This window comes from Salmonella sp. 741265073_HBA (genome assembly GCF_046569105.1).
Taxonomy (GTDB): Bacteria; Pseudomonadota; Gammaproteobacteria; order Enterobacterales; family Enterobacteriaceae; genus Salmonella; species Salmonella enterica.
Genome location: NZ_JBKFRY010000013.1, coordinates 57,552 through 147,231 on the forward strand (window position 1 = coordinate 57,552; position 89,680 = coordinate 147,231).

The following is an 89,680-nucleotide window of genomic DNA, read 5'->3' on the forward strand; positions in this document are numbered from 1 at the left end:
GATGCACTATCCCTACATCGTGCGTCAGGCTGCCGGCAATGCCAATCACTGGCTTATGATATTTTTTCGCCACATTCGCGACGCCAATCGGCACTTTACCGCGAATACTTTGGCTATCAATCCGCCCTTCTCCCGTCACCACCAGCGTACAGTCGTGGATATGCTCCTCCAGGTTCAGTGCCGCCGTGACAATTTCGATCCCGCTGCGTAATTCCGCACCGAGAAAAGCCATTAACGCCGCCCCCATACCGCCTGCCGCGCCTGCGCCGGGCGCCGCCTTTACATCGACATTCAGCAATTTTTTTATGATGTCGGCATAGTGAGCAAGATTTCTGTCCAGCTCAACAATGTTCTCTTCGGTCGCGCCTTTCTGCGGCCCAAAAATTCGTGATGCGCCGTTGTCGCCGATCAGAGGATTAGAGACATCGCAAGCGACACGAATCGCGCAGAGTTTTAAACGGGGATCGAGATCTGAAATATCAATGTCGCTTAGACAATGAAGGCTTCCGCCACCGTAACCGATATCCGCGCCGTTTGCATCGCGCAGTTTTGCGCCTAACGCCTGCATCATCCCTGCGCCGCCGTCATTTGTCGCGCTGCCGCCAATGCCGATAATGATATTGCTTGCGCCGCTTTCCAGCGCCTGCAATATCAGCTCCCCCGTTCCCCGCGAGGTAGTAATCAAAGGGTTGCGTTTTTCTGGCGGAACCAGCGCCAGTCCGCTGGCCGCCGCCATTTCAATAAAGGCGGTGTGGCCGTCGCCGGACATTCCCCAGCAGGCTTTCACTTTTTCACCCAACGGCCCGGTCACCCATGCGGTGCGTTCAACGCCCTGCGTCGCGGCAATCATGGCTTCGACCGTTCCTTCACCGCCATCGGCAACCGGAACAGAGACATATTGCGCATCGGGGAAAATTTCCCGAAATCCTTTTTCTATCGCCTGCGCTACCTCGGCGGCAGAAAGGCTTTCTTTGTAGGAGTCGGGGGCAATTACGATTTTCATAGTGGTAGCCTGTTACTGCACAACGCCGGATGGCGTTTCACTTATCCAGCCTGAAATTCAGGCCCGGATCGCTACACGCCATCCGGGCACAACGTCGTTAGCGAGTGACTTCCACTTTCGCCAGTTTTTCGTAGTAGCACGCCAGCGCGCTATGGTCGTCATTACCGTGTCCATCCGCGCGTAACGCCTGCATCATTTCCATAACGGCGGCGGTCAGCGGGAGCTGCGCGCCAACGCCGTGGGAGGTATCCAGCGCATTCGCCAGATCTTTAATGTGCAGATCGATACGGAAACCTGGTTTAAAGTTTCGGTCCATGACCATCGGCGCTTTCGCATCCAGTACCGTGCTGCCAGCCAGACCGCCGCGAATCGCCTGATAGACCAGATCCGGGTTGACGCCCGCTTTAGTCGCCAGCGTCAGCGCTTCAGACATGGCGGCGATATTCAACGCCACGATCACTTGGTTAGCCAGTTTTGTGACGTTGCCTGCGCCGATATCGCCGGTATGCACCACGGAACCCGCCATCGCTTTCATCAGGTCGTAGTACTTGTCGAAAATGGCTTTATCGCCCCCCACCATCACCGACAGCGTGCCATCAATCGCCTTCGGCTCGCCGCCGCTGACCGGCGCATCCAACATCTCAACGCCCTTCGCCTTCAGCGCATCGCTGATTTCACGGCTTGCCAGCGGCGCGATAGAACTCATATCAATCAATACGGTTCCCGGCTTCGCGCCTTCGATGATACCGTTCTCGCCCAGCGCAACCTCTTTCACATGCGGAGAGTTAGGCAGCATCGTGATGATGACGTCACACTGTTCAGCGATCGCCTTCGCCGTAGAGGCCGTTTCCGCGCCTGCGGCAATGACGTCGGCAATCGCTTCAGGATTACGATCGGACACCACCAGCGAATACCCTGCTTTCAGTAAGTTTTTGCTCATGGGCTTACCCATGATGCCTAAGCCAATAAAGCCAACTTTCATCGTCATAGCGTTCTCTCTTTCCATACCAGGATTATTTTTTAAAGGTGTCGGCAAGCTTCTGCGTGCTGGCGCGGAATGCGCCTAAATCGCTGCCAACGGCGACAAAGGTCGCGCCCCATTCCAGATAACGGCGGGCATCCGCCTCTACCGGCGCCAGAATGCCGCACGGTTTACCGTGCGCTTTAGCGCGGGCGAAAATATGTTGAATCGTCTGCTGCACGTCAGGGTGAGAAGCATTGCCGAGATGACCCAGCGCGGCGGCCAAATCGCTTGGGCCGACAAAAATGCCATCAACGCCTTCCGTTGCGGCGATGGCATCAACATTGTCGACACCCAACTGGCTTTCGATTTGAACAATAATGGTGATGTTTTTGTTCGACTGCGCAAAGTAATCAGGCACCGTACCGAACATATTCGCGCGGTGAGAAACGGAGACGCCGCGAATGCCTTCCGGCGGGTAACGCGTCGAGGCGACGGCGCGAGCCGCTTCCTCTTGCGTTTCAACAAAGGGGATCAGGAAGTTATAAAACCCGATATCCAGCATCCGTTTGATAATGACCGGTTCATTGGTTGGCACACGTACCACAGGCGCGCTGGCGCTGCCTTTCAATGCCATTAGCTGCGGAATTAAGGTGGTCACATCGTTCGGCGCATGTTCGCCATCCAGCACCAGCCAGTCAAATCCCGCCAGACCGAGAACTTCGGTGGTGATTGGGCTTGCCAGTGCAGACCAGCAGCCAATCTGCACCTGTTGCGCCGCCAGCGCCGCTTTAAACTTATTAGGGAAAATAGCGTTATTCATCGCTTATACCTTCGCTTATTTCTTTAATTCTCTACATGTGATGCCGCCACCATAACTTATAGCAACGACAATAAAATGCTTATCTGAAATCAGAATGGATCTCCACATTCTATTTCTAATGTGGTACACATCCTGTAGCACAATATACCGTTCTGATATCTTTATCGTCTTTTATTATTATCATGGTATTTTCAAATAACTCGTCAGATACACTGAATTCGCCATTCAGTATAAACAGCCTATGGCGGATAATCATTGTGCAAACGCTCATTAAAAAGGGATTATTTAACGCTTATTTTTGAGCATACGCCCATGATACTGGGCGCTAATGCACACATTTACGCTTTACCCGGCCTACATAAAAAATTTCATAATTTGCGGTGATCTGGATCACATTCTTATATTTATACTCCTGTCATTCTTATTTCATTATGCATGAACTTTATTTCTTATATTGAGATTTAACGATTTAACCATAACCAAAATAGATAATCCTATTTCTATCATCCAGGCTGGAGAATGTTGAACAATGGCCAATATCGAAATTCGTCAGGAATCGCCATCGGCGTTTTATATAAAAGTACATGAAACCGATAATGTCGCAATTATTGTTAATGACCACGGTCTTAAAGCCGGAACACGTTTTCCGGATGGCCTGGAACTGACTGAACATATTCCGCAAGGCCATAAAGTCGCTCTGACGGATATCCCCGCTCACGGCGAAATCATCCGTTATGGCGAAGTCATCGGTTATGCGGTACGCGACATCCCGCGCGGAAGCTGGATCGACGAGTCGCTGGTTGAACTGCCAAAAGCGCCGCCGCTGAATACGCTACCGTTGGCGACCAAAGTACCGGAACCGCTGCCGCCGCTGGAAGGCTACACGTTTGAGGGCTATCGTAACGCCGATGGCAGCGTCGGCACCAAAAATCTGCTTGGCATTACCACCAGCGTGCACTGTGTGGCGGGCGTGGTCGATTATGTGGTGAAAGTGATTGAGCGCGATCTGCTGCCCAAATACCCGAATGTCGATGGCGTTGTAGGGCTAAACCATCTGTACGGCTGCGGCGTGGCAATCAACGCGCCGGCGGCGGTCGTGCCGATTCGCACGATTCATAATATCGCGCTCAACCCCAATTTTGGCGGCGAAGTGATGGTGATTGGCCTCGGTTGCGAAAAACTGCAGCCGGAACGGCTGCTGGAAGGCACCGAGGATGTTCCCGCCATCGCCGTTGAAAGCGCCAGTATTGTGCGTTTACAGGACGAGCAGCATGTCGGCTTTAAATCAATGGTCGACGATATTTTGCGGGTCGCCGAACGCCATCTGACGAAACTGAACCAGCGCCAGCGCGAAACCTGCCCGGCCTCCGAGCTGGTCGTCGGGATGCAGTGTGGCGGCAGCGATGCGTTTTCCGGCGTCACGGCAAACCCGGCGGTGGGTTATGCTTCCGATCTGTTGGTACGCTGCGGCGCGACCGTCATGTTCTCGGAGGTCACCGAAGTGCGCGATGCCATTCATCTTCTGACGCCGCGCGCCATCAACGAAGCCGTGGGTAAACGCCTGCTGGATGAAATGGCCTGGTACGATAACTACCTTGATATGGGGAAAACCGATCGCAGCGCTAACCCGTCCCCTGGCAACAAAAAAGGCGGCCTGGCGAACGTCGTGGAAAAAGCGTTGGGCTCTATCGCTAAATCGGGTAAGAGCGCCATTGTCGAAGTATTGTCGCCGGGCCAGCGCCCCACCAAACGCGGCCTGATTTACGCCGCGACGCCCGCCAGCGATTTCGTCTGCGGCACGCAGCAGGTCGCTTCCGGCATTACCGTACAGGTCTTTACCACCGGACGCGGCACGCCTTACGGGCTGATGGCGGTGCCGGTCATTAAAATGGCGACGCGTACCGAGCTGGCGAACCGTTGGTATGACTTAATGGATATCAATGCAGGCACCATCGCCACGGGTGAAGAGACAATCGAAGATGTGGGCTGGAAGCTGTTTCACTTTATTCTCGATGTCGCCAGCGGCCGGAAAAAGACTTTCTCGGACCAGTGGGGATTGCATAACCAGCTGGCGATATTTAACCCGGCGCCAGTGACCTGATCCAGGCGGCGCTATTCTCCGACCAGGGTATAGCCGCATAATCTGTAGACCGGGTAAGCGCCAGCGCCACCCGGTATTTTTTCGCCCTTAGTCTGTAGTCTGAAGTATGTCTGCCCGACATGCTTTTTTATGCCTGACTTTCGATAACTTCCATTTTATTTCGAAACTTTCATTTATCAGATCAAAATCACAAAAAAACATTCCGAAAGCCTATAAATTCTTTCAAAGAAAACAAACGAAAGATTTCGGAGGAAGGATGTTTATCATTTCAGGCAGAACAATGCTAAAGAAGGCGCAGCAGGAAGGTTATGCTGTGCCGGCGTTTAACATCCACAACCTGGAGACATTGCAAGTGGTGGTGGAAACCGCCGCAGAATTGCGCTCTCCGCTGATTGTCGCCGGTACGCCAGGCACCTTTAGCTACGCAGGCGTCGGTAATATCGTGGCTATCGCCGCAGAACTGGCGAAAAGCTGGAACCATCCTCTCGCGGTACATCTCGATCATCATGAAAAACTGGCCGACATCAAAATGAAAGTCGCCGCAGGGGTACGCTCGGTCATGATCGACGGGTCGCATTTCCCCTTTGCCGACAATATTGCGCTGGTGAAAAGCGTGGTTGATTACTGTCATCGCTACGATGTCAGCGTTGAAGCTGAACTTGGGCGTCTCGGCGGGCAGGAAGACGATCTTATCGTTGACGGCAAAGATGCGCTTTATACCCATCCGGAACAGGCCCGGGAATTTGTAGAAAAAACGGGTATCGACTCGTTAGCCATTGCTATCGGCACCGCTCACGGCCTCTACACCGCTGAACCAAAACTTGATTTTGAACGACTGACGGAAATTCGTCAGCGGGTTGATGTCCCCTTAGTCCTTCACGGCGCCTCTGGCCTGCCGACCCGCGATATTACCCGCGCTATTTCGCTGGGCATCTGCAAAGTTAACGTCGCGACCGAGCTTAAAATCGCCTTTTCCGGCGCGCTTAAAAACTATTTAACGCAACACGCAGAGGCCAGCGATCCCCGCCATTACATGATCCCGGCGAAAGCGGCCATGAAAGAGGTTGTACGTAAAGTGATTGCCGACTGCGGTTGTGAAGGGAAGCTCTAAAGCCCCCGGATTTAGCACGGCAAAGGGCGTTTTCATAGCTGGATCACGAAAGCCATTATTATCCTTTGCCTTCAAACCAAAAATATTATGAAGATAAACAAAAGATATCGGAGCCAGAAGTGAAAGAAATAATTTCTCGTCACAAAGCAGGGGAACAGATAGGGATCTGTTCCGTATGTTCAGCACACCCGCTGGTGATTGAATCCGCATTACGTTTTGATCTGAATAGCGGGAACAAAGTTCTGATCGAAGCGACCTCTAACCAGGTGAATCAGTTTGGCGGTTATACCGGCATGAAACCGGCTGACTTTCGTGATTTTGTCTATGGCATCGCCCAGGAAGTGGGATTTCCACGTGAGCGGTTGATTCTTGGTGGCGATCATTTAGGGCCTAACTGCTGGCAGAACGAACCGGCAGCGGCGGCAATGGAAAAGTCGGTTGAGTTAATAAAAGCGTATGTCGCCGCTGGTTTTAGCAAAATTCACCTGGACGCGTCGATGTCCTGCGCAGATGACCCGACACCGTTGGATCCGATGGTCGTTGCACGCCGTGCCGCCGTGCTTTGTAAAGCAGCAGAAGAGATCGCAAACGAAGAACAAAAATGCCATCTGACTTATGTCATCGGCACGGAAGTGCCCGTTCCTGGCGGTGAAGCCAGTACTATCGGCAGCGTTCATGTCACCCGCGAAGTCGATGCTGCCCGTACGCTGGAAACTCACCAAATCGCGTTTCGTGAATCAGGTCTGGAAGAAGCACTGTCACGCGTGATCGCCATTGTGGTGCAACCGGGCGTTGAATTTGATCATACCCAGATTATTCATTATCAGCCGCAGGCGGCACAGGCGCTCTCCGCATGGATAAAAGAAACGCCGATGGTCTATGAAGCGCATTCGACTGATTATCAGACGCGACAGGCCTACCGCGCCCTCGTTCGCGATCATTACGCCATTCTGAAGGTCGGCCCGGCGCTCACTTTCGCGCTGCGCGAAGCCATTTTCGCACTTGCGCAAATGGAAAACGAGCTGATCTCCCCGGAACAACGTAGTCGGGTACTGGAGGTCATTGATGAAGTTATGCTAAACGAACCGGGCTACTGGAAAAAATACTACCGTCCAACCTGGAGCCAGGCGATGGTCGACATCCACTTTAGTTTGTCTGACCGTATTCGCTATTACTGGCCGCACCCGCGTATTCGTCAAAGCGTAGAGAAGTTAATCGCCAATCTGAATAACGTCACATTGCCGCTGGGATTAATTAGCCAGTTTATGCCCGTACAGTTTGAACGCCTGTCTGAGGGCGTGCTCACCCCCACGCCGCATAACCTGATTATTGACAAAATTCAGGATGTTCTGCGCGCTTATCGCTTCGGTTGCACGCCGGATGTCGCCTGAATAATGGAGAATTTATGAGCCAACTATTTGTCCGAACCGGAATCACATTCGACTCGAGCCAACAGGCGCTGGCGCACATTGGCAAAGAGATGCTGGCGAAAGGCGTGGTACATGATAGTTATCCGCAGGCGCTGGTGGAACGTGAAGCGTCTTTTCCTACCGGCATTGCGCTGGAGCGTCACGCCGTCGCTATCCCTCATTGCGAGGCGGTTCATGCGAAATCACCCGCTATCTATCTGATTCGTCCAGATAAGCCGGTCATGTTTCAACAGGCGGATGATGACGAAGAGATTGCCGTTTCGTTAATCATCGCCTTAATCGTTGAAAACCCGGCGGCACAGCTAAAACTTCTGCGCCGCCTGTTTAGTGAGCTACAGAACCCGAGCACCCTCGATGCCCTGTTAAGCGCGCCGGATGCCGAACTGGCGATACGCTTTCAGGAAACCATCCTTGAGCCTGAGCAGTGCGTCCAGGTTTGATAATAAATTGATAATAATGAGGAATACCCTATGAAACGTAAAGTAATTGTGGCCTGTGGCGGTGCGGTTGCAACCTCAACGATGGCTGCGGAAGAAATTAAAGAGCTATGTGATGCCAACCATATTGAGCTCGACTTAGTGCAATGCCGGGTCACCGAAATCGAAACCTATATGGACGGCGCCGATCTTATCTGTACCACTGCCAGGGTCGATCGCGCCTTCGGCGATATTCCCGTCGTTCACGGTATGCCTTTTGTTTCCGGCGTGGGTATTGAAGCATTACAGCAAAAAATTCTGTCCATTCTCATGGGGTAACGTATGTTTAGCGAAATAATGCGTTATATCCTCGACTTAGGCCCAACGGTGATGTTGCCTCTGGTGATCATCGTGTTCTCTAAACTGCTGGGAATGAAGCTTGGGGATTGTTTTAAATCGGGTTTGCATATTGGTATCGGCTTCGTGGGTATTGGTCTGGTCATCGGCCTGATGCTGGATTCTATCGGCCCCGCGGCGAAAGCCATGGCGGAACATTTCCAAATCAATCTCCACGTTATTGACGTCGGCTGGCCAGGTTCATCGCCCATGACCTGGGCGTCACAAATCGCGCTGGTCGCGATCCCTGTCGCCATCGGGGTTAACGTCCTGATGCTGGTGACCCGCATGACCCGCGTGGTGAATGTCGATATCTGGAATATCTGGCACATGACCTTCACGGGCGCCATGCTGCATCTGGCGACCGGTTCATACTGGCTGGGGATTCTGGGCGTTGTGGTTCATGCCGCCTTTGTCTACAAACTGGGGGACTGGTTTGCCAAAGATACCCGCGACTATTTTGGCCTGGAGGGGATTGCAATCCCACACGGCTCATCCGCGTACCTGGGCCCCGTGGCGGTGCTCGTTGATACCATTATCGAAAAAATTCCGGGTCTCAATCGTATTCACTTTAGCGCAGACGATGTCCAGAAACGCTTCGGACCGTTTGGCGAGCCGGTGACTGTCGGCTTCGTGATGGGGCTGGTGATTGGTGTACTGGCAGGCTACGACGCCAAAGCCGTTCTGCAACTGGCGGTCAAAACCGCAGCGGTGATGCTGCTTATGCCACGCGTCATTAAACCTATTATGGATGGCCTAACGCCTATCGCCAAACATGCGCGTAAACGTCTACAGGCCAAATTTGGCGGGCAGGAGTTCCTGATAGGCCTTGATCCAGCGCTACTGCTCGGTCATACCTCTGTTGTCTCCGCGAGCCTGATATTCATTCCGCTGACCATCCTGATTGCCGTCTTAGTACCGGGGAACCAGGTGCTGCCGTTCGGCGACCTCGCCACCATCGGTTTCTTTATTGCGATGGCGGTCGCGGTACACCAGGGCAACCTGTTCCGCACGCTGATTTCAGGTGTCATTATTATGGGTATCACCCTGTGGATAGCCACCCAGACGATTGGCCTGCATACCCAACTGGCTGCCAATGCCGGAGCGCTAAAAGCTGGCGGACAAGTCGCCTCGCTGGATCAGGGCGGTTCCCCCATCACCTGGCTGCTGATTCAACTTTTTACCTGGCAGAATATCGTCGGCTTCGCCGTCATTGCCATTATCTATCTGGTCGGCGTACTGCTGACCTGGCGTCGCGCCCGACAGTTTGTCGCGGCTGAGAAAGCCACGGCGCTACAGCAAAGTCAAATCGCCTCTTAATTTTAGGGGAGCAATCGCTCCCCTCACCTTCCTGGAGAATGTTATGAAATCAGTGGTTATTCACGCTGAGGGAGATGTGCGCGTTGAAGAACGCCCCTTACCACAACTGCAAGTCGAGGACGATGTGTTGGTCAAGGTCGTTAGCTCAGGGCTTTGCGGGTCAGATATCCCGCGTATTTTCGCGCAGGGCGCCCATTATTATCCTATTACGTTAGGTCATGAATTCAGCGGCTACGTTGAATCCTACGGCACAGGCGTAACGGATATGCAGCCTGGCGATGCCGTCGCTTGTGTCCCGCTTCTTCCCTGCTTTCACTGTCCGCAATGCGAACGCGGTTACTTTTCTTTATGCAAACAGTATCAGTTTGTAGGATCGCGCAGTGAAGGCGGTAATGCGGAATATGTGGTGGTCAAACGGGCCAATCTTTTCCGCTTGCCGTCTGATATGCCGATTGAAGATGGCGCGTTTATCGAACCGATTACCGTGGGCTTACACGCCTTTCATCTGGCGCAGGGCTGCGAGGGGAAAAACGTAATTATCGTCGGTGCCGGGACAATTGGCCTGCTGGCCTTACAGTGCGCGCGGGAACTGGGCGCGCGAAGCGTAACGGCGATTGATATCAATCCGCAGAAACTGGAACTTGCGAAAGCGCTCGGCGCAACGCATACCTGTAATAGCCGGGAAATGACCGCCGACGACATCCAGACCGCGTTGTCCGACATTCAGTTTGATCAACTGGTTCTCGAAACGGCAGGAACTCCCCAGACCGTCTCGCTGGCTATCGATATCGCCGGGCCGCGCGCGCAACTGGCGCTGGTGGGGACGTTACATCACGATCTCACCCTGACAACGCGTACATTCGGGCTAATTTTGCGTAAAGAGCTCACGCTCCTCGGCAGTTGGATGAACTACTCCGCGCCATGGCCAGGAGAAGAATGGGAAACCGCAGCGCGCCTGTTGGCTGAAAAACGTCTTCAACTGACCCCTCTCATTGCCCATCGCGGCGATGCGGAAAGCTTTGCAGAAGCAGTCAAAGCGCTTAATGGCGCGCCCATGCAGGGCAAAATCTTACTTCAACTTTCCTGATGGTACGAGCCAGCAACCTGCGCTGGCTCACATTTCCTTTCGAAATTTAGCGTTCACCTTTCGCAATCCTTCGTTTAAACTAGTTACAGTTAATTATCAGGCAAATCAATATGAACTCATTTGAGCGAAGAAATAAAATTGTCGACCTGATTAATACGCAAGGCAGCGTGCTGGTGATGGACCTTTCAAATACCTTTGGTATTTCTGAAGTGACTATCCGTGCTGACCTGCGTCTGCTGGAAGAGAAAGGCCTTGTCACCCGTTTTCATGGCGGCGCGGCAAAACCGGGAAGTCATCTGGCGGAAGGCGACAATCAGGAAGTCATTCTGGAAGATCGGTATCAACTCGCCAGCGATCCGAAAAAGCGGATTGCCCAGGCGGCTGCGGCAATGGTTGAAGAAGGAATGACCATCATTCTGGATAGCGGGAGCACAACATTACTGATTGCGGAAGCGCTCGCGCGAAAAAGCAATATTACGGTGATCACTAACAGCTTGCCTGCCGCTTTTACGCTATCAGAAAATAAAGATCTCACGCTGGTGGTTTGCGGCGGTACGGTACGGCATAAAACCCACTCAATGCACGGCACGATTGCGGAACGATCGCTACACGGCATCAGCGCCGATGTCATGTTTGTCGGGGCGGATGGCATTGATGCGACAAACGGTATTACCACGTTTAACGAAGGTTATTCCATTAGCGGCGTCATGGCGGCGGCGGCACACAAAGTTATCGCGGTACTGGACGCGACCAAATTTAACCGTCGCGGCTTTAACCAGGTATTGCCGATGGACAAGATCGACTGTGTGATAACCGATGACACTATCAGCAAACAGGATAAAGCGGCATTAGCGAAAACAGGCGTGGAACTAATGATCGTCTAAAAAGGAGTCGGTTATGCGTTGCTGATCGCGAGAGTAAGCCCGAAGGAAAGGCCCGGCCCGCTATCACCGCCCAATGCCCCCATCAATTTACCCACATCAATCACCTGATTGAGTATTAACGCGATGGCGATAAAAGGCGGTTCCCGGGCGCTCGCTTTTACCCTTCCTGCTCCAGCGCATACTTATACAGCGCATTTTTCTTCACGCCGTGAATTTCTGCTGCCAGCGCCGCCGCTTTTTTCAGCGGCAGTTCTGCCTGTAGCAGCGCCAGCGTGCGCAGCGCGTCGGCGGGCAGGTCGTCTTCTTGCGCTTTATGCCCTTCAACAATCAGCACCATTTCGCCTTTGCGACGGTTTTCATCTTCTTTGACCCACGCCAGCAGCTCGCCGACCGGCGCGCCGTGAATGGTTTCCCAGGTTTTGGTCAGCTCACGCGCCAGCACCACGTAGCGGGATTCGCCCCACACGTCCACCATATCTTCCAGGCTATCCAGCAGACGATGGGTGGACTCATAAAAAATCAGCGTTCGCGGCTCCGCTTCAACCGCCTTCAGCGCATCACGGCGACCTTTGGATTTCGCCGGTAAAAAGCCTTCATAGCAGAAACGGTCGGATGGCAGGCCAGCGGCGCTCAGGGCGGCAATCGCCGCACACGGCCCCGGTAGCGGCACCACGCGAATCCCCGCTTCACGGCAGGTACGCACCAGGTGGTAGCCCGGATCGTTAATCAGCGGCGTACCGGCGTCGGAAACCAGCGCAATGTTCTGCCCTTCTTTTAGCTTCGCGACCAGCGTTTCCGCTTTTTGTTGTTCGTTATGGTCATGCAACGCGAACAGCCGGGCGTTAATCCCAAAATGTTGCAGTAATAAACCGGTATGACGAGTGTCTTCAGCGGCAATTAAATCAACGGCTTGTAAAACTTCCAGCGCGCGTTGAGTAATATCAGCCAAATTCCCGATAGGAGTAGGTACAATAAAGAGTTGGCCCTGAGAATTATCCGCCGATTCGTTTTGTTTCATTGTGTCGTCCGTATTGCCGATTTAATATTGAGCATTGCGTAAAAAATATCACTGGATACAGTATGGTACCCTCAACATTTTCTCGTTTGAACGCCGCGCGCGCGCTGCCTGTCGTCCTGGCTGCGCTACTTTTCGCCGGGTGCGGCACCCAGGCGCCAGATCAAAGCGCAGCCTATATGCAGGGTTCAGCGCAAGCTGACTCCGCCTTTTACCTGCATCAGATGCAGCAAAGCGCAGATGATAGCAAGACCAACTGGCAATTACTCGCCATTCATGCACTGCTGAAAGAAGGAAAAAGCCAGCAGGCCGTCGACCTGTTCAACCAACTCCCGCAAAATCTGAACGATGCCCAGCGTCGCGAACAGTCTTTATTAGCGGTAGAGATCAAACTGGCGCAAAAAGATGTCGCAGGCGCGCAGGCCTTGCTGGATAAACTAAAACCCGCCGACTTTGCGCCACATCAGCAAGCGCGTTACTGGCAGGCGCAGATCGTTGCCAGCCAGGGACGCCCGTCGCTTACCCTGTTGCGGGCGTTAATCGCCCAGGAACCGCTACTGGCGGCGAAAGAGAAACAAAAAAATATCGACGCCACCTGGCAGGCGCTCTCCGCCATGACGCCGGATCAGGCCAGGACGCTGGTTATCAACGCCGATGAAAATGTGCTTCAGGGCTGGCTGGATCTGCAACGCGTCTGGTTTGACAACCGCAACGATCCAGACATGCTGAAAGCCGGGATCGCCGACTGGCAAAAACGCTACCCGCAAAATCCGGGGGCGAAAATGCTGCCGACGCAGCTCGTCAATGTGCAACGTTTTAAACCAGCTTCCACCAGCAAAATCGCTCTGCTGCTGCCGCTGAACGGTCAGGCTGCCGTGTTTGGCCGTACCATCCAGCAAGGTTTCGAAGCCGCGAAAAACCTCGGCACCCAGGCGGTAGAGACGCAGCCTGCCGCCGCGCCTGACGCGCCGGTCGAACCTGGCGTGGAGGAGACGCAGCCACAAATGACCAACGGCGTCGCCAGTCCGTCGCAGGCCTCGGTGAGCGATCTGACTGATGACGCTCCATCCCAGTCCGCTACGCCAGTCAGCGCGCCACAAACTCCCCCTGCTACAGCAAGCGCGCCGGCGGATCCCTCCGCTGAATTAAAAATCTACGATACCTCTTCCCAGCCGTTGGATCAGGTGCTTGCTCAGGTTCAGCAAGACGGCGCCAGTATCGTGGTCGGGCCGCTGTTGAAAAACAATGTGGAAGCGCTGATGAAAAGCAACACGCCGCTCAACGTGCTGGCACTCAACCAGCCGGAAACGGTACGTAGCTTCCCTAATATCTGCTATTTCGCGCTCTCACCTGAAGATGAAGCCCGTGACGCGGCGCATCATATTTATGACCAGGGCAAGCAGTCGCCGCTGCTGTTGATCCCACGCAGCGCGCTTGGCGATCGCGTGGCGAACGCCTTCACCCAGGAGTGGCAAAAACTGGGCGGCGGCATCGTGTTACAGCAAAAATTCGGCTCCGTAGCCGAGCTGAAAATGGGCGTGAACGGCGGCGCGGGTATCGCGTTGACGGGCAGTCCGGTCGCCGCCAGCGTGCCTGCGCAGCCTGGCGTCACCATTGGCGGTCTGACCATCCCTGCGCCGCCGACCGACGTGCAAATCACCGGCGACGGACGCGTAGACGCGGTCTATATTCTGGCTACGCCGGAAGAGATTGGCTTTATCAAACCGATGATCGCCATGCGTAACGGCACCCAGAGCGGCGCGACGCTGTATGCCAGCTCCCGCAGCGCGCAAGGCACCTCCGGCCCCGACTTCCGTCTGGAAATGGAGGGTTTACAATACAGTGAAATTCCTATGCTGGCAGGCGGCAATATGCCGTTGATGCAGCAGGCGCTGAGCGCTGTACATAACGACTATTCTCTGGCGCGGATGTACGCCATGGGCGTGGATGCCTGGACGCTGGCGAACCACTTTTCGCAGATGCGTCAGGTGCAGGGGTTTGAGATCAATGGTAATACCGGCGCATTAACCGCCAGCCCGGATTGTGTGATTAACAGGAAGTTATCATGGCTCAAATACCAGCAAGGGGAGATTGTTCCCGCCAGCTAACGCGTAAACAGGCTGGCGACGCGTGGGAAGCTGCCGCGCGTCGCTGGCTGGAAAGCAAAGGACTGCGGTTTATCGCCGCCAACGTGCGCGAGCGCGGCGGCGAAATCGATCTGATCATGCGCGACGGAAAAACGACGGTTTTTGTTGAGGTCCGCTATCGGCGCTCCGGGCTTTATGGCGGCGCGGCGGCCAGTGTGACCCGCAGCAAGCAACACAAATTATTACATACTGCCCGCTTGTGGCTCGCCCGCCAGAATGGGAGTTTTGATACTGTGGATTGTCGGTTCGATGTGTTAGCCTTCACCGGAAATGAGATTGAGTGGTTTCGGGATGCGTTTAACGACCACTCATAATTGAAGATTTTAAGGATTAGCGTGCTCGAAAGAATCAAAGTTTGCTTTACAGAAAGCATTCAAACTCAAATTGCTGCGGCGGAAGCGCTTCCGGATGCCATTTCCCGCGCCGCCATGACGCTGGTTCATTCCCTGCTTAACGGCAACAAAATCCTCTGTTGTGGAAACGGGACGTCCGCGGCCAACGCACAGCATTTTGCTGCCAGCATGATTAACCGCTTTGAAACGGAGCGACCCAGTTTACCCGCCATTGCACTAAATACCGATAATGTGGTCTTAACTGCGATCGCTAACGATCGCCTGCACGATGAAGTTTATGCAAAACAAGTCCGGGCGCTGGGACATGCAGGCGATGTTTTATTGGCGATCTCTACGCGTGGTAATAGTCGCGATATCGTAAAAGCCGTTGAAGCAGCCGTCACACGTGACATGACCATTGTGGCGCTAACCGGGTATGACGGGGGCGAGCTGGCCGGACTATTAGGGCCGCAGGATGTCGAAATTCGTATCCCTTCACACCACAGCGCGCGCATTCAGGAAATGCATATGCTGACGGTAAACTGCCTGTGCGATTTGATCGATAACACGCTTTTTCCTCACCAGGATGATTAAGGAGTACACATGAAGGCATTTTCGCCGCTCGCAGTCCTTATTTCTGCGTTGCTATTGCAAGGTTGCGTCGCCGCCGCGGTAGTGGGTACGGCAGCCGTCGGCACCAAAGCCGCAACCGACCCGCGTAGCGTGGGCACCCAGGTGGATGACGGAACGCTGGAACTGCGTGTCAGCAGCGCACTGTCGAAAGATGAGCAAATCAAAAAAGAGACGCGCATCAATGTCACGGCTTATCAGGGCAAAGTTTTGTTAGTGGGCCAGTCGCCAAACAGCGAACTCTCCGCACGCGCTAAACAGATAGCGATGGGCGTTGAAGGCACCACCGAGGTCTATAACGAGATTCGCCAGGGTCAGCCTATCGGCCTGGGGACCGCCTCTAACGATACCTGGATCACCACGAAAGTTCGTTCACAGCTACTGACCAGCGATCAGGTAAAATCGTCAAATGTGAAAGTTACCACCGAAAATGGCGAAGTATTCCTGCTGGGCCTGGTGACTGAACGTGAAGGAAAAGCGGCAGCGGACATCGCCAGCCGGGTGAGCGGCGTGAAACGCGTGACCACCGCCTTTACGTATATTAAGTAACCGGTGTGCCGGGTGGCGATAAGAATGTGTAAACCGCGTCGCCATCCGGTAAATCATCCGGCTTCGCTACTCCGCTTTTTCCCGCAGTTGCGATGAGGTCAGAATCGTCACGCCTTCTTGTGCTGGCGCCAGCGCTTCCGCCAGCATGGCCCGCGCCACATCCCGCGCATCAATCGATTTCCAGTTTCCTGGCAACAGCCGGAATAGCGGAGCGAAAAGCGTTTCATTCACCCGCCGCGTTGTTCTGTCGCCGAGCAGCATAGAAGGCCGGGCAATCGTCAAACGAGGCCAATTTTGCGCGATTAACGCCTCTTCCATTTCTCCTTTCACCCGATTGTAGAAAAACGGAGAGTGCGCGTTTGCTCCCATTGCGCTGACCACCAACATGTGCTGCGCGCCCAGTCGACGCCCGGTCAGCGCGGTATCAACCACCAGCGTATAATCCGCATGAATAAACGCCGCTTTACTTCCCGCTTCACGCCGGGTCGTGCCCAGGCAGCAAAAAACAATATCCACCGGGTCGGTCACCTGAGCTAACGCATCGGTAAGCTGCGGATCGTGAGGGTTATAAACGCCGACAATATCCGTCAGCGGGCGACGCGTCGGCGCGGCGATAGCGCTCACCTGCGGCGTGTTGATTAACATTCTCAGCAGATGTCCGCCGACCAGTCCGGTCGCGCCGGTAATCAGTACCTGACTCATCCTCGCTCCTTTACAGATTTGTCCACCTTGCACTCTCGGCCCTATCGACCAGGCTTAATAGTCTATGAGGTAAGTATCCATCATTGTGGAAAATTTGCCTTACCCGACGCCACCACTGCGGAGGAAACGCATGAGTAAGAAAATTGCCGTTTTGATTACCGATGAATTTGAAGATTCAGAATTTACCTCTCCGGCAGCAGAATTCCGTCAGGCCGGCCATGAGGTCATCACCATCGAAAAAGAGGCGGGTAAAACGGTGAAAGGAAAAAAAGGCGAGGCCAGCGTCACCATTGATAAGGCTATTGATGACGTTCGCCCCGACGAGTTCGACGCCTTGCTATTGCCGGGAGGTCACTCGCCGGACTACCTGCGCGGCGACAGCCGTTTCGTGGATTTTACCCGCGATTTCGTTAACAGCGGTAAACCGGTTTTTGCCATATGCCACGGCCCGCAGTTGTTAATCAGCGCCGATGTCATTCGTGGCCGCAAACTCACGGCGGTGAAACCGATTATTATCGATGTGAAGAATGCGGGCGCGGAATTTTACGATCAGGAAGTCGTCGTCGATAAAGATCAGCTGGTGACCAGCCGCACGCCTGACGACCTGCCGGCATTTAACCGCGAGGCGCTACGCCTGCTGGGCGCGTGAGTCGCGTAACCAGTGCAGTTTTTTACCAAACCCCAGCGTGTTGTCGGTGAATTTAATTTCATCCAGCCGGATTTCCCATACCGGCGCTGGCAGCACCCTGGCGACCGGGAAGCGACGAAGGTAAGCTTTACGCGCGGCGTCGCTCTCCTGCCCCTCCAGACGGCGAATTTCCCCTTTAAACTGTACGCCGCGAATGCGCGCCACCGTTTTCGGCTGACCATTGACCGTTCCCGCAACTGGCGCGCACGCGCCAGACATTTGCGCATGGCGGGTTTTATCATCCGTTAACAGATACAGCGCGACGTTTTGCGCATCGAACGAATAAAACGCATTGGCGCACCACAGCTCTCCCTCATGGTGTACGCACCAGGTCACCACGTGTTGTTTCGCCAGCCAACGGCCAATAGCGGTAAGTGTGTCCATCTTTATTCTCGCTTATACTGGGAACCTGAAAATTATCATGCTGATGGCGACAATGACACCCTGGTATCTGTATCTGATTCGTACCGCAGACAATGCGCTTTACACCGGAATAACCACCGATGTGGCGCGTCGTTACAGGCAGCATCAAACGGGAAAAGGCGCAAAAGCATTACGGGGAAAAGGCGAGTTAACGCTGGCGTTTGCGGCGCAGGTCGGCGATCGCTCGCTGGCCCTGCGCATAGAGTATCGCATCAAACAGCTCACAAAGCGCCAGAAGGAGCGCCTTGTGACGGAACGCGAAGCGTTTGAGGCGCTGCTGTCCAGCCTGCAAACGCCGGTGCTTAAAAACGATTGAAGTGGTCGTGATACTCCACCAGCCCCGTCACGCCTTCCAGCGCATCCTCAGCCAAACGGTGTACCTGGAAAGCGCTTTCCGTACCGGGCCAACGGCAGTGAAGATCGTAATGCGCGGCCAGTTCAAAACCGAAGCGGCTATATAACGCCGGGTCGCCCAGCGTCACGACCGCCGCGTAGCCGAACTCGTTGAGCGAATCCAGCCCTTCATACACTAACTGGCGCGCCAGCCCTTGCCCGCGATACTTTTCATCGACCGCCAGCGGCGCCATGCCGACCCACTGTAAATCTTCGCCCTGCACATCAACCGGACTAAAGGCGACATAGCCCACCACCTGGCCTTCATCATCCGTGGCCACCAGTCCGAGCGTCAGAAAACCATCTTCACGCAAATCGTGAACCAGCTTCGCTTCCGCATCGCTTTCGAATGAACGGCGTAACAGCGCATCAATACCAGGCGCATCAATGGGAATTTCTACTCGAATTAGCATGGTTCACCTACCGAGGTCTGTTTGGTTTCCGGCGAGTTTTTCATACCCGCCTCAACAAAATCCGCCAGTTGCAGCAGCATAACGCGTAACGCTTTCGGCATCTGCTCCAGTTCGATGGCGTCCATCAGATTCTTCACATACAACCCTAACTCAGTATCGCCTTCAATGACCAGTCGACGCTGGAAAAAGAGCGTATCCGGGTCCTGTTTACGGGCAGCTATCATTAGCAGATCGCTGGCGTCGGCGCTAAAACTGACGTCAGCATCCGCCTGCTGGCTAACGATCAGCTTTTCATTTTCAACCGTGGTATACCATTTTAAGTCGATGTCACGAACATGAATGCTTAACCAACGACCTTCGAGGAATTCCAGCTCTCCATCGGCCAGCGCCTGACGAAACTGCCAGCTCAGAACCTGTTCCAGAACCTGGCGCTTTAGCGCAAAGGGCGTCAGTTTAACCGGTACACTCATCAGAGACGGGCCAGCATGGACTAAGCGTGAACGCAGTTTATCTAACACGAGCTTTACTCCCTGTTTCAATAGTCCTGTTATTTTGCCATATCCAATAAATCACATGGCGGCGTAAATCAACAATTGGGTCTGATTTTCTACCCCATTATTGGTGTTACCAATACGCCTTTAACTGCCTTAAATCAAAAATTGTCGCAGCAAGGTTAACTAAAATCCCTGTTCGTTAACAATTTTGCGTCTCAGACGTAACCCTCAGGATAAATTATGGAGCTGCTCTGCCCTGCCGGAAATCTCCCGGCGCTGAAGGCGGCCATCGAAAACGGCGCTGACGCCGTTTATATCGGGTTAAAAGACGATACCAATGCCCGTCATTTTGCCGGCCTTAACTTTACCGAAAAAAAATTGCAGGAAGCGGTGAGTTTTGTTCACCAGCATCGCCGCAAATTACACATCGCCATTAATACTTTTGCGCATCCGGACGGCTATGCCCGCTGGCAGCGCGCCGTGGATATGGCGGCGCAGCTTGGCGCCGACGCGCTGATTCTCGCCGACCTCGCTATGCTGGAATATGCCGCAGAGCGTTACCCGCATATTGAGCGCCATGTTTCCGTTCAGGCCTCGGCAACCAACGAAGAGGCGATTCGCTTTTATCACCGCAACTTTGATGTCCACCGTGTAGTACTGCCGCGTGTACTGTCGATTCACCAGGTAAAACAACTGGCCCGCGTCACGCCGGTGCCGCTGGAGGTATTCGCGTTTGGCAGCCTGTGCATTATGGCGGAAGGTCGCTGCTATCTTTCTTCCTACCTGACGGGGGAGTCGCCCAATACCGTCGGCGCCTGCTCTCCCGCCCGCTTTGTCCGTTGGCAGCAAACGCCGCAGGGGCTGGAATCGCGCCTGAATGATGTCCTGATTGACCGTTACCAGGATGGCGAAAACGCGGGCTACCCAACGCTGTGTAAAGGCCGCTATTTAGTGGACGGCGAGCGCTATCACGCGCTGGAGGAGCCAACCAGCCTGAACACGCTGGAACTACTGCCGGAGCTCATGGCGGCGAACATCGCTTCGGTGAAGATCGAAGGTCGCCAGCGCAGCCCGGCCTATGTCAGCCAGGTGGCGAAAGTGTGGCGCCAGGCGATCGATCGCTGCAAAGCCGCCCCGCAAAACTTCGTTCCACAGCGCGACTGGATGGAGACGCTCGGCGCGATGTCCGAAGGCACCCAAACCACGCTTGGCGCATATCACCGTAAATGGCAGTGAGAGGAGCTATGAAATATTCCTTAGGACCGGTGCTTTATTACTGGCCGAAAGAGACGCTGGAAGATTTTTATCAGCAGGCCGCAAAAAGCAGCGCTGATGTCATTTATCTGGGCGAAGCGGTGTGCAGCAAGCGTCGCGCGACCAAAGTCGGCGACTGGCTGGAAATGGCGAAATCCCTCGCCGCCAGCGGTAAGCAGGTGGTGCTCTCCACCCTGGCGCTGGTACAGGCGTCATCTGAATTAAGCGAGCTGAAACGCTATGTGGACAACGGCGATTTTCTGCTGGAAGCCAGCGATCTTGGCGTGGTGAATCTGTGCGCCGAGCGCAAACTGCCGTTTGTCGCCGGCCATGCGCTGAACTGCTACAACGCGGTCACGCTGCGCCGGTTGCTGAAAGAAGGCATGGTACGCTGGTGTATGCCAGTGGAGCTGTCCCGCGACTGGCTGGTGAATTTGCTTAATCAGTGCGATGAACTGGGCATCCGCAATCAGTTTGAAGTGGAAGTGTTGAGCTACGGCCATCTGCCGCTGGCCTACTCCGCTCGCTGCTTTACCGCCCGTTCGGAAGACCGTCCGAAAGATGAGTGCGAAACCTGCTGTATCAAGTATCCAAACGGTCGTGACGTGCTCTCGCAAGAGAATCAGCAGGTGTTTGTGCTTAACGGTATTCAGACCATGAGCGGCTATGTCTATAACCTTGGCAACGAACTGACGTCGATGCAGGGATTGGTCGATATCGTGCGGCTGTCGCCGTTGGGTACGGAGACATTTGCCATGCTTGATGCCTTTCGCGCTAACGAAAACGGCGGTGCGCCATTACCGCTTGCCTCCCATAGTGACTGCAACGGCTACTGGAAGCGGCTGGCCGGGCTGGAGCTACAGGCCTAGCCGGATGGCGGCATAAAGACCTTATCGGGCCTACAAATAGCGCTCCCGTAGGCCCGATAAGCGCAGCGCTATCGGGCATTGTTTTGCCGTCAGTCTCATAAAGCTCACTTTGTTAACAACATTCGCTAATCTTTAATGCAGTATTAAAAGATTAACCGGTAACAAAGTGAGCCGTTATGACTGACAAAACTATTCCGTTCTCGGTGCTGGATCTGGCACCGATCCCTGAAGGATCTTCGGCAAAAGAAGCCTTCGCGCACTCGCTTGATCTCGCACGGCTGGCTGAAAAGCGCGGCTATCACCGCTACTGGCTGGCGGAACATCACAACATGACCGGTATCGCCAGCGCGGCGACCTCGGTATTGATTGGTTATCTGGCGGCCAATACCACAACATTACATCTTGGCTCCGGCGGCGTGATGCTGCCTAACCATTCACCGCTGGTGATTGCCGAGCAGTTCGGCACGCTGAATACGCTCTACCCGGGACGTATCGACTTAGGGTTGGGACGCGCGCCGGGTAGCGATCAGCCGACGATGCGCGCGCTGCGTCGCCATATGAGCGGCGATATCGATAACTTTCCACGCGATGTCGCAGAGCTGGTGGACTGGTTCGACACTCGCGACCCTAATCCGCATGTGCGCCCGGTTCCCGGCTACGGCGAGAAGATCCCGGTCTGGCTGTTGGGCTCCAGCCTGTATAGCGCACAGTTGGCGGCCCAGCTTGGCCTGCCGTTCGCCTTTGCTTCGCATTTCGCGCCGGATATGTTGTTCCAGGCGCTGCATCTGTACCGTACCCAGTTCAAACCTTCAGCGCGGCTGGAAAAACCGTACGCGATGGTGTGTATCAATATTATCGCCGCCGACAGCAACCGCGACGCCGAATTCCTGTTTACCTCCATGCAGCAGGCTTTTGTGAAGCTACGTCGTGGGGAAACCGGCCAACTGCCGCCGCCGATTGAGAATATGGAGACCTTCTGGTCGCCATCCGAGCAGTATGGCGTGCAGCAGGCGCTGAGTATGTCGCTGGTCGGTGATAAAGCGAAAGTCCGCCACGGGCTGGTGTCCATTCTGCGCGAAACCCAGGCGGATGAAATTATGGTAAACGGGCAGATTTTCGACCACCAGGCACGCCTGCATTCGTTTGATTTAGCGATGGATGTTAAGGAAGAGTTGTTGGGCTGATTTTATAACGCCGATTTTCAACGGTGATGGTTGGCAATCGGCGATTTTTTTCGAAGTAATCATAGCCGGGCTTCAACATACGCCAGAAATTATATTCCGGCCATGCTTGCGCCTGGCGCATATTTTTGTCATTCATCATAAATGGGAAGATATGGACAGGCACGTTCTTCTGCCCGCTGTTTAGCGCCTGCGCCACCAGTTGATAAATCTCTTCAATACCGGCATCGGTCATGGCATAGCAACCCGCCGAAACGCAGTTCCCATGAACCATAATGAAATCACCGGTGTAGCCATTTGCCCGATCGTAAGCATTCGGGTAGCCAATATTAAATGCCAGATGATAGCGGCTGTTTGGGTTAAGCAACCCTTTGTTGGTGGCATAAAAGCCTTCCGGGCTTTTACCATCTCCCTGTTTATGTTTTGGCCCTAAGCCACCAGACCATGCGCATATAGTCCAGGTTTTGTAGAGTTCGTAAGGCTTGTTATTGGCGCTTGCCCACAGTTCCAGCTTATCTTCCGCTTTCAGAATGCGGATAAATAACTGGTCGCCGGGGTGAATGATTTTTAAAGACGATACGACAGGTTTTTCCACTGGCAGGTAAACGTGTTCATCGTACGGAGTGAGCCAGAAAAATTTTAAAATAAAAGCGATAAACAGGCTCAATAATACAATAGCGAGTAGTCCTTTACGCCCCATTTTCGTATTCCGCTTATTCTGAACCAGTTCAAGTATATATTTTCCTATGACAGGGAATAGAGGAAAGGTCCAGTTCTGTACTTTTATAAAATAGTAATCGTTTTATCATAACCGAACAGGGATATGAATAAATCGACTTATTACCAGAGAAAATCATCATGAGTGAACCTGCTTCCTTTTTTCTTCATGCACATATTACCGAGAGCAACCTCAAGAAATTTTTCCATTCACCGGCAACAAATATTAAAGACTATGACGACTGGTTGCCATGGTTTACTGAGGAGCAAAGGTTGTACGGCGAGCCTGCAAAAATGCTTAACAATCTTGCCGCATGTAATTCTGGTGAAAGTGAAAAGAATATTTATGCTGAACATATCAACTTTAATAAAGAAACACAGATAGTCACGATGGATCACATATTTCTCTCAGAGAGCTATGAAATGTTCATGCCACTCATGGCCTGTGTGCGGGGAATCGAGAAATTTATTACGCCAGGGGAAAATAATTTTGCGCTAATTTATTATTACTGGTGGGGTTCGGAGATCGCCATCGCGCTCGAATTTGACACCAATGGTAGCAGAATAACGGCAAATCCTAAGGCAGAAAATTTAACTATCGCCGATGCTTTTTTCGATGAACACGGGGAAGCACTCGCCGAAGAACTTTATAATAAACAGGGATTTATTTGATACCATTTCGCGGACTTGTGAAATATTGCCGGATGAAAACAGCTCATCCGGCACAATAACGTTACTGGTACACCGGCAGCAAATTAAAGCTCGATAAAATATGCACCAGTGCGTTCCCAACGCCAAATAGCAGAATCAGTACAATCATCGGCGTGCCGCCCCAGACGCGGAATTTCGGGCTGCCGAAACGTTCGCGAGATTTACGCGCCAACAGCGCAGGCACAATGGCCGCCCAGATAGTTGCAGCTAAACCTGCATAGCCAATGGCGTACAGAAAACCGTTCGGCCACAGCAGGCCACCGACAATTGGCGGCACAAACGTCAGCAGCGCCGTTTTAAAACGCCCCATTGCCGAGTCATCAAAGCCAAACAGATCCGCCAGATAGTCAAACAGCCCCAGCGTCACGCCAAGGAAGGAACTGGCGACAGCAAAGTTAGAGAACACCACCAGCAGCAGATCCAGGCTGCGGCTGTTCAGCACGCCGCTCAACGCCTGTACCAGCACATCAATATTGCCGCCTTTCTGCGCAATGCCGATAAATTCCGGACGCGGGATGTTGCCCATCGTCCCCAGCAGCCAGACGGAATAGAGCGCCAGCGCCAGTAACGTCCCATAAATCAGGCATTTCACGATGGTGCGCGGATCTTTGCCGTAATATTTCATCAGGCTCGGTACGTTACCGTGATAACCAAAAGAGGCCAGACAAAATGGCAGCGTCATCAGCAGGTACGGCGTATATGACGCGTGGCTTTCAGCCACGTTAAACAACGTGGCAGGCTGAACGTGCCCTAACAGGCTGCCGAAGGTCAGGAAGAAAGTAATCACTTTCGCGCCCAGCACAATCGCCGTCATCCGGCTGACCGCCTTCGTACTCAGCCACACAACAAACGCCACCAGCAGCGCAAAGGCAAAACCTGCCGCTCGCGCCGGAACGTTCAACGACATCTCAGCAAAGGTATGATGCAGAATCGAGCCGCTCGCCGAGATATAGGCGTAAGTCAGGATGTAGAGCACAAAGGCAATAGAAATGCCGTTGACAATGTTCCAGCCTTTCCCCAACAGATCTTTGGTGATGGTGTCGAAACTCGAACCAATGCGGTAGTTAAGGTTGGCTTCGAGGATCATTAGCCCGGAGTGCAGCATACAAAACCAGGTAAAGACCAGCGCCGCCATCGACCAGAAGAACCACGCCCCGGACATGACCACCGGCAGGGAGAACATCCCCGCGCCAATGATGGTGCCGCCGATAATCACCACGCCGCCAAGCAGCGAAGGTGACGTTTGGGTGGTGGTAAGTGTTGCCATTCAGCTCTCTCTCCAGTCATTTATAGTGTGACTATCTCTCAATACGCTGCACTGTACCAGTACACGAGTACAAAAGAAATAAAAAAAGCCCCGATTGTGACGATCGGGGCTGTATATTTTACTTTACGCTGTGAATGCGCAGGTCAGCGCGAGTTACGCATCACCGCCGAAACGACGGCGACCGGTAGAGTCATCACGACGCGGACCACGGCTTTCACGACGTTCGCCGCTGAAGCGACGACCATCACCACGACCACCTTCACGACGTTCTCCGCTGAAATTACGACCGCCTTCACGACGTTCGCCACTGAAGCTACGACCACCGCCGCGACGTTCGCCGCCCGCGTGCGGAACAGCATCACCCAACAGCTGCATATTCATCGGCTTGTTCAGAATGCGGGTACGCGTGAAGTGCTGCAACACTTCGCCCGGCATACCTTTCGGCAGCTCGATGGTGGAGTGAGACGCGAACAGCTTAATGTTACCAATGTAACGGCTGCTGATGTCGCCTTCGTTAGCGATAGCGCCCACGATATGACGAACTTCAACGCCGTCATCACGGCCCACTTCAATGCGGTATAACTGCATATCGCCAACGTCACGACGTTCACGACGCGGACGTTCTTCACGGTCGCCACGCGGGCCACGGTCATTACGATCGCGCGGACCACGGTCATCACGGTCACGGAATTCACGCTTAGGACGCATCGGCGCATCCGGCGGCAGGATCAGCGGACGCTCGCCCTGCGCCATTTTCAGCAGTGCGGCGGCCAGCGTTTCGAGATCCAGCTCTTCACCTTCAGCAGACGGCTGGATTTTCGCCAGCAGCGCACGGTACTGATCCAGATCGCTGCTTTCCAGTTGCTGCTGAACTTTCGCGGCGAATTTTTCCAGACGGCGTTTACCCAGCAGTTCTGCGTTCGGCAGTTCCACTTCCGGAATGGTCAGCTTCATGGTGCGTTCGATGTTGCGCAGCAGACGACGCTCGCGGTTCTCAACGAACAGCAGCGCGCGACCGGCGCGACCCGCACGGCCGGTACGACCGATACGGTGAACGTAGGACTCGGAATCCATCGGGATATCGTAGTTCACCACCAGGCTGATACGTTCAACGTCCAGACCACGTGCCGCAACGTCGGTAGCGATCAGGATGTCCAGACGACCATCTTTCAGGCGTTCCAGAGTCTGCTCACGCAGCGCCTGGTTCATATCGCCATTCAACGCGGCGCTGTTGTAGCCGCTACGTTCCAGCGCTTCTGCTACTTCCAGGGTCGCGTTTTTGGTACGTACGAAGATAATCGCCGCATCAAAGTCTTCCGCTTCCAGGAAACGCACCAGCGCTTCGTTTTTACGCATACCCCAGACAGTCCAGTAGCTCTGGCTGATGTCAGGACGGGTAGTCACGCTGGACTGAATGCGCACTTCCTGCGGCTCTTTCATAAAGCGGCGGGTAATGCGACGAATCGCTTCCGGCATGGTGGCGGAGAACAGAGCGGTCTGATGACCTTCCGGGATCTGCGCCATAATAGTTTCAACGTCTTCGATGAAGCCCATACGCAGCATTTCGTCGGCTTCATCCAGCACCAGACCACTCAGTTTAGAGAGGTCGAGGGTGCCGCGTTTTAAGTGATCAAGCAGACGTCCCGGCGTACCGACAACGATCTGCGGCCCCTGACGCAGGGCGCGTAACTGCACGTCATAACGCTGACCGCCGTACAGGGCAACCACGTTTACGCCGCGCATGTGTTTAGAGAAATCCGTCATGGCTTCGGCAACCTGTACCGCCAGTTCGCGGGTTGGCGCCAGCACCAGAATCTGAGGTGCCTTCAGCTCAGGATCAAGATTGTTGAGCAGCGGTAAAGAGAACGCTGCGGTTTTGCCGCTACCGGTCTGGGCCATGCCCAGCACGTCGCGACCGCCCAGCAGATGCGGAATGCACTCTGCCTGGATTGGAGATGGTTTTTCGTAACCCAGATCGGTAAGGGCTTCAAGGATAGGAGCCTTCAGCCCCAGATCTGCAAAAGTGGTTTCGAATTCAGCCATGTAGTACGTGTGCCTCAAAATTAATGGCGGCCAGTCTACATAACTCATCATGAAATTGATCTGCAATTTTCATTGAAAAGTGTGAACCGGCTCAAAGTAGGTGTATTAACGAACAACAACGCCCTCACCCGCGAAGGTGATGACAATCAAAAAGATTACGGGCTGATATGTTCGTCAGCTATTGCTGGTCCGATTCTGCCAGGTCATCTTGGTCCTGGCCCAGGAGCGATAATTCCAACAATGCGTATCGGTGCTCAACAAAGTTATGAACGTTGTTGGCCACCGCCAGTTTGAACAGAGCCGTGGCGCTGTCCAAATCCCCCAGACTTAGGTAATACTTACCTAAATAGAAGTTGGTTTCACTGAGATGCTCAGCGAGCGAGGTGTTATCCGTTGCGTCCGCCTTGAGCCTTTCCATCAGCGTTGCTTCGCTAATGTCGCCCAGGTAGAACTCGACAATGTTCCATCCCCATTGCTCTTTATCCGATTTTTCGAAGCGTGCTTTTAACGCTTCTTTCGCCTGCTTCTCATTAAGCTTCTGCTCAACAAGATACAGCCACAGGCTGCGGTAAGGATCATTGGGATCGTCTTGATAAAACGCCAGCAGATCATCTTGCGCTAACTTATCACGGCCGCCGTAATACAATGCGATACCGCGGTTTAAGTGCGCGTAGTTGTAAGTTGGATCAAGCTCTAGTACAGAATCAAACGCTTCATAGGCAGCATCAAAATTGCCTGCCTGCGTTAAATAAATGCCTAAGTAATTGAATACTTCAGGCATATCCGGTCTGATTGCCAGCGCTTGTGAAAAATCATTTCGCGCTAATGCCCTCAAACCAAGACTATCATACAACACTCCGCGCTCATATAAAAGCTGTGCGCGTTCGTCATCGGTTAAAGCCCGACTGGCAAGAATCTGTTCCATACGCGCCAGAATCACTTCCTGCTGTAAAGTCGGTTGCAATGGTACTGCGAGGACTTCACTTTTACGCCAGGCGGAATTACTGCATCCTGCAAGCGTAAGTGCTGTCGCAACGAAACACCAGCGCAAAAAAGGCTTCATTTCCCACTCCCGAAGACAACGATTGAATGAACGTCCTGTTCCCCGGTGGCTCAACAAGGCGTCCAGCCAGGTCTAAAGCCCTCCGCAGTGCGGAGGGCAAAAGGCTACCTTACTCGGCCTGTTCGCTCGCCGGAGCTTCCGGCGCAGCCGCAGGTTGAGACTGCTCGGTTGCTTCTTTAATGCTCAGACGTACACGGCCCTGGCGGTCAACTTCCAGAACCTTAACCGGGACTTCCTGACCCATCTGCAGATAGTCGGTCACTTTCTCTACACGCTTATCCGCGATTTGAGAGATGTGAACCAGACCTTCTTTACCGCCGCCGATGGCAACAAACGCGCCAAAGTCAACGATACGGGTCACTTTACCATTGTAGATACGGCCGACTTCGATCTCCGCGGTAATCTCTTCGATACGACGGATAGCGTATTTCGCTTTTTCACCGTCGGTCGCCGCGATCTTCACAGTACCGTCATCTTCGATTTCGATGGTGGTGCCGGTCTCTTCAGTCAGCGCGCGGATCACAGAACCGCCTTTACCGATCACGTCTTTGATCTTGTCCGTGCTGATCTTGATGGTATGGATACGCGGCGCAAATTCAGAGATATCGCCGCGCGGCGCGTTGATCGCCTGTTCCATCACGCCCAGGATGTGCAGACGCGCACCTTTAGCCTGGTTCAACGCAACCTGCATGATCTCTTTGGTGATACCTTCAATTTTGATATCCATCTGCAGCGCAGAGATACCGTCGCGGGAACCCGCCACTTTGAAGTCCATATCGCCCAGGTGATCTTCGTCGCCCAGAATGTCAGACAGTACAACGTAGTTGTCGCCTTCTTTCACCAGACCCATAGCGATACCTGCTACGGCGGCTTTAATTGGCACGCCAGCGTCCATCAGCGCCAGAGAAGCGCCGCACACGGAAGCCATAGAGGAAGAACCGTTGGATTCGGTGATTTCAGACACCACGCGAACGGTGTACGGGAATTTATCCATGTCCGGCATCACTGCCAGCACGCCGCGCTTCGCCAGACGACCGTGACCAATTTCACGACGCTTCGGAGAACCGACCATGCCGGTTTCGCCTACGGAGTACGGAGGGAAGTTGTAGTGGAACAGGAAGCTATCAGTGCGCTCGCCCATCAGTTCATCAAGCACCTGCGCGTCACGAGCAGTACCCAGAGTCGCGGTAACCAGCGCCTGCGTTTCACCACGGGTAAACAGAGCGGAACCGTGAGTACGCGGCAGTACACCAGTGCGCACGTCCAGACCACGGATCATGTCTTTTTCACGGCCATCAATACGCGGCTCGCCTGCCAGTACGCGGCTACGCACCACGTTTTTCTCGATTGCGTGCAGGATTTCGCCCAGCTCGTTAGCATCCAGAGTTTCATCTTCTGCAATAAGCTGCTCGATGGTTTCGGATTTGATTACGTCAACCTGAGCATAGCGTTCTTGTTTATCGGTGATGCGGTACGCGTCGCTCAGACGAGATTCAGCCAGCGCAGCAACACGCGCGTTCAACGCGTCGTTGACGGCTTCCGGCTGCCAGTCCCAACGCGGTTTGCCGGCTTCTTTCACCAGATCGTTGATCGCCTGGATAACAACCTGCTGCTGCTCGTGACCGAATACCACCGCGCCCAGCATAGTGTCTTCGCTCAGCAGTTCAGCTTCGGATTCCACCATCAGCACAGCCGCTTCGGTACCGGCAACCACCAAGTCCAGCTTGCTTTCTTTCAGCTCGTCCTGGGTCGGGTTCAGCACGTACTGGTCATTGATGTAACCTACGCGCGCCGCGCCGATTGGGCCGTTGAACGGAATGCCGGACAGCGACAGCGCAGCAGATGCGCCGATCATGGCAACGATGTCCGGGTTAACCTGCGGGTTAACGGAAACGACGGTCGCAATAACCTGCACTTCGTTAACGAAGCCTTCCGGGAACAGCGGACGAACCGGGCGGTCAATCAGACGCGCGATCAGGGTTTCGCCTTCGCTTGGACGGCCTTCACGACGGAAGAAGCTGCCCGGGATACGACCAGCAGCGTAGGTACGCTCCTGATAGTTAACGGTCAGTGGGAAGAAGTCCTGGCCTGGCTTGGCTTTTTTCTGGCCGACAACGGTAACGAATACGGCGGTGTCATCCATGCTTACCATAACAGCGGCAGTGGCCTGACGCGCCATCATGCCAGTTTCCAGCGTAACGGTATGCTGACCGTACTGGAATTTACGAACGATCGGATTAAGCAAAATAATATCCTTTCCAATTTTTGACGGCGCAATACGTGCCGTCGTTAATACCCGATCTTCTGCGCATCCTCGCGACTAATGACAACCCTAACCCTGATATGGGTAAAGCCTCTCATTAGCCGCGCGAACCTCTGCAACGGAAGATCATTCATAGCAACAATACATTAGTTTCCAGCGAATTGCTGCCATCTGCTGGAAAAAAGGGGCCATGAAGGCCCCCTCTTTCTGAAACTCGAAAGAATTAGCGACGCAGACCCAGACGCTCAATCAGCGCGGTGTAGCGTGCAACATCTTTACGTTTCAGGTAGTCGAGCAGTTTACGACGCTGAGAAACCATACGCAGCAGACCACGACGGCTGTGGTGATCTTTTTTATGCTCTGCAAAGTGACCCTGCAGGTGGTTAATCTGTGCAGTCAACAGAGCAACCTGAACATCGGTAGAACCGGTGTCGTTTGCGTCACGACCGAACTCAGAAACGATTTTAGCTGTAGCTTCAGTACTTAGAGACATTTTAAAACTCCAAAGTATTTAAGAATGAGAGGACGCCGATCTCTAATTCAGCGATCCCAGTGTACGCCGCGTAAACTGTTAAATAATTTACGCGACGTTAAGCGGCGGTATTCTACTCGCAGCGCTCTCTTATCGCAAGACGAAGCGACATTACGCTGGGTACTCTACTACCAGCCGACGAGGCGCGACACGGCCTTCGTCGTCAATTTCGCCCATACCGATAAATTTACCGTCTTCGCCTTCCGTCACACGAACCAGTCCCTTCAACGGCGCGCCCGTGGTACGAACCGGGTTGCCATTTTTGAAGTATACCGAAGATGTTAACGGCAGATTAACAACAGGATAGTCCGAAGCTGGACTGTCCATTGGCATCAATAATGGATCGAGCAACTGCGCCGCCGGAACGCCCTGCTGTTCCGCCTGTGCTACCAGCGTCTGCAAATGCTCCAGCGTCACCATACGATCCACCGGATACTTGCTGACCGTCAGACGACGCAGGTACGTTACGTGCGCGCCACAGCCCAGTTTCTCACCTAAATCATCAATAATGGTACGAATATAGGTGCCTTTGGAGCAATGAACTTCCAGCTCCAGCTCGTTACCTTCATGGCGAATAAACAGCAGCTCATAGACGGTAATCGGGCGGGCTTCGCGCGGCACTTCGATACCCTGGCGGGCATATTCGTACAGTTTCTTGCCCTGATACTTCAGCGCCGAATACATCGAGGGAATCTGTTCGATATCCCCACGAAAGGTCTCCAGCGCGCTCGCAAGCTGCTCAGCGCTGAAAGTCACCGGACGCTCCTGCACGATTTGACCATCGGCGTCAGAGGTATCCGTGCGCTGCCCCAGACGGGCAATAACACGATAGCGTTTGTCAGAATCCAGCAGGTACTGCGAAAATTTTGTCGCTTCGCCGAGGCAAATCGGCAACATGCCGGTCGCCAGCGGGTCCAGCGCGCCGGTATGCCCGGCGCGGTTGGCATTGTAGATGCGCTTAACTTTCTGCAGCACGTCATTGCTGGACATACCCTGCGGCTTATCCAGCAGCAGAACGCCGTGAATGTCGCGGCCACGACGACGAGGACGACTCATCAGTCCTCCTTGCTGTCGTCCGGGTTCACACGACGTTCTTCGTCATGTTTCACCACGTTAGTCACCAGGTTGGACATACGCATCCCTTCCACCAGCGAGTTGTCGTAGAAGAAGGTCAGTTCCGGTACGATGCGCAGACGCATCGCTTTACCCAGCAAGCTGCGGATGAAACCAGACGCTTCCTGCAACGCTTTGATGCCCGCTTTTACTGCGTCTTCATCTTTGTCGTTCAAAAAGGTGACAAACACTTTGGCATAGGCCAGGTCACGGGACATTTCCACACCGGAGACGGTAGTCATCATACCCAGGCGCGGGTCTTTAATTTCGCGCTGCAGGATGATTGCGATCTCTTTTTGCATCTCCTGGGCCACGCGCTGCGGGCGACCAAATTCTTTCGCCATAATAAATTCTCCAGACAAAAAAGGGGCTATCAGCCCCTTTTTGAAATTAATACGGTATTCAGGCTGTAGGCCTGATAAGCGCTAGCGCCATCAGGCATAACATTGCCGGATGGCGGCATAAACGCCTTATCCGGCCTACACCCAACCAACCTTAAGCGATGGTACGTTGGATCTCGATAATCTCGAACACTTCAATCATATCGCCAACGCGAACGTCGTTGTAGTTCTTCACGCCGATACCACATTCCATGCCGTTACGGACTTCGTTAACGTCATCTTTGAAGCGGCGCAGGGATTCCAGCTCGCCTTCATAGATAACCACGTTGTCACGCAGAACACGGATTGGGTTATGGCGTTTAATCGTACCTTCGGTAACCATACAGCCCGCGATCGCGCCGAATTTCGGCGATTTGAACACATCGCGCACTTCAGCCAGACCGATAATCTGCTGTTTCAGTTCCGGAGACAGCATACCGCTCATCGCCGCTTTCACTTCGTCGATCAGGTTATAGATGACGGAGTAGTAACGCAGATCCAGGCTTTCAGATTCGATCACTTTACGCGCAGAGGCATCGGCACGAACGTTGAAGCCCACCAGAATGGCGTTGGACGCCGCAGCCAGGGTCGCGTCGGTTTCGGTGATACCACCTACGCCAGAACCGATGATCTTCACTTTCACTTCGTCGGTAGACAGTTTCAGCAAGGAGTCGGAGATCGCTTCCACAGAACCCTGTACGTCGGCCTTCAGCACGATGTTCACTTCGTGAACTTCGCCTTCGGTCATGTTGGCGAACATGTTCTCGAGTTTAGATTTCTGCTGACGAGCCAGTTTAACTTCACGGAATTTACCCTGACGATACAGAGCAACTTCACGCGCTTTCTTCTCGTCACGAACGACGGTCACTTCGTCACCGGCAGCCGGAACACCGGACAGACCGAGGATTTCCACCGGAATGGACGGACCCGCTTCCAGCACTTCCTGACCCAGTTCGTTACGCATCGCACGCACGCGGCCATATTCGAAGCCACACAGAACGATATCGCCCTTGTGCAGCGTACCTTCACGAACCAGCACGGTAGCCACCGGACCACGACCTTTATCCAGGAAGGATTCGATAACCGCACCGCTCGCCATACCTTTGCGTACCGCTTTCAGCTCCAGAACTTCGGCCTGCAGCAGGATAGCATCAAGCAGTTCGTCAATACCGGTACCCGCTTTCGCAGACACGTGAACGAACTGGCTTTCACCGCCCCACTCTTCCGGCAGAATGCCGTACTGGGACAGTTCGTTCTTAACGCGATCCGGATCGGCTTCCGGCTTATCGATTTTGTTCACCGCAACCACGACCGGCACACCTGCCGCTTTCGCGTGCTGGATAGCTTCGATAGTCTGCGGCATCACGCCGTCGTCTGCCGCAACCACCAGAACCACGATATCCGTTGCCTGGGCGCCGCGAGCACGCATGGAAGTAAACGCGGCGTGGCCCGGGGTGTCCAGGAAGGTGATCATCCCGTTGTCAGTTTCAACGTGGTAAGCACCGATGTGCTGGGTAATGCCGCCCGCTTCGCCAGAGGCCACTTTCGTGGAACGAATGTAGTCCAGCAGAGAGGTTTTACCGTGGTCAACGTGGCCCATGATGGTCACAACCGGTGCGCGCGGTTCAGCCGCAGCGCCGGTATCACGGTCGCTCATTACCGCTTCTTCCAGTTCGTTTTCACGACGCAGGATAACTTTGTGACCCATCTCTTCGGCAACCAGCTGTGCGGTTTCCTGGTCGATGACCTGGTTGATGGTGGCCATGGCGCCCAGCTTCATCATCGCTTTGATGACCTGAGAGCCTTTCACCGCCATCTTGTTCGCCAGTTCGCCAACGGTGATGGTTTCACCGATCACCACGTCGCGGTTAACGGCCTGAGCGGGCTTCTGGAAGCCTTGCTGTAAAGAAGACCCTTTACGCTTGCCGCCTTTACCGCCGCGAACCGCAGCACGCGCTTCTTCGCGATCGGCTTTGGATTCGGCATGTTTGCCTTTTTTCGCCGGACGCGCCGCTTTTGCATTACGGCCACGACCACGACCGCCTTCTACTTCACGATCGTTTTCGTCTTCGGCCTGGCGCGCGTGCTGAGAAGTGGTGACATGATAGTCACTGGTGTCTTCTACTGGCTCAGGCGTTGCGGTCCATTTGTTTTCTTCCGCCATGCGGCGAGCTTCTTCTGCTACACGACGCGCTTCTTCTTCGAGTTTGCGACGTGCTTCTTCTTCCGCTTTACGCTTCAGCTCTGCAGCTTCATTCTCACGGCGGGCTTTTTCGGCCTGGGCGGTTTTGGTCATATCGTCAGTTTGTTGATTGCTCACTTTGTCTTTTTCCGCAGCTTCACGTTTCGCTTTTTCAGCGGCTTCACGCTTAGCTTGTTCTGCGGCCTCGCGTTCAGCTTTTTGTTGCGCCTCGCGTTTGGCCTGTTCTTCTGCCTCACGACGGGCTTGCTCTTCCGCTTCACGCTGCGCCTGCTCTTCCGCGGCCAGGCGTTCAGCCTCTTGCGGATCGCGTTTCACAAAGGTGCGCTTCTTGCGGACTTCGATTTGTACCGATTTACTTTTTCCACCGGTACCTGGAATATTCAGGGTGCTGCGCGTCTTACGCTGCAGCGTCAGTTTATCGGGACCAGAAACCGCTTCGCGGTTCAGGTGCGCCAGTAAAGTCTGTTTTTCTTGTGCGGACACAGAGTCGTCAGCAGATTTCCGGATACCTGCATCAGCAAACTGCTGTACCAGGCGATCCACGGAAACCTGTCTCTCTGCGGCCAGCGCTTTTAGGGTTACATCTGTCATGCTGTTCCTTCCTGCTACAGTTTATTACGCTTCGTCGCCGAACCAGCAAATATTACGGGCAGCCATAATCAGCTCACCGGCTTTTTCGTCGGTCAACCCTTCGATATCAGCCAGATCATCAATGCCCTGGTCGGCGAGATCTTCCAGCGTACAAACACCACGAGCCGCCAGTTTGAAAGCCATATCGCGATCTAATCCTTCCAGATTCAGCAGATCGTCAGCCGGTTTGTTATCACCGAGGCTTGCTTCCTGGTCCTGCGCCAGAGTGGCCAGTGCGTTTTTAGCACGCTCGCGCAGTGCTTCAACGGTCGGCTCATCAAGGCCGTCAATTTCCAGCAGTTCTTTCATTGGCACATAGGCCAGTTCTTCGAGCGTGGAGAAACCTTCTTCTACCAGAACAGTCGCGAACTCTTCATCAATATCAAGATATTTAGTAAAGATCTCGATAGCGGCATGTGCTTCAGCCTGATGTTTAGCCTGCAGGTCGTCAACGGTCATCACGTTGATTTCCCACCTGTCGTCGCCGCGATGTTGCTTCAGCAACAAAGATGCCAGACGAACATTCTGACCGTTACGACCAATCGCCTGCGCTAGGTTACCCGCTTCAACGGCGATATCCATCGTACAAGAATCTTCGTCCACCACGATAGACGCGACGTCTGCCGGCGCCATCGCATTAATGACGAACTGCGCCGGGTTATCATCCCACAGCACGATATCAATACGCTCACCGCCCAGTTCGGTAGAGACCGCCTGAACGCGCGCGCCGCGCATCCCCACGCAAGCGCCGACCGGATCGATACGTTTATCGTTGGTTTTCACTGCGATTTTCGCACGAGAACCCGGATCGCGAGCCGCCGCTTTAATTTCAATCACTTCTTCGCCGATTTCCGGCACTTCGATGCGGAACAGTTCGATCAGCATTTCCGGCTTGGAACGGGTGACGAACAGCTGCGCGCCACGCGCTTCCGGGCGAACAGCATACAGCACGCCGCGAATACGGTCGCCAGGACGGAAGTTTTCGCGCGGCAGCATATCTTCACGCAGAATCACCGCTTCAGCGTTACCGGCCATCCCTTCGGATTTAATTTCCAGAGAGATATTGTCGCGGTTCACTTTCTTCACCACGCCAGTGACGATTTCGCCTTCCTGGTCGCGGAACTGATCGACAACCATCGCGCGTTCAGCTTCACGGACCTTCTGTACGATAACCTGTTTCGCAGTCTGCGTGGTGATACGGTCAAAGGTGACAGATTCAATCTGATCTTCAACATAGTCGCCGACATTCAGGCTTTCGTCTTCAAAACGCGCCGCTTCCAGCGTAATTTCCTTCGTCGGCATGGTCACTTCTTCAACGATCAACCAACGGCGGAAAGTATCAAAATCACCGCTTTTACGATCGATTTCTACACGAACATCGATCTCCTGCTCATATTTTTTCTTTGTTGCTGTCGCCAGCGCACTTTCCAGCGCTTCAAAAATTTTTTCGCGTGGCAGCGCTTTTTCGTTGGAGACGGCTTCAACAACAGCCAAAATTTCTTTGTTCATCGCGGGCTTTTCACCTCATCCAGACTGTTAAAAGTGGGGAACCAGGTTCGCCTTCTGGATATTACTCAGCGCGAACACTTCATCTTTGCCTTCGACTGTGACGGTAATCATTTCACCGTCCACCGCTTTGATAATGCCCTGCCACTTGCGACGGTTCTGTACCGCCATGCGAAGAACCAGCGCAACTTCTTCACCCTGGAAACGCGCATAATGATCGGCAGTGAACATAGGACGGTCGAGACCCGGTGACGAGACTTCAAGGTTGTAAGCCACGGAGATAGGATCTTCAACGTCCAGCACCGCGCTTACCTGGTGGCTCACATCAGCACAATCATCAACATTGATGCCATCTTCACTATCAATATAGATGCGCAGTGTGGATGTGCGACCGCGAATAAATTCGATGCCGACCAGCTCGTAGCCTAAGGCTTCAACTGGCGCTGTAATCATCTCTGTTAATTTTTGCTCTAATGTGGACAAGCCCACCCCCAAGACATAAAAAAAGGGCCTAAAGCCCAGTTATTCTGTAGTCAGATAACAAAAAACCCCGATAAATCGGGGCTTTAGATAACTGAACCCTATAACCGCAACGGCGGTCTGGTGTACCTTCCGAAAGAATTTTTTTCAAATCCAGCTACGAAGGACATAATCTTCACAGTATATTTGAAAAAGAACTCTAAGGGAAAGTGGTTGCGGGGGCCGGATTTGAACCGACGACCTTCGGGTTATGAGCCCGACGAGCTACCAGGCTGCTCCACCCCGCGCCTGAAACGTGGCAAATTCTACTCGTTTTGGGCAAAATTTGCAAATACTGCTGGGATTTGGTACCGAGGACGGGACGTAAAATCTGCGCACAGTATAGTGACCAGGCATGAGTTATGTCAACCCTATTCCCAATATGCAGATGAATGAATATCACTCTTCGTTATACTCATCCCATCTCTCCGGCTTATACACGCATTTCACAACGTTATTTCAGCAAACCTTCACTAAACGCTTCCTGTCTCTGCTAAAAGATGATTAAATGAAAACTCATTTATTTTGCATAAAAATGCAATAAAGCAGAAACCGATCTCATTATCAGTCAATCAAGCAGGGTTCTATTCTATGACGACGATTCTTAAGCATCTTCCAGCAGGTCAACGTATTGGTATCGCTTTTTCCGGCGGTCTGGACACCAGCGCCGCACTGCTGTGGATGCGACAAAAAGGAGCTGTCCCATATGCCTATACTGCGAATCTGGGACAACCGGATGAGGATGACTATGACGCCATTCCTCGTCGCGCAATGGAGTATGGCGCAGAGAATGCTCGCCTGATTGATTGCCGCAAGCAGTTGGTTGCAGAAGGGATCGCAGCGATTCAGTGCGGCGCTTTCCATAATACGACTGGCGGACTGACCTATTTCAATACCACGCCTCTGGGCCGTGCCGTGACCGGCACGATGCTGGTCGCCGCGATGAAAGAAGACGGCGTGAATATCTGGGGCGACGGCAGCACCTATAAAGGCAACGATATTGAACGTTTCTATCGTTACGGCTTGCTGACCAATGCCGAGCTGCAGATTTACAAACCGTGGCTGGATACCGACTTTATCGATGAGCTGGGTGGTCGCCATGAGATGTCTGAATTTATGATTGCCTGCGGTTTCGACTATAAGATGTCAGTCGAAAAAGCCTACTCCACCGACTCCAACATGCTCGGCGCGACGCACGAAGCGAAAGATCTGGAGTTTCTTAACTCCAGCGTCAAGATCGTCAACCCGATTATGGGCGTGAAGTTCTGGGACGAGAGCGTGAAGATCCCGGCAGAAGAGGTGACCGTCCGTTTTGAACAAGGACATCCGGTAGCGCTGAATGGCAAAACCTTCAGCGATGATGTTGAGATGATGCTGGAAGCAAACCGCATCGGCGGCCGTCACGGCCTGGGTATGAGCGACCAAATTGAAAACCGCATCATTGAAGCAAAAAGCCGCGGTATTTATGAAGCCCCCGGAATGGCACTGCTGCACATCGCTTACGAGCGTCTGTTGACCGGTATTCACAACGAAGACACCATTGAACAGTATCATTCTCATGGTCGTCAGCTGGGTAAACTGCTGTATCAGGGCCGCTGGTTCGACTCTCAGGCGCTGATGCTGCGTGACGGCCTGCAACGTTGGGTCGCCAGCCAGATTACCGGTGAGGTCACACTCGAGTTGCGTCGCGGCAACGACTACTCCATCCTGAACACCGTGTCTGACAACCTGACCTATAAGGCTGAGCGTCTGACCATGGAGAAAGGCGAGTCCGTGTTCTCACCGGACGATCGTATCGGTCAGTTGACCATGCGTAATCTGGACATTACCGATACCCGCGAGAAACTGTTCGGCTACGCGAAAGCCGGTCTGTTAACCGCCTCTTCCGCGACCGGTCTGCCGCAGGTTGAGAATCTGGAAAACAAAGGCAAATAAGCCCGCGTCGTTGATGCAACAGGCCGCGAAAGCGGCCTTTTTTATGCGCGGAATATAAGGTGTCTGTTGGCCTGATAAACGTAGCGCCATCATGGGTTGTAATAATGTCGGATGGCGGCGTAACGTCTTATCCGACCTACAGACAACCACAAATAACAAACGAAAAAAAAGACGCTTTTCAGCGTCTTTCTTTCGGAATATTGGTACCGAGGACGGGACTTGAACCCGTAAGCCCTATTGGGCACTACCACCTCAAGGTAGCGTGTCTACCAATTCCACCACCTCGGCACGGATACTGCTATTAGCGCGGGATATCGCTGGTCGGCTGGGCCGGTGCAGCAGGTTGAGTCTGCTCGGTCTTCGCCGGCGCGCTCAGATTTTCCCACTCGCTTCCTTTATTGGTTTTGTTGCTATTGATATTACCCAACACCAGACTGATGATGAAGAACAGCGTCGCCAATACCGCCGTCATTCGGGTCATGAAGTTACCAGAACCACTTGAACCAAATAGCGTAGCGGAAGCGCCTGCTCCGAAGGAGGCTCCCATATCAGCGCCTTTACCTTGCTGCAGCATGATCAGACCTACAAGGCCAATTGCCACAATAAGGAAAACAACTAAAAGAGCTTCGTACATAATCAACCTGTTCCTTGCGGAGTTGCCGCGTACCAATGCTTCTACCAATAAAGCGGGATTTTTACTGTTTCCCACTGAAGCGGGTGTGAATACTAACCAAAGCGAATGACCTTCGCAAGGGCAATTTAAGCGCATTGTATCAACTGCGGAAAAAAACAGCAAAAGCGTTGTTTTTTGCGGGCAGTAAGGCGGCAACCGCCGCCTTTTTAGTCACTTAAACGCTTAAACGGCTTTTACCGCATCCGCGATACGATGGGCGAATGCCGTAACCTGCGCTTCATCCTCGCCTTCCACCATCACGCGAATCAACGGTTCGGTACCGGATTTACGTAGCAGTACCCGCCCACGATTGCCGAGCGTGGCTTCTACGTCCGCCGTTACCGCTTTCACCGCTTCATTTTCCAGCGGATCGCCGCTACCGGCGGTGTAACGCACGTTAACCAGAATCTGCGGGAACATTTTCATACCGCTGCACAGATCGTGCAGACTCATATGATTACGCACCATCGCCGCCAGAACTTGTAGCCCCGCTACAATACCGTCGCCAGTGGTCGTTTTATCCAGCAGAATAACGTGACCAGAGTTTTCCGCTCCGATGCGCCAGCCTTTTTCCTGCAATTTTTCCAGCACGTAGCGGTCGCCCACTTTCGCCCGGGCAAACGGAATGCCAAGCTGCTTGAGCGCCAGCTCCAGCCCCATATTGCTCATCAGCGTTCCCACCGCGCCGCCGCGCAGTTGCCCCTGGCGCAGCCCTTCGCGTGCGATGATATACATGATCTGATCGCCATCGACTTTATTGCCTTCATGGTCAACCATGATGACCCGGTCGCCGTCGCCGTCAAGCGCGATGCCGAGGTCCGCCTTCTCCGCCAACACGCGCGCCTGCAACGCGCGCACGTCGGTCGCGCCCACTTCTTCGTTAATGTTGACGCCGTTTGGCTCACAGCCGATGGCGATAACGGTCGCGCCCAGCTCGCGCAGCACATTTGGCGCGATATGGTAGGTAGCGCCGTTGGCGCAATCCACAACCACTTTCAGGCCGTTGAGGCTCAGTTCGTTCGGGAAGGTGCCTTTACAGAACTCAATATAGCGACCCGCAGCGTCGACGATGCGGCTGGCTTTACCCAGCTCGGCGGAGTCTACGCAGGTGATCTCTTTTTCCATTTCGGCTTCGATGGCTTCTTCCACATCGTCAGGCAGTTTCGTACCGTCGATAGAGAAGAATTTAATGCCGTTATCATAGAACGGGTTATGCGAAGCCGAGATAACGATACCCGCCTCCGCGCGGAAAGTCCGCGTCAGATAGGCGACAGCTGGCGTTGGCATAGGTCCGGTAAACGAGGCCGACAGCCCCGCAGCGGCAAGGCCCGCCTCCAGCGCGGACTCCAGCATATAGCCGGAAATACGCGTATCTTTACCGATAATGATTTTACGCGAGCCATGACGCGCCAGCACTTTTCCGGCAGCCCAACCCAGTTTAAGCACGAAATCAGGTGTAATGGGGGCGTTGCCTACACGTCCGCGAATCCCATCGGTACCGAAATATTTACGATTACTCATAGCGTTTGTTTCCCTTTGCAGACAGAGTGGCTTCTACCACCCGCATCGCCTCTACGGTTTCTTTGACGTCATGGACGCGAATGATCTGCGCGCCCTGCATCGCGGCAATTACCGCGCACGCAAGGCTGCCGTTCAGACGGTCTGATGGTCCCACGTTAAGTAACTGACCAACCATCGTTTTACGTGACATGCCCACCAGCAGCGGCAGGTTAAAATGATGAAACTCACCCAGTCGCGCCAGTAAGGTATAATTGTGAGAGAGATTTTTACCGAAACCGAATCCGGGGTCGAGCAACAATTTCTCTTTTGCGATGCCGGCCTTCTCACAACGTGCTATTTGCTCAATAAAGTAGCGATTCACCTCGGCAAAGACATCGTCATATTTCGGCGCCTCCTGCATGGTTTTGGGGTTGCCCTGCATGTGCATAAGACTGACCGGCAAGCCGGTTTCCGCTGCCGCTTCCAACGCGCCGGGTTCGGAGAGCGAACGGACATCATTGATAATATGCGCGCCCGCCCTTGCCGCTTCACGGATCACCTCGGGTTTAGAGGTATCCACAGAAATCCACACTTCAAAGCGTTGCGCGATTGCTTCCAGTACCGGAATAACGCGATCCAGCTCTTCTTCCACGCTCACTTCCGCCGCGCCTGGTCGCGTTGATTCCCCCCCCACATCAATAATTGTCGCCCCGGCATTCACCATTAAATTCGCATGTTTCACCGCCTCAATCAGCGTGTTATGCGCGCCGCCGTCGGAGAACGAATCCGGCGTTACGTTCAGGATCCCCATAACATGCGGATGAGTGAGATCGAGCGTGGCGCCCTGAGCGAAGAGTTTCATGGTTAAAATCCCTGTTTTATTTGTGGTGAGTTAAAAAAAGAAAAACCCCGGGGCAAGCCCCAGGGTTTCGGTGAGCGCTAAACATAATGTTGTACAACAAACGCTTATTTGTCGCCCAGCTGCTCTGACATCGTGTTGCCCGGGTTCGGCGTGCGTGGTTCATCAACCGGACGCGGCGCCTGAGGCGTACCATTGCTGTCAGAGTTATTGGTGCCGTTTGGATCTTCCCAGCCCGCAGGCGGACGCACTTCACGACGCGCCATCAGGTCATCAATCTGCGGCGCATCGATGGTTTCATATTTCATCAGCGCATCTTTCATCGCGTGCAGAATATCCATATTGTCAGTCAGGATCTGACGAGCGCGATTGTAGTTACGTTCAATCAGCGCTTTCACTTCCTGGTCGATGATACGCGCAGTTTCATCAGACATATGTTTCGCTTTTGCGACGCTACGGCCGAGGAACACTTCGCCCTCTTCTTCCGCATACAGCAGCGGACCAAGTTTGTCGGAGAAGCCCCACTGAGTCACCATGTTACGCGCCAGGTTAGTCGCGACTTTAATGTCGTTCGACGCCCCGGTAGAAACATGCTCAACGCCGTAGATGATCTCTTCCGCCAGACGACCGCCGTACAGGGTGGAGATCTGGCTTTCCAGCTTCTGACGGCTGGCGCTGATCGCGTCGCCTTCAGGCAGGAAGAAGGTCACGCCCAGCGCACGACCGCGCGGGATAATCGTCACTTTGTGCACCGGATCGTGTTCCGGCACCAGGCGACCGATAATCGCGTGGCCCGCTTCGTGGTACGCGGTCGACTCTTTCTGCGCTTCCGTCATCACCATGGAGCGACGTTCGGCGCCCATCATGATTTTGTCTTTCGCTTTCTCGAACTCAACCATCGACACTACGCGTTTGTTGCCGCGTGCGGCAAACAGCGCCGCTTCGTTGACCAGGTTCGCCAGGTCCGCACCGGAGAAGCCCGGCGTACCGCGCGCAATGATCGCCGCATCAATATCCGTCGCTAACGGTACGCGACGCATATGCACCTTCAGAATCTGCTCACGACCGCGAACATCCGGCAGGCCTACCACCACCTGACGGTCGAAACGACCAGGACGCAGCAGCGCCGGGTCAAGGACGTCCGGACGGTTAGTTGCGGCGATAACGATGATACCTTCGTTACCTTCGAAGCCGTCCATCTCAACCAGCATCTGGTTCAACGTCTGCTCACGTTCATCGTGACCGCCGCCCAGACCTGCGCCACGCTGGCGGCCTACGGCGTCGATTTCATCGATGAAGATAATGCACGGCGCCGCTTTTTTGGCCTGTTCGAACATGTCACGCACACGAGACGCGCCGACACCGACGAACATTTCCACAAAGTCAGAACCGGAAATCGTAAAGAACGGCACCTTCGCTTCACCCGCAATGGCTTTTGCCAGCAGGGTTTTACCGGTACCCGGCGGGCCGACCATCAGGACGCCTTTCGGAATTTTACCGCCCAGCTTCTGGAAACGGCTCGGTTCACGCAGGTATTCAACCAGTTCCGCCACTTCTTCTTTCGCTTCGTCACAACCCGCAACGTCAGCAAACGTGGTTTTGATCTGATCTTCCGTCAGCATACGCGCCTTGCTCTTACCGAACGACATGGCGCCTTTGCCACCGCCGCCCTGCATCTGACGCATGAAGAAGATCCAGACGCCGATCAGCAACAGCATCGGGAACCAGGAAATGAAGATAGAAGCCAGCAGGCTTGGCTCTTCAGGTGGTTCGCCAACAACCTTGACGTTTTTAGTCAGCAGGTTATCAAGCAGCTTCGGATCATTAATCGGAATGTAAGTCGTGTAACGGTTACTATCTTTCTTGGTAACGTTGATCTCACGTCCGTTGATACGCGCTTCGCGAACCTGGTCCTGATTGACCTCTTGCAGGAAGGTAGAGTAATCCACCTTACGGCCATTAGACTCGCTGGGCCCAAAGCTCTGGAATACTGACATCAGCACAACGGCAATGACCAGCCAGAGTATTAGGTTTTTCGCCATGTCACTCAAGGGATTAACCTCTTATTACAACTGTGTTAAAAACAGCGTCAGGATACTCTATATCCAGTTTCTTTCAAACCTTACGTCTGAAATCTGCCGGTTATCACTTTCGCCCGGTCGCTACAATGTACACTTCACGCGAACGCGCACGCGAAGAGTCCGGCTTACGAACTTTAACCTTCGTAAACAGGGAGCGAATTTCCCTTAGATACTCATCGAAACCTTCGCCCTGGAACACCTTCACTACAAAACTTCCGCCTGGCGCCAGCACATCGCGGCACATCTCTAACGCCAGCTCCACCAGATACATGGCGCGGGGGATATCCACCGCCGGTGTTCCGCTCATGTTTGGTGCCATATCCGACATGACAACTTGTACTTTACTGTCACCCACGCGTTCCAGTAACGCTTTCATGACAAGTTCATCACGAAAATCGCCCTGAAGAAAGTCCACACCAACGATAGGATCCATAGGTAAAAGATCACAAGCGATGATGCGGCCTTTGCCGCCAATCTGCGTGACCACATACTGTGACCAGCCTCCTGGCGCAGCGCCGAGATCGACTACCGTCATTCCCGGCTTAAAAAGTTTGTCACTTTGCTGTATTTCATCAAGTTTAAACCAGGCACGGGAGCGTAGCCCCTTTTTCTGCGCCTGTTGAACATATTTATCGCTAAAGTGTTCCTGAAGCCAGCGGCTTGAGCTGGCAGAACGCTTTTTACCTGTCATTTAACTTTCCCGTCGGGGCAGTTCATCGTAGCCAATGGCGTAAATTTCTACACGCCTATTTGGCGATATAAGGGAGATGGCGGTAGAATGACCCGTTTTCAATCCCAACGTAAGCAAAAATATACGATGAATCTGAGTACTAAACAAAAACAGCACCTAAAAGGTCTGGCACATCCGCTCAAGCCTGTTGTTATGCTTGGCAATAATGGTTTGACCGAAGGGGTACTGGCCGAGATTGAACAAGCGTTAGAGCACCATGAACTTATCAAGGTGAAAATCGCCTCGGAAGATCGCGAAACAAAAACCTTGATCGTGGACGCTATCGTGCGCGAAACCGGCGCCTGTAACGTACAGGTCATCGGTAAAACGCTGGTACTGTATCGCCCAACTAAAGAGCGTAAAATCTCGCTGCCGCGTTAAGGATATCCTAAAGTCGAACACAAAATCTGTGTAAAACGAGGGGTTTTCCACGAGCAGGAGAGCAAAATGCCACGCTCTCTCCGTTGATAAAAGGCCGCTATGCGGCCTTTTTCCTTTCTTTACAATACACCAACAATTTGCGTATTGAGTACTGCTTAAAGGTATTCCACTTTAAGCACTTCGTATTCCACATCACCGCCAGGCGTTTTGATCACCACGACGTCATCCTGCTCTTTGCCGATCAGGCCGCGAGCGATTGGCGAGTTTACCGAAATGAGATTTTGCTTAAAATCCGCCTCATCATCGCCAACAATACGATAGGTCTGCTCTTCGTCGGTGTCCAGGTTCAGCACCGTGACGGTAGCGCCGAAAATCACGCGACCATTGTTCGGCATTTTAGTGACATCAATCACCTGCGCATTCGACAGTTTTGCTTCGATATCTTTAATGCGCCCTTCGCAGAAACCCTGCTGTTCGCGTGCAGCATGATACTCCGCGTTTTCTTTTAAATCGCCATGTTCGCGCGCTTCGGCGATAGCGGCGATGATTTCAGGACGGCGCACAGATTTCAGAAAATCCAGCTCTTCGCGCAGTTTTTCGGCTCCGCGTAAGGTCATCGGAATAGCTTGCATTTGTTATACCTCTTGAACATTCCTGTAGGGGGCAATGAACTCTACCCCGGCTGCTAAGCCAGCCCCGGCATATGCCATACCAGGGTCAGAAGCAAAAAAACACCAACCCGGGCGCGCAGTCCCAGGTCAGCTACAATTTCCTCTTTGATAACCATTTTACCCTGGAGTTCCCTATGGGTCATCGTTTACTTTTTAGGGCGTTGCGCCGTAGTATGACGGCTTGTTTCCAGGGTGTTAGCGCGAGATTATGCGATTTTCCAGATTTATCATCGGATTGACCACCAGTATAGCGTTCAGCGTTCAGGCCGCGAATATTGACGAATACATCAAACAGCTTCCGGCCGGCGCCAACCTCGCGCTGATGGTGCAAAAGATTGGCGCGCCCGCGCCGGCTATTGATTATCATAGTCAGCAGATGGCGCTTCCCGCCAGTACCCAAAAGGTGATTACCGCGCTGGCGGCGCTGATTCAACTCGGCCCGGATTTCCGTTTTACGACCACGCTGGAGACTAAAGGCAACGTCGATAACGGCATCCTGAAAGGTGACTTAATTGCGCGATTCGGTGGCGATCCAACGCTAAGACGTCAGGATATTCGCAATATGGTCGCGACGCTGAAAAAGTCAGGCGTCACGCAAATCGACGGTAATGTGCTTATCGACACGTCGATTTTCGCCAGCCACGATAAAGCGCCAGGCTGGCCGTGGAACGACCTGACGCAGTGTTTCAGCGCGCCTCCCGCCGCCGCCATTGTTGACCGCAACTGTTTTTCTGTGTCGCTTTATAGCGCGCAAAAACCAAACGATTTAGCCTTTATTCGCGTGGCCTCTTATTATCCGGTAACGATGTTCAGCCAGGTACGGACTCTGCCGCGCGGTTCGGCAGACGCGCAGTATTGCGAGCTGGATGTTGTGCCTGGCGATTTGAACCGTTATACGCTTACCGGCTGTTTACCACAGCGCGCCGACCCGCTGCCGCTGGCCTTTGCTATTCAGGACGGCGCCAGCTACGCGGGCGCGATCCTCAAGCAGGAACTGAAAGAGGCCGGGATAACTTACCGCGGCACGCTGCTGCGCCAGACGCAGGTTAACGAGCCCGGAACGATCGTCGCCAGTAAACAGTCGGCGCCACTGCACGATCTGCTTAAGATTATGCTGAAAAAGTCAGACAACATGATCGCCGATACTGTTTTTCGGATGATTGGTCATGTCAGGTTTAACGTGCCTGGCACCTGGCGGGCGGGATCGGATGCCGTTCGCCAGATCCTGCGCCAACAGGCGGGAATTGATATCGGCAATACCATTATTGCCGACGGTTCCGGTCTTTCTCGCCATAACCTGATCGCTCCCGCCACGATGATGCAGGTGCTGCAATATATCGCCCAACACGATAACGAGCTGAACTTTATCTCTATGCTGCCGCTGGCGGGCTATGATGGTTCATTGCAATACCGCGCCGGGCTGCATCAGGCGGGCGTAGACGGTAAGGTTTCGGCGAAAACCGGGTCGCTGCAGGGCGTGTACAACCTGGCGGGCTTTATTACCACCGCAAGCGGGCAACGGATGGCATTTGTACAGTATTTGTCCGGCTACGCGGTTCCACCTGCCGATCAGCGTAATCGCCGAATCCCGCTGGTACGCTTCGAGAGTCGGTTGTATAAGGATATTTATCAGAATAACTGAGTGCATTATTGCCGGATGGCGGTGCTAACGCGTCTTATCCGGCCTACAACGAACATAATAAAACGGGCCGCAAATGTGGCCCGTTGGCTTTTGTAGGCCGGATAAGCGTTAGCGCCATCCGGCTACGAGATTAACGTTTGTAGATGAACTCGACGCCTTCTTCGTCGTCTTCATCCCAGTCGTCATCCCAGTCATCGTCTGCGTCTTCTTCCACTTCAGCCAACTGCTGGCGATGATAATCGTCCCACATGAACTCGACTTTTTCCGGCTGTTTTGCTTCTTCAGCCTGCGCGATCGGATTCTCGATGATAAAGGTCATCACATCCCAGCAGAGATCTTTCACCCCTAGCTGACTGGCAGCGGAAATCAGATAGTATTTCCCTTCCCAGCCCAACGCTTCGGCGATCGCTTTCGCTTTCTCTTCCGCTTCGGTTTTATCCATCAGATCGATCTTGTTGAACACTAACCAGCGCGGTTTAGCCGCCAGATCCTGGCTGTATTTTTCCAGTTCGCCAATAATGATACGGGCGTTTTCCACCGGATCGGAACCGTCGATCGGATCGATATCAATGAGGTGCAGCAGTACGCGGCAACGTTCGAGGTGCTTCAGGAAGCGAATCCCCAGGCCCGCGCCTTCCGCCGCGCCTTCGATCAACCCCGGAATGTCGGCCACCACAAAACTCTTTTCGCTGTCCATTCGTACCACGCCCAGGCTCGGCACCAGCGTGGTAAACGGATAGTCCGCGACTTTCGGTTTTGCTGCCGATACCGCACGAATGAACGTTGATTTACCGGCGTTTGGCATCCCCAGCATCCCGACATCCGCCAGCAGCATCAGTTCCAGCAGCAGGTCGCGCTTATCGCCCGGCGTACCATTGGTTTTCTGGCGCGGCGTACGGTTAACCGAGGATTTAAAACGGGTATTGCCTAACCCATGCCAGCCGCCCTTCGCGACCAACAGACGCTGACCGTGTTTGGTCATGTCGCCCATCGTTTCACCGGTTCCCTGGTCGATAACGCGCGTACCGACCGGCACTTTAATGGTCACGTCTTTACCGCGTTTACCGGTACAGTCGCGGCTCGCGCCATTCTGACCACGTTCAGCGCGGAACGATTTTTCAAAGCGGTAATCGATCAGCGTATTCAGGTTTTCATCGGCTTCCATCCAGACGTCGCCGCCGTCGCCGCCATCACCGCCGTCCGGGCCGCCTTTCGGGATATATTTTTCGCGGCGGAAGCTCACACAGCCATTACCGCCATCGCCTGCAACGACCAGAATCGATGCTTCATCAACAAACTTCATTTTATTCTCCGTAAATCATTCGCCTGAGCGGGGTTGCGAAACCACCGTTTCATGCTTGCGTAAACCGCCCCAAATACGATGACCAATGGCGGAATACATCGCGCCCGCAACCACGACAAACGCACCGAGATAACCTAAAAGGTTTAACATCGGTCTGGCGAAGAAATCGGGCCAGGCCATAGATAAAAGATCTGAAAACAGCAGGGTAAATAGCGGTGTAAGCGTGATTATCGCGCTCACCTGCGCCGCCTGCCAACGCGCCATCGCTTCCGCCAGGGCGCCATATCCTACCAGCGTATTTAGCCCGCAGAAAATCAAACAGGCGAGCTGCCAGTCGCTCAGTTGCGCTATCACCATCGGTTTTGCCAGCGGCAAGAGCGCTATCGTACATAAAGTGTACAGTAAAAACAGGATCTGCTGCGAGGCCAGACGTCGCAATAATACTTTTTGCGCCACGCCATAGCTCACCCACACCATCGCCGCGCCTACGCCAAAAATAACGCCCCAGGTGTAGTCGGTCAGTCGGGTAAAAATCTCGATCAGACTGGTGTTAAAAAACATCACCAGCCCGCTCAATAACATCAGCGCGCCAATCACCTGCGTACCGCGCATCTTTTCTTTCAGAATAAAGACGCTGGCGACCATCATGCCAACCGGCGAGAGCTGGCCGATAACCTGCGACGCGGTTGGGCTTAAATATTGCAGGGAAGAACTGAACAAAATGAAATTGCCGAACAGTCCGCAGGTCGCTATCGCCAATAACACCAACCAGCGCGGCTTACGAAAAATACGCAGCGGCGGCAGCTTTCTTTTTACTGCCAGTATCGCCCCGAGGCCAATACTGGCCATTAAGAAGCGGTAGAAGACAATGGTTGAAGGCTCCATCACCTCCAGCACTTGCTTCATTGCTATTGGCAACGCTCCCCAGCACATCGCGGTAGTGAGCGCTAAAAGAATGCCAATGCCTGCCTGCTGCTTCATGCCGTGTTCCCTGCAAAGACCCGTTAACGGCATTCACACAGCCACACGGGTATATTTTAGTCGGCCATCGAATGTAAAAAGCCCCGCAACAGGTGCGGGGCTTTCATCCGTTACCGGACCACAAAAAACTTACTCAGCAACGATGCTGATGTATTTACGGTTTTTCGGGCCTTTAACTTCGAATTTCACTTTACCGTCTGCTTTAGCAAACAGAGTGTGGTCACGACCGCAACCAACGTTGGTGCCAGCGTGGAATTTAGTACCACGTTGACGAACGATGATGCTGCCTGCCAGAACTGCTTCACCGCCAAAGCGTTTTACGCCCAGACGTTTAGCTTCAGAATCGCGACCGTTACGAGTCGAGCCGCCAGCCTTTTTATGTGCCATTTAATCTGCTCCCCTAATCTTAAGCGCTGATGCCGGTAATTTTCACATCAGTGAACCACTGACGATGGCCCTGCTGCTTACGGTAGTGTTTACGGCGACGAAACTTAACGATTTTAACTTTCTCGCCACGACCGTGGGCAACAACTTCAGCTTTGATTACGCCGCCATCAACGAAAGGAACGCCGATTTTGACTTCTTCACCGTTTGCGATCATCAGAACTTCAGCGAACTCGATAGTTTCGCCAGTTGCGATGTCCAGCTTTTCCAGGCGAACGGTCTGACCTTCGCTTACTCGGTGTTGTTTACCACCACTTTGGAAAACCGCGTACATAAAAAACTCCGCTTCCGCGCACACCTTTCAATGATTCAGAGCGCGCTATAAATATTCACAATAGGGCGCGAATATTACGCAAATTGCACGGCTTTGACAAGTGCTACCATCAATACATGAAGAAAAAAAACACAACGCATACGGTAACGTTTATCTGCGGCGTTTTTTCAGTACAATCAGGGTATATTTCTAACCATAAACCCTACGTTACCTCATTCAGACATGGGATAATCGGGGCGATAAGCCCGGCTTTTGCGATGAATTTAGAAAAAATCAACGAGTTAACCGCGCAAGATATGGCGGGTGTCAATGCGACAATCCTTGAACAGCTTAATTCCGACGTTCAACTGATTAATCAGCTAGGATATTACATTATTAGCGGCGGCGGAAAACGCATTCGTCCGATGATTGCCGTTCTTGCCGCGCGCGCGGTGGGTTATCAGGGTAACGCGCACGTGACTATCGCCGCTCTGATCGAGTTTATCCACACGGCGACGCTGCTACATGATGATGTGGTGGATGAATCCGATATGCGTCGCGGCAAAGCGACGGCAAATGCCGCTTTCGGTAATGCCGCCAGCGTGCTGGTCGGCGACTTTATCTATACCCGCGCCTTCCAGATGATGACCAGCCTCGGCTCGTTAAAAGTGCTGGAAGTGATGTCGGAAGCGGTCAACGTGATTGCAGAAGGTGAAGTGCTGCAATTGATGAACGTGAATGACCCGGACATTACCGAAGAAAATTACATGCGGGTGATTTACAGTAAAACGGCGCGTCTGTTCGAAGCCGCCGCCCAGTGCTCCGGTATTCTTGCCGGTTGTACGCCTGAGCAAGAGAAAGGGTTGCAGGACTATGGCCGCTACCTTGGTACGGCTTTCCAGCTCATTGACGATCTGCTGGATTACAGCGCCGACGGCGAGCATCTCGGTAAAAATGTGGGTGATGACCTCAATGAGGGCAAACCCACCTTACCGTTGCTTCACGCCATGCGCCACGGTACGCCAGAACAGTCAGCGATGATCCGTACCGCTATTGAACAAGGTAATGGCCGTCATCTTCTGGAACCGGTTCTGGAAGCGATGACCACCTGCGGCTCGCTGGAATGGACGCGTCAGCGAGCGGAAGAAGAAGCCGACAAAGCGATATCCGCGTTGCAGATATTGCCGGATACTCCATGGCGTGAGGCACTAATCGGTCTCGCACACATCGCGGTGCAGCGCGATCGTTAATGCCGTTCTCTTATCCCGCGTACTGCGCGGGATATCCCATTAAGTTCTAATAAATTCCAGATACCCTATCGCCTGTCTTTCACATACTCTTCCAGGACTTCCCCTGGCATATTCTGAATATTGCCGCCACTTACATGAACTTTTTAGAACATTCTTTCACGAAGCGTTATAGTATCGAACGTCGTCGGGTTGTTAAAACCGTAAGTGATTAACCTAAGGAGTGATGGATGTATGGAAAGCAAGCTTATTGACTGGCATCCGGCCGATATCATTGCCGGACTACGTAAAAAAGGGACTTCAATGGCCGCTGAGTCACGTCGGAATGGATTGAGTTCATCCACGCTGGCCAATGCATTAACGCGCCCGTGGCCGAAAGGAGAGTTGATTATCGCGAAAGCATTGGGAACGGAACCCTGGGTTATTTGGCCATCGCGTTATCACGATCCGCGCACGCATGAGTTTATCGACAGAACGCGGCTTATGAGAGCGCGTAATAAAAACAAACAGAATGTAGAGTAAGTGCCTGTAAAACAACCCCCGCATCGCGTTCGCGGGGGTTATTCAGCGTACAGAAGGTTATTCGCCTTTCACGCGTTCAATATTCGCGCCTAGCGCGCGCAGTTTGTCTTCGATGCGCTCATAACCGCGATCGATGTGATAAATGCGATCCACAATCGTCGTGCCTTCCGCAATACAGCCCGCCAGCACCAGGCTCGCAGATGCCCGCAGATCTGTCGCCATGACCTGGGCGCCAGAGAGCGTTTCTACGCCATGGCATATGACGGTATTGCTTTCAATTTCCGCACGCGCGCCCATGCGACTGAGTTCAGGCACGTGCATAAAACGGTTTTCAAAGACGGTTTCAGTGATAAAGCCCGTCCCTTCCGCCACCAGGTTCAGCAACGTGAACTGCGCCTGCATATCGGTCGGGAATGCCGGGTGCGGCGCGGTACGGACATTGACCGCCTTCGGTCGTTTGCCGTGCATGTCCAGACTAATCCAGTCCTCGCCCACTTCGATATCCGCGCCAGCATCGCGCAGTTTCGCCAGTACCGCGTCCAGTGTGTCCGGTTGCGCGTTACGGCAGAGGATTTTGCCGCGAGAGATCGCTGCCGCCACCAGGAAAGTCCCCGTTTCGATACGATCCGGCAGCACACGATAAACGCCGCCGCCCAGACGCTCTACGCCCTCGATCGTAATACGATCGGTGCCCTGCCCGGCGATCTTCGCCCCCAGCGTAACCAGGAAGTTAGCGGTGTCGACAATTTCCGGCTCGCGCGCGGCGTTTTCAATGATGGTCGTCCCTTCCGCCAGCGTGGCGGCGCACATAATGGTGACGGTCGCGCCGACGCTGACCTTATCCATCACGATATGCGCCCCTTTAAGACGCCCTTCGACGGAGGCCTTTACGTAGCCCTCTTCCAGCTTGATGGTCGCACCCAGTTGTTCCAGACCGGTAATATGCAGATCAACCGGACGCGCGCCGATAGTACAGCCCCCCGGCAGAGAGACTTGTCCCTGACCAAAACGGGCAACCAGCGGCCCCAGCGCCCATATCGAGGCGCGCATGGTCTTAACCAGATCATAAGGCGCGCAGAACACGTTCACCTGGCTGGCGTCAATGTGTACCGATCCATTGCGTTCCACTTTCGCGCCTAATTGGCTCAGGAGCTTCATCGACGTATCCACGTCTTTCAGTTTTGGGACGTTTTGGATCTCTACCGGTTCTTCTGCCAGCAGAGCGGCGAACAGGATCGGCAGCGCGGCGTTTTTGGCGCCGGAAATTGTGACTTCGCCCTGGAGCGTCGTTGGCCCCTGTACACGAAATTTATCCATTATTGTATTCTCAGTTAAGCATTCATCTCCGCTACCGGCAGGTTACCCGTAGCTTAAAATCCGTTAAGTTTACGATCGCGCGCCCATTCCGCCGGGGTATATGCTTTGATCGATACGGCATGGATACGGTTGTCCGCAATGTACTCCATTAGCGGCCCATAGACCGTTTGCTGTTTCTTGACCCGGCTCATGCCGTCAAACATCTCGCCCACGGCAATAACCTGAAAGTGACTGCCATCGCCGGAGACGTGGACTTCCTGGAGGGAGAGGGCATTCATCAGCACACTCTGAATTTCATGATTTTCCATGGGTTCTTTATTCGTCAAATAGTGAAAACAGCCCAACATCTTAGAGCAAAGTCGCGCCGTCTTAAATAAGCAAAAGATTACGCTGATAAATCAGCGCGGTAAAAGTGCCGGATGGTGCTGCTAACGCAACTTATCCGGCCTACGGGGATCATGCGAAGTGTAGGCCGGATAAACCATCCGGCATTCATTACATACGGGGAAGTACGTCTTCGGGCAAGTTATATAATTGCGCCAGCGCGTAAACCTTGTCGTTAACGCCAGACAGCGACACGGCATTGCCCTGCTTTTTTGCCTGGTTCACAAGGTGCGCCAGCAGCGCCAGTCCCCCCGTATCCACCCTGGAGATCTGGCTCAGGTCGATACGGGTAACGCCAGTCATCGCTTCTACGCGCGCGTCCCATAGCGGCGCCAACACGTCCTGATCCAGCTCTCCCGCCAGCACCAGAGTGTCCGCCTCACGCGTCCAGGTGAGTTGCGGCGTCATTACTGTTTCTCGTCCAAAGTAATTTTCTGTTGAGAGATAGATTTCAGTTGTGCGGTCAGGCCGTCGATGCCTTTAGTACGCAGCAGATCGCTCCACTCATTTTGCTTGGTAGTGATCATGCTGACGCCTTCCGCAATCATGTCATACGCCTGCCAGTTGCCGGTCTGAGTGTTTTTGCGCCACTGGAAATCCAGGCGTACCGGCGGACGACCGTTGGGATCGATAATCGTTACACGGATAGGCACAATGGTCGCATCGCCCAGCGGTTGCTCAGGCGCTATCTGGTAAGTCTGACCGTGGTACATCGCCAGCGCCTGACCGTAGGCCTGTTTCAGGTATTCGCGAAACGCTGCAAAATAGGCTTCACGTTGCGCCGGGGTCGCCTCTTTGTAGTAGCGGCCCAGCACCAGCGCGCCGGCATATTTTACCTGCACGTACGGTAGAAGTTCCTGATCAACAACGTCGCGCAGGTAATCCGGGTTGGCACGAATTTTCGGCTGTTCGTTTTTCAGGCGATCAAAAGTTTTCTGCGCCGCCTCGTTCATCAGTTTATAAGGATTGCTCTGATCCGCTGCCGTTGCTGCGCTTAATGGCGCAATGACCAGCAGGGCCACCATCATCAGTCGTTTAAACATGCCTCAATTCTCCTGAGATTATTTCGTTTCGCCCGCGGGCGTTGTGGCTTCAGTATGGCCTTCCGTTGCGGCTGGCGCATCGCCAGAATTCTTATTGTCGTCGCCTTTGCTGTTATAAAGGAACTGGCCAATCATATCTTCCAGCACCATTGCAGACTTGGTGTCCTGAATCGTACTCCCATCTTTGAGGATAGACGTTCCCAGCTCAGGATCTTCAAAACCGACGTTTAATGCCAGATATTGCTCCCCCAGCAGCCCGGAAGTACGAATACTCAACGAGCTGGTATCGGGAATATGGTTATAACGCTCTTCGATGTCGAGCGTTACGCGCGGCAGGTATGTTTTCGGATCAAGCGAGATATCTTCAACCCGCCCGACAACCACCCCACCGATGCGTACCGGGGAACGCACTTTCAGACCGCCGATGTTATCGAAGGTCGCATAAACCTTATAGGTCGGCTCCGTGCGCATAGAGGTCACATTTGCCGCCTTCAGGCAAACAAACAGCGCCGCCAGCAACGCTACCAGCAAAAAAACGCCTACCCAAATTTCATTTTTTTTCGTTTGCATGAACTCAATTCCCAAACATCAGTGCGGTCAGCACAAAATCCAGCCCCAGAACGGCCAACGATGCGTGAACCACGGTACGCGTCGTTGCCCGGCTAATCCCGGCAGAAGTCGGTATTGCGTCATAACCGTTGAATAACGCAATCCATGTTACCGTAATGGCGAACACCACGCTCTTTATCAGACAGTTCACCAGATCCATACGCCAGTCGACGGCATTCTGCATCGCGGACCAGAAGAACCCGGCGTCGATTCCCTTCCAGCTTACGCCGACCAGCGAGCCGCCCCAGATACCGACCGCCACAAAGATAATGGTCAGTAGCGGCAACGAAATCACGCCCGCCCAGAAGCGCGGCGAAATCACCCGGCGCAATGGATCGACCGCCATCATCTCCATACTGGAGAGCTGCTCCGTCGCCCGCATCAGGCCGATTTCCGCCGTCAACGCCGACCCGGCCCGCCCGGCAAACAGCAACGCCGCGACCACCGGCCCCAGCTCGCGCAGCAGCGAAAGCGCCACTAACATGCCAAGACTGGTCTCCGCGCTGTAAGTGGTCAGAACCAGATAGCCTTGCAGCCCCAGCACCATACCGATGAATACGCCGGAGACAATAATGATAAGCATCGACAAGACGCCCACATTATAAAGCTGGCGCACCAGCAGCGGCGCATGTTTGCGAAACTCCGGCTTACCGATAATCGCATTGAATAACATTAACCCGGCGCGCCCGAACGTCCTGACGGTTTTGATCCCGCTGTGTCCGAGTGCTGCCAGCGCATTTAACAGCATGAGTGGCTTAACTCCCTGTTTCGAGTAAATCAAGGTGATAGTCGCCCGCCGGATAGCGGAACGGAACCGGCCCGTCGGCAATACCGTCAAGGAACTGACGCACGCGCGGGTCCGTATTCTCCTGCAACGCCTGAGCGCTACCGTGAGCGACGATTTTTTTGTCCGCCATGATCCAGGCGTGATCCGCAATACTGAGCACCTCTGGCACATCATGCGAGACCACCACGCAGGTCACGCCCAGCGCGCTGTTCAATTCTGAAATCAGCTTCACCAGAACGCCCATGGTAATCGGGTCCTGGCCGACAAACGGCTCATCGAACATGATGAGATCCGGTTCCAGAGCGATGGCGCGCGCCAACGCGGCGCGGCGCGCCATCCCACCGGAGAGCTCGGAAGGCATCAGTTTTGCCGCGCCGCGCAGCCCGACAGCTTCCAGTTTCATCATCACGACGCTTTTTAGCAGCGGCGCGGGTAAATTGGTGTGCTCCCGTAGCGGATAGGCCACATTGTCAAACACGTTCATGTCGGTAAACAGCGCTCCCGACTGAAACAGCATACTCATACGTTTACGGACGGTGTAGAGCCGCGAACGGGACATGGCCGGCACATTCTCGCCATCAAATAAGATCTCGCCCTTATCCGGCGGGATCTGTCCGCCAATCAGGCGCAACAGCGTGGTTTTACCGATGCCCGACGGCCCCATGATCGCCGTGATCTTCCCGCGCGGCACCGTCAGGGAAATATTATCGAAAATGCAGCGTTCGCCACGGGAAAAGCTGACGTCGCGCATATCGACTAAATTGGCCGCAGACTGACCCATTGATTCATCCTTCGTATTGCCTTGTTGAGGTAACCATGGCGCTGAATTTAACCATGGGTTCGACATAATTACAGAATATTAACTGACAGGGTTAGCGAAAGCTGGCATTCGTTTTACTTTTTAGCCGCATAAAGTCAAAATTAGGACTTCGTTACGGCTTCCAGATATCCCTTCCAGGGGACCGGCGAGTATACCTGAAGAAAGGACTTTAGATGCTTTTAGCGATGGCGCTACTCATAATTGGTTTGCTTCTGGTGGCCTACGGCGCCGATCGTCTGGTGTTTGCGGCCTCTATTTTATGCCGTACATTCGGTATTCCCCCGCTGATCATCGGGATGACGGTCGTGAGTATCGGCACCTCGCTGCCGGAAATTATTGTGTCGGCCGCCGCATCGCTACACGGTCAGCTCGATTTGGCCGTCGGCGCGGCGCTCGGTTCTAACATCACCAATATTTTGCTGATCTTAGGGCTGGCGGCGCTGGTTCGTCCATTTACCGTGCATTCCGATGTTCTACGTCGCGAATTGCCATTAATGTTATTTGTTAGCGTGGTAGCCGGTTCCGTACTGCATGACGGACAGTTAAGTCGCAGTGATGGTATCTTTCTCCTGCTTCTGGCTGTGCTATGGCTGTTATTCATTGTTAAAATCGCGCGTCTGGCCGAACGCCAGGGGAATGACAGCCTCACCCGCGAACAACTGGCGGAGCTACCGCGCGAAGGCGGGCTCCCCGTCGCGTTCTTATGGCTGGGCATTGCGCTGGTCATCATGCCGATGGCGACGCGCATGGTAATCGATAACGCTACGGTGCTGGCGAACTATTTCGCCATGAGTGAATTAACGCTCGGTCTGACAGTCATCGCCGTCGGCACCAGTCTGCCAGAACTGGCGACGGCGATTGCCGGCGTGCGAAAAGGCGAAAATGATATTGCCGTTGGTAATCTCATTGGCGCCAATATTTTTAATCTCGCCATCGTGCTGGGACTGCCTGCGCTGATCGCGCCGGGGGAGATCAACCCGCTGGCGTTTGGGCGAGATTATAGCGTGATGTTGCTGGTTAGCGTGGTTTTCGCTTTACTTTGCTGGCGGCATCCGCGCCAGATTGGTCGGGGCGCAGGTATACTGCTGACCGGCGGGTTTATCGTATGGCTGGCGATGCTCTATTGGCTATCGCCACTTCTTGTTGGATAACTGGAAACGGATTATGTCGCATTTAGCGTTGCAACCGGGGTTTGACTTTCAGCAGGCAGGCAAAGAGGTCCTGGAAATTGAACGTGAAGGCCTGGCGGAGCTTGATCAATATATCAACCAGCATTTCACGCTGGCCTGTGAAAAAATGTTCAACTGCACCGGAAAAGTGGTGGTCATGGGGATGGGGAAATCCGGCCATATCGGACGGAAAATGGCCGCCACGTTCGCCAGTACCGGCACCTCTTCCTTTTTTGTACATCCAGGCGAAGCCGCGCACGGCGATTTGGGGATGGTTACGCCGCAGGATGTGGTTATCGCTATCTCCAACTCCGGCGAATCCAGCGAGATCGCGGCGCTAATACCGGTGCTGAAACGGCTGCACGTACCGTTAATTTGCATTACCGGGCGACCGGAAAGCAGCATGGCGCGTGCGGCAGATGTGCATCTGTGTGTTAAAGTGCCCAAAGAAGCGTGTCCGTTAGGCCTGGCGCCTACCACTAGTACCACCGCAACGCTGGTGATGGGCGACGCGCTCGCCGTGGCGTTGTTAAAAGCGCGCGGCTTTACCGCCGAGGATTTCGCTCTGTCGCATCCTGGCGGCGCGCTGGGACGTAAGCTACTGCTGCGCGTAAGCGATATTATGCATACTGGCGATGAGATCCCGCATGTTAATAAACATGCCACCCTGCGTGATGCGCTGCTAGAAATTACGCGTAAAAATCTCGGTATGACCGTCATTTGCGATGAATCCATGAAGATCGACGGTATCTTCACCGACGGCGATTTACGTCGCGTGTTCGATATGGGCGGCGATATGCGCCAGTTGGGCATCGCCGAGGTGATGACGCCAGGGGGCATTCGCGTGCGTCCCGGTATTCTCGCTGTCGATGCGCTGAATTTAATGCAGTCCCGCCATATCACCTCCGTACTGGTTGCTGATGGCGACCAGTTACTCGGTGTGTTACATATGCATGATCTCCTGCGTGCAGGCGTCGTGTAGAAACTCAAGGATAATTAACGATGAGTAAAGCAGGTGCGTCGCTTGCGACCTGTTATGGCCCCGTCAGCACCCATGTCATGACCAAAGCGGAGAATATCCGCCTGCTCATCCTGGACGTGGATGGCGTATTGTCTGACGGCCTGATTTATATGGGCAATAACGGCGAAGAGCTGAAGGCTTTCAACGTTCGTGACGGCTATGGTATTCGCTGTGCTTTGACCTCCAATATCGAGGTTGCCATTATTACCGGACGAAAGGCTAAACTTGTAGAAGATCGCTGCGCCACGCTGGGGATTGTCCATCTTTATCAGGGACAGTCGAATAAGCAGATCGCCTTTAGCGATCTGCTGGAAAAACTGGCCATTGCGCCGGAAAATGTTGCCTATGTCGGCGATGATCTGATTGACTGGCCAGTGATGGAAAAAGTGGGGTTAAGCGTTGCCGTTGCGGATGCGCATCCGCTGCTGATCCCCCGCGCTGACTATGTGACGCACATTGCCGGCGGGCGCGGCGCGGTACGTGAGGTGTGCGATTTGCTGCTGCTGGCGCAGGGCAAGCTGGATGAGGCCAAAGGGCAATCGATATGAGTAAAACCAGACGTTGGGTTATCATTCTACTGTCGCTGGCCATTCTGGTACTGATTGGTATCAATCTGGCGGATAAAGACGATCCTGCTGCCGTGATGGTCAACAGCAACGATCCCACGTATAAAAGCGAGCATACGGATACCGTCGTGTACAGTCCGGAAGGCGCGTTGAGCTATCGTCTGATCGCGCAGCACGTTGAATATTTTTCCGATCAGGCGGTCTCATGGTTTACGCAACCGGTATTAACCACCTTTGATAAGGATAAAGTGCCGACATGGTCGATCAAGGCCGATAAAGCCAAATTGACTAACGATCGGATGCTCTATCTGTATGGCCATGTTGAAGTCAACGCCCTGGTGCCTGACGCTCAATTACGCAGAATTACCACCGATAACGCGCAGATTAATCTGGTGACGCAGGATGTTACCTCGAACGATCTGGTGACGTTATACGGCACAACATTTAACTCCAGCGGACTGAAAATGCGCGGTAACTTACGCAGCAAGAACGCCGAGCTGATTGAAAAGGTTAGAACCTCTTATGAAATTCAAAACAAACAAACTCAGCCTTAATCTTATGCTTGCCGGCTCGCTGCTGGCCGCCAGCATTCCGGCTTTCGCCGTCACGGGCGATACCGAACAGCCCATTCATATTGACTCGGATCAACAGTCGCTGGATATGCAAGGCAACGTCGTGACCTTTACGGGCAACGTGGTGATGACCCAGGGCACGATTAAGATCAACGCCGATAAAGTCGTGGTTACCCGCCCTGGCGGCGAACAGGGGAAAGAGGTGATCGACGGTTACGGCAATCCGGCCACCTTCTACCAGATGCAGGACAACGGTAAGCCGGTGAAAGGCCACGCTTCCCATATGCATTACGAGCTGGCGAAAGATTTTGTGGTGCTGACCGGCAACGCTTATCTGGAGCAGCTTGACAGCAACATTACCGGCGACAAAATCACCTACCTGGTGAAAGAGCAGAAAATGCAGGCCTTCAGCGAGAAAGGCAAACGCGTCACCACCGTTCTGGTGCCGTCGCAGTTGCAAGACAAAAACAAAGGCCAGACTCCGGCGCAAAAGAAGAGTAACTAATTCGTTATGGCAACATTAACTGCAAAGAATCTGGCGAAGGCCTATAAAGGCCGTCGCGTAGTGGAAGATGTCAGTCTGACCGTTAACTCCGGGGAGATTGTCGGGCTGCTCGGTCCAAACGGCGCGGGTAAAACCACCACCTTTTATATGGTCGTCGGTATCGTGCCGCGTGACGCGGGCAATATCATCATCGATGATGAAGATATCAGTCTGCTGCCGCTGCACGCGCGCGCGCGCCGCGGTATCGGCTATTTGCCGCAGGAAGCCTCTATTTTCCGCCGTCTCAGCGTATTTGATAACCTGATGGCGGTACTGCAAATTCGTGACGATTTGACCGCAGAACAGCGAGAAGACCGCGCCAATGAGCTGATGGAAGAGTTTCATATCGAGCATCTGCGCGACAGCATGGGACAGGCGCTGTCCGGTGGTGAACGCCGTCGTGTAGAAATTGCCCGCGCGTTGGCCGCTAATCCCAAATTTATCCTGCTGGATGAACCCTTTGCCGGCGTTGACCCGATTTCCGTTATCGACATCAAACGCATTATCGAGCATCTGCGCGATAGCGGGCTCGGCGTGCTGATCACCGACCATAACGTCCGTGAGACGCTGGCAGTGTGTGAACGTGCCTATATCGTGAGCCAGGGCCACCTTATTGCCCACGGTACGCCGACAGAAATCCTGCAAGACGAACACGTTAAGCGTGTATATCTTGGGGAAGACTTCAGACTCTGATAGGGTAGAGGGCTATGCTGCTCTAGCGGGAGAAAACGACTCTGAATATGAAGCAAGGTTTGCAACTCAGGCTTAGCCAACAACTGGCGATGACGCCTCAGCTACAACAGGCCATCCGTCTGTTGCAGTTGTCTACGCTGGAACTTCAGCAGGAACTCCAGCAAGCGCTGGAAAATAACCCGCTGCTTGAGCAAACCGATCTTCATGACGAAATCGACACTCAGCAACCTCAGGATAACGATCCTCTCGATACCGCCGACGCGCTCGAACAAAAAGAGATGCCGGAAGAGCTGCCGCTTGACGCCAGTTGGGATGAAATTTACACCGCCGGGACGCCATCCGGCCCCAGCGGCGATTATATCGACGATGAGCTGCCCGTCTATCAGGGTGAAACGACGCAGTCGTTGCAGGATTATCTGATGTGGCAGGTTGAGCTAACGCCCTTCTCGGACACCGATCGCGCTATTGCGACATCCATTGTCGACGCGGTAGATGATACCGGCTATCTCACCGTATCCCTGGATGAAATTCGCGAAAGCATGGGCGATGTAGAGGTGGATCTCGATGAGGTCGAAGCCGTCCTGAAGCGTATTCAGCGTTTTGATCCGGTAGGCGTCGCGGCAAAAGATCTTCGCGACTGTCTGCTGATCCAGCTTTCACAATTCGACAAATCCACGCCGTGGCTGGAAGAGGCGCGGCTTATTATCTGCGATCACCTTGATCTGCTGGCCAACCACGATTTCCGCACGTTGATGCGCGTTACCCGACTGAAAGAAGAGGTGCTGAAAGAGGCGGTAAACCTGATTCAGTCGCTCGATCCCAGACCCGGTCAATCGATCCAGACCGGCGAGCCGGAGTACGTTATCCCGGATGTGCTGGTACGCAAGCATAACGGTCGCTGGACGGTGGAGCTTAATAGCGACAGTATTCCCCGTTTACAGATTAACCAGCACTATGCCGCCATGTGCAATAGCGCGCGCAACGATGCCGACAGCCAGTTCATCCGCAGTAATTTACAGGATGCGAAATGGCTGATAAAAAGCCTTGAAAGCCGCAACGACACGCTGCTGCGCGTCAGTCGCTGCATCGTCGAGCAACAGCAAGCCTTTTTTGAACAGGGCGAAGAATATATGAAACCGATGGTACTGGCGGATATCGCCCAGGCCGTCGAGATGCACGAATCCACTATATCCCGCGTGACCACGCAGAAGTATTTGCACAGCCCGCGCGGTATTTTTGAACTCAAATATTTCTTTTCCAGCCACGTCAATACCGAAGGCGGAGGCGAAGCCTCTTCCACCGCGATTCGCGCGCTGGTGAAGAAGTTAATTGCGGCGGAAAACCCCGCGAAACCGCTGAGCGACAGCAAGTTAACCTCTCTGCTGTCAGAACAGGGTATCATGGTGGCGCGCCGCACTGTTGCGAAGTACCGAGAGTCTTTATCCATTCCGCCGTCAAACCAACGCAAACAGCTGGTTTGACCCAACCGATAAGGAAGACACTATGCAGCTCAATATCACCGGACATAATGTCGAAATTACTGAAGCCCTGCGTGAATTTGTGACGACAAAATTCGCCAAACTTGAACAGTATTTTGAGCGGATTAATCAGGTATACGTGGTGTTGAAAGTGGAGAAGGTCACGCATATCTCGGATGCGACGCTACACGTTAACGGCGGCGAAATTCACGCCAGCGCGGAAGGCCAGGATATGTATGCCGCCATTGACGGCTTGATTGATAAACTGGCAAGGCAGTTAACCAGGCATAAAGATAAACTGAAACAACACTAATTGTCCGGGCAGTTAGCCAGTGCAGGACGGCCTGTTGTGTGACACAACGGGCCATTTGTACAGTTAGCGCTCCGAACCTGGCCATCAACCTGACAGGACAGGTTCTTAGGTGAAATTATGATAAATAACGATACGACTCTACAACTGAGCAGTGTACTTAACCAGGAGTGTACGCGTAGCGGCGTTCATTGTCAGAGTAAGAAACGCGCGCTGGAAATCATCAGCGAACTGGCGGCAAAACAGCTCAGTTTACCTCCTCAGGTCGTGTTTGAAGCCATTCTGACACGCGAAAAAATGGGCAGTACCGGTATTGGTAATGGTATCGCCATCCCGCACGGAAAACTGGAAGAAGATACCTTACGCGCCGTCGGCGTGTTCGTTCAGCTCGAAACGCCGATCGCGTTCGACGCCATCGATAACCAGCCGGTCGATCTCCTCTTCGCCCTGCTGGTGCCCGCCGATCAAACTAAAACGCATCTGCACACGCTGTCGCTGGTAGCGAAACGTCTGGCGGATAAAACGATCTGCCGCCGCCTGCGCGCGGCGCTGAATGATGAAGAGCTGTATCAAATCATTACTGACACCGAAGGTGAGCAGAATGAGGCATAACAACTCAATGGCATTTCTTTCTGTCGTTGTGAGGAGAAACGGTACATGGTACTGATGATCGTCAGCGGGCGTTCCGGATCAGGTAAATCTGTCGCTCTGCGCGCGCTGGAAGATATGGGATTTTACTGCGTGGATAACCTCCCCGTCGTGCTGTTGCCCGATCTGGCGCGAACGCTGGCCGATCGCCAGATTTCCGCCGCCGTCAGCATTGATGTGCGCAATATGCCTGAATCACCTGAGATTTTTGAACAGGCGATGAATAATCTGCCTGGCGCTTTCTCGCCGCAATTGCTGTTTCTTGATGCCGACCGCAATACCTTAATTCGCCGCTACAGCGACACGCGCCGTTTGCATCCGCTTTCCAGCAAAAATCTTTCTTTAGAGAGTGCGATCGATAAAGAGAGTGACTTGCTGGAGCCGTTACGCTCACGTGCGGATCTGATCGTCGACACTTCAGAAATGTCCGTCCATGAGCTGGCGGAGATGCTGCGTACCCGGCTGTTGGGCAAACGCGAGCGCGAACTGACGATGGTATTTGAGTCCTTCGGCTTTAAACATGGTATCCCGATTGATGCGGACTATGTGTTTGATGTCCGCTTTCTGCCCAACCCGCACTGGGACCCCAAACTGCGCCCCATGACCGGGCTTGATAAGCCGGTAGCCGCGTTTCTTGACCGACACACAGAAGTTCACAATTTTATCTATCAGACTCGCAGCTATCTTGAGCTATGGTTACCGATGCTGGAGACTAACAACCGCAGCTACCTTACCGTCGCTATCGGTTGTACCGGCGGGAAACACCGTTCGGTGTATATTGCAGAACAGCTGGCAGACTACTTCCGCTCGCGCGGTAAAAATGTCCAGTCTCGCCATCGCACGCTGGAAAAACGCAAAACATGACCGTAAAGCAAACTGTTGAAGTCACCAATAAGCTGGGCATGCATGCCCGGCCTGCCATGAAGCTTTTCGAACTGATGCAGGGTTTTGACGCCGAGGTGCTATTACGCAATGACGAAGGCACCGAAGCGGAAGCAAATAGCGTCATCGCTCTGTTAATGCTCGACTCCGCCAAGGGGCGTCAGATCGAAATTGAAGCCACCGGCCCGCAAGAAGTTGAAGCGCTGGCGGCGGTTATCGCGCTGTTCAATTCCGGCTTTGACGAAGACTAAACCTCCCCCTCTATACCCTATTTCCCCCAACGCCGTCCCGGTATTTGATGACAGTCACCCCAAAACCGGGCGTGTTACACCTGCCTGCCACTTGTCCCGCAGCCCCACCCTTTCGTAAGATTTGTACATTTCGTGCGCTTTACCTAGGCATAAAAACATTAAGAAAACCTTAAAAAATTTCGTTTAGGTTTTATTTAAGTTCTTTGTCCATACTAAATTTATGTGAATAAATTTTTCCAGGACTTGCCATGATCTTCTTATCCAAACAGACTCCGCTGGGCACCGGTCGACATCGTAAATGCTATACGCATCCGGATAATGCCCGGCGTTGCATAAAAGTCATTTACAACCGTGACCACGGCGGTGATAAAGAGATTCGGCGTGAACTGAGCTACTATGCGCATCTGTCCCGTTACCTGACAGACTGGAGCGCTATCCCCCGTTATTACGGTACGGTAGAAACCGATTGCGGCACCGGCTATGTCTACGACATGATTACCGATTTCAACGGCGCGCCCTCTATGACCCTGACCGAGTTCGCCGCGCAATGCCGTTATGAAGAGGATGTCGCTGTCCTGCGGCGGCTACTGAAAAAACTGAAACGTTACCTGCTGGATAACCATATTGTGACGATGTCGCTGAAGCCGCAAAATATCCTGTGCCAGCATATCAGCGAGTCAGAAGTGGTTCCGGTGGTTTGCGACAATCTGGGGGAAAGTACCTTTATCCCGCTGGCGACCTGGTCAACATGGTGCTGTGAACGCAAACTGGAGAGAGTGTGGCAGCGGTTTATCGCCCAGCCTGCGCTGGCCGTTGCCCTGGAGAGGGACGCGCAGCCAAAAGACAAGAAACGGCTGGCGCTTACTTCTCACGAAGCTTAATGGCCTGTGCTTATCAGGCCTGGACGACACAGATCGCAGGCCGGATAAGGCGTTCGCGCCGCCAATCGGCAAAATTAATTAAGCTGGTTGCGCGTCATAAAAGATTCCCCGCCCAGTTGGCGCATCTGGCGCATAATCCACGCCTGCCGGCTACGCACATAGCCAGAAGGCGCATTCGCCTTATAGCGTAACGGATTTGGCAATACCGCCGCCAGCAACGCGGCTTCAGACACACTCAAGCGACTGGCAGGTTTATGAAAATACCGTTGTGCCGCAGCCTCCACGCCAAAAATACCATCGCCAAACTCCGCGATATTCAGATAAACCGTGAGAATGCGTTTTTTGCTCCAGACAGTTTCAATGCCCAGCGTTAGCCCGGCCTCCAGACCTTTGCGCACCCAACTGCGTCCATCCCATAAAAAGAGATTTTTCGCCGTTTGCTGCGAAAGCGTAGAGGCGCCGCGAATACGGCTCTCATTCCGCTCATTATGCGCCAGCGCTTTTTCAATCGCCGGAACATCAAAGCCCCAGTGCTCAGGGAACTTCTGGTCTTCCGCCGCAATTACCGCCAGCCCCATCCACGGCGAGATATCCGCCATACTGACCCAGTCAGAATGCGCCACATAACCGAACTCTCCACTCAGCCAGGCGCTAATCTGCCGTTCCGCCATCACCGCCGAAAAAGGCACCGGAACCACGCTAAACAGCACAATGCCGCCGCCCCAAAAGACGGCGAGCGCAGCAAGGATACGTAAAAGTAGACGGCGCAAAAACGTTAACGGCGCGATGCGTCGTTTGCTCATTCCGCCAGAACCAGCACGCGCGACACTAATTTATCAATGCCGCTTGCCGCCTGGGCGATATCCTGCGCCAGCATATAGGCAGGGGTGGTCACGACCTTGTTATCCTCGTCCACAACGATATCATCAACCGGGCAAGGTACGTGTTCGGCGCCCATCTCTTCAAGTACTTCAGCGGTATCAATATCCGTCCCTATTGTCAGACGTAGCGGGAAGTCAAAGATTTTCGGCAACATTGCGGGCGCGATACAGATGAAGCCCAGCGGCTTGCCGGACTGGTGCATGGCCTTCGCCAGCGCGACGACATCGCTATCCACCCGGCATTCGCTCCCCTGGCTGGCGAAATTACTCAGGTTCTTCGCCGCGCCGAAACCACCAGGCACAATGAGCGCATCCAGCTCCTCTGGCTGAGCCTGGGACAGGGGACGAATATCGCCCCGCGTAATACGCGCCGCCTCAATCAGAACGTTACGCGTTTCCGCCATCGCTTCGCCGGTCAGGTGATTAATAACATCCGCTTGTGGTTTATCCGGCGCGAAGCAGACAGCCTGCGCGCCGCTGCGGGCAATGGCCAACAGCGTCAGAACGGCCTCATGAATTTCGGCGCCATCATAGACGCCGCATCCGCTGAGCACTACGCCAATTTTTTTCATGGTGAACATCCTCCTGCAACCGACTCAAGCCCATTAATAATTTTGATTAAAATGCTACGCTTCACACATTTAAATGATTCATGTAACAAATCATTTAGGATTTGCTATCTTAACTGCGTGCGGCCTGAAAACAGGACTGCGCCTTTGACATCATCATAATAAGCACGGCGCAGCCACGATTTCCCTGGTGTTGGCGCAGTATTCGCGCACCCCGGTCAAACCGGGGTCATTTTTTTTCCGCGTTTGCCACCCAGGCTTTCAGCACCGCGACATCGTGCTGCCACTCCTGCTTCATCTCTTCAATCCATTCCGCGACATTATCTTCCCAGGCGGGAAGATCCGGCGACTGGATTTGCTGGCCAAGCTGTTGCAGATGACGCAGCCCTACCGAACCGGCGGCACCTTTAATCTTATGCCCTTCCTCAACGACGCCTTTTTTGTCACGCGCCGTCAGATTGGACTCCAGCACGCTTAAATAGCCAGGCATCATTTTTTCAAACACCGCGAGACCGTCGGTGATCAATTTAGGCCCAACCAACTCGATGTATTGTTCCAGCATCGGGATATCCAGCAGCGCTTGCGCTTTATCGCTCTCTTCAGGCGTCACGGTACTCTCCTCTTTATCGGTGGCATCCCAGAATTTTTTAATCATCGCGGTTAAGGCCGGTACCGACAGCGGCTTACTCAGCACATCGTCCATACCAGCGTCCAGATACTCTTTTTTATCTTTCAGAACGTTAGCCGTAAGCGCTACCAGCGGCGGTAAATCTTCCCGCGTGTGGCGACGGGTTAGTTCTCTGGCGATATCCAGACCCGTCATATCCGGTAGCTGAATATCCAGTAAGACCAGGTCATATTCGCCCGGAGCGAACATCTCCAGCGCCGCCTTGCCGGTCATCGCGACATCCACGCTGTTACCCAGTTTTTCCAGTACCGAACGCGCCACGATCACGTTCAGTTCAATATCTTCGACCAGCAGAACATGCAGCGCGGGCAGCGGCATATCGTCTTCATCAAAGGCGTCCTCCACCTCTTCCGCCACCGCTGGCGCATGAACCGTTAGCGTAAAGATCGATCCTTTGCCCGGCAGACTGGAAACGGTAATATCGCCGCCCATATTTTTCGCCAGCCGACGGGAGACCGCCAGCCCGATACCGGTACCCGTCGCCGGCTTACCGCCATGACTGTCTTTCACCTGATAATACATGGCGAAAATTTTATCCTGCTCATCCTGCGGAATGCCGATCCCGGAATCTTCCACTTCAAAGTGCAGCATGTCGCCTTCATCATACCGCGCCCGCACAGTCACCTGGCCCTGCTGAGTAAACTTCACCGCATTGCTGATCAAATTCCATAAAATCTGGCGCAAACGCGTTCCGTCGGTAATGACTTTGTGCGGCAGCGGCAGCGTCGGCTCAAGCACAAAACGTAGCCCTTTTTGCTGCGCCTGCAAACCGGAAAGGTTTTCCAGATCGGCCATAAAGCTGGTGAAATCAACCGGTTGGTTATCAAGCTGAACCTTACGCCGCTCCATCTTATCCATATCAATGATATCATTGAAAATATTGCCTAACGTCACGGCGGAGACATGGATTGTTTTAAGGTATTTTTCCTGTTCGGCGGTGAGATCGGTATCCAGCAGGATGCGGCTTAAACCGACGATGCCGTTAAGCGGGGTGCGCAGCTCATGACTGATGGTAGAGATAAACGTGGTCTTGTCGCGGCTGGCGCGTTCCAGCGCGTCCTGATAACGCTTACGTTCGGTAATATCACGACCAAATCCCATCAGGCCATGACGTTTACCGACACGGTCGTAATAAGGCACTTTACGAATTTCAAAGCAGGCCTTTCGTCCGTCCGGGTAATCCAGCCACTGTTCATAGGTCAGGGAGACGTTATGGCGGAATACTTTTTCGTCGGTTTCAATGACTTTCTCCGCCGCTTCGGGAGAGTACACATCTTCCGGCTTCAAATGCACCAGCTGTTTTTCGCTCTTGCCGGTTAGCAATTCCATTGCGCGGTTACAGCCGGAAAATTCTTTATCCTCATTACGATAAAAAACCAAATCCGGCGAGGCGTCCAGAAAGGAGCGCAGAAAAGAGGATTGTTGTTCTAGCTGGATTTGCGCCTCTTCACGCTCTTTAATTTCTACTTTTAGCTGTTCAAATGTCTCTTGCAGCTCCGCTTCCGCTTTTTCGCGATCGGCAATTTCCTGATTAAGCTGGGCAATATTGTCCTTCAACTGTACGTTAAGCTTGAGATCGCGCTCGCGCATCTCCTCCAGCTTTTGCACCAGACGCGACAGTCGCTGCCTTGACTCTTCCAGTTGTTCAACAACAACGGATAAGAAATAGACCGCCCAGGGCGTAATTAACAGGCCAAAAAAGATGGAACGAATAACGTCGATACTTTCAACCTGACCATGCAGCACCATGGTCACCGCCATCTGCACGACAATCGCCAGCACCACCAATGCCAACGCCAGGAGCATGGAAAAGCGCACCAGACCCAATTTCATCATCAGGTCGACATAGTATTGCGCCAGCATACGAATTTGCTTCATAGAGGATTCCTTCACCACAACTTCGCACATAATACCCAATTATGGGAATCGCGTTGAATATTGTGCGAAATATGCGTAGCGCCCCTCATCACGCTACGCTACAGGTGGTATCCAGGGACGGGCCAGCGCAGAGCCCTGCACGCCATGCTCATTCAGGTATTTGTCCAGCTCAACCATCCCCGTCCAGCGATTCTCACACCACAGCGGGGCAAGCAGCGTCGGACGGCGAGCGCTGGCTGAAATCCGGTGATAAATTATCTCCGGCGGCGTATGACGAATCATCTCACCTGCCGTTAGCGTGTAGTCTTCCAGTTCGATGCCGTTCAGCCGCCCCGCTTCCCAGGCTTTGGCCATCGTACTGCCTTTCACAATATGTAGCGGATGCAGTTTAATACCGTCTACGCCCGTCTCCACCACACGCTCCATGGTTTGCAGGCATTCTGCCTGCCCTTCTCCCGGCAGCCCCACAATCAGATGCGCGCACACTTTCAGCCCGCGCTCCCGGGCAATCCGGGTGGTACGCTGATAGCAGGCGAAGTCATGCCCGCGGTTAATTCGGCGCAGGGTTTTATCGTGCGCGGTTTGCAATCCCAGTTCCAGCCACACCTCGTAGCCTTGATCTTTATATTCACACAGTAAATCTACTACTGCCTGCGGGACGCAATCCGGACGCGTACCGACACATAACCCGACGATACTGGCCTGGCTGACCGCCTGTTGATACATGGAACGCAGCACCTGCACTTCCGCAAAGGTGCTGGTGTAGGCCTGGAAATAGGCCAGATAGCGTTTAGCGCGGTTCACCAGATGCGCCTGATGCGCAAGCTGCTCGGCAATCGAATGATGCTGCTGCGCCTCATCGGCAAAAGAGGCGACATTACAGAAGGTGCAACCGCCACGCCCGATGGTGCCGTCGCGATTAGGGCAGCTAAAACCGCCATGAAGCGTCAGCTTATGAACCTTTTGCCCATACCGACGTAAAAGATCCCCACCAAACATATTGACTAATTTCTGTAACTGCATAATCTGATAGACCGCCTCTTAAAAAGAGGCCAAAGCCTGCCATTTTTAGTCTCCTTTGGCGATGACCTGGATCAATCGTCCCGGAAGGCTTTTATCCATTGCATAATCAAGCAAAATAAGCGATATTTCATTCATAATCCCGCTGATGATTTTTCCTGATATTCCCCTCTTTTTTCAGCGTTTGCTGGGTCATCGATAAAAACAGTAGCATTCAATACTTCTCACGCTTAAAACAGCATAAAATGCCAAGATCTTTGAAAAAGCAAGGTCAGATAATGCCTGGCGAGCGGCTCTTATAGTGAGACAGATCACAGGCTTTCTGCCGCTCCGTATTAGCAGCCCTTCTATAAAAAACCTTTTAATTTCAACAGATTCAAAAAGTTATCTGTGCTACAGCACACTTTTGCATAAATCAGTTTGCCATTTGACCTGGGTGTGGATTCCCGATAAGTTGGGGATCCGCTGGAAGCTTTCTGGATGAGCCGTCTGCTCATCATATTTATGCAGTAATTGAGATTCCCTCTTAACCGTATTTACCAATGCGCAAAGGACACAAAGAGGGCGAATGCGAGGTAAGCGTATGATGCGCCAGCCCCGTCGCCATGCTCTTGCTGTGCCCGCGCGCCGTCGGTTGGGAGAGCGTCCCGTAGAGCCTGGGGAGGTTCACTGATATGTTGTACGATAAATCCCTTGAGAAGGATAACTGTGGTTTCGGCCTGATCGCCCACATAGAAGGCGAACCTAGCCACAAGGTAGTGCGTACCGCCATACACGCGCTGGCCCGGATGCAGCACCGTGGCGCGATCCTTGCCGACGGTAAAACCGGCGACGGTTGCGGCTTGCTGTTACAAAAACCTGACCGTTTCTTTCGCATCGTGGCCGAAGAGCGCGGCTGGCGCTTAGCCAAAAACTACGCCGTCGGGATGATCTTTTTGAATAAAGATCCTGAACTGGCCGCCGCGTCACGCCATATTGTCGAAGAAGAATTACAGCAGGAAACCCTGTCGATTGTCGGCTGGCGCGATGTGCCAACCAATGAAGGCGTGCTCGGTGAAATCGCCCTCTCCTCCCTGCCGCGTATTGAGCAGATTTTTGTCAACGCTCCGGCAGGCTGGCGTCCGCGTGATATGGAGCGCCGTCTGTTTATCGCCCGCCGACGCATTGAAAAACGCCTGCAGGACGACAAAGATTTCTACGTATGCAGCCTGTCGAACCTGGTCAACATTTATAAAGGTCTGTGTATGCCGGCGGATCTGCCGCGCTTCTACCTGGATCTTGCGGATCTGCGTCTGGAATCGGCCATCTGTCTGTTCCACCAGCGCTTTTCCACTAACACCGTGCCGCGTTGGCCGCTGGCGCAGCCGTTCCGCTACCTGGCGCATAACGGCGAGATTAACACCATCACCGGCAACCGCCAGTGGGCGCGCGCTCGTACCTATAAATTCCAGACGCCGCTGATCCCGGATTTACAGTCCGCTGCGCCGTTTGTTAACGAAACCGGTTCGGATTCCAGCTCGCTGGACAACATGCTGGAACTGCTGCTGGCAGGCGGGATGGACATCATCCGCGCCATGCGACTGTTGGTGCCGCCCGCCTGGCAGAACAACCCCGATATGGACCAGGATCTGCGCGCCTTCTTTGACTTTAACTCCATGCATATGGAGCCGTGGGACGGGCCGGCAGGCATCGTGATGTCCGACGGGCGCTTCGCCGCCTGTAACCTTGACCGTAACGGCCTGCGCCCGGCACGCTATGTCATTACCAAAGATAAGCTGATCACCTGCGCCTCCGAAGTCGGTATCTGGGACTATCAGCCGGATGAAGTGGTCGAGAAAGGCCGCGTCGGCCCAGGCGAACTGATGGTGATCGACACCCGCGGCGGACGTATTCTGCATTCCGCGGAAACCGATGACGATCTGAAAAGCCGCCATCCGTATAAAGCGTGGATGGAAAAGAATGTTCGCCGTCTGGTGCCGTTTGAAGAGCTGCCTGATGAAGAAGTCGGTAGCCGCGAACTGGACGATGACCTGCTCGCCAGCTATCAGAAACAGTTTAACTACAGCGCCGAAGAGCTGGACTCGGTTATCCGCGTGTTGGGCGAAAACGGCCAGGAAGCCGTCGGCTCAATGGGCGACGACACCCCCTTTGCCGTGCTCTCCAGCCAGCCGCGTATTATTTACGACTACTTCCGCCAACAGTTCGCGCAGGTCACTAACCCGCCTATCGACCCGCTGCGTGAAGCGCACGTCATGTCGCTCGCCACCAGCATCGGTCGCGAAATGAACGTCTTCTGCGAAGCGGAAGGTCAGGCCCATCGCCTGAGTTTTAAATCGCCAATTCTGCTGTACTCCGATTTCAAACAGCTCACCACCATGAGCGAGCATCACTACCGCGCCGACTGGCTTGATATTACCTTTGATGTCACCGAAACCACACTGGACGCGACGGTTAAGGCGCTGTGCGATAAAGCGGAACAGATGGTGCGTAACGGCACCGTGCTGCTGGTCCTCTCGGATCGCAATATCGGTAAGAATCGCTTGCCGGTCCCCGCGCCGATGGCGGTGGGCGCGGTGCAAACGCGTCTGGTAGAACAAAGCCTGCGCTGCGACGCTAACATCATCGTAGAAACCGGAAGCGCCCGCGATCCGCATCACTTTGCGGTACTGCTCGGCTTTGGCGCAACGGCCATCTATCCGTACCTGGCCTACGAAACGCTGGGGCGTCTGATTGATACCCAGGCCATCTCTAAAAACTACCGTACCGTGATGCAGAACTACCGTAACGGCATCAACAAGGGGCTGTACAAGATTATGTCCAAAATGGGCATTTCGACCATTGCCTCTTACCGCTGCTCCAAACTGTTTGAAGCGGTCGGGCTGCACGATGATGTGGTAAACCTGTGCTTCCAGGGCGTGGTCAGCCGTATCGGCGGCGCGAGCTTTGATGACTTCCAGCAGGATCTGCTGAATCTCTCCAAACGCGCCTGGCTGGCGCGCAAACCCATTAGCCCGGGCGGCCTGCTGAAGTACGTCCACGGCGGCGAATATCACGCCTATAACCCGGATGTCGTGCGTACCCTGCAACAGGCGGTACAGAGCGGCGAATACAGCGATTATCAGGAATACGCCAAACTGGTCAATGAGCGTCCGGCGGCAACGCTGCGCGATCTGCTGGCGATACATCCAGACGGCGAGGCGGTGACTATCGACGAGGTTGAGCCCGCCAGTGAGCTGTTTAAACGCTTTGATACCGCAGCCATGTCTATCGGCGCATTAAGTCCGGAAGCGCACGAAGCGCTGGCGGAAGCGATGAACAGCCTCGGCGGCAACTCCAACTCCGGCGAAGGCGGTGAAGACCCGGCGCGCTACGGCACCAATAAAGTGTCGCGTATCAAACAGGTGGCCTCTGGTCGCTTTGGCGTGACGCCAGCGTACCTGGTCAATGCCGATGTGATTCAGATTAAAGTCGCTCAGGGCGCGAAACCGGGCGAAGGCGGTCAGTTGCCGGGGGATAAAGTTACCCCGTACATTGCTAAACTGCGTTATTCAGTGCCGGGCGTGACGCTGATCTCCCCGCCGCCGCACCACGATATCTACTCTATTGAGGACTTAGCGCAGCTCATTTTCGACCTCAAGCAGGTCAACCCGAAGGCGATGATCTCCGTGAAGCTGGTGTCCGAACCGGGCGTTGGCACCATCGCGACCGGCGTGGCAAAAGCCTATGCAGACCTCATCACCATCGCTGGCTACGACGGCGGTACCGGCGCAAGCCCGCTGTCTTCGGTGAAATATGCTGGCTGTCCGTGGGAACTGGGTCTGGTCGAAACCCAGCAGGCGCTGGTCGCCAACGGCCTGCGTCACAAGATTCGTCTGCAGGTGGACGGCGGTCTGAAAACCGGCGTCGATATCATTAAAGCGGCGATTCTCGGTGCGGAAAGTTTCGGCTTCGGCACCGGCCCGATGGTGGCGCTGGGCTGTAAATACCTGCGCATTTGCCATCTGAACAACTGCGCAACCGGCGTGGCGACGCAGGATGACAAGCTGCGTAAGAACCACTATCACGGCCTGCCGTTCAAAGTAACCAACTACTTTGAATTTATCGCCCGCGAAGTGCGCGAGCTGATGGCTTCGCTTGGCGTGACCCGCCTGGTGGATTTGATTGGCCGCACCGACCTGCTGAAAGAGCTGGAGGGCTTCACCGCTAAACAGCAGAAGCTGGCGCTGTCTCGTCTACTGGAAACCGCTGAACCTCATCCGGGTAAAGCGCTGTACTGCACCGAAAATAACCCGCCGTTTGATAACGGCGTGCTGAATGCGCAACTGTTGCAGCAGGCGAAACCGTTTGTCGATGCGCGCCAGAGCAAAACCTTCTGGTTCGACATCCGCAACACCGATCGTTCCGTCGGCGCGTCGCTTTCCGGCTACATCGCACAGACCCACGGCGATCAGGGGCTGGCTTCCGATCCGATTAAAGCGCACTTCAGCGGTACCGCAGGCCAGAGCTTTGGCGTGTGGAACGCGGGCGGCGTGGAGTTATATCTGACTGGCGATGCCAACGACTATGTCGGTAAAGGTATGGCAGGCGGTTTGATCGCCATCAGACCACCGGTAGGTTCCGCCTTCCTCAGCCATAAAGCCAGCATCATCGGCAACACCTGCCTGTATGGAGCGACCGGTGGCCGTCTGTACGCGGCGGGCCGCGCGGGCGAACGTTTCGGCGTGCGTAACTCCGGGGCGATTACCGTAGTAGAGGGCATCGGCGACAACGGCTGTGAATACATGACCGGCGGCATCGTCTGCGTGCTGGGTAAAACCGGCGTTAACTTCGGCGCGGGGATGACCGGCGGCTTCGCCTATGTGCTCGACGAAGATGGCGAATTCCGTAAACGCGTGAACCCGGAACTGGTAGAAGTACTGGACGTTGATTCGCTGGCTATCCACGAAGAGCATCTGCGCGGCCTGATCACCGAACATGTGCAACATACTGGTTCGCAACGTGGCGAAGAGATCCTGTCCAGGTGGTCAAGCTTCTCAAACCAATTCGCGTTAGTTAAGCCCAAGTCCAGCGATGTCAAAGCCCTGTTGGGCCACCGTAGTCGTAGTGCGGCAGAATTGCGCGTGCAGGCGCAGTAAGGAATTGAAATGAGCCAGAATGTTTATCAATTTATCGACCTGCAGCGCGTTGATCCGCCGAAGAAACCGCTGAAGATCCGTAAGATCGAATTTGTTGAAATCTACGAACCGTTTTCTGAAGGTCAGGCGAAAGCCCAGGCGGATCGCTGTTTGTCCTGCGGGAACCCCTACTGCGAGTGGAAATGTCCGGTACATAACTACATCCCGAACTGGCTGAAACTGGCTAACGAAGGGCGTATTTTTGAGGCGGCTGAGCTATCGCACCAGACCAACACCCTGCCGGAAGTGTGTGGCCGCGTCTGCCCGCAGGACCGCCTGTGTGAAGGCTCCTGTACGCTGCACGACGAGTTCGGTGCAGTAACCATCGGTAACATTGAGCGCTATATCAACGATAAAGCGTTTGAGATGGGCTGGCGCCCGGATACGACCGGCGTGCGCCAGACGGACAAACGGGTAGCGATTATCGGCGCAGGTCCGGCAGGGCTGGCGTGCGCCGACGTGCTGACCCGCAACGGCGTGAAGGCGGTAGTCTTTGATCGCCATCCGGAAATCGGCGGCCTGCTGACCTTCGGTATTCCAGCTTTCAAACTGGAAAAAGAGGTGATGACTCGCCGTCGCGAGATCTTCACCGGCATGGGTATTGAGTTCAAACTTAATACCGAAGTGGGTCGTGATGTACAGCTTGAAGATCTGCTGAAAGATTACGATGCGGTATTCCTTGGCGTCGGCACCTATCAGTCGATGCGCGGCGGGTTGGAAAATGAAGATGCGGACGGGGTTTTCGACGCTCTGCCGTTCCTGATCGCCAATACGAAGCAGATCATGGGGTTTGGCGAAACCAGCGACGAACCATATGTCAGCATGGAAGGCAAACGCGTGGTGGTGCTGGGCGGCGGCGATACCGCAATGGACTGCGTACGTACCTCCATTCGTCAGGGCGCAACGCACGTAACCTGTGCTTATCGTCGTGATGAAGAGAACATGCCGGGTTCCAGACGCGAAGTGAAGAACGCGCGCGAGGAAGGTGTCGAATTTCAGTTTAACGTTCAACCGCTGGGCATTGAAGTCAATGCCAACGGCAAAGTGAGCGGCGTAAAAATGGTGCGCACTGAAATGGGCGAACCGGATGCCAAAGGCCGTCGGCGGGCGGAGATCGTCGCCGGTTCCGAGCATGTGGTTCCGGCTGATGCGGTGGTGATGGCGTTTGGTTTTCGTCCACACAGCATGGAATGGCTGGCGAAACACAGCGTGGAACTGGACTCGCAGGGACGAATTATCGCGCCGGAACGCAGCGATAATGCTTTCCAGACCAGCAACCCGAAAATCTTCGCCGGTGGCGACATCGTGCGCGGTTCCGATCTGGTGGTGACGGCGATTGCCGAAGGCCGTAAGGCGGCTGACGGGATTATGAACTACCTCGAAGTGTAACCCTTCCGGCTCCCCGGTTGATGCCTTGTGCTGATGGCTGGGGAGCCGATATTCCTCTCCTCAATATCTCTCCTGCCGATTCTGGAAACCCGCTCGTAAATCGAGATGTAATGCCATGTAAAATCCGTTCATGGATTGATCCGTTTACGCCTGAAGCGTATTGATAGCGTTCTAATTTCACAATGAAACTATCACGTAAGGGATGACATGACGAATCCAACTTTAGCGCCACAGTCTGATGAATATCAGCAAATTCATGACGGTATTATTCGTCTGGTCGATACGGCACGTACCGAGACCGTGCGCAGCATCAATGCCATTATGACTGCCACCTACTGGGAAATTGGCCGACGCATTGTCGAATTTGAACAGGGAGGAGAAGCGCGAGCGGCCTATGGCACCCAGCTTATCGAACGATTATCGGTAGATTTAAGTCAGCGCTATAAGCGCGGTTTTTCCACCAGAAACCTATGGCAAATTCGTACATTTTATCTTTGTTTTCAACACATTGAAATTCCGCAGACACTGTCTGCGGAATCTTCAAATCTCATACCGCTCGCCAAAACATTCCCACTCCCCTGGTCGGCGTATGTCCGCCTCTTGTCGGTAAAAAATCCCAATGCCCGCACTTTTTACGAGAAAGAGACGCTACGTAACGGCTGGTCAGTTAGGCAGCTCGACAGGCAAATCGCCACTCAATTTTACGAACGAACACTACTGTCCCACGACAAATCCGCCATGTTGCAGCAGCCTGCACCCGCCGAGCCAAACGTTTTGCCGGAGCAAGCCATACGCGACCCGTTCATTCTGGAATTTCTTAACCTGAAGGACGAGTATTCCGAATCAGATCTCGAAGACGCGCTGCTCAGCCACCTGATGGACTTTATGCTGGAGCTCGGTGACGATTTTGCTTTTGTTGGCCGTCAACGCCGACTACGCATAGACGATAGCTGGTTCCGCGTCGATCTGCTGTTCTTCCATCGTCGCTTGCGTTGCCTGTTGCTCGTTGACCTGAAGGTAGGCAAATTCGGTTATGCGGATGCCGGGCAGATGAATATGTACCTGAACTATGCCAAAGAGCACTGGACAATGCCCGGAGAAAACCCGCCAGTCGGCCTGGTTTTGTGCGCAGGGAAAGGCGCGGGGGAAGCGCATTACGCGCTGACTGGCCTGCCAAACACCATCATGGCGAGCGAGTACAAAGTGCAGTTGCCCGACGAAAAATTACTCACAGACGAACTTATTCGTTCGCAAACCATGCTGGAAACTCAACTCACTCGCGGTGGTTCACGGACAACGGAGAAAAACTAGCGAACCATTAATGCCATGAATGATTATCAAAAAAATATCACACGAAAACGTTTGCTTTATTCTGAGAACTGTATATTATGCGGCGGATTTTTTGGGCAAAATTCATGGAGGCGTTGTGTCGCAGGACAACAATTATAGCCAGGGCCCCGTCCCTCTGGCGGCGCGGAAGGGCGTGATTCCACTGACGTTTGTCATGTTGGGTTTAACGTTTTTTTCCGCCAGTATGTGGACCGGAGGGACACTCGGCACCGGTCTTACCTATCACGATTTCTTCCTCGCAGTTCTCTTCGGTAATCTCCTCCTCGGTATCTACACTGCATTTCTTGGTTACATCGGCGCAAAAACCGGACTCTCCACCCACCTCCTTGCACGTTACTCCTTTGGCGTTAAAGGCTCATGGCTTCCCTCCTTGCTGCTTGGCGGCACACAGGTAGGCTGGTTTGGCGTTGGCGTAGCGATGTTCGCTATTCCGGTCAGTAAAGCGACGGGCATTGATGCCAATATTCTGATTGCCGTTTCGGGTCTACTGATGACCCTGACCATTTTTTTCGGCATCTCGGCGTTGACCATTTTGTCTATCATTGCCGTACCCGCGATCGTGATTCTGGGCAGCTACTCCGTCTGGCTGGCGGTCAGCGGCGTGGGTGGGCTGGAGCATTTAAAAACGATAGTGCCGCAGACGCCGCTGGATTTTTCCAGCGCGCTGGCGCTGGTGGTGGGCTCGTTTGTCAGCGCCGGTACATTGACCGCCGACTTCGTCCGCTTCGGGCGTCATGCCAAAAGCGCCGTACTGATTGCGATGGTCGCTTTTTTCCTCGGCAACTCGCTGATGTTTATCTTTGGCGCGGCAGGCGCTGCCGCCGTCGGTCAGGCGGATATCTCTGACGTGATGATAGCGCAGGGGCTGCTGCTGCCCGCGATCGTGGTGCTCGGCCTGAATATCTGGACCACCAACGATAACGCGCTGTACGCATCGGGTCTGGGCTTCGCCAATATTACCGGTCTTTCCAGCCGCACGCTGTCGGTGGTGAACGGGATTATCGGTACCGTGTGCGCGCTGTGGCTTTACAATAATTTTGTCGGCTGGCTGACGTTCCTGTCATCTGCCATCCCACCGATTGGCGGAGTGATTATTGCCGACTATCTGTTGAACCGCCGCCGCTATGCCGACTTCAACACCGTGCGCTTTATTCCCGTTAACTGGATTGCTATTCTTTCCGTCGCGCTGGGCATCGCCGCCGGACATTATGTTCCTGGTATTGTGCCCGTCAACGCCGTACTCGGCGGCGTCTTCAGCTATATCCTGCTGAATCCACTTTTCAACCGCAGCCTTGCTAAATCACCAGAGGTCAGCCATGCAGAACAATAACATCACCATTCTTCAGGCGCGTCTGCAGGGACACGAAGGATTATGGCAGATTACGATTGAAAACGGGCGCTTTAGCCGGATTGAGCCTCAGGAAGCCGCATCGTTACCGCAGGGCGAAGTGCTTGATGCCGAAGGCGGTCTGGCTATTCCACCGTTCGTTGAGCCACATATCCACCTGGATACCACGCAAACGGCGGGTGAACCGAGCTGGAACCAGTCCGGCACACTGTTTGAAGGGATTGAGCGCTGGGCAGAACGTAAAGCAATGCTCACGCATGAAGATGTGAAAGCGCGCGCGATGCAGACCCTGAAATGGCAGATGGCTAACGGCATCCAGTACGTTCGTACTCACGTTGACGTTTCAGATCCTACGCTCACCGCGCTGAAAGCCATGCTGGAAGTGAAGCAAGAGGTTGCGCCGTGGGTAGACCTGCAAATTGTCGCCTTTCCGCAAGAAGGTATTCTGTCTTATCCCAACGGTGAAGCGCTGTTAGAGGAAGCCGTGCGTTTGGGCGCTGACGTTATTGGCGCCATTCCGCACTTTGAGTTCACTCGGGAATATGGCGTTGAATCGCTGCACAAAACCTTCGCCCTGGCGCAGAAATACGATCGCTTGATCGATGTGCACTGCGACGAAATTGATGACGAGCAGTCTCGCTTTGTCGAAACGGTCGCGGCGCTGGCGCATCGTGATGGCATGGGGTCGCGCGTGACCGCCAGCCACACCACGGCTATGCACTCGTACAACGGCGCGTATGCGTCACGCCTGTTCCGCCTGTTGAAAATGTCGGGGATTAACTTCGTCGCCAACCCGCTGGTGAATATTCATCTGCAAGGGCGGTTTGACACTTACCCGAAACGTCGTGGCGTCACGCGAGTGAAAGAGATGCTGGAAGCGGGGATCAACGTCTGCTTTGGCCATGATGACGTCTTCGATCCGTGGTATCCATTAGGCACGGCAAATATGCTGCAGGTGCTGCATATGGGGTTACACGTTTGCCAGTTGATGGGGTATGGGCAAATCAACGATGGGTTAAATCTGATCACTACCCACAGCGCAAAAACCCTGCATTTACAGGACTACGGTCTGAGCGTCGGCAATGCCGCGAATCTGGTTATCTTACCCGCTGAGAATGGATTCGATGCGGTACGTCGCCAGACGCCTGCCCGTTACTCGATTCGCCACGGGCGGGTAATTGCCGAGACGGTGCCGAGCCAGACGACGCTGCACCTGCCCCAGCCGGAAGCCGTGACGTTTAAGCGTTAACCCGTCATACCCGCGCTCTCCGGCACATTCACCACGCAGCCCGTAAGGGGCTGCGTTCGGAAGACTGCTCCGGCAAGAGATTCAGGCCGCCAGCAGACTGGCGCGTACTTTCACTACCACTTTCTTGATGTCATCCGGCTCACCCACTGCACATCCCGGTTTATGCGGTTCTCCCGGCATAAACACAGCAAACATCCCCGCTTGCAGCGTAATAGTCTGCTCGTCGACAATTTGACTACAAAGCTGGTAATCCTCTTCAACGTGCATCTCCTCGCACTGGCGAGCGGCACCGGACATCCCAAACGCAATACGCTCGACGCCGGTTAGTAGTAGCTGAATATCAATGTATTGTTCATGCAATTCCGCTTTCTTCTCGGCCGGCATTTGCGTCGTTAACTGCATTACATTCATAAAGATATTGTCGCCCTGCAATTCATAGCGCCCCGGCGCTTTCTCCTGCGGCCTTGCCGCCAGCGCGAGAGTCAAGGCATCCAGCAGTCGCGGATGCAACCCGCAAGAAGGCAACGACTGTACTTCCCCCATCATCATAATGTGTCTCCTTGAGCTAACAAAGCAGCGCCTAATAATCCTGCGTCATGCCGATAGCGAGCGGCGCTCAGCGCCATGTGATAAGGCGCAGGCTCTTGCATCAAAAACGCGCGAACCTGCTCCAGGTAACCCTCAGCTAACCCTACGCTGCCGCCAATGACCACACACTGGCAGTCGGTAATCGCTTTCACATCGGCGATCATTCGCGCTATCACCTGCGCGGATTGGCTTACCAGATGTCGCGCCTGCTGATGACCTTCGCCAGCGCGAATAAATAGGGTTTTGGCGTCGCATCCCGCCAGATCGTCCCGCGCCGCCGCGGCCAGCCCTCGTCCGGAGGCGATAGCCTCTACGCAGCCAACGCGTCCACAGCCGCATACAGGCCCATGTGGGTCCGCCAGGGTGTGTCCCAGGTGCCCGGCCAGACCGCCTTTTCCGGTAAGAAGCTTGCCGTCGCAGACAACGCCGCCGCCAACGCCGGTTGAAACGGTGATAAATACCATATCGCGGATATCATCAGGGAGCGCGTGATACTCCGCCCAGGCCGCCGCCTGCGCGTCGTTCACCGCCAGCGTCGGCAGGCCAGCGATCGTTTCCAGTGTTTGTACTAACGGAAAGTGTAGCAAGCCGCCCAGATTATGGGGGTTTAGCGCCAGCAGCATCCCTTCCTGAATGATCCCGGTAGAGGCTATCGCTACCTGACGCGCCTCTGCCCGTAGCGGTTCAACCAGCGCCTTTAATGCTTCACGTAACGCGTCCGGCGTTTTGCTCGCAGGGGTCGGCAGCTCGCGACGCTGGCTAATGCGCAAGTTGTTGTCGATGAGCGCGGCGGCAAGTTTAGTACCGCCAATATCGATTGCTAACGTAGTCATGACGCCACCTTTTTTAATGCATCGTTATACCATCCACAGATATGTTCCAGACGGGTAATGGCGGACCCTACCGTCACCGCCCATGCGCCATAACGGATCGCCTCCGCCGCCAGTGCTGGCGAGTTATAGCGCCCTTCGGCTATCACCCGGCATCCGGCGTCATGCAACGCTTTGACTAAGGGCAGATCGGGTTCCTCCGGCGTATCGGGGGTGGTGTAGCCAGACATTGTCGTGCCGATAATGTCCGCGCCCAACCGTTGACAGGCGAGACCATCGTCCACGGATGAGCAGTCGGCCATCGCCAGTAGATGGTGGTGATGAATGCGCGCCAACAACGCCTCAACGGCTACCGGCCGTTGCCGAGCGGTTCCATCAACGGCGATAATAGCTGCGCCGGCCTGCGCCAGCGCATCTACATCGTCGAGAAAAGGGGTAATTCGCACTGGAGAGTCGTCCAGATCGCGTTTGATAATGCCGATAATGGGTACCGAAACGAGCGAGCGGGTCATACGCAGGTTGTCTATGCCTTCAATACGCACCGCAACCGCGCCCGCCTGTTCCGCCGCCAACGCCATTGCCGCTACAATCTCCGGCTTATCCAGCGGACTGCCCGGAACGGGCTGGCAGGAGACAATCAGGCCGCCAGAAGCGGCAATATTTTTATCCAGTTGTTCAAGTAACGACATACTACTCCCTTACAAATATTGCCCGGTTTAAAACCGGGCAAGCGGATTAACTTTTCGTTTTTACAAAGGCACCTTTACCACTGCCAAGCGGTACGGCTCCGCTGAACGGTTTGTCGTCGATAGCATCGTGAGTGCGTAACGCTTCCGGACGTAGCCAACGCTGTACGCGAGACGGCATATCAAGCCCAATAAGCAGGATCACGACAAACGTCAGGCTGAAAGAGAGCGATGCCAGCGCAGTGCCCAGATCCAGACGTTGAGCGATCAGCGCTCCCAGGATCGGCGCCAGCGCGCCGCCGAGCGCGCCGACGTTATAAGTAAAGCCCAGCCCCGCCGCGCGCTGATCGGTATCGAAATAACCGCCGATCAGCTTCGGCAGAATCCCGGCAATCCCCTGCCCCAACATCTGTTGGAAAAACAGTAGCAGACCCAGAACCCAGACGTTTGTGCCGCCAATCGCAAAGACCGGAATAATGAGGATTTGCGAGGCCAGCAGGCTACAGACATAGGCTTTACGCGTTCCCAGCCAGTCGCCAAGAAAACCGCCTACGCAGCAACCAACCGCCGCGCCAAATCCGCTAAAGAACAGGACATTCGCCACCGTATGCGGATCGTAGGCCAGCTCGGTTTTCAGATAAGTAGGTAATAGCGCCTGAATCGGCCAGGAATAGAGGAAAGCAAACAGTACCACCAGCATCAGCATGACGCCAGTGGGCCAGCGTTTACCGCTGCTCTGCACCATAAAACTGATAAAGATAACCGCGCACAGTAGTCCCAGCCCCGCCACAATCGCAGCATTTTGTAGGTTACCGGCAAAACAGAACCACAGCGCAGCGGCGGCGGCGAAAGTCATTAAAATGTTGATGATGCGATGTTCGCCCCGATAAAGAATGTCGACCATCGTACGTACCGGCGCTTTACCCGCGTGTTTCTCTTTCCAGTCTTCCGCTTCCGGAATGTTTTTCCGCAGCCAGAGAGCGAAGATAATTGGCAAAATGCCAATGAAAAACAGCGCGCGCCAGCCCCAGACAGGCACCACCAGGCTGTACACCTGCGCGGCAACGACCGCGCCGACGGAGAAGCCGGAAATCAGAAAACCGCTGGCTTTATTGCGTAAATGTTTTGGCCAGCTTTCAATCACATAGGTCGCGCTGGAACCATATTCGCCCGCCATGCCCATACCAATCACCAGTCGGGCGATGAACATGGTGGTGTAACCGGGCGCAAACCCGCAGGCCAGGGTTCCCGCCGAAAACAGAATGATGCTGCTGACCATCGCCAGACGACGCCCATAGCGATCGCCCATCGCGCCCAGTAATAACCCGCCGAACCAGCGAGAGATAAAAGCCGCAGAAATCAGGCTTGCCGCCTGTACCGTCGTCAGCCCAAATTCGCTTTGTACCTCAGTCAGTACAAGAGCAATCAACACAAAATCAAAACCATCAAGCAGATATCCCAGCCAGGCAGCGGAAAATGCCCGCCACTGCGCCCGGTTGAGATGGCGATACCACGGGATGTTCTGGGTAGAAGTACTCATTTTACTCTCCCGACGATTTTTGTTGTCGTTATGCCGAATGGCGGCTCCGCCTTATCCGGCCTACCGCTCACACTGTTGTAGGCCGGGCAAGCGTAGCGCCCCCGGCATTATGCTGTTACGCCTTTTCTTCCATCAGTTGTTGAGCCAGCGCCTTGAGCGCCGGCAGGTATTTTTCATCAACAGGCGCGAACGGTTTACGACACAGCGGCACCGATACCACGTCCATATAATGCAGGACCGTTTTCAGGCCGCGGAATACGCCGGTTTTAATCAGTAAATCAATAACCTTATTGCACTCGGTTTGCAGGCGCTGCGCTTTCGCCACATCGCCCTCACGTAATGCCTGCACAATCCCCTGATAACGCCAGCCCATAATGTTGTATGTGCTGCCGATACCGCCGTCCGCGCCCGCCAGCAGACCGGAAGCGAAGATTTCGTCATAACCGTTGTACAGCACCAGATCCGGATGCGCGCGGCGGATCTGCTCCATCTGGAAGAGATCGCCGGAGGTTTGCTTCAGCGCGCTCACGCCCGGTAATGTCACCAGCGTATTGATCTGATCGAGGGTAAGTTTTACGCCGCTTAACGCCGGAATGTTGTATACCACCATCGGCAATCCATCTGCGGAATCAATGATTGCCCGATAATGGTCACAGTGCTCTTCAAAACTGAAAGGGTAATAAAAAGGCGTCACCGCAGAGACCGCATCAAAACCGTAACGCTTTGCGGCGCTGGCAAGCTGCTGGCTTTCTGCGGTGCTTACCGTCCCGACATGGGCGATCAGCGTGATTTTTCCCTTCGCCTCCTCGGCGACAATCTCCAGTACCTGCTCTCTTTCAGCAAGGCTCTGTACGAATGCTTCCCCGGTGGAGCCGCCAACGTACAGCCCGTCGATACCCTGCCCGATGTTAAAACGCACCAGACGGCGCAGGCTTTCGCTATCCAGTTGCTGCTGATGATCAAATGGGGTCAATAACGCCGCCATTACGCCTTGCAATGCTTTTACCATACCTACCTCTACGGATGATGAATATATTAACTACCTACCTTTATACCTGTTATACCAGATCAAATAAGCAGCAAATAATACAGAACGCTTATAGTGCGATCTGCTTCACTAAACCGGGATCGGAGGTGCGATCGCTACCGCATTTTTTGACTTTTTTTACCGAGCGCGTGCCAGGTAGCGGAAACGCTATTGAGGTGGGTTTGCAGAGCGCGATCCGCTTTATCGGGATCTCGCTGGCGAATAGCATCAACAATCACAATATGCTGTTGATAACTCACGTTATTATGTTCATGCAGCTCACGATCGGGAACGCTTGGGCGAGCGGCGATTAACCAGTCCAGCAGAGCAACATGAATAGCCATAAAGATCGGATTGCCGGGAATTTCAGCCAGCACCCGGTGAAACTCGACATCCGAACGAATAAACAGCGCGTTGTCATCCAGCGACTGGCTATTAATTTCCAGCGCTTTCGTTAACAACGCGATCTGCTCGTCGGTGGCATGTTCCGCCGCATAGCGTACCAGGCTGGATTCAAAGAAAAGCCGTAGCTGTTCAAAGTGAGCGATGCCGCCAGGATGAGTAAGAAAATCTTTCGCCATACCCGACAGTTCGCTGATGATGGTATCAGCAGAGGGGCGCGAGACGCGGGCGCGTTCGCCGTTATTGATTTGCACCAGACCTTTACGCTTCAGCGCAGCTAACGCTTCACGCACGGAGGGACGCCCCACATTGAAGAAGGCCATTAATTCACGTTCAGACGGTAGCTGTTCTCCCTCGCCAAACTCATGACGGCGGATCATCTGCTCCAGCTCTTCCTCAACCATTTCAGACAGTTTTTTACGCGCCAGCGGACGGCGGCGCAAACTACGCCCGAGGGATGTCGGTGAATCTTCTGCTTGCGAATCAAATGCGTTCATAACGTCCATTCATGAGTGGTCGGTGGCAAATAATAGCAAGCTTATCGTAACACAGCTTCAAAAGCAGGGTGAACCCGCGAGGAGGCCAAACAAAACAGGCCCTTCAGGGCCTGTTGATTATTTTACTACGCGCAGCGCCGGACGTCCGCCACGCGGCGGAGGCGGCTCGTCATCAGGGCTACTGTCGTCATCGTGGTCGGGCTTATCGCCATCAATGACGGACATCACGGTCTCGCTTTCCGCGCTTGCGGTATTGTCATCATCATTTAAGCTGACAACGTCTTCATCATAGGCGGCTTCAGGCTCAAACATGGTGCCTGCGCCGTTTTCACGGGCGTAAATCGCCAGCACCGCAGCCAAAGGCACAGAAACCTGACGGGGAACGCCGCCGAAGCGCGCATTAAAACGCACTTCATCATTAGACAGCTCCAGATTACCTACCGCCCGTGGCGCAATATTAAGGACGATTTGCCCATCGCGCGCATATTCCATAGGGACATGCACGCCAGGCAGCATCACATCCACCACCAGATGCGGGGTCAACTGGTTATCCAGCAACCACTCGTAGAAAGCACGCAACAGGTAAGGACGACGCGGCGTCAACTGTGACAAATCCATACAGGTTAACCCCGACCGAGGCGCATTTCACGTTCAGCTTCGGTTAAAGAAGCCAGGAAAGAATCACGTTCAAAGACGCGGGTCATATAGCCTTTCAGCTCTTTCGCCCCTGCGCCGCTGAATTCGATACCCAACTGCGGTAAACGCCACAGGAGAGGCGCCAGGTAGCAATCAACCAGGCTGAATTCGTCGCTCAGGAAATACGGTTTCTGACCAAATACCGGCGCAATCGCCAGCAGCTCTTCACGCAGTTGTTTACGCGCAGAGTCGGCCTCGGAAGCAGACCCGTTTACGATGACGTTCATCAGCGTATACCAGTCTTTTTCAATACGGTGCATGTACAGACGGCTTTCACCGCGCGCGACCGGATAAACCGGCATCAGCGGCGGATGAGGGAAACGCTCATCCAGATATTCCATAATGATGCGAGATTCCCACAGGGTCAGCTCACGATCCACCAGTGTCGGAACGCTTTGATTCGGGTTGAGGTCAATCAGATCCTGAGGTGGATTGTCCTTTTCCACATGTTCGATCTCAAAACTAACACCCTTTTCAGCCAACACAATGCGGACCTGATGGCTATAGATGTCAGTAGGACCAGAAAACAGCGTCATTACCGAACGTTTGTTGGCAGCGACAGCCATGAAAACCTCCAGGTATATTCAGAATTTTTACTGCTACCAGCCACAATGTGACCAGCCAGATGTTATGTCACCCAGGGCGAAAAAAGCCATCATTGCTCAGAAACGAGACAAAAAATGAACATTCCCCGCTATTTGGGCAGAAAATTGGATGATAGTTTACCAGATTTTGTGACCTTTGTGGTGAGTCGATTCTGGAATTGGGGAAAAAGAGACAACAATCCGCATTTCATTGTGACAGATAAATGCATTGCCCATAAAAAAACCCGCCGAAGCGGGTTTTTTCGCTAACAGTTGTCTGCCGAAGCAGAAACCCATTAACGTTTGGAGAACTGCGGACGACGACGTGCTTTACGCAGGCCGACTTTCTTACGTTCAACCTGACGAGCGTCACGAGTAACGAAGCCAGCTTTACGCAGTTCGCCACGCAGGGACTCGTCGTACTCCATCAGAGCGCGGGTGATACCGTGACGGATCGCACCAGCCTGACCAGAGATACCACCACCTTTAACAGTGATGTACAGATCCAATTTCTCAAC

90 protein-coding genes and 2 tRNA genes (1 of these 92 running past the window's edge) are annotated in these 89,680 nt (G+C 53.9%); 40 read left to right on the forward strand and 52 right to left on the reverse strand.

Annotated elements, in window-relative coordinates; translation table 11 throughout:
- From garK to garL, 3 genes are all read right to left on the reverse strand, one after another.
- Window positions 1-1,003 carry the 5' portion of a glycerate 2-kinase gene (gene garK, locus ACLD3P_RS17020; protein WP_134944527.1) on the reverse strand. Its footprint begins 143 nt before the window's first position, so 1,003 of the gene's 1,146 nt are visible here — the first part of the coding sequence; its start codon is at window positions 1,001-1,003; its stop codon lies beyond the left edge, outside the window.
- Between the two features lie 97 nt (window positions 1,004-1,100).
- Window positions 1,101-1,991, reverse strand: a complete 891-nt coding sequence (garR, locus tag ACLD3P_RS17025) for a 2-hydroxy-3-oxopropionate reductase (protein WP_000178106.1) — start codon at window positions 1,989-1,991, stop codon at window positions 1,101-1,103.
- Between the two features lie 25 nt (window positions 1,992-2,016).
- Entirely contained in the window at window positions 2,017-2,787 is a 771-nt protein-coding gene (gene garL / locus ACLD3P_RS17030; protein WP_001057715.1) for a 2-dehydro-3-deoxyglucarate aldolase, read from the reverse strand.
- 529 nt (window positions 2,788-3,316) lie between these two features.
- On the opposite strand from garL, the gene garD reads away from it, so the two are divergent.
- From garD to ACLD3P_RS17070, 8 genes are all read left to right on the forward strand, one after another.
- Window positions 3,317-4,888, forward strand: coding sequence for a galactarate dehydratase (gene garD, locus ACLD3P_RS17035; protein ID WP_001273722.1), 1,572 nt, complete (start codon window positions 3,317-3,319; stop codon window positions 4,886-4,888).
- A gap of 256 nt (window positions 4,889-5,144) precedes the next feature.
- A complete protein-coding gene (locus tag ACLD3P_RS17040; protein ID WP_000469979.1) occupies window positions 5,145-5,999 on the forward strand; it encodes a tagatose bisphosphate family class II aldolase in 855 nt (284 codons plus the stop codon).
- A gap of 119 nt (window positions 6,000-6,118) precedes the next feature.
- Window positions 6,119-7,390: a tagatose-bisphosphate aldolase subunit GatZ gene (gene gatZ / locus ACLD3P_RS17045; RefSeq protein WP_411006581.1), complete on the forward strand. Its 1,272-nt coding sequence runs from the start codon at window positions 6,119-6,121 to the stop codon at window positions 7,388-7,390.
- A 14-nt stretch (window positions 7,391-7,404) separates the two neighbouring features.
- Entirely contained in the window at window positions 7,405-7,869 is a 465-nt protein-coding gene (gene gatA, locus ACLD3P_RS17050) for a PTS galactitol transporter subunit IIA (protein ID WP_000080445.1), read from the forward strand.
- Between the two features lie 30 nt (window positions 7,870-7,899).
- Entirely contained in the window at window positions 7,900-8,184 is a 285-nt protein-coding gene (gene gatB, locus ACLD3P_RS17055; RefSeq protein ID WP_000824293.1) for a PTS galactitol transporter subunit IIB, read from the forward strand.
- Between the two features lie 3 nt (window positions 8,185-8,187).
- Window positions 8,188-9,561: a galactitol-specific PTS transporter subunit IIC gene (locus ACLD3P_RS17060; RefSeq protein ID WP_183058026.1), complete on the forward strand. Its 1,374-nt coding sequence runs from the start codon at window positions 8,188-8,190 to the stop codon at window positions 9,559-9,561.
- Between the two features lie 43 nt (window positions 9,562-9,604).
- Window positions 9,605-10,648 (forward strand): galactitol-1-phosphate 5-dehydrogenase, encoded by a 1,044-nt coding sequence (gatD, locus tag ACLD3P_RS17065; protein WP_411006580.1) that lies wholly within the window; start codon window positions 9,605-9,607, stop codon window positions 10,646-10,648.
- A gap of 110 nt (window positions 10,649-10,758) precedes the next feature.
- Window positions 10,759-11,532: a DeoR/GlpR family DNA-binding transcription regulator gene (locus tag ACLD3P_RS17070; RefSeq protein WP_001083899.1), complete on the forward strand. Its 774-nt coding sequence runs from the start codon at window positions 10,759-10,761 to the stop codon at window positions 11,530-11,532.
- Window positions 11,533-11,689: 157 nt separating this feature from the next.
- Here the strand turns inward: ACLD3P_RS17070 and rsmI are convergent, their stop codons facing one another.
- Complete coding sequence (rsmI, locus tag ACLD3P_RS17075) at window positions 11,690-12,550, reverse strand: 16S rRNA (cytidine(1402)-2'-O)-methyltransferase (protein WP_411006579.1); 861 nt, start codon at window positions 12,548-12,550, stop codon at window positions 11,690-11,692.
- Window positions 12,551-12,612: 62 nt separating this feature from the next.
- Between rsmI and ACLD3P_RS17080 the strand changes: the two genes are divergently transcribed.
- The 4 genes from ACLD3P_RS17080 to dolP are packed head-to-tail and all read left to right on the forward strand — an operon-like array spanning window position 12,613 to window position 16,205.
- Complete coding sequence (locus ACLD3P_RS17080; RefSeq protein WP_411006578.1) at window positions 12,613-14,655, forward strand: penicillin-binding protein activator; 2,043 nt, start codon at window positions 12,613-12,615, stop codon at window positions 14,653-14,655.
- Window positions 14,613-15,008 (forward strand): YraN family protein, encoded by a 396-nt coding sequence (locus ACLD3P_RS17085; RefSeq protein ID WP_000057285.1) that lies wholly within the window; start codon window positions 14,613-14,615, stop codon window positions 15,006-15,008. The genes ACLD3P_RS17080 and ACLD3P_RS17085 overlap by 43 nt, the downstream gene beginning before the upstream one ends.
- A gap of 21 nt (window positions 15,009-15,029) precedes the next feature.
- Window positions 15,030-15,620: a DnaA initiator-associating protein DiaA gene (gene diaA, locus ACLD3P_RS17090; protein WP_000893481.1), complete on the forward strand. Its 591-nt coding sequence runs from the start codon at window positions 15,030-15,032 to the stop codon at window positions 15,618-15,620.
- 9 nt (window positions 15,621-15,629) lie between these two features.
- Window positions 15,630-16,205, forward strand: a complete 576-nt coding sequence (dolP, locus tag ACLD3P_RS17095) for a division/outer membrane stress-associated lipid-binding lipoprotein (protein WP_000643280.1) — start codon at window positions 15,630-15,632, stop codon at window positions 16,203-16,205.
- Window positions 16,206-16,271: 66 nt separating this feature from the next.
- Here the strand turns inward: dolP and ACLD3P_RS17100 are convergent, their stop codons facing one another.
- Complete coding sequence (locus tag ACLD3P_RS17100) at window positions 16,272-16,907, reverse strand: NAD(P)H-binding protein (protein ID WP_001530791.1); 636 nt, start codon at window positions 16,905-16,907, stop codon at window positions 16,272-16,274.
- Between the two features lie 130 nt (window positions 16,908-17,037).
- Between ACLD3P_RS17100 and yhbO the strand changes: the two genes are divergently transcribed.
- Window positions 17,038-17,556, forward strand: a complete 519-nt coding sequence (yhbO, locus tag ACLD3P_RS17105) for a protein/nucleic acid deglycase (protein ID WP_000037599.1) — start codon at window positions 17,038-17,040, stop codon at window positions 17,554-17,556.
- Here yhbO and ACLD3P_RS17110 read toward each other — a convergent pair.
- Window positions 17,536-17,979 (reverse strand): YhbP family protein, encoded by a 444-nt coding sequence (locus tag ACLD3P_RS17110; RefSeq protein ID WP_064043419.1) that lies wholly within the window; start codon window positions 17,977-17,979, stop codon window positions 17,536-17,538. The genes yhbO and ACLD3P_RS17110 overlap by 21 nt on opposite strands.
- A gap of 37 nt (window positions 17,980-18,016) precedes the next feature.
- Between ACLD3P_RS17110 and ACLD3P_RS17115 the strand changes: the two genes are divergently transcribed.
- Complete coding sequence (locus ACLD3P_RS17115; RefSeq protein WP_000928379.1) at window positions 18,017-18,334, forward strand: GIY-YIG nuclease family protein; 318 nt, start codon at window positions 18,017-18,019, stop codon at window positions 18,332-18,334.
- On the opposite strand, the gene ACLD3P_RS17120 is transcribed toward ACLD3P_RS17115, so the two are convergent.
- Both ACLD3P_RS17120 and ACLD3P_RS17125 read right to left on the reverse strand, forming a co-directional pair.
- Window positions 18,321-18,824: a GNAT family N-acetyltransferase gene (locus tag ACLD3P_RS17120; protein WP_000908562.1), complete on the reverse strand. Its 504-nt coding sequence runs from the start codon at window positions 18,822-18,824 to the stop codon at window positions 18,321-18,323. The genes ACLD3P_RS17115 and ACLD3P_RS17120 overlap by 14 nt on opposite strands.
- Complete coding sequence (locus tag ACLD3P_RS17125) at window positions 18,818-19,342, reverse strand: SCP2 domain-containing protein (RefSeq protein ID WP_000884721.1); 525 nt, start codon at window positions 19,340-19,342, stop codon at window positions 18,818-18,820. The genes ACLD3P_RS17120 and ACLD3P_RS17125 overlap by 7 nt, the downstream gene beginning before the upstream one ends.
- Window positions 19,343-19,558: 216 nt before the next feature.
- Between ACLD3P_RS17125 and ACLD3P_RS17130 the strand changes: the two genes are divergently transcribed.
- From ACLD3P_RS17130 to ACLD3P_RS17140, 3 genes are all read left to right on the forward strand, one after another.
- A complete protein-coding gene (locus ACLD3P_RS17130; protein WP_000421309.1) occupies window positions 19,559-20,554 on the forward strand; it encodes a peptidase U32 family protein in 996 nt (331 codons plus the stop codon).
- The gene (locus tag ACLD3P_RS17135; RefSeq protein WP_077905320.1) at window positions 20,545-21,441 is read left to right on the forward strand and encodes a U32 family peptidase; all 897 of its coding nucleotides are present in this window, start codon (window positions 20,545-20,547) and stop codon (window positions 21,439-21,441) included. The genes ACLD3P_RS17130 and ACLD3P_RS17135 overlap by 10 nt, the downstream gene beginning before the upstream one ends.
- A 176-nt stretch (window positions 21,442-21,617) precedes the next feature.
- Window positions 21,618-22,625 carry an LLM class flavin-dependent oxidoreductase gene (locus ACLD3P_RS17140; protein ID WP_411006577.1) on the forward strand — a complete coding sequence of 336 codons (1,008 nt, stop codon included), beginning with the start codon at window positions 21,618-21,620 and terminating at the stop codon, window positions 22,623-22,625.
- Here the strand turns inward: ACLD3P_RS17140 and ACLD3P_RS17145 are convergent.
- Window positions 22,603-23,322, reverse strand: a complete 720-nt coding sequence (locus tag ACLD3P_RS17145; RefSeq protein WP_115285645.1) for a murein L,D-transpeptidase family protein — start codon at window positions 23,320-23,322, stop codon at window positions 22,603-22,605. The genes ACLD3P_RS17140 and ACLD3P_RS17145 overlap by 23 nt on opposite strands.
- A gap of 158 nt (window positions 23,323-23,480) precedes the next feature.
- On the opposite strand from ACLD3P_RS17145, the gene ACLD3P_RS17150 reads away from it, so the two are divergent.
- On the forward strand, window positions 23,481-24,011 hold the full coding sequence (locus tag ACLD3P_RS17150; protein ID WP_115285644.1) for a cytoplasmic protein: 531 nt from the start codon (window positions 23,481-23,483) through the stop codon (window positions 24,009-24,011).
- A 61-nt stretch (window positions 24,012-24,072) separates the two neighbouring features.
- On the opposite strand, the gene mtr is transcribed toward ACLD3P_RS17150, so the two are convergent.
- From mtr to ACLD3P_RS17210, 12 genes are all read right to left on the reverse strand, one after another.
- Window positions 24,073-25,317, reverse strand: a complete 1,245-nt coding sequence (mtr, locus tag ACLD3P_RS17155; protein WP_020899285.1) for a tryptophan permease — start codon at window positions 25,315-25,317, stop codon at window positions 24,073-24,075.
- Window positions 25,318-25,470: 153 nt separating this feature from the next.
- Window positions 25,471-27,360, reverse strand: a complete 1,890-nt coding sequence (deaD, locus tag ACLD3P_RS17160; RefSeq protein ID WP_000807248.1) for an ATP-dependent RNA helicase DeaD — start codon at window positions 27,358-27,360, stop codon at window positions 25,471-25,473.
- Window positions 27,353-27,433 carry a protein YrbN gene (gene yrbN, locus ACLD3P_RS17165; RefSeq protein ID WP_010723222.1) on the reverse strand — a complete coding sequence of 27 codons (81 nt, stop codon included), beginning with the start codon at window positions 27,431-27,433 and terminating at the stop codon, window positions 27,353-27,355. Before yrbN ends, deaD begins: the two co-directional genes overlap by 8 nt.
- Window positions 27,434-27,538: 105 nt before the next feature.
- Window positions 27,539-28,423 (reverse strand): lipoprotein NlpI, encoded by an 885-nt coding sequence (gene nlpI / locus ACLD3P_RS17170; RefSeq protein WP_000802069.1) that lies wholly within the window; start codon window positions 28,421-28,423, stop codon window positions 27,539-27,541.
- A gap of 109 nt (window positions 28,424-28,532) precedes the next feature.
- Window positions 28,533-30,668, reverse strand: coding sequence for a polyribonucleotide nucleotidyltransferase (gene pnp / locus ACLD3P_RS17175; protein ID WP_001670767.1), 2,136 nt, complete (start codon window positions 30,666-30,668; stop codon window positions 28,533-28,535).
- Window positions 30,669-30,909: 241 nt separating this feature from the next.
- The gene (gene rpsO, locus ACLD3P_RS17180) at window positions 30,910-31,179 is read right to left on the reverse strand and encodes a 30S ribosomal protein S15 (RefSeq protein ID WP_000059465.1); all 270 of its coding nucleotides are present in this window, start codon (window positions 31,177-31,179) and stop codon (window positions 30,910-30,912) included.
- Between the two features lie 150 nt (window positions 31,180-31,329).
- Window positions 31,330-32,274, reverse strand: a complete 945-nt coding sequence (gene truB, locus ACLD3P_RS17185) for a tRNA pseudouridine(55) synthase TruB (RefSeq protein ID WP_079980905.1) — start codon at window positions 32,272-32,274, stop codon at window positions 31,330-31,332.
- Entirely contained in the window at window positions 32,274-32,675 is a 402-nt protein-coding gene (rbfA, locus tag ACLD3P_RS17190) for a 30S ribosome-binding factor RbfA (RefSeq protein ID WP_001040199.1), read from the reverse strand. The genes truB and rbfA overlap by 1 nt, the downstream gene beginning before the upstream one ends.
- 151 nt (window positions 32,676-32,826) lie before the next feature.
- Complete coding sequence (gene infB, locus ACLD3P_RS17195; RefSeq protein ID WP_000133064.1) at window positions 32,827-35,505, reverse strand: translation initiation factor IF-2; 2,679 nt, start codon at window positions 35,503-35,505, stop codon at window positions 32,827-32,829.
- A gap of 24 nt (window positions 35,506-35,529) precedes the next feature.
- Window positions 35,530-37,053 (reverse strand): transcription termination/antitermination protein NusA, encoded by a 1,524-nt coding sequence (gene nusA / locus ACLD3P_RS17200; RefSeq protein WP_411006576.1) that lies wholly within the window; start codon window positions 37,051-37,053, stop codon window positions 35,530-35,532.
- Between the two features lie 27 nt (window positions 37,054-37,080).
- Window positions 37,081-37,533 (reverse strand): ribosome maturation factor RimP, encoded by a 453-nt coding sequence (gene rimP / locus ACLD3P_RS17205; RefSeq protein WP_000105461.1) that lies wholly within the window; start codon window positions 37,531-37,533, stop codon window positions 37,081-37,083.
- 207 nt (window positions 37,534-37,740) lie between these two features.
- A tRNA-Met gene (locus tag ACLD3P_RS17210) sits at window positions 37,741-37,817 on the reverse strand.
- Window positions 37,818-38,160: 343 nt separating this feature from the next.
- Here ACLD3P_RS17210 and argG point away from each other — a divergent pair.
- The gene (argG, locus tag ACLD3P_RS17215) at window positions 38,161-39,504 is read left to right on the forward strand and encodes an argininosuccinate synthase (protein WP_000207646.1); all 1,344 of its coding nucleotides are present in this window, start codon (window positions 38,161-38,163) and stop codon (window positions 39,502-39,504) included.
- A 201-nt stretch (window positions 39,505-39,705) separates the two neighbouring features.
- Here argG and ACLD3P_RS17220 read toward each other — a convergent pair.
- From ACLD3P_RS17220 to rlmE, 6 genes are all read right to left on the reverse strand, one after another.
- Window positions 39,706-39,792, reverse strand: a tRNA-Leu gene (locus tag ACLD3P_RS17220).
- A gap of 13 nt (window positions 39,793-39,805) precedes the next feature.
- Window positions 39,806-40,138, reverse strand: a complete 333-nt coding sequence (secG, locus tag ACLD3P_RS17225; RefSeq protein ID WP_000272680.1) for a preprotein translocase subunit SecG — start codon at window positions 40,136-40,138, stop codon at window positions 39,806-39,808.
- A gap of 222 nt (window positions 40,139-40,360) precedes the next feature.
- The gene (gene glmM / locus ACLD3P_RS17230; protein ID WP_000071169.1) at window positions 40,361-41,698 is read right to left on the reverse strand and encodes a phosphoglucosamine mutase; all 1,338 of its coding nucleotides are present in this window, start codon (window positions 41,696-41,698) and stop codon (window positions 40,361-40,363) included.
- A complete protein-coding gene (folP, locus tag ACLD3P_RS17235; protein ID WP_000764711.1) occupies window positions 41,691-42,539 on the reverse strand; it encodes a dihydropteroate synthase in 849 nt (282 codons plus the stop codon). Before folP ends, glmM begins: the two co-directional genes overlap by 8 nt.
- 104 nt (window positions 42,540-42,643) lie before the next feature.
- A complete protein-coding gene (ftsH, locus tag ACLD3P_RS17240) occupies window positions 42,644-44,578 on the reverse strand; it encodes an ATP-dependent zinc metalloprotease FtsH (protein ID WP_023137153.1) in 1,935 nt (644 codons plus the stop codon).
- A 103-nt stretch (window positions 44,579-44,681) separates the two neighbouring features.
- A complete protein-coding gene (gene rlmE / locus ACLD3P_RS17245; RefSeq protein ID WP_000145974.1) occupies window positions 44,682-45,308 on the reverse strand; it encodes a 23S rRNA (uridine(2552)-2'-O)-methyltransferase RlmE in 627 nt (208 codons plus the stop codon).
- Between the two features lie 126 nt (window positions 45,309-45,434).
- Between rlmE and yhbY the strand changes: the two genes are divergently transcribed.
- A complete protein-coding gene (gene yhbY / locus ACLD3P_RS17250) occupies window positions 45,435-45,728 on the forward strand; it encodes a ribosome assembly RNA-binding protein YhbY (protein ID WP_001592995.1) in 294 nt (97 codons plus the stop codon).
- A gap of 155 nt (window positions 45,729-45,883) precedes the next feature.
- On the opposite strand, the gene greA is transcribed toward yhbY, so the two are convergent.
- Window positions 45,884-46,360 carry a transcription elongation factor GreA gene (gene greA / locus ACLD3P_RS17255; protein WP_001148008.1) on the reverse strand — a complete coding sequence of 159 codons (477 nt, stop codon included), beginning with the start codon at window positions 46,358-46,360 and terminating at the stop codon, window positions 45,884-45,886.
- Between the two features lie 247 nt (window positions 46,361-46,607).
- On the opposite strand from greA, the gene dacB reads away from it, so the two are divergent.
- Window positions 46,608-48,041: a serine-type D-Ala-D-Ala carboxypeptidase gene (gene dacB / locus ACLD3P_RS17260; protein WP_001212675.1), complete on the forward strand. Its 1,434-nt coding sequence runs from the start codon at window positions 46,608-46,610 to the stop codon at window positions 48,039-48,041.
- Between the two features lie 130 nt (window positions 48,042-48,171).
- Here the strand turns inward: dacB and cgtA are convergent, their stop codons facing one another.
- From cgtA to rplU, 4 genes are all read right to left on the reverse strand, one after another.
- Entirely contained in the window at window positions 48,172-49,344 is a 1,173-nt protein-coding gene (cgtA, locus tag ACLD3P_RS17265; RefSeq protein ID WP_000673556.1) for an Obg family GTPase CgtA, read from the reverse strand.
- A gap of 15 nt (window positions 49,345-49,359) precedes the next feature.
- A complete protein-coding gene (locus ACLD3P_RS17270) occupies window positions 49,360-50,325 on the reverse strand; it encodes a DMT family transporter (RefSeq protein WP_000813052.1) in 966 nt (321 codons plus the stop codon).
- A gap of 129 nt (window positions 50,326-50,454) precedes the next feature.
- On the reverse strand, window positions 50,455-50,712 hold the full coding sequence (rpmA, locus tag ACLD3P_RS17275; protein WP_000940593.1) for a 50S ribosomal protein L27: 258 nt from the start codon (window positions 50,710-50,712) through the stop codon (window positions 50,455-50,457).
- A 19-nt stretch (window positions 50,713-50,731) separates the two neighbouring features.
- The gene (gene rplU / locus ACLD3P_RS17280; RefSeq protein ID WP_000271396.1) at window positions 50,732-51,043 is read right to left on the reverse strand and encodes a 50S ribosomal protein L21; all 312 of its coding nucleotides are present in this window, start codon (window positions 51,041-51,043) and stop codon (window positions 50,732-50,734) included.
- A 257-nt stretch (window positions 51,044-51,300) separates the two neighbouring features.
- Here rplU and ispB point away from each other — a divergent pair, with 257 nt between their 5' ends.
- Both ispB and sfsB read left to right on the forward strand, forming a co-directional pair.
- Window positions 51,301-52,272 (forward strand): octaprenyl diphosphate synthase, encoded by a 972-nt coding sequence (ispB, locus tag ACLD3P_RS17285; RefSeq protein ID WP_001047354.1) that lies wholly within the window; start codon window positions 51,301-51,303, stop codon window positions 52,270-52,272.
- 231 nt (window positions 52,273-52,503) lie between these two features.
- Window positions 52,504-52,791 carry a DNA-binding transcriptional regulator SfsB gene (gene sfsB / locus ACLD3P_RS17290; protein ID WP_000444168.1) on the forward strand — a complete coding sequence of 96 codons (288 nt, stop codon included), beginning with the start codon at window positions 52,504-52,506 and terminating at the stop codon, window positions 52,789-52,791.
- A gap of 57 nt (window positions 52,792-52,848) precedes the next feature.
- On the opposite strand, the gene murA is transcribed toward sfsB, so the two are convergent.
- From murA to mlaF, 7 genes are all read right to left on the reverse strand, one after another.
- Complete coding sequence (gene murA, locus ACLD3P_RS17295) at window positions 52,849-54,108, reverse strand: UDP-N-acetylglucosamine 1-carboxyvinyltransferase (protein WP_000357288.1); 1,260 nt, start codon at window positions 54,106-54,108, stop codon at window positions 52,849-52,851.
- Window positions 54,109-54,161: 53 nt separating this feature from the next.
- Window positions 54,162-54,416 (reverse strand): BolA family iron metabolism protein IbaG, encoded by a 255-nt coding sequence (gene ibaG / locus ACLD3P_RS17300; RefSeq protein WP_001518349.1) that lies wholly within the window; start codon window positions 54,414-54,416, stop codon window positions 54,162-54,164.
- Window positions 54,417-54,603: 187 nt separating this feature from the next.
- Complete coding sequence (gene mlaB, locus ACLD3P_RS17305; protein WP_000188844.1) at window positions 54,604-54,900, reverse strand: lipid asymmetry maintenance protein MlaB; 297 nt, start codon at window positions 54,898-54,900, stop codon at window positions 54,604-54,606.
- A complete protein-coding gene (gene mlaC, locus ACLD3P_RS17310; RefSeq protein ID WP_000476475.1) occupies window positions 54,900-55,535 on the reverse strand; it encodes a phospholipid-binding protein MlaC in 636 nt (211 codons plus the stop codon). The genes mlaB and mlaC overlap by 1 nt, the downstream gene beginning before the upstream one ends.
- Before the next feature lie 18 nt (window positions 55,536-55,553).
- Entirely contained in the window at window positions 55,554-56,105 is a 552-nt protein-coding gene (gene mlaD / locus ACLD3P_RS17315) for an outer membrane lipid asymmetry maintenance protein MlaD (protein WP_001193591.1), read from the reverse strand.
- A gap of 4 nt (window positions 56,106-56,109) precedes the next feature.
- A complete protein-coding gene (gene mlaE, locus ACLD3P_RS17320; RefSeq protein ID WP_000925786.1) occupies window positions 56,110-56,892 on the reverse strand; it encodes a lipid asymmetry maintenance ABC transporter permease subunit MlaE in 783 nt (260 codons plus the stop codon).
- 7 nt (window positions 56,893-56,899) lie between these two features.
- Window positions 56,900-57,712: a phospholipid ABC transporter ATP-binding protein MlaF gene (gene mlaF, locus ACLD3P_RS17325; protein ID WP_000531566.1), complete on the reverse strand. Its 813-nt coding sequence runs from the start codon at window positions 57,710-57,712 to the stop codon at window positions 56,900-56,902.
- A 212-nt stretch (window positions 57,713-57,924) separates the two neighbouring features.
- Between mlaF and ACLD3P_RS17330 the strand changes: the two genes are divergently transcribed.
- The 12 genes from ACLD3P_RS17330 to yrbL all read left to right on the forward strand — a co-directional run bounded on the left by ACLD3P_RS17330 (window position 57,925) and on the right by yrbL (window position 66,766).
- Entirely contained in the window at window positions 57,925-58,902 is a 978-nt protein-coding gene (locus ACLD3P_RS17330) for a calcium/sodium antiporter (protein WP_000922736.1), read from the forward strand.
- 13 nt (window positions 58,903-58,915) lie between these two features.
- Complete coding sequence (gene kdsD, locus ACLD3P_RS17335; RefSeq protein ID WP_000018619.1) at window positions 58,916-59,902, forward strand: arabinose-5-phosphate isomerase KdsD; 987 nt, start codon at window positions 58,916-58,918, stop codon at window positions 59,900-59,902.
- Between the two features lie 20 nt (window positions 59,903-59,922).
- Window positions 59,923-60,489 carry a 3-deoxy-manno-octulosonate-8-phosphatase KdsC gene (gene kdsC / locus ACLD3P_RS17340; protein WP_023994012.1) on the forward strand — a complete coding sequence of 189 codons (567 nt, stop codon included), beginning with the start codon at window positions 59,923-59,925 and terminating at the stop codon, window positions 60,487-60,489.
- Window positions 60,486-61,061, forward strand: coding sequence for an LPS export ABC transporter periplasmic protein LptC (lptC, locus tag ACLD3P_RS17345; RefSeq protein WP_000047845.1), 576 nt, complete (start codon window positions 60,486-60,488; stop codon window positions 61,059-61,061). Before kdsC ends, lptC begins: the two co-directional genes overlap by 4 nt.
- Window positions 61,030-61,584 carry a lipopolysaccharide ABC transporter substrate-binding protein LptA gene (gene lptA / locus ACLD3P_RS17350; RefSeq protein WP_000669770.1) on the forward strand — a complete coding sequence of 185 codons (555 nt, stop codon included), beginning with the start codon at window positions 61,030-61,032 and terminating at the stop codon, window positions 61,582-61,584. Before lptC ends, lptA begins: the two co-directional genes overlap by 32 nt.
- Before the next feature lie 6 nt (window positions 61,585-61,590).
- A complete protein-coding gene (gene lptB, locus ACLD3P_RS17355) occupies window positions 61,591-62,316 on the forward strand; it encodes an LPS export ABC transporter ATP-binding protein (protein WP_000224104.1) in 726 nt (241 codons plus the stop codon).
- A 47-nt stretch (window positions 62,317-62,363) separates the two neighbouring features.
- Window positions 62,364-63,797 carry an RNA polymerase factor sigma-54 gene (gene rpoN / locus ACLD3P_RS17360; protein WP_000809020.1) on the forward strand — a complete coding sequence of 478 codons (1,434 nt, stop codon included), beginning with the start codon at window positions 62,364-62,366 and terminating at the stop codon, window positions 63,795-63,797.
- 22 nt (window positions 63,798-63,819) lie between these two features.
- A complete protein-coding gene (hpf, locus tag ACLD3P_RS17365) occupies window positions 63,820-64,107 on the forward strand; it encodes a ribosome hibernation promoting factor (protein WP_001176589.1) in 288 nt (95 codons plus the stop codon).
- Between the two features lie 117 nt (window positions 64,108-64,224).
- Window positions 64,225-64,716, forward strand: coding sequence for a PTS IIA-like nitrogen regulatory protein PtsN (ptsN, locus tag ACLD3P_RS17370; RefSeq protein ID WP_000609332.1), 492 nt, complete (start codon window positions 64,225-64,227; stop codon window positions 64,714-64,716).
- Between the two features lie 45 nt (window positions 64,717-64,761).
- Window positions 64,762-65,616: an RNase adapter RapZ gene (gene rapZ / locus ACLD3P_RS17375; protein ID WP_000243749.1), complete on the forward strand. Its 855-nt coding sequence runs from the start codon at window positions 64,762-64,764 to the stop codon at window positions 65,614-65,616.
- Entirely contained in the window at window positions 65,613-65,885 is a 273-nt protein-coding gene (gene npr, locus ACLD3P_RS17380; protein ID WP_000216797.1) for a PTS phosphocarrier protein NPr, read from the forward strand. The genes rapZ and npr overlap by 4 nt, the downstream gene beginning before the upstream one ends.
- Before the next feature lie 248 nt (window positions 65,886-66,133).
- Entirely contained in the window at window positions 66,134-66,766 is a 633-nt protein-coding gene (gene yrbL / locus ACLD3P_RS17385; RefSeq protein WP_076935705.1) for a PhoP regulatory network protein YrbL, read from the forward strand.
- Window positions 66,767-66,840: 74 nt separating this feature from the next.
- Here yrbL and mtgA read toward each other — a convergent pair whose 3' ends face one another.
- The 4 genes from mtgA to ACLD3P_RS17405 all read right to left on the reverse strand — a co-directional run bounded on the left by mtgA (window position 66,841) and on the right by ACLD3P_RS17405 (window position 71,805).
- On the reverse strand, window positions 66,841-67,569 hold the full coding sequence (mtgA, locus tag ACLD3P_RS17390) for a monofunctional biosynthetic peptidoglycan transglycosylase (RefSeq protein ID WP_131046569.1): 729 nt from the start codon (window positions 67,567-67,569) through the stop codon (window positions 66,841-66,843).
- Window positions 67,566-68,219: an isoprenoid biosynthesis glyoxalase ElbB gene (gene elbB / locus ACLD3P_RS17395; RefSeq protein WP_000719811.1), complete on the reverse strand. Its 654-nt coding sequence runs from the start codon at window positions 68,217-68,219 to the stop codon at window positions 67,566-67,568. The genes mtgA and elbB overlap by 4 nt, the downstream gene beginning before the upstream one ends.
- A 226-nt stretch (window positions 68,220-68,445) precedes the next feature.
- The gene (arcB, locus tag ACLD3P_RS17400; protein WP_076935708.1) at window positions 68,446-70,782 is read right to left on the reverse strand and encodes an aerobic respiration two-component sensor histidine kinase ArcB; all 2,337 of its coding nucleotides are present in this window, start codon (window positions 70,780-70,782) and stop codon (window positions 68,446-68,448) included.
- A 93-nt stretch (window positions 70,783-70,875) separates the two neighbouring features.
- Window positions 70,876-71,805: a TIGR01212 family radical SAM protein gene (locus ACLD3P_RS17405; protein ID WP_023219997.1), complete on the reverse strand. Its 930-nt coding sequence runs from the start codon at window positions 71,803-71,805 to the stop codon at window positions 70,876-70,878.
- Window positions 71,806-72,476: 671 nt separating this feature from the next.
- Here ACLD3P_RS17405 and gltB point away from each other — a divergent pair.
- The 5 genes from gltB (at window position 72,477) to ACLD3P_RS17430 (ending at window position 82,312) form a co-directional block, all read left to right on the forward strand.
- Window positions 72,477-76,937: a glutamate synthase large subunit gene (gltB, locus tag ACLD3P_RS17410; RefSeq protein ID WP_131046570.1), complete on the forward strand. Its 4,461-nt coding sequence runs from the start codon at window positions 72,477-72,479 to the stop codon at window positions 76,935-76,937.
- A gap of 9 nt (window positions 76,938-76,946) precedes the next feature.
- Window positions 76,947-78,365, forward strand: coding sequence for a glutamate synthase subunit GltD (gene gltD / locus ACLD3P_RS17415; RefSeq protein ID WP_411006575.1), 1,419 nt, complete (start codon window positions 76,947-76,949; stop codon window positions 78,363-78,365).
- 207 nt (window positions 78,366-78,572) lie between these two features.
- Entirely contained in the window at window positions 78,573-79,676 is a 1,104-nt protein-coding gene (locus ACLD3P_RS17420; RefSeq protein ID WP_131046571.1) for a YhcG family protein, read from the forward strand.
- Between the two features lie 115 nt (window positions 79,677-79,791).
- The gene (codB, locus tag ACLD3P_RS17425; protein ID WP_001542969.1) at window positions 79,792-81,045 is read left to right on the forward strand and encodes a cytosine permease; all 1,254 of its coding nucleotides are present in this window, start codon (window positions 79,792-79,794) and stop codon (window positions 81,043-81,045) included.
- Window positions 81,032-82,312: a cytosine deaminase gene (locus ACLD3P_RS17430; RefSeq protein ID WP_023137156.1), complete on the forward strand. Its 1,281-nt coding sequence runs from the start codon at window positions 81,032-81,034 to the stop codon at window positions 82,310-82,312. Before codB ends, ACLD3P_RS17430 begins: the two co-directional genes overlap by 14 nt.
- Before the next feature lie 81 nt (window positions 82,313-82,393).
- Here ACLD3P_RS17430 and nanQ read toward each other — a convergent pair whose 3' ends face one another.
- The 9 genes from nanQ to rpsI all read right to left on the reverse strand — a co-directional run.
- Window positions 82,394-82,861 (reverse strand): N-acetylneuraminate anomerase, encoded by a 468-nt coding sequence (gene nanQ, locus ACLD3P_RS17435; protein ID WP_000979901.1) that lies wholly within the window; start codon window positions 82,859-82,861, stop codon window positions 82,394-82,396.
- A complete protein-coding gene (nanK, locus tag ACLD3P_RS17440) occupies window positions 82,858-83,733 on the reverse strand; it encodes an N-acetylmannosamine kinase (protein ID WP_411006574.1) in 876 nt (291 codons plus the stop codon). Before nanK ends, nanQ begins: the two co-directional genes overlap by 4 nt.
- Entirely contained in the window at window positions 83,730-84,419 is a 690-nt protein-coding gene (locus ACLD3P_RS17445; RefSeq protein WP_079919554.1) for an N-acetylmannosamine-6-phosphate 2-epimerase, read from the reverse strand. Before ACLD3P_RS17445 ends, nanK begins: the two co-directional genes overlap by 4 nt.
- Before the next feature lie 46 nt (window positions 84,420-84,465).
- Window positions 84,466-85,956 (reverse strand): sialic acid transporter NanT, encoded by a 1,491-nt coding sequence (nanT, locus tag ACLD3P_RS17450; protein WP_411006573.1) that lies wholly within the window; start codon window positions 85,954-85,956, stop codon window positions 84,466-84,468.
- Between the two features lie 115 nt (window positions 85,957-86,071).
- Window positions 86,072-86,965: an N-acetylneuraminate lyase gene (nanA, locus tag ACLD3P_RS17455; protein ID WP_411006572.1), complete on the reverse strand. Its 894-nt coding sequence runs from the start codon at window positions 86,963-86,965 to the stop codon at window positions 86,072-86,074.
- A gap of 134 nt (window positions 86,966-87,099) precedes the next feature.
- Window positions 87,100-87,891: a transcriptional regulator NanR gene (gene nanR, locus ACLD3P_RS17460; protein ID WP_000382926.1), complete on the reverse strand. Its 792-nt coding sequence runs from the start codon at window positions 87,889-87,891 to the stop codon at window positions 87,100-87,102.
- A 108-nt stretch (window positions 87,892-87,999) separates the two neighbouring features.
- Window positions 88,000-88,500 carry a ClpXP protease specificity-enhancing factor gene (sspB, locus tag ACLD3P_RS17465; RefSeq protein ID WP_410044734.1) on the reverse strand — a complete coding sequence of 167 codons (501 nt, stop codon included), beginning with the start codon at window positions 88,498-88,500 and terminating at the stop codon, window positions 88,000-88,002.
- 5 nt (window positions 88,501-88,505) lie between these two features.
- Complete coding sequence (sspA, locus tag ACLD3P_RS17470) at window positions 88,506-89,144, reverse strand: stringent starvation protein SspA (RefSeq protein ID WP_000257298.1); 639 nt, start codon at window positions 89,142-89,144, stop codon at window positions 88,506-88,508.
- 314 nt (window positions 89,145-89,458) lie between these two features.
- On the reverse strand, window positions 89,459-89,680 hold a 222-nt coding region (rpsI, locus tag ACLD3P_RS17475), incomplete at its 5' end, for a 30S ribosomal protein S9 (protein WP_411006718.1).

Excerpts from the sequence above, each read along its gene's own strand:
- garR (WP_000178106.1), bottom strand. The coding sequence starts at position 1,991 with ATGACGATGAAAGTTGGCTTTATTGGCTTAGGCATCATGGGTAAGCCC.
- garL (WP_001057715.1), bottom strand. The coding sequence starts at position 2,787 with ATGAATAACGCTATTTTCCCTAATAAGTTTAAAGCGGCGCTGGCGGCG.
- garD (WP_001273722.1), top strand. The coding sequence starts at position 3,317 with ATGGCCAATATCGAAATTCGTCAGGAATCGCCATCGGCGTTTTATATA.
- ACLD3P_RS17040 (WP_000469979.1), top strand. The coding sequence starts at position 5,145 with ATGTTTATCATTTCAGGCAGAACAATGCTAAAGAAGGCGCAGCAGGAA.
- gatA (WP_000080445.1), top strand. The coding sequence starts at position 7,405 with ATGAGCCAACTATTTGTCCGAACCGGAATCACATTCGACTCGAGCCAA.
- gatB (WP_000824293.1), top strand. The coding sequence starts at position 7,900 with ATGAAACGTAAAGTAATTGTGGCCTGTGGCGGTGCGGTTGCAACCTCA.
- ACLD3P_RS17060 (WP_183058026.1), top strand. The coding sequence starts at position 8,188 with ATGTTTAGCGAAATAATGCGTTATATCCTCGACTTAGGCCCAACGGTG.
- gatD (WP_411006580.1), top strand. The coding sequence starts at position 9,605 with ATGAAATCAGTGGTTATTCACGCTGAGGGAGATGTGCGCGTTGAAGAA.
- ACLD3P_RS17070 (WP_001083899.1), top strand. The coding sequence starts at position 10,759 with ATGAACTCATTTGAGCGAAGAAATAAAATTGTCGACCTGATTAATACG.
- rsmI (WP_411006579.1), bottom strand. The coding sequence starts at position 12,550 with ATGAAACAAAACGAATCGGCGGATAATTCTCAGGGCCAACTCTTTATT.
- ACLD3P_RS17080 (WP_411006578.1), top strand. The coding sequence starts at position 12,613 with ATGGTACCCTCAACATTTTCTCGTTTGAACGCCGCGCGCGCGCTGCCT.
- ACLD3P_RS17085 (WP_000057285.1), top strand. The coding sequence starts at position 14,613 with ATGGCTCAAATACCAGCAAGGGGAGATTGTTCCCGCCAGCTAACGCGT.
- dolP (WP_000643280.1), top strand. The coding sequence starts at position 15,630 with ATGAAGGCATTTTCGCCGCTCGCAGTCCTTATTTCTGCGTTGCTATTG.
- ACLD3P_RS17100 (WP_001530791.1), bottom strand. The coding sequence starts at position 16,907 with ATGAGTCAGGTACTGATTACCGGCGCGACCGGACTGGTCGGCGGACAT.
- yhbO (WP_000037599.1), top strand. The coding sequence starts at position 17,038 with ATGAGTAAGAAAATTGCCGTTTTGATTACCGATGAATTTGAAGATTCA.
- ACLD3P_RS17110 (WP_064043419.1), bottom strand. The coding sequence starts at position 17,979 with ATGGACACACTTACCGCTATTGGCCGTTGGCTGGCGAAACAACACGTG.
- ACLD3P_RS17115 (WP_000928379.1), top strand. The coding sequence starts at position 18,017 with ATGCTGATGGCGACAATGACACCCTGGTATCTGTATCTGATTCGTACC.
- ACLD3P_RS17120 (WP_000908562.1), bottom strand. The coding sequence starts at position 18,824 with ATGCTAATTCGAGTAGAAATTCCCATTGATGCGCCTGGTATTGATGCG.
- ACLD3P_RS17130 (WP_000421309.1), top strand. The coding sequence starts at position 19,559 with ATGGAGCTGCTCTGCCCTGCCGGAAATCTCCCGGCGCTGAAGGCGGCC.
- ACLD3P_RS17135 (WP_077905320.1), top strand. The coding sequence starts at position 20,545 with ATGGCAGTGAGAGGAGCTATGAAATATTCCTTAGGACCGGTGCTTTAT.
- ACLD3P_RS17140 (WP_411006577.1), top strand. The coding sequence starts at position 21,618 with ATGACTGACAAAACTATTCCGTTCTCGGTGCTGGATCTGGCACCGATC.
- ACLD3P_RS17145 (WP_115285645.1), bottom strand. The coding sequence starts at position 23,322 with ATGGGGCGTAAAGGACTACTCGCTATTGTATTATTGAGCCTGTTTATC.
- ACLD3P_RS17150 (WP_115285644.1), top strand. The coding sequence starts at position 23,481 with ATGAGTGAACCTGCTTCCTTTTTTCTTCATGCACATATTACCGAGAGC.
- mtr (WP_020899285.1), bottom strand. The coding sequence starts at position 25,317 with ATGGCAACACTTACCACCACCCAAACGTCACCTTCGCTGCTTGGCGGC.
- deaD (WP_000807248.1), bottom strand. The coding sequence starts at position 27,360 with ATGGCTGAATTCGAAACCACTTTTGCAGATCTGGGGCTGAAGGCTCCT.
- yrbN (WP_010723222.1), bottom strand. The coding sequence starts at position 27,433 with ATGAAAATTGCAGATCAATTTCATGATGAGTTATGTAGACTGGCCGCC.
- nlpI (WP_000802069.1), bottom strand. The coding sequence starts at position 28,423 with ATGAAGCCTTTTTTGCGCTGGTGTTTCGTTGCGACAGCACTTACGCTT.
- rpsO (WP_000059465.1), bottom strand. The coding sequence starts at position 31,179 with ATGTCTCTAAGTACTGAAGCTACAGCTAAAATCGTTTCTGAGTTCGGT.
- truB (WP_079980905.1), bottom strand. The coding sequence starts at position 32,274 with ATGAGTCGTCCTCGTCGTCGTGGCCGCGACATTCACGGCGTTCTGCTG.
- rbfA (WP_001040199.1), bottom strand. The coding sequence starts at position 32,675 with ATGGCGAAAGAATTTGGTCGCCCGCAGCGCGTGGCCCAGGAGATGCAA.
- infB (WP_000133064.1), bottom strand. The coding sequence starts at position 35,505 with ATGACAGATGTAACCCTAAAAGCGCTGGCCGCAGAGAGACAGGTTTCC.
- nusA (WP_411006576.1), bottom strand. The coding sequence starts at position 37,053 with ATGAACAAAGAAATTTTGGCTGTTGTTGAAGCCGTCTCCAACGAAAAA.
- argG (WP_000207646.1), top strand. The coding sequence starts at position 38,161 with ATGACGACGATTCTTAAGCATCTTCCAGCAGGTCAACGTATTGGTATC.
- secG (WP_000272680.1), bottom strand. The coding sequence starts at position 40,138 with ATGTACGAAGCTCTTTTAGTTGTTTTCCTTATTGTGGCAATTGGCCTT.
- glmM (WP_000071169.1), bottom strand. The coding sequence starts at position 41,698 with ATGAGTAATCGTAAATATTTCGGTACCGATGGGATTCGCGGACGTGTA.
- folP (WP_000764711.1), bottom strand. The coding sequence starts at position 42,539 with ATGAAACTCTTCGCTCAGGGCGCCACGCTCGATCTCACTCATCCGCAT.
- ftsH (WP_023137153.1), bottom strand. The coding sequence starts at position 44,578 with ATGGCGAAAAACCTAATACTCTGGCTGGTCATTGCCGTTGTGCTGATG.
- rlmE (WP_000145974.1), bottom strand. The coding sequence starts at position 45,308 with ATGACAGGTAAAAAGCGTTCTGCCAGCTCAAGCCGCTGGCTTCAGGAA.
- yhbY (WP_001592995.1), top strand. The coding sequence starts at position 45,435 with ATGAATCTGAGTACTAAACAAAAACAGCACCTAAAAGGTCTGGCACAT.
- greA (WP_001148008.1), bottom strand. The coding sequence starts at position 46,360 with ATGCAAGCTATTCCGATGACCTTACGCGGAGCCGAAAAACTGCGCGAA.
- dacB (WP_001212675.1), top strand. The coding sequence starts at position 46,608 with ATGCGATTTTCCAGATTTATCATCGGATTGACCACCAGTATAGCGTTC.
- cgtA (WP_000673556.1), bottom strand. The coding sequence starts at position 49,344 with ATGAAGTTTGTTGATGAAGCATCGATTCTGGTCGTTGCAGGCGATGGC.
- ACLD3P_RS17270 (WP_000813052.1), bottom strand. The coding sequence starts at position 50,325 with ATGAAGCAGCAGGCAGGCATTGGCATTCTTTTAGCGCTCACTACCGCG.
- rpmA (WP_000940593.1), bottom strand. The coding sequence starts at position 50,712 with ATGGCACATAAAAAGGCTGGCGGCTCGACTCGTAACGGTCGCGATTCT.
- rplU (WP_000271396.1), bottom strand. The coding sequence starts at position 51,043 with ATGTACGCGGTTTTCCAAAGTGGTGGTAAACAACACCGAGTAAGCGAA.
- ispB (WP_001047354.1), top strand. The coding sequence starts at position 51,301 with ATGAATTTAGAAAAAATCAACGAGTTAACCGCGCAAGATATGGCGGGT.
- sfsB (WP_000444168.1), top strand. The coding sequence starts at position 52,504 with ATGGAAAGCAAGCTTATTGACTGGCATCCGGCCGATATCATTGCCGGA.
- murA (WP_000357288.1), bottom strand. The coding sequence starts at position 54,108 with ATGGATAAATTTCGTGTACAGGGGCCAACGACGCTCCAGGGCGAAGTC.
- ibaG (WP_001518349.1), bottom strand. The coding sequence starts at position 54,416 with ATGGAAAATCATGAAATTCAGAGTGTGCTGATGAATGCCCTCTCCCTC.
- mlaB (WP_000188844.1), bottom strand. The coding sequence starts at position 54,900 with ATGACGCCGCAACTCACCTGGACGCGTGAGGCGGACACTCTGGTGCTG.
- mlaC (WP_000476475.1), bottom strand. The coding sequence starts at position 55,535 with ATGTTTAAACGACTGATGATGGTGGCCCTGCTGGTCATTGCGCCATTA.
- mlaD (WP_001193591.1), bottom strand. The coding sequence starts at position 56,105 with ATGCAAACGAAAAAAAATGAAATTTGGGTAGGCGTTTTTTTGCTGGTA.
- mlaE (WP_000925786.1), bottom strand. The coding sequence starts at position 56,892 with ATGCTGTTAAATGCGCTGGCAGCACTCGGACACAGCGGGATCAAAACC.
- mlaF (WP_000531566.1), bottom strand. The coding sequence starts at position 57,712 with ATGGGTCAGTCTGCGGCCAATTTAGTCGATATGCGCGACGTCAGCTTT.
- ACLD3P_RS17330 (WP_000922736.1), top strand. The coding sequence starts at position 57,925 with ATGCTTTTAGCGATGGCGCTACTCATAATTGGTTTGCTTCTGGTGGCC.
- kdsD (WP_000018619.1), top strand. The coding sequence starts at position 58,916 with ATGTCGCATTTAGCGTTGCAACCGGGGTTTGACTTTCAGCAGGCAGGC.
- kdsC (WP_023994012.1), top strand. The coding sequence starts at position 59,923 with ATGAGTAAAGCAGGTGCGTCGCTTGCGACCTGTTATGGCCCCGTCAGC.
- lptC (WP_000047845.1), top strand. The coding sequence starts at position 60,486 with ATGAGTAAAACCAGACGTTGGGTTATCATTCTACTGTCGCTGGCCATT.
- lptA (WP_000669770.1), top strand. The coding sequence starts at position 61,030 with ATGAAATTCAAAACAAACAAACTCAGCCTTAATCTTATGCTTGCCGGC.
- lptB (WP_000224104.1), top strand. The coding sequence starts at position 61,591 with ATGGCAACATTAACTGCAAAGAATCTGGCGAAGGCCTATAAAGGCCGT.
- rpoN (WP_000809020.1), top strand. The coding sequence starts at position 62,364 with ATGAAGCAAGGTTTGCAACTCAGGCTTAGCCAACAACTGGCGATGACG.
- hpf (WP_001176589.1), top strand. The coding sequence starts at position 63,820 with ATGCAGCTCAATATCACCGGACATAATGTCGAAATTACTGAAGCCCTG.
- ptsN (WP_000609332.1), top strand. The coding sequence starts at position 64,225 with ATGATAAATAACGATACGACTCTACAACTGAGCAGTGTACTTAACCAG.
- rapZ (WP_000243749.1), top strand. The coding sequence starts at position 64,762 with ATGGTACTGATGATCGTCAGCGGGCGTTCCGGATCAGGTAAATCTGTC.
- npr (WP_000216797.1), top strand. The coding sequence starts at position 65,613 with ATGACCGTAAAGCAAACTGTTGAAGTCACCAATAAGCTGGGCATGCAT.
- yrbL (WP_076935705.1), top strand. The coding sequence starts at position 66,134 with ATGATCTTCTTATCCAAACAGACTCCGCTGGGCACCGGTCGACATCGT.
- mtgA (WP_131046569.1), bottom strand. The coding sequence starts at position 67,569 with ATGAGCAAACGACGCATCGCGCCGTTAACGTTTTTGCGCCGTCTACTT.
- elbB (WP_000719811.1), bottom strand. The coding sequence starts at position 68,219 with ATGAAAAAAATTGGCGTAGTGCTCAGCGGATGCGGCGTCTATGATGGC.
- arcB (WP_076935708.1), bottom strand. The coding sequence starts at position 70,782 with ATGAAGCAAATTCGTATGCTGGCGCAATACTATGTCGACCTGATGATG.
- ACLD3P_RS17405 (WP_023219997.1), bottom strand. The coding sequence starts at position 71,805 with ATGCAGTTACAGAAATTAGTCAATATGTTTGGTGGGGATCTTTTACGT.
- gltB (WP_131046570.1), top strand. The coding sequence starts at position 72,477 with ATGTTGTACGATAAATCCCTTGAGAAGGATAACTGTGGTTTCGGCCTG.
- gltD (WP_411006575.1), top strand. The coding sequence starts at position 76,947 with ATGAGCCAGAATGTTTATCAATTTATCGACCTGCAGCGCGTTGATCCG.
- ACLD3P_RS17420 (WP_131046571.1), top strand. The coding sequence starts at position 78,573 with ATGACGAATCCAACTTTAGCGCCACAGTCTGATGAATATCAGCAAATT.
- ACLD3P_RS17430 (WP_023137156.1), top strand. The coding sequence starts at position 81,032 with ATGCAGAACAATAACATCACCATTCTTCAGGCGCGTCTGCAGGGACAC.
- nanQ (WP_000979901.1), bottom strand. The coding sequence starts at position 82,861 with ATGATGATGGGGGAAGTACAGTCGTTGCCTTCTTGCGGGTTGCATCCG.
- nanK (WP_411006574.1), bottom strand. The coding sequence starts at position 83,733 with ATGACTACGTTAGCAATCGATATTGGCGGTACTAAACTTGCCGCCGCG.
- ACLD3P_RS17445 (WP_079919554.1), bottom strand. The coding sequence starts at position 84,419 with ATGTCGTTACTTGAACAACTGGATAAAAATATTGCCGCTTCTGGCGGC.
- nanT (WP_411006573.1), bottom strand. The coding sequence starts at position 85,956 with ATGAGTACTTCTACCCAGAACATCCCGTGGTATCGCCATCTCAACCGG.
- nanA (WP_411006572.1), bottom strand. The coding sequence starts at position 86,965 with ATGGTAAAAGCATTGCAAGGCGTAATGGCGGCGTTATTGACCCCATTT.
- nanR (WP_000382926.1), bottom strand. The coding sequence starts at position 87,891 with ATGGACGTTATGAACGCATTTGATTCGCAAGCAGAAGATTCACCGACA.
- sspB (WP_410044734.1), bottom strand. The coding sequence starts at position 88,500 with ATGGATTTGTCACAGTTGACGCCGCGTCGTCCTTACCTGTTGCGTGCT.
- sspA (WP_000257298.1), bottom strand. The coding sequence starts at position 89,144 with ATGGCTGTCGCTGCCAACAAACGTTCGGTAATGACGCTGTTTTCTGGT.